At 67.9% G+C, this 115,343-nt stretch carries 101 protein-coding genes, 1 tRNA gene, 3 rRNA genes, 2 pseudogenes and 1 riboswitch (2 of these 108 only partly in view); of the genes and pseudogenes, 73 read left to right on the top strand and 34 right to left on the bottom strand.

Going from position 1 to position 115,343, the window contains the following annotated elements; translation table 11 throughout:
• The 8 genes from CKW34_RS02385 to CKW34_RS02420 all read left to right on the top strand — a co-directional run.
• Positions 1-453, top strand: the 3' portion of a protein-coding gene (locus CKW34_RS02385) for a type II secretion system F family protein (protein ID WP_059383199.1). The gene continues 123 nt to the left of window position 1, outside the view; only the last 453 of its 576 coding nucleotides appear in the window; its start codon lies off the left edge, out of view; its stop codon occupies positions 451-453.
• Positions 454-499: 46 nt separating this feature from the next.
• Positions 500-718: a DUF4244 domain-containing protein gene (locus CKW34_RS02390; RefSeq protein ID WP_059383082.1), complete on the top strand. Its 219-nt coding sequence runs from the start codon at positions 500-502 to the stop codon at positions 716-718.
• An 18-nt stretch (positions 719-736) separates the two neighbouring features.
• Positions 737-1,102 carry a TadE family type IV pilus minor pilin gene (locus tag CKW34_RS02395; RefSeq protein WP_059383198.1) on the top strand — a complete coding sequence of 122 codons (366 nt, stop codon included), beginning with the start codon at positions 737-739 and terminating at the stop codon, positions 1,100-1,102.
• On the top strand, positions 1,099-1,455 hold the full coding sequence (locus CKW34_RS02400) for an Rv3654c family TadE-like protein (protein ID WP_059383081.1): 357 nt from the start codon (positions 1,099-1,101) through the stop codon (positions 1,453-1,455). Before CKW34_RS02395 ends, CKW34_RS02400 begins: the two co-directional genes overlap by 4 nt.
• A gap of 447 nt (positions 1,456-1,902) precedes the next feature.
• A complete protein-coding gene (locus CKW34_RS02405; protein ID WP_231921785.1) occupies positions 1,903-3,516 on the top strand; it encodes a peptide ABC transporter substrate-binding protein in 1,614 nt (537 codons plus the stop codon).
• 81 nt (positions 3,517-3,597) lie between these two features.
• Positions 3,598-4,521: an ABC transporter permease gene (locus CKW34_RS02410; protein WP_059383079.1), complete on the top strand. Its 924-nt coding sequence runs from the start codon at positions 3,598-3,600 to the stop codon at positions 4,519-4,521.
• A gap of 5 nt (positions 4,522-4,526) precedes the next feature.
• Positions 4,527-5,468: an ABC transporter permease gene (locus tag CKW34_RS02415; protein ID WP_370670856.1), complete on the top strand. Its 942-nt coding sequence runs from the start codon at positions 4,527-4,529 to the stop codon at positions 5,466-5,468.
• Positions 5,469-5,472: 4 nt separating this feature from the next.
• Positions 5,473-7,185: an ABC transporter ATP-binding protein gene (locus CKW34_RS02420; RefSeq protein ID WP_370670855.1), complete on the top strand. Its 1,713-nt coding sequence runs from the start codon at positions 5,473-5,475 to the stop codon at positions 7,183-7,185.
• A gap of 7 nt (positions 7,186-7,192) precedes the next feature.
• Here CKW34_RS02420 and CKW34_RS02425 read toward each other — a convergent pair whose 3' ends face one another.
• The gene (locus CKW34_RS02425; protein WP_059383078.1) at positions 7,193-9,541 is read right to left on the bottom strand and encodes a DEAD/DEAH box helicase; all 2,349 of its coding nucleotides are present in this window, start codon (positions 9,539-9,541) and stop codon (positions 7,193-7,195) included.
• Between the two features lie 417 nt (positions 9,542-9,958).
• Between CKW34_RS02425 and CKW34_RS02430 the strand changes: the two genes are divergently transcribed.
• From CKW34_RS02430 to CKW34_RS02445, 4 genes are all read left to right on the top strand, one after another.
• Positions 9,959-10,162, top strand: coding sequence for a cold-shock protein (locus CKW34_RS02430; protein ID WP_003935252.1), 204 nt, complete (start codon positions 9,959-9,961; stop codon positions 10,160-10,162).
• A gap of 162 nt (positions 10,163-10,324) precedes the next feature.
• A complete protein-coding gene (locus CKW34_RS02435; protein ID WP_059383077.1) occupies positions 10,325-10,930 on the top strand; it encodes a hypothetical protein in 606 nt (201 codons plus the stop codon).
• 93 nt (positions 10,931-11,023) lie between these two features.
• A complete protein-coding gene (topA, locus tag CKW34_RS02440; RefSeq protein ID WP_370670854.1) occupies positions 11,024-13,990 on the top strand; it encodes a type I DNA topoisomerase in 2,967 nt (988 codons plus the stop codon).
• 35 nt (positions 13,991-14,025) lie between these two features.
• A complete protein-coding gene (locus tag CKW34_RS02445; RefSeq protein ID WP_059383076.1) occupies positions 14,026-14,760 on the top strand; it encodes a helix-turn-helix domain-containing protein in 735 nt (244 codons plus the stop codon).
• Here the strand turns inward: CKW34_RS02445 and CKW34_RS02450 are convergent.
• On the bottom strand, positions 14,697-15,089 hold the full coding sequence (locus tag CKW34_RS02450; RefSeq protein ID WP_059383075.1) for a VOC family protein: 393 nt from the start codon (positions 15,087-15,089) through the stop codon (positions 14,697-14,699). The genes CKW34_RS02445 and CKW34_RS02450 overlap by 64 nt on opposite strands.
• 91 nt (positions 15,090-15,180) lie before the next feature.
• Between CKW34_RS02450 and CKW34_RS02455 the strand changes: the two genes are divergently transcribed.
• The 7 genes from CKW34_RS02455 to CKW34_RS02485 all read left to right on the top strand — a co-directional run bounded on the left by CKW34_RS02455 (position 15,181) and on the right by CKW34_RS02485 (position 23,301).
• A complete protein-coding gene (locus CKW34_RS02455; RefSeq protein WP_059383074.1) occupies positions 15,181-16,368 on the top strand; it encodes a DNA polymerase III subunit delta' in 1,188 nt (395 codons plus the stop codon).
• Between the two features lie 62 nt (positions 16,369-16,430).
• Positions 16,431-16,506: transfer RNA gene (locus CKW34_RS02460), tRNA-Thr, on the top strand.
• 243 nt (positions 16,507-16,749) lie between these two features.
• Positions 16,750-16,947, top strand: coding sequence for a hypothetical protein (locus CKW34_RS02465; RefSeq protein ID WP_059383073.1), 198 nt, complete (start codon positions 16,750-16,752; stop codon positions 16,945-16,947).
• A 492-nt stretch (positions 16,948-17,439) separates the two neighbouring features.
• A 16S ribosomal RNA gene (locus CKW34_RS02470) occupies positions 17,440-18,961 on the top strand.
• Between the two features lie 302 nt (positions 18,962-19,263).
• Positions 19,264-22,396: ribosomal RNA gene (locus CKW34_RS02475) — 23S ribosomal RNA — on the top strand.
• A 114-nt stretch (positions 22,397-22,510) separates the two neighbouring features.
• Positions 22,511-22,627: ribosomal RNA gene (gene rrf, locus CKW34_RS02480) — 5S ribosomal RNA — on the top strand.
• The 16S, 23S and 5S rRNA genes sit together here, the layout of an rRNA operon.
• Positions 22,628-22,794: 167 nt before the next feature.
• A complete protein-coding gene (locus CKW34_RS02485) occupies positions 22,795-23,301 on the top strand; it encodes a putative immunity protein (protein ID WP_174479630.1) in 507 nt (168 codons plus the stop codon).
• Positions 23,302-23,456: 155 nt separating this feature from the next.
• Here CKW34_RS02485 and CKW34_RS02490 read toward each other — a convergent pair.
• From CKW34_RS02490 to CKW34_RS02500, 3 genes and pseudogenes are all read right to left on the bottom strand, one after another.
• A pseudogene (locus CKW34_RS02490) lies at positions 23,457-25,023 on the bottom strand (IS1634 family transposase).
• A gap of 259 nt (positions 25,024-25,282) precedes the next feature.
• The gene (locus tag CKW34_RS02495) at positions 25,283-26,662 is read right to left on the bottom strand and encodes a M1 family metallopeptidase (RefSeq protein WP_016694643.1); all 1,380 of its coding nucleotides are present in this window, start codon (positions 26,660-26,662) and stop codon (positions 25,283-25,285) included.
• Positions 26,629-30,534, bottom strand: a complete 3,906-nt coding sequence (locus CKW34_RS02500; protein ID WP_059382617.1) for a Pls/PosA family non-ribosomal peptide synthetase — start codon at positions 30,532-30,534, stop codon at positions 26,629-26,631. The genes CKW34_RS02495 and CKW34_RS02500 overlap by 34 nt, the downstream gene beginning before the upstream one ends.
• 162 nt (positions 30,535-30,696) lie before the next feature.
• Positions 30,697-30,814: riboswitch (SAM riboswitch) on the top strand.
• Between the two features lie 68 nt (positions 30,815-30,882).
• Here CKW34_RS02500 and CKW34_RS02505 point away from each other — a divergent pair.
• Both CKW34_RS02505 and CKW34_RS02510 read left to right on the top strand, forming a co-directional pair.
• Complete coding sequence (locus tag CKW34_RS02505) at positions 30,883-32,196, top strand: aminotransferase class V-fold PLP-dependent enzyme (RefSeq protein WP_059382616.1); 1,314 nt, start codon at positions 30,883-30,885, stop codon at positions 32,194-32,196.
• A gap of 209 nt (positions 32,197-32,405) precedes the next feature.
• On the top strand, positions 32,406-33,023 hold the full coding sequence (locus tag CKW34_RS02510; protein ID WP_080968265.1) for a hypothetical protein: 618 nt from the start codon (positions 32,406-32,408) through the stop codon (positions 33,021-33,023).
• A gap of 62 nt (positions 33,024-33,085) precedes the next feature.
• Here CKW34_RS02510 and CKW34_RS02515 read toward each other — a convergent pair whose 3' ends face one another.
• Both CKW34_RS02515 and CKW34_RS02520 read right to left on the bottom strand, forming a co-directional pair.
• Positions 33,086-33,616 (bottom strand): winged helix-turn-helix domain-containing protein, encoded by a 531-nt coding sequence (locus tag CKW34_RS02515; RefSeq protein ID WP_059382615.1) that lies wholly within the window; start codon positions 33,614-33,616, stop codon positions 33,086-33,088.
• 219 nt (positions 33,617-33,835) lie between these two features.
• Entirely contained in the window at positions 33,836-34,309 is a 474-nt protein-coding gene (locus CKW34_RS02520) for a YbaK/EbsC family protein (protein ID WP_059382614.1), read from the bottom strand.
• 101 nt (positions 34,310-34,410) lie between these two features.
• Here CKW34_RS02520 and CKW34_RS02525 point away from each other — a divergent pair, with 101 nt between their 5' ends.
• Positions 34,411-35,241 carry a crotonase/enoyl-CoA hydratase family protein gene (locus CKW34_RS02525; RefSeq protein ID WP_059382613.1) on the top strand — a complete coding sequence of 277 codons (831 nt, stop codon included), beginning with the start codon at positions 34,411-34,413 and terminating at the stop codon, positions 35,239-35,241.
• Positions 35,242-35,309: 68 nt separating this feature from the next.
• On the opposite strand, the gene CKW34_RS02530 is transcribed toward CKW34_RS02525, so the two are convergent.
• Positions 35,310-35,801: an inorganic diphosphatase gene (locus CKW34_RS02530; protein ID WP_006550524.1), complete on the bottom strand. Its 492-nt coding sequence runs from the start codon at positions 35,799-35,801 to the stop codon at positions 35,310-35,312.
• Positions 35,802-36,063: 262 nt separating this feature from the next.
• On the opposite strand from CKW34_RS02530, the gene dacB reads away from it, so the two are divergent.
• The 20 genes from dacB to CKW34_RS02630 all read left to right on the top strand — a co-directional run bounded on the left by dacB (position 36,064) and on the right by CKW34_RS02630 (position 57,356).
• Positions 36,064-37,407, top strand: coding sequence for a D-alanyl-D-alanine carboxypeptidase/D-alanyl-D-alanine endopeptidase (dacB, locus tag CKW34_RS02535; RefSeq protein ID WP_059382612.1), 1,344 nt, complete (start codon positions 36,064-36,066; stop codon positions 37,405-37,407).
• Positions 37,404-38,453, top strand: a complete 1,050-nt coding sequence (locus tag CKW34_RS02540; protein ID WP_059382639.1) for a zinc-dependent metalloprotease — start codon at positions 37,404-37,406, stop codon at positions 38,451-38,453. The genes dacB and CKW34_RS02540 overlap by 4 nt, the downstream gene beginning before the upstream one ends.
• Positions 38,429-39,472, top strand: coding sequence for a tRNA lysidine(34) synthetase TilS (gene tilS / locus CKW34_RS02545; RefSeq protein WP_059382611.1), 1,044 nt, complete (start codon positions 38,429-38,431; stop codon positions 39,470-39,472). The genes CKW34_RS02540 and tilS overlap by 25 nt, the downstream gene beginning before the upstream one ends.
• 19 nt (positions 39,473-39,491) lie before the next feature.
• Positions 39,492-40,046: a hypoxanthine phosphoribosyltransferase gene (hpt, locus tag CKW34_RS02550; RefSeq protein ID WP_059382610.1), complete on the top strand. Its 555-nt coding sequence runs from the start codon at positions 39,492-39,494 to the stop codon at positions 40,044-40,046.
• A 251-nt stretch (positions 40,047-40,297) separates the two neighbouring features.
• Entirely contained in the window at positions 40,298-42,847 is a 2,550-nt protein-coding gene (ftsH, locus tag CKW34_RS02555; RefSeq protein ID WP_059382609.1) for an ATP-dependent zinc metalloprotease FtsH, read from the top strand.
• Between the two features lie 49 nt (positions 42,848-42,896).
• The gene (gene folE, locus CKW34_RS02560) at positions 42,897-43,583 is read left to right on the top strand and encodes a GTP cyclohydrolase I FolE (protein WP_202400287.1); all 687 of its coding nucleotides are present in this window, start codon (positions 42,897-42,899) and stop codon (positions 43,581-43,583) included.
• 32 nt (positions 43,584-43,615) lie between these two features.
• The gene (gene folP, locus CKW34_RS02565) at positions 43,616-44,437 is read left to right on the top strand and encodes a dihydropteroate synthase (protein ID WP_174479628.1); all 822 of its coding nucleotides are present in this window, start codon (positions 43,616-43,618) and stop codon (positions 44,435-44,437) included.
• On the top strand, positions 44,434-44,817 hold the full coding sequence (gene folB, locus CKW34_RS02570; RefSeq protein WP_059382607.1) for a dihydroneopterin aldolase: 384 nt from the start codon (positions 44,434-44,436) through the stop codon (positions 44,815-44,817). Before folP ends, folB begins: the two co-directional genes overlap by 4 nt.
• A complete protein-coding gene (folK, locus tag CKW34_RS02575) occupies positions 44,814-45,356 on the top strand; it encodes a 2-amino-4-hydroxy-6-hydroxymethyldihydropteridine diphosphokinase (protein WP_059382606.1) in 543 nt (180 codons plus the stop codon). The genes folB and folK overlap by 4 nt, the downstream gene beginning before the upstream one ends.
• Positions 45,350-45,826 carry a DUF3180 domain-containing protein gene (locus CKW34_RS02580; protein WP_059382605.1) on the top strand — a complete coding sequence of 159 codons (477 nt, stop codon included), beginning with the start codon at positions 45,350-45,352 and terminating at the stop codon, positions 45,824-45,826. The genes folK and CKW34_RS02580 overlap by 7 nt, the downstream gene beginning before the upstream one ends.
• Positions 45,827-45,900: 74 nt before the next feature.
• Positions 45,901-47,052, top strand: coding sequence for a DUF6779 domain-containing protein (locus CKW34_RS02585; protein ID WP_228524969.1), 1,152 nt, complete (start codon positions 45,901-45,903; stop codon positions 47,050-47,052).
• A 159-nt stretch (positions 47,053-47,211) separates the two neighbouring features.
• Complete coding sequence (locus tag CKW34_RS02590) at positions 47,212-48,147, top strand: Rossmann-like and DUF2520 domain-containing protein (RefSeq protein ID WP_059382603.1); 936 nt, start codon at positions 47,212-47,214, stop codon at positions 48,145-48,147.
• Entirely contained in the window at positions 48,140-49,078 is a 939-nt protein-coding gene (panC, locus tag CKW34_RS02595) for a pantoate--beta-alanine ligase (protein WP_059382602.1), read from the top strand. The genes CKW34_RS02590 and panC overlap by 8 nt, the downstream gene beginning before the upstream one ends.
• A 44-nt stretch (positions 49,079-49,122) precedes the next feature.
• Complete coding sequence (gene panD, locus CKW34_RS02600; protein ID WP_016692992.1) at positions 49,123-49,560, top strand: aspartate 1-decarboxylase; 438 nt, start codon at positions 49,123-49,125, stop codon at positions 49,558-49,560.
• 2 nt (positions 49,561-49,562) lie between these two features.
• Complete coding sequence (locus CKW34_RS02605) at positions 49,563-50,396, top strand: type III pantothenate kinase (RefSeq protein WP_006550509.1); 834 nt, start codon at positions 49,563-49,565, stop codon at positions 50,394-50,396.
• Between the two features lie 93 nt (positions 50,397-50,489).
• Positions 50,490-50,942 carry a rhodanese-like domain-containing protein gene (locus tag CKW34_RS02610; protein WP_059382601.1) on the top strand — a complete coding sequence of 151 codons (453 nt, stop codon included), beginning with the start codon at positions 50,490-50,492 and terminating at the stop codon, positions 50,940-50,942.
• A 98-nt stretch (positions 50,943-51,040) separates the two neighbouring features.
• Positions 51,041-52,507 (top strand): lysine--tRNA ligase, encoded by a 1,467-nt coding sequence (gene lysS, locus CKW34_RS02615; protein ID WP_267497303.1) that lies wholly within the window; start codon positions 51,041-51,043, stop codon positions 52,505-52,507.
• A 95-nt stretch (positions 52,508-52,602) separates the two neighbouring features.
• Positions 52,603-52,962, top strand: a complete 360-nt coding sequence (locus CKW34_RS02620) for a histone-like nucleoid-structuring protein Lsr2 (protein ID WP_059382599.1) — start codon at positions 52,603-52,605, stop codon at positions 52,960-52,962.
• Positions 52,963-53,111: 149 nt separating this feature from the next.
• Entirely contained in the window at positions 53,112-54,542 is a 1,431-nt protein-coding gene (locus CKW34_RS02625; RefSeq protein WP_059382598.1) for a phospholipase D-like domain-containing protein, read from the top strand.
• Between the two features lie 270 nt (positions 54,543-54,812).
• Positions 54,813-57,356, top strand: coding sequence for an ATP-dependent Clp protease ATP-binding subunit (locus CKW34_RS02630; protein ID WP_059382597.1), 2,544 nt, complete (start codon positions 54,813-54,815; stop codon positions 57,354-57,356).
• Between the two features lie 97 nt (positions 57,357-57,453).
• Here CKW34_RS02630 and CKW34_RS02635 read toward each other — a convergent pair whose 3' ends face one another.
• Complete coding sequence (locus tag CKW34_RS02635; RefSeq protein ID WP_059382638.1) at positions 57,454-58,044, bottom strand: TIGR03086 family metal-binding protein; 591 nt, start codon at positions 58,042-58,044, stop codon at positions 57,454-57,456.
• A gap of 138 nt (positions 58,045-58,182) precedes the next feature.
• Here CKW34_RS02635 and CKW34_RS02640 point away from each other — a divergent pair, with 138 nt between their 5' ends.
• Entirely contained in the window at positions 58,183-58,827 is a 645-nt protein-coding gene (locus CKW34_RS02640) for an MBL fold metallo-hydrolase (protein WP_059382596.1), read from the top strand.
• A 61-nt stretch (positions 58,828-58,888) separates the two neighbouring features.
• Here CKW34_RS02640 and CKW34_RS02645 read toward each other — a convergent pair whose 3' ends face one another.
• Positions 58,889-59,515 carry a TetR/AcrR family transcriptional regulator gene (locus CKW34_RS02645; protein ID WP_059382595.1) on the bottom strand — a complete coding sequence of 209 codons (627 nt, stop codon included), beginning with the start codon at positions 59,513-59,515 and terminating at the stop codon, positions 58,889-58,891.
• A 120-nt stretch (positions 59,516-59,635) separates the two neighbouring features.
• Between CKW34_RS02645 and CKW34_RS02650 the strand changes: the two genes are divergently transcribed.
• From CKW34_RS02650 to CKW34_RS02660, 3 genes are all read left to right on the top strand, one after another.
• Positions 59,636-60,934 carry an oxygenase MpaB family protein gene (locus CKW34_RS02650; protein WP_059382594.1) on the top strand — a complete coding sequence of 433 codons (1,299 nt, stop codon included), beginning with the start codon at positions 59,636-59,638 and terminating at the stop codon, positions 60,932-60,934.
• Between the two features lie 131 nt (positions 60,935-61,065).
• Positions 61,066-61,506, top strand: coding sequence for an OsmC family protein (locus tag CKW34_RS02655; RefSeq protein WP_059382593.1), 441 nt, complete (start codon positions 61,066-61,068; stop codon positions 61,504-61,506).
• 59 nt (positions 61,507-61,565) lie between these two features.
• Positions 61,566-62,252 (top strand): DsbA family oxidoreductase, encoded by a 687-nt coding sequence (locus CKW34_RS02660; RefSeq protein ID WP_059382592.1) that lies wholly within the window; start codon positions 61,566-61,568, stop codon positions 62,250-62,252.
• Here CKW34_RS02660 and CKW34_RS02665 read toward each other — a convergent pair.
• The gene (locus CKW34_RS02665) at positions 62,242-62,772 is read right to left on the bottom strand and encodes a DUF1990 family protein (protein ID WP_059382591.1); all 531 of its coding nucleotides are present in this window, start codon (positions 62,770-62,772) and stop codon (positions 62,242-62,244) included. The two genes, CKW34_RS02660 and CKW34_RS02665, sit on opposite strands and share 11 nt — an antisense overlap.
• Position 62,773: 1 nt before the next feature.
• The gene (locus CKW34_RS02670) at positions 62,774-63,079 is read right to left on the bottom strand and encodes an antibiotic biosynthesis monooxygenase family protein (RefSeq protein ID WP_006550495.1); all 306 of its coding nucleotides are present in this window, start codon (positions 63,077-63,079) and stop codon (positions 62,774-62,776) included.
• Positions 63,080-63,112: 33 nt separating this feature from the next.
• Between CKW34_RS02670 and CKW34_RS02675 the strand changes: the two genes are divergently transcribed.
• Complete coding sequence (locus tag CKW34_RS02675) at positions 63,113-63,871, top strand: alpha/beta fold hydrolase (protein ID WP_059382590.1); 759 nt, start codon at positions 63,113-63,115, stop codon at positions 63,869-63,871.
• A gap of 19 nt (positions 63,872-63,890) precedes the next feature.
• On the opposite strand, the gene CKW34_RS02680 is transcribed toward CKW34_RS02675, so the two are convergent.
• Positions 63,891-64,775, bottom strand: coding sequence for an HhH-GPD family protein (locus CKW34_RS02680; protein ID WP_059382589.1), 885 nt, complete (start codon positions 64,773-64,775; stop codon positions 63,891-63,893).
• Positions 64,776-64,868: 93 nt separating this feature from the next.
• Here CKW34_RS02680 and CKW34_RS02685 point away from each other — a divergent pair, with 93 nt between their 5' ends.
• Positions 64,869-65,498 carry a carbonic anhydrase gene (locus tag CKW34_RS02685; RefSeq protein WP_059382588.1) on the top strand — a complete coding sequence of 210 codons (630 nt, stop codon included), beginning with the start codon at positions 64,869-64,871 and terminating at the stop codon, positions 65,496-65,498.
• Positions 65,499-65,600: 102 nt separating this feature from the next.
• On the top strand, positions 65,601-66,344 hold the full coding sequence (locus CKW34_RS02690) for a lipase chaperone (RefSeq protein ID WP_059382587.1): 744 nt from the start codon (positions 65,601-65,603) through the stop codon (positions 66,342-66,344).
• Between the two features lie 30 nt (positions 66,345-66,374).
• On the opposite strand, the gene disA is transcribed toward CKW34_RS02690, so the two are convergent.
• The gene (gene disA, locus CKW34_RS02695) at positions 66,375-67,457 is read right to left on the bottom strand and encodes a DNA integrity scanning diadenylate cyclase DisA (RefSeq protein WP_059382586.1); all 1,083 of its coding nucleotides are present in this window, start codon (positions 67,455-67,457) and stop codon (positions 66,375-66,377) included.
• Positions 67,458-67,550: 93 nt separating this feature from the next.
• On the opposite strand from disA, the gene CKW34_RS02700 reads away from it, so the two are divergent.
• Complete coding sequence (locus CKW34_RS02700) at positions 67,551-68,114, top strand: PaaI family thioesterase (protein ID WP_059382585.1); 564 nt, start codon at positions 67,551-67,553, stop codon at positions 68,112-68,114.
• A 42-nt stretch (positions 68,115-68,156) separates the two neighbouring features.
• On the opposite strand, the pseudogene dinB reads toward CKW34_RS02700, so the two are convergent.
• The 3 genes and pseudogenes from dinB to CKW34_RS02715 form a co-directional block, all read right to left on the bottom strand.
• Positions 68,157-69,421: pseudogene (gene dinB, locus CKW34_RS02705) on the bottom strand (DNA polymerase IV).
• An 82-nt stretch (positions 69,422-69,503) separates the two neighbouring features.
• A complete protein-coding gene (gene radA / locus CKW34_RS02710; protein ID WP_059382584.1) occupies positions 69,504-70,895 on the bottom strand; it encodes a DNA repair protein RadA in 1,392 nt (463 codons plus the stop codon).
• A 92-nt stretch (positions 70,896-70,987) separates the two neighbouring features.
• Positions 70,988-71,620, bottom strand: a complete 633-nt coding sequence (locus tag CKW34_RS02715; protein WP_059382583.1) for a copper chaperone PCu(A)C — start codon at positions 71,618-71,620, stop codon at positions 70,988-70,990.
• Between the two features lie 276 nt (positions 71,621-71,896).
• On the opposite strand from CKW34_RS02715, the gene carD reads away from it, so the two are divergent.
• The 6 genes from carD to CKW34_RS02745 all read left to right on the top strand — a co-directional run bounded on the left by carD (position 71,897) and on the right by CKW34_RS02745 (position 77,117).
• Positions 71,897-72,385 carry an RNA polymerase-binding transcription factor CarD gene (gene carD / locus CKW34_RS02720; protein ID WP_006550486.1) on the top strand — a complete coding sequence of 163 codons (489 nt, stop codon included), beginning with the start codon at positions 71,897-71,899 and terminating at the stop codon, positions 72,383-72,385.
• Positions 72,386-72,410: 25 nt separating this feature from the next.
• A complete protein-coding gene (gene ispD / locus CKW34_RS02725; RefSeq protein WP_059382582.1) occupies positions 72,411-73,118 on the top strand; it encodes a 2-C-methyl-D-erythritol 4-phosphate cytidylyltransferase in 708 nt (235 codons plus the stop codon).
• A gap of 5 nt (positions 73,119-73,123) precedes the next feature.
• Positions 73,124-73,600, top strand: coding sequence for a 2-C-methyl-D-erythritol 2,4-cyclodiphosphate synthase (gene ispF / locus CKW34_RS02730; RefSeq protein WP_026061385.1), 477 nt, complete (start codon positions 73,124-73,126; stop codon positions 73,598-73,600).
• Between the two features lie 11 nt (positions 73,601-73,611).
• Positions 73,612-75,006, top strand: coding sequence for a cysteine--tRNA ligase (gene cysS, locus CKW34_RS02735; protein WP_059382581.1), 1,395 nt, complete (start codon positions 73,612-73,614; stop codon positions 75,004-75,006).
• The gene (rlmB, locus tag CKW34_RS02740; RefSeq protein WP_059382580.1) at positions 75,006-75,977 is read left to right on the top strand and encodes a 23S rRNA (guanosine(2251)-2'-O)-methyltransferase RlmB; all 972 of its coding nucleotides are present in this window, start codon (positions 75,006-75,008) and stop codon (positions 75,975-75,977) included. The genes cysS and rlmB overlap by 1 nt, the downstream gene beginning before the upstream one ends.
• Before the next feature lie 96 nt (positions 75,978-76,073).
• Positions 76,074-77,117: an alpha/beta hydrolase gene (locus CKW34_RS02745; RefSeq protein WP_059382579.1), complete on the top strand. Its 1,044-nt coding sequence runs from the start codon at positions 76,074-76,076 to the stop codon at positions 77,115-77,117.
• Between the two features lie 17 nt (positions 77,118-77,134).
• On the opposite strand, the gene CKW34_RS02750 is transcribed toward CKW34_RS02745, so the two are convergent.
• Positions 77,135-78,007: a 5-oxoprolinase subunit C family protein gene (locus CKW34_RS02750; protein WP_059382578.1), complete on the bottom strand. Its 873-nt coding sequence runs from the start codon at positions 78,005-78,007 to the stop codon at positions 77,135-77,137.
• Positions 78,008-78,095: 88 nt separating this feature from the next.
• Here CKW34_RS02750 and mgtE point away from each other — a divergent pair, with 88 nt between their 5' ends.
• Positions 78,096-79,448: a magnesium transporter gene (gene mgtE / locus CKW34_RS02755; protein ID WP_059382637.1), complete on the top strand. Its 1,353-nt coding sequence runs from the start codon at positions 78,096-78,098 to the stop codon at positions 79,446-79,448.
• An 18-nt stretch (positions 79,449-79,466) separates the two neighbouring features.
• On the opposite strand, the gene CKW34_RS02760 is transcribed toward mgtE, so the two are convergent.
• The 6 genes from CKW34_RS02760 to CKW34_RS02785 all read right to left on the bottom strand — a co-directional run bounded on the left by CKW34_RS02760 (position 79,467) and on the right by CKW34_RS02785 (position 85,427).
• The gene (locus CKW34_RS02760; protein ID WP_059382577.1) at positions 79,467-80,075 is read right to left on the bottom strand and encodes a 5-oxoprolinase subunit B family protein; all 609 of its coding nucleotides are present in this window, start codon (positions 80,073-80,075) and stop codon (positions 79,467-79,469) included.
• A gap of 25 nt (positions 80,076-80,100) precedes the next feature.
• Positions 80,101-80,859, bottom strand: a complete 759-nt coding sequence (locus CKW34_RS02765; RefSeq protein WP_059382576.1) for a LamB/YcsF family protein — start codon at positions 80,857-80,859, stop codon at positions 80,101-80,103.
• 19 nt (positions 80,860-80,878) lie between these two features.
• Complete coding sequence (locus tag CKW34_RS02770) at positions 80,879-82,480, bottom strand: GMC oxidoreductase (protein ID WP_059382575.1); 1,602 nt, start codon at positions 82,478-82,480, stop codon at positions 80,879-80,881.
• Positions 82,481-82,582: 102 nt separating this feature from the next.
• Complete coding sequence (locus tag CKW34_RS02775) at positions 82,583-83,467, bottom strand: metal ABC transporter permease (protein ID WP_059382574.1); 885 nt, start codon at positions 83,465-83,467, stop codon at positions 82,583-82,585.
• Positions 83,464-84,327, bottom strand: a complete 864-nt coding sequence (locus CKW34_RS02780) for a metal ABC transporter ATP-binding protein (protein WP_059382573.1) — start codon at positions 84,325-84,327, stop codon at positions 83,464-83,466. Before CKW34_RS02780 ends, CKW34_RS02775 begins: the two co-directional genes overlap by 4 nt.
• 26 nt (positions 84,328-84,353) lie before the next feature.
• Positions 84,354-85,427, bottom strand: coding sequence for a metal ABC transporter solute-binding protein, Zn/Mn family (locus CKW34_RS02785; RefSeq protein WP_059382572.1), 1,074 nt, complete (start codon positions 85,425-85,427; stop codon positions 84,354-84,356).
• 169 nt (positions 85,428-85,596) lie between these two features.
• Here CKW34_RS02785 and CKW34_RS02790 point away from each other — a divergent pair, with 169 nt between their 5' ends.
• Positions 85,597-86,703: a LacI family DNA-binding transcriptional regulator gene (locus CKW34_RS02790; protein ID WP_059382571.1), complete on the top strand. Its 1,107-nt coding sequence runs from the start codon at positions 85,597-85,599 to the stop codon at positions 86,701-86,703.
• Between the two features lie 21 nt (positions 86,704-86,724).
• Here CKW34_RS02790 and otsB read toward each other — a convergent pair whose 3' ends face one another.
• Together otsB and kstR are read right to left on the bottom strand one after the other, a co-directional pair.
• Positions 86,725-89,301 (bottom strand): trehalose-phosphatase, encoded by a 2,577-nt coding sequence (otsB, locus tag CKW34_RS02795; protein ID WP_059382636.1) that lies wholly within the window; start codon positions 89,299-89,301, stop codon positions 86,725-86,727.
• A gap of 138 nt (positions 89,302-89,439) precedes the next feature.
• The gene (gene kstR / locus CKW34_RS02800) at positions 89,440-90,099 is read right to left on the bottom strand and encodes a cholesterol catabolism transcriptional regulator KstR (protein ID WP_059382570.1); all 660 of its coding nucleotides are present in this window, start codon (positions 90,097-90,099) and stop codon (positions 89,440-89,442) included.
• An 89-nt stretch (positions 90,100-90,188) separates the two neighbouring features.
• Here kstR and CKW34_RS02805 point away from each other — a divergent pair, with 89 nt between their 5' ends.
• The 10 genes from CKW34_RS02805 (at position 90,189) to CKW34_RS02850 (ending at position 101,482) form a co-directional block, all read left to right on the top strand.
• Positions 90,189-92,336, top strand: coding sequence for an acyl-CoA dehydrogenase (locus CKW34_RS02805; RefSeq protein ID WP_059382569.1), 2,148 nt, complete (start codon positions 90,189-90,191; stop codon positions 92,334-92,336).
• A 67-nt stretch (positions 92,337-92,403) separates the two neighbouring features.
• Positions 92,404-93,447 carry an acyl-CoA dehydrogenase family protein gene (locus tag CKW34_RS02810; RefSeq protein WP_059382568.1) on the top strand — a complete coding sequence of 348 codons (1,044 nt, stop codon included), beginning with the start codon at positions 92,404-92,406 and terminating at the stop codon, positions 93,445-93,447.
• Positions 93,432-94,583 carry an acyl-CoA dehydrogenase family protein gene (locus tag CKW34_RS02815; RefSeq protein ID WP_059382567.1) on the top strand — a complete coding sequence of 384 codons (1,152 nt, stop codon included), beginning with the start codon at positions 93,432-93,434 and terminating at the stop codon, positions 94,581-94,583. Before CKW34_RS02810 ends, CKW34_RS02815 begins: the two co-directional genes overlap by 16 nt.
• Before the next feature lie 14 nt (positions 94,584-94,597).
• Positions 94,598-95,617: a bifunctional MaoC family dehydratase N-terminal/OB-fold nucleic acid binding domain-containing protein gene (locus CKW34_RS02820; protein ID WP_059382635.1), complete on the top strand. Its 1,020-nt coding sequence runs from the start codon at positions 94,598-94,600 to the stop codon at positions 95,615-95,617.
• On the top strand, positions 95,614-96,018 hold the full coding sequence (locus CKW34_RS02825) for a MaoC family dehydratase (protein WP_059382566.1): 405 nt from the start codon (positions 95,614-95,616) through the stop codon (positions 96,016-96,018). Before CKW34_RS02820 ends, CKW34_RS02825 begins: the two co-directional genes overlap by 4 nt.
• Positions 96,015-97,184, top strand: a complete 1,170-nt coding sequence (locus tag CKW34_RS02830; RefSeq protein ID WP_059382565.1) for a lipid-transfer protein — start codon at positions 96,015-96,017, stop codon at positions 97,182-97,184. Before CKW34_RS02825 ends, CKW34_RS02830 begins: the two co-directional genes overlap by 4 nt.
• Before the next feature lie 79 nt (positions 97,185-97,263).
• Positions 97,264-98,670, top strand: coding sequence for a DUF2252 domain-containing protein (locus tag CKW34_RS02835; protein WP_059382634.1), 1,407 nt, complete (start codon positions 97,264-97,266; stop codon positions 98,668-98,670).
• Positions 98,671-98,774: 104 nt separating this feature from the next.
• Positions 98,775-99,611: a mycofactocin-coupled SDR family oxidoreductase gene (locus CKW34_RS02840; RefSeq protein WP_174479626.1), complete on the top strand. Its 837-nt coding sequence runs from the start codon at positions 98,775-98,777 to the stop codon at positions 99,609-99,611.
• Positions 99,612-99,704: 93 nt separating this feature from the next.
• Positions 99,705-100,682, top strand: coding sequence for an ATP-binding cassette domain-containing protein (locus CKW34_RS02845; RefSeq protein ID WP_059382633.1), 978 nt, complete (start codon positions 99,705-99,707; stop codon positions 100,680-100,682).
• A gap of 11 nt (positions 100,683-100,693) precedes the next feature.
• Positions 100,694-101,482: an ABC transporter permease gene (locus tag CKW34_RS02850; protein ID WP_174479627.1), complete on the top strand. Its 789-nt coding sequence runs from the start codon at positions 100,694-100,696 to the stop codon at positions 101,480-101,482.
• 27 nt (positions 101,483-101,509) lie between these two features.
• Here CKW34_RS02850 and CKW34_RS02855 read toward each other — a convergent pair whose 3' ends face one another.
• The 7 genes from CKW34_RS02855 to CKW34_RS02885 all read right to left on the bottom strand — a co-directional run bounded on the left by CKW34_RS02855 (position 101,510) and on the right by CKW34_RS02885 (position 109,409).
• On the bottom strand, positions 101,510-102,124 hold the full coding sequence (locus tag CKW34_RS02855) for a flavodoxin family protein (RefSeq protein WP_059382562.1): 615 nt from the start codon (positions 102,122-102,124) through the stop codon (positions 101,510-101,512).
• A 68-nt stretch (positions 102,125-102,192) separates the two neighbouring features.
• Complete coding sequence (locus tag CKW34_RS02860; protein WP_231921786.1) at positions 102,193-103,167, bottom strand: alpha/beta hydrolase family protein; 975 nt, start codon at positions 103,165-103,167, stop codon at positions 102,193-102,195.
• Between the two features lie 142 nt (positions 103,168-103,309).
• Positions 103,310-105,055, bottom strand: coding sequence for a cholesterol oxidase substrate-binding domain-containing protein (locus tag CKW34_RS02865; protein ID WP_059382560.1), 1,746 nt, complete (start codon positions 105,053-105,055; stop codon positions 103,310-103,312).
• A gap of 34 nt (positions 105,056-105,089) precedes the next feature.
• Positions 105,090-105,950 carry a MaoC/PaaZ C-terminal domain-containing protein gene (locus tag CKW34_RS02870; protein ID WP_059382559.1) on the bottom strand — a complete coding sequence of 287 codons (861 nt, stop codon included), beginning with the start codon at positions 105,948-105,950 and terminating at the stop codon, positions 105,090-105,092.
• Between the two features lie 40 nt (positions 105,951-105,990).
• Complete coding sequence (kstD, locus tag CKW34_RS02875) at positions 105,991-107,703, bottom strand: 3-oxosteroid 1-dehydrogenase (protein WP_174479625.1); 1,713 nt, start codon at positions 107,701-107,703, stop codon at positions 105,991-105,993.
• 177 nt (positions 107,704-107,880) lie between these two features.
• Positions 107,881-108,258 carry a hypothetical protein gene (locus tag CKW34_RS02880; protein WP_059382557.1) on the bottom strand — a complete coding sequence of 126 codons (378 nt, stop codon included), beginning with the start codon at positions 108,256-108,258 and terminating at the stop codon, positions 107,881-107,883.
• Positions 108,259-108,260: 2 nt separating this feature from the next.
• Positions 108,261-109,409 (bottom strand): Rieske 2Fe-2S domain-containing protein, encoded by a 1,149-nt coding sequence (locus CKW34_RS02885; RefSeq protein ID WP_059382556.1) that lies wholly within the window; start codon positions 109,407-109,409, stop codon positions 108,261-108,263.
• A 191-nt stretch (positions 109,410-109,600) separates the two neighbouring features.
• On the opposite strand from CKW34_RS02885, the gene hsaA reads away from it, so the two are divergent.
• Genes hsaA through hsaB form a run of 4 tightly spaced genes read left to right on the top strand, consistent with a single transcriptional unit; the run spans position 109,601 to position 113,147 of the window.
• Positions 109,601-110,776: a 3-hydroxy-9,10-secoandrosta-1,3,5(10)-triene-9,17-dione monooxygenase oxygenase subunit gene (hsaA, locus tag CKW34_RS02890; protein ID WP_059382555.1), complete on the top strand. Its 1,176-nt coding sequence runs from the start codon at positions 109,601-109,603 to the stop codon at positions 110,774-110,776.
• A gap of 8 nt (positions 110,777-110,784) precedes the next feature.
• Positions 110,785-111,660: a 4,5:9,10-diseco-3-hydroxy-5,9,17-trioxoandrosta-1(10),2-diene-4-oate hydrolase gene (gene hsaD / locus CKW34_RS02895; RefSeq protein ID WP_059382632.1), complete on the top strand. Its 876-nt coding sequence runs from the start codon at positions 110,785-110,787 to the stop codon at positions 111,658-111,660.
• On the top strand, positions 111,661-112,560 hold the full coding sequence (hsaC, locus tag CKW34_RS02900) for an iron-dependent extradiol dioxygenase HsaC (protein ID WP_059382554.1): 900 nt from the start codon (positions 111,661-111,663) through the stop codon (positions 112,558-112,560).
• Positions 112,560-113,147, top strand: a complete 588-nt coding sequence (gene hsaB, locus CKW34_RS02905; RefSeq protein ID WP_059382553.1) for a 3-hydroxy-9,10-secoandrosta-1,3,5(10)-triene-9,17-dione monooxygenase reductase subunit — start codon at positions 112,560-112,562, stop codon at positions 113,145-113,147. The genes hsaC and hsaB overlap by 1 nt, the downstream gene beginning before the upstream one ends.
• Before the next feature lie 76 nt (positions 113,148-113,223).
• Here hsaB and CKW34_RS24235 read toward each other — a convergent pair whose 3' ends face one another.
• Positions 113,224-114,183, bottom strand: coding sequence for a PRC-barrel domain-containing protein (locus CKW34_RS24235; RefSeq protein WP_155418947.1), 960 nt, complete (start codon positions 114,181-114,183; stop codon positions 113,224-113,226).
• A gap of 181 nt (positions 114,184-114,364) precedes the next feature.
• Here CKW34_RS24235 and CKW34_RS02915 point away from each other — a divergent pair, with 181 nt between their 5' ends.
• Positions 114,365-115,343 carry the 5' portion of an aspartate aminotransferase family protein gene (locus tag CKW34_RS02915; protein ID WP_059382552.1) on the top strand. 263 nt of this gene lie beyond the right edge of the window, so 979 of the gene's 1,242 nt are visible here — the first part of the coding sequence; its start codon is at positions 114,365-114,367; its stop codon lies beyond the right edge, outside the window.

Raw genomic sequence — 115,343 nt, forward strand, 5'->3', positions numbered from 1 at the left:
GAGACCGACCCGCACGCGGTTCCCGCTGCCTTCGACCTCTTTGCGGCGTGCCTGCGCGCAGGGATGCCCGCCGGCTCTGCGGCACGGGTCGTCGCGGAGTCCGCCCCACCCGACCTCGCAGCGGAGCTGCGGAGAGGCGCCGACAGATTGGCGCTCGGAGCAGACCCGGCCGAGGCATGGGAAGGTTCGGGAGCGGTCGATGCTCTGGACGACTTCGCCCGCGCGGCAAGGAGATCCGCGAAATCGGGTGCGCCCCTGTCGGACACCGTCGCCGAACTGGCGGTCCGGCATCGCGCCGAGACGGAGGACCGGGTGGCCGCCGAGATCGATCGGGCCGGAGTGCTCGTGAGCGGGCCGCTCGGTCTGTGCTTTCTGCCTGCCTTCGTGTGCCTGGGCATCGTGCCGGTCGTCGTCGGCCTGGCGCGGGACGTCCTGGGTGCGGGGCTGATGTGAGCGTCGGCGCGGACGGTCCGCGCCGCACGGATGGGAGGGACGGAAGATGGGGAAACGAACACCGGCCGCAGAGCTCGCACGTGGTCTGCGTGGTCGTCTCGGTGGGTTCGTCGTGCAGGACGACGGCATGTCGACGGCGGAATATGCGATCGGGACCATCGCGGCGGCGGCCTTCGGGGCGGTGCTGTACACGGTGGTGACCGGCGACTCGATCGTGTCCGCGCTGACGGGCATCGTCGAGCGTGCCCTGAACACGGCGGTGTGACACCGAGGCATGCGAAAGATGCTCGGACGACGATGGTTACGCGCCTTCGTTCGTGAGGACGAAGGAGGAGTCACCGTCGAGGCGGCTCTCGCCGTCGCAAGCCTGGTGACGGCACTCGTGCTGTGCATCGGCGCGGTGCTGGGCATCGCGTACCAGGTGAGGTGTCACGACGCCGCGCGTGAAGCCGCCCGCCTCACCGCGCGGGGAGACCAGGCGCGGGCGGTCGAGGTGGCCATGCGCGTCGCACCTCCGGACGCACGCGTGACGGTACGCGAGGAGGGAGATCTGATCGTGGCGGTTGTGACCGCGGACGGCCCACTACTCCCACTGCTGACTCTGACGGCCGAGGCGGTGGCGGTGCGCGAACCGGAAGGAACGCGATGAGGCCGGGTCCGCACCTGCTCGGCGACGACGGGAGCGCGAGCGTGATCGGTTGCGCCGTGATGGCCGGTCTCATCGCGATCACGGCCGCGCTGCTGCACGTCGGGTCGGTCGTCGCCGCACGTCATCGTGCGCAGGCGGCGGCCGACCTGGCGGCGGTGGCGGTCGCCTCGGCGCTGGACCGCGGGATCGTGCGGGCATGCGAGGCGAGTGAGCCGATCACCATGCGGATGCGAGTACGTTTGCGGCGCTGCGAGATCGACGAGTGGGATGCGGTCGTCGAGGTCTCCACTGCGGTGTCGGCCCTCTTCGGTGGGAAGGAGGCGACGGCCGTCGCGCGAGCCGGTCCTGCCTGATGAGGCCGCCGAGGGGTCGCTCACGGCCGTATCCAGGGGATTCGCGCTCGTCGCTTACCTGTGCTTATTATGTGTGACGGTCGTCATAGACGACTGTGGACACAGTGGTGGTGGACGAAGCAATTCCGGTTCCCGGTCGGGCGGCGGTAAGGGGTGCGGGAGCGGATGTAGTGCGCGTATGAGGGTCGGTTCCGTCGTCGGAACCCTTTCACATCGACGTATCCGGCAGGCGACGTGTGGTCCTGCTCGATTACGAAGGTATTCCGTTCGTTCTTTTTCCGGTCCCCGATCGGGGACGCCGCGTGACGGACTCTCCAGGTCTGGCTGGAGTCCTCCGACATTCCGGGCTGTGCATCGATTCGCACTGTGGCCCACACCGACACCGCGGACCATCGCGGCCTGCGCGGACGGCGACCCCGTCCGGTAGGAACTGAGGGAGGATCGATCTTGAGGGTCAAGCGCGTAATCGCGGCCGTGTCGGCAGGCTTCGTGGCTGCCGGCCTGCTCGCGGCATGTGGGGGCGGCAGCGCTTCCGGTGCCGAGGGCGTCTACAGCCTGCACATCATGCAGCCCGAGAACCCGCTGGTTCCGGGCAACACCACCGAGAGCGAGGGCAATCAGGTCCTCAAGTCGCTGTTCACGCCGTTGGTGCGCTACAACGACGAGACCAGCGAGGTGGAGTACACCGGCGTCGCGAAATCGGTCGAGTCCGAGGACCAGATGACCTGGACCATCGAACTGAACGAGGGCTGGACGTTCCACGACGGAACTCCCGTCACCGCGAAGTCGTATGTCGACGCGTGGAACTACACCGCGCTGAGCACCAATGCGTTCGGTGCCTCCTACTTCTTCGAGAACGTCAAGGGATACGACGAGCTGCAGGCCGCCGACGGTGCCGAGCCCGCCGCGACCGCTATGTCGGGCCTCGAGGCCGTGAACGACACGACGATCTCCGTCGAGCTGAAGGAACCGTTCGCGATCTTCCCGGTCACCCTCGGGTACACCGCGTTCTACCCCCTGCCCGAGGCATTCTTCGACGATCCCGACGCATTCGGTCGCCGTCCGATCGGCAACGGCCCGTTCAAGGCCGACGAGGACTTCGTCGACGGCCAGGGCTTCACCGTGACCAAGTACGAGGACTACGCCGGCGACAACCCGGCGCAGGCAGAGGGCGTGCAGTTCAAGGTCTACACCGAACTGACCACCGCCTTCACCGACGTCCAGGCCGGCGGACTCGACGTGCTGCTGGATCTGCCGCCGGACGCCTGGGCCACCGCCCGCGACCAGTTCGGTGATCGCTACGTCGAGCGTGCCCGTCCCGACATCACCGCGCTCTCGTTCCCGACCTACGACGAGCGCTTCGCCGATCCCCGTGTCCGCGAAGCATTCTCGATGGCGATCGATCGTCAGGCCATCACCACGGCCATCTTCACCGACACCCGCACGCCGGCCGCCTCCTTCGGGTCGCCCGTCGTCGAGGGCTACCGCGAGGACGCCTGCGGGGCCAAGTGCGAGCTGAACGTCGAGCAGGCCAACAAGCTTCTCGACGAGGCCGGTTTCGATCGCAGCCGGCCGGTCGATCTGTGGTTCAACGCCGGAGCCGGGCACGACCAGTGGATGACCGCGATCGGCAACCAGTTCCGCAGCAACCTCGGTGTCGAGTACGCGCTTCGCGGCGACCTGCAGTTCGCGCAGTACCTGCCGCTGCAGGACGACAAGGGCATGACCGGTCCGTTCCGGATGGGCTGGATGATGGACTACCCGTCGCTGTACAACTTCCTGGCGCCCGTCTACAGCACGGCTGCGACGCCGCCGGCCGGTTCGAACATGTCCTTCTACAGCAACCCCGAGTTCGACGGGGCGCTGTCGGCCGGTAACAACGCCGACACCCTCGACGAGGCCACGGTGGAATACCAGCGTGCCGAGGATATCCTGTTCCGCGACATGCCCGCCACGCCGCTCTTCTACGGACTGAACCAGGCCGTGACGAGCGACCGGGTCGACAACGTGAAGATCGACGCGTTCGGTGACATCGTGACCGAAGAGGTCACGGTCGGCTGAGTGACGAGTGGTGGGGTGTCCCGCGTAGTCGGGGCACCCCACCACCCGCGTAGGACGTTCTGTTCCGTATAGGAGAACCCAGTGGGTCGCTTCATCACGCGCCGATTGCTGCTGACCGTTCCGGTCCTGATCGGCGCCTCGTTCCTCATCTTCGCGATGGTCTACGCCCTTCCGGGCGATCCCATTCGCGCGCTGGCGGGCGATCGCCCGCTCGCTCCCGCGGTCGTGGCGCAGCTCCGCGCCCAGTACAACCTCGACGATCCGTTCTTCGTCCAGTACATCAAGTACGTCGGCGGACTGTTCCAGGGCGACTTCGGATCCGACTTCTCCGGTAGGCCGGTGCTGGACACCATCTCGCAACGGCTGCCGGTCACCATCCAGTTGACCGCCGTGGCAGTGATCTTCGAGATCCTCATCGGCGTCACGGCCGGTGTGCTCGCAGCGTTGCGCCGCAATTCCTTCTTCGACAACCTCGTGCTCGTCTCGTCGACGCTGCTCGTTTCGATCCCGGTGTTCGTCCTCGGTTTCGTCTCGCAGTACGTCCTGGGATACAAGCTGGGTCTGTTCCCGATCGCCGGTATCAACGAAGGCTGGTACAGCTACCTGCTGCCCGGGCTGGTGCTCGCATCCCTGTCGATGGCCTACGTGGCGCGACTGACGCGCACCGCGGTCTCGGAGTCGATGGCGGCCGACTACATCCGCACCGCCCGTTCCAAGGGCGTCGGTTACAGCCGCATCGTCACCCGTCATGCGTTGCGCAACAGTCTCATCCCGGTCGTGACGTTCATCGGTGCCGACATCGGTGCGTTGCTCGGCGGTGCGATCATCACCGAGTCGGTGTTCAACATCCCCGGACTCGGCCGCGCCATCTTCGACGCTGTGCAGAACCAGGAAGGTGCTGTGGTCGTCGGCATCGTCACGCTGATGGTCTTCTTCTACATCTTCTTCAATCTCGTCGTGGACGTGCTGTACGCCTTCCTCGACCCACGGATCAGATACGAGTAGTGGTGATGGATTCCAATAACGCCGAGGCCGCCCGCCAGCACGCCGTGCAGGAAGGCGAGCCGGGAAATGTCATGACCGGTGAGGCTGTCGAGCTCGTCGGCCAGGCCAGTCTGTGGGGCAACGCGTGGAAGAAGCTGCGCCGCAGCGCGTTCTTCTGGTTCGGAGCCGTCATCACCGTCGTCCTCGTCGCGATGGCGGTGGTGCCGCAGGTGTTCGCCCGCGGGATCGATCCGCGGGCCTGCGACCTGTCGGACACCCGCCTCCCACCCAGCGCGCAGCACTGGTTCGGAACGGACCTGCAGGGCTGCGACTACTACGCCAACGTCGTCTACGGCGCCCGCGTGTCGCTGTCCATCGGTCTGCTGGCCGTCATCGGTGTGCTGGTCATCGGCGTACTGATCGGTTCGCTCGCAGGATATTTCGGAGGAATCCTCGACAGCGTGCTGGCACGGTTCACCGATGTCTTCTTCGGTATCCCGCTCCTGCTCGGCGCGCTCGTGCTGCTGACCGTGACCAGTGAGAGGACGGCTCTGACGGTCGCGATGGCGTTGATCGCCTTCGGCTGGATGACAGCGATGCGCCTGGTCCGGTCGTCGGTCATCGCCGTCAAGGGCAGCGAGTACGTCCAGGCCGCGCAGGTGCTCGGCGCGTCGACCTTCCGCATCCTCGTCCGGCACATCCTCCCGAACGCCCTGACCCCGGTGCTGGTGTACGCCACCGTCGCCGTCGGTACGTTCATCGCGGCCGAGGCAGCGCTGTCGTACCTCGGTATCGGCCTGCAGATGCCGGCCATGTCCTGGGGTCTGCAGATCAACCTGGGCCAGAACTATCTCTCCACCTCGCCGCATCTGGTGTTGTTCCCGGCAGGCTTCCTGTCCGTCACGGTGCTGGCCTTCATTCTCATGGGTGATGCGCTGCGCGATGCGCTCGACCCGAAACGGAGCTGACGCAATGAGTCTCGATATGCGTGAGAAGACCACCCCAGGCGCCCCGATCCTGCAGGTCTCCGGTCTGACCATCGACTTCGAGGTGGACCGGACCTGGCGGACCGCCGTGCGCGATGTCTCGTTCGAGGTGGCGCGCGGAGAGATCGTGGCGATCGTCGGCGAATCCGGTTCGGGCAAGTCCACGACCGCGATGGCGGTACCGGGTCTGCTCGCCGACAACAGCAGGGTCGACGGCAGCATCACCCTCGGTGGACGCCAACTGGTCGGGCTGACGGAACGTGAGCTGAACTCGGTGCGCGGCAAGGACATCGCCGTGATCTTCCAGGAGCCGATGACGGCTCTCAATCCCGTCTACACGATCGGGTGGCAGATCACCGAGGCCATCCGCGCGCACGCCGACGTGACGAAGGCCGAGGCGAAGAAGCGCGTGATCGAGCTGCTGCGTCTCGTCGACATGCCCGAACCCGAGAAGCGCGTCGGTTACTACCCGCACCAGCTCTCCGGCGGTCAGCGTCAGCGCGCGATGATCGCGCAGGCCCTGGCATCGGAGCCGTCGGTGCTCATCGCCGACGAGCCGACCACCGCTCTCGACGTGACGGTGCAGGCGGAGATCCTGCAGCTCATGCGCGACCTGCGCGAGCGGGTGGACGCGGCGATCGTGCTCATCACGCACGACATGGGGGTCGTCGCCGACATGGCCGACCGCATCATCGTCATGCGCAACGGTGCGATCGTCGAGCAGGGGACGTCGGATCGGATCTTCGGCACGCCGGAGCACGCCTACACCCGCGAACTGCTCGCCTCGGTGCCCCATCTCGGCTCGCGCGCCGGTGAGGTGGGTGCCGACGACACTCCCGATGTGCAGTACGCGCTCCGGTTGGTCGACGCGGTGATCGAGTACCCGGGTGCCCGTCGCAACAGCGGTTTCCGTGCCGTGGACGGGGTGAGTCTCGACATCGAGCCGGGTGAGGTCGTCGGGCTCGTCGGTGAGTCGGGTTCGGGTAAGTCGACCATCGGCAAGGCCGCGGTCGGCCTGGTCGGGCTGCACTCGGGTTCGTTGTCCGTCGGCGGTGTCGACATCACGAAGATGTCGGCGCGCGATCTGCGTCCGGTGCGCCGCCGGATCGGCATCGTCTTCCAGGATCCGGGTTCGTCGCTCAATCCGCGGTGGCCGATCGGGCAGTCCATCGCCGAGCCGATGCTGCTGCACACCGAGATGGACCGTACGCAGCGGGACAGGAAGGTCGAAGAACTCCTCGACCAGGTGCATCTGCCCCGCGACATGCGCAACCGCTATCCGCACCAGCTCTCCGGCGGACAGCGTCAGCGTGTGGGCATCGCCCGGGCGCTCGCTCTCGAACCGACCCTGCTGATCGCGGACGAACCCACCTCCGCTCTGGATGTGTCCGTGCAGGCCAAGGTGCTCGATCTGTTCCGGGAACTGCAGCGCGAGTACGGTTTCGCATGCCTGTTCATCAGCCACGACCTGGCCGTCGTCGAGGTGCTCGCCCGTCGCATCGCCGTGATGCGTGCCGGGAAGCTCGTCGAGTTCGACCGCACCGATCGCATCCTGCGATCGCCGTCCGATCCGTACACCAAGCGGTTGCTGGCGGCCGTGCCCGTCCCGGATCCGGCCGAGCAGGCGCGCCGACGCGAGGCACGTGCCGCGCTGCTGGCCACCGAACGGGCCGACATCGGCGGCGCACCGGTGGCCTGAGCCGGCGTCATCCCTCGATCGCAGCGAGGACGGCATCGAGGACGGCGACCGCGCCGGCCTTGTCGAGCGGATCGTTGCCGTTCCCGCACTTGGGGGAGTACACGCACGACGGACATCCGGCGGCGCACTCGCAGGCCGCGACAGCATCGCGGGTCGCGGTGAGCCACTTGGTGATCCGGTGGTATCCGCGTTCGGCGAATCCCGCACCGCCGGGCTGTCCGTCGTAGACGAAGACGGTGGGCAGCCCGGTGTCGGGATGAAGATCGGTGGAGACACCGCCGATGTCGCCGCGATCGCACGTCGCGAGCAGGGGGAGCAGACCGATCGCGGCGTGCTCGGCGGCGTGGAGTGCACCGGGCACCCGATCGGGGGTCACCCCGATCGGGTCGAGCAGGCCGGGGTCGATCGTGTACATCACCGCGCGGGTGTCGAGCGTGTGCTCCGGCATCTCGAGGGGGATCTGGTCGAGCACCTCTCCGGACGGCAGGCGGCGCAGATAACCGACCACGCGGTGCGTCACCTCGACCCCCACGGACGCGACCGTCACGGGCCCGAAGTCGCGGTGTTCGTCGACGGAGATGCAGCAGATGTCGGTGATCTCGCGTGCGCTCGTCGACCATTCCGGGTCCTCGGCGTGGACGAGGGCGATGCCGTCCTCGAGATACAACTCGTCGACGACGAAGGACTCGCCCTGGTGCAGGTGCACCGCTCCGGGATGAACGGTCGCGGGCGCGCGGGCCGCGTCGACGGTGCCGAGCATGCGGCCGGTGTCGCCCTCGACGATCGAGACCTGATGGCCGATCCCGCCGCGGATCTCGACGTCTCCGTGCGGTTGCGTTCCCGGGGTGACGAACCAGCCGTGCGGGCGGCGCCGGATCAGTCCCTGCTCCGCGAGGTCCGTGAGGACGTCGATCGCGCCGAACTCCTCGACTTCGGCGTCGCTGAGCGGCAGTTCCGATGCAGCGCAGAGGAGCTGGGGTCCGAGAACGTACGGATTGTTCGGATCGGTGACGGTCGCCTCGACCGGCCGGTCGAGCAGTGCCTGCGGATGGTGCACGAGATAGGTGTCGAGCGGATCGTCCCGCGCGACCAGCACGACGAGCGAACCCTGCCCGCGGCGACCGGCGCGGCCGCCCTGCTGACGGAAGGACGCGACCGTGCCCGGGAATCCGGCGACGATCACCGCGTCCAGGCCGGCGATGTCCACCCCGAGTTCGAGGGCGTTGGTGCTGGCGACGCCGAGCAGACGACCGTCGGAGAGAGCGGCCTCGAGATCCCGCCGATCCTCGGCGAGATAACCCGCGCGGTAGGCCGCCACCCGGTCGACGAGATCGGGGGCCGCCTCGGCGAGGAGTCGGCGCGCGCCCATCGCCGTGAGTTCGGCGCCGTGACGCGACCGGACGAACGCCAACGTGCGGGCTCCCTCGACGACGAGGTCGGCGAGAAGACGCGCGGCCTCGGTGCCGGCGGCCCGTCGCACCGGGGCGCCGTGCTCGCCCGTGAGTTCACGCAGCAGGGGCGGCTCCCACATCGCGACCGTGCGGGGTCCGTGGGGCGAACCGTCCTCGGTGACCTCGCGGCAGGGTGCTCCGACGAGCCGGGACGCCGCTGCCCCCGGTTCCGCGGTCGTCGCGGAGGCGAGGACGAAGACGGGATCGGCGCCGTACCGGCGGGCCACGCGCCGGAGCCGACGCAGGATCAGTGCGACGTGCGAGCCGAACACACCCCGGTAGGAGTGGCATTCGTCGACGACGACGTACCGCAGGCGCCGCCACAACCGGACCCATCGCGCGTGGGCGGGCAACAGCGACAGGTGCAGCATGTCGGGATTGGTGAAGATCCAGCGCGAGTGCCGGCGCGTCCACTGCCGGATCTCGGTGGAGGTGTCTCCGTCGTAGGCGCACGCGCACACGCTCGACAGTGCGTCGATGTCCGAGGTCAGTTCGGTGACCGCGCGCAACTGGTCGGCACCGAGGGCCTTCGTGGGCGACAGGTACAGGGCGGTGGCCTGCGGGTCGTCGGCCAGCGCGCTCAGGACGGGCAGCTGGTAGGCGACCGACTTGCCCGACGCGGTGCCGGTGGACACCACCACGTGTTCCCCGCCGGCCGCGATGTCGGCGGCAGTCGCCTGGTGGTGCCAGGGACGCTCGACACCCTGTTCGCGGAAGGCCCGGACGACGTCCTCGTGTGCCCACTGCGGCCAGTGGCTGTGGTGGGCGGGCCGGGCCGGGATCTCCGCGACGTGGGTCAGCGGTGACTCGCCTGTCGGGGTGCCGGCCAACAGGCGGTCCAGCAGCTCGCGGCCGTAGGTGGGGGCGGGGGCGTCGCCGCTGTGCAGGAAGGGCGAGCCGGTCACGCAGTACTCCGCTGGGTCGGACGAGGTGTCTGTCGAAAACGTCTGTCGGATAGGAGTGTGCCGGATGCGGGCGACCCGGGGTTCCGGGACGAGTGAGGCCGCAGTGGCCTCCCGTAACATGGGAGCAACAGCTACCCGTGGGTAATGCTACCGAGGCGTGAACAAGATCAGGGAATTGGCACGTTTGTGCCCATTCCTACTGTTGCGCGTGCCCAGAACGTGGTTGACTGACACCCGGTCGCAGCTTCTGTGTTCGTAGACTTGGAAAAGTGCACGCTCGCAGGATCGATGGTTGCGAGCGCGGTGCTTTAGCTCTTCCAACGGGGGACTCGAGAAGTACAGCGGTCGGAACCGGGACCTGGCGGATCGCGTACCCGGCGGTTCGTCGAATCCGGTGTTAGAAAGAGAAGGAAAAGCATGGCACAGGGCACTGTGAAGTGGTTCAACGCGGAGAAGGGCTTCGGCTTCATCGCTCCTGAGGACGGCTCCGCCGACGTGTTCGTTCACTACTCCGAGATCCAGGGTTCCGGCTTCCGCACCCTCGAGGAGAACCAGCGAGTCGAGTTCGAGGTCGGTCAGGGCACCAAGGGTCCGCAGGCCACCGGCGTGCGCGCACTCTGATCCACCCGCTCGAGCGAGCAACCGGGCAAGGTCAACCACCTCGCCCGATCGTCCCCCGTCGCCTCAGGTGATGGGGGACGATGCTTTTTCCGGGACGTGTGCGCGAACCGGTCGCGAGACCTCGCCGCCCGTCGCGCTCACGGAGCCGTGAGAGGAGGACCCGTGAGTCAACTGTCCTTCTTCGGGGCCGACACGATGCCGCCGGCCCTGGCCGACCTGAGCGGCCTGCTCGCGGCACACGGACGCGCGCGTCTCACCGGCGACGGTGCGGTGCTGACCGTCGAGGTCGACGCCGAGTGGCGCGCCCGTGCGATCGCGCAGCTCGTGACCGATACGGGAGTCGGAACGGAGATCGTCGCCGACGGCGAGGTGTTCACCGTCGGCACGTCCGCGGACCCCGCTCTCGTCCCGCTCGCGGCCCAGTGGAGCAGCGACCACGGCAAGGTGGTCCCGACCGGCTGGGTCCCGTCCTCGCGTGCCCAGCGTGCGTGGTTCCTCGCGTCCGGTCGCATGGAGGTCGAGGGAACACAGTATGTTCTCGGTCTGGACCCGACGGCTCCCGACACCCACGCGACCCTGGCGCAGGCGCTCATGCGCGCCGGCATCGCACCGACCCTGATCGGTACGCACGGCACCGGTGGGCCGGGGTTGAGGATCTCCGGTCGGAGGCGTCTGACGAGGCTCGTCGAGAACATCGGTGCACCTCCGGACGCCGACGCGGCACGCCGGATCTGGCCGCACGTGGAACCGGGTGATCATCACTTGTGAAGAGTCGTTCCCCGAGGATGTGCGACCCTGTGTGTGGCCGCGTCTGGGGAACGGGTCGGTATACATGTCTTCGAACAAGGCGACATGTCGGCAATGAGGGAAGGTGCGGGCGGCACGGTGGCAGCACGGGAGAAGAGCACTGCGGGCGGTTCGTCGGGCACGCGTCGGCTCGTGATCGTCGAGTCCCCGACCAAGGCGAGGAAGATCGCCCCCTACCTCGGCCGCGACTACGTCGTCGAGGCATCGGTCGGTCACATCCGCGACCTGCCGCGCGGCGCCGCGGACGTCCCCGCCAAGTACAAGGGCGAGTCGTGGGCACGGCTCGGTGTCGACGTCGACCACGACTTCGAACCGCTCTACGTCGTCAGCGCCGACAAGAAGTCCAAGGTCTCCGAGCTGAAGAGCCTGCTCAAGGACGCCGACGAGCTCTACCTCGCCACCGACCCCGACCGCGAGGGCGAAGCCATCGCCTGGCACCTGCTCGAGACCCTGAAGCCCAAGGTGCCGGTCCGGCGCATGGTCTTCCACGAGATCACCGAGCCCGCCATCCGTGCGGCCGCAGAGAACACCCGCGACCTCGACACCGACCTGGTCGACGCGCAGGAGACCCGCCGCATCCTCGACCGTCTCTACGGCTACGAGGTCAGCCCCGTGCTGTGGAAGAAGGTCATGCCCCGTCTGTCGGCGGGTCGTGTGCAGTCGGTGGCGACCCGAGTGATCGTGCAGCGCGAACGCGAGCGCATGGCGTTCAAGTCCGCCGAGTACTGGGACATCGCGGCCACGATGGACGCCGGCGCCGACGCGAGCCCCCGGTCGTTCGGTGCCCGCCTGGTCAACGTCGACGGTTCCCGCGTCGCATCGGGTCGCGACTTCGGGCCCGACGGGAACCTGAAGTCGAACGGTGTCGTCGTCCTCGACGAGGACCGCGCCCGCCGCCTCGCGGAGGCACTCGCCGGTGTCGCGTTGACGGTGTCCTCGGCCGAGAGCAAGCCGTACACCCGCAAGCCCTACGCGCCGTTCATGACGTCGACGCTGCAGCAGGAGGCGGGCCGCAAGCTGCGGTTCTCGTCCGAACGCACCATGCGCACCGCGCAGCGGCTGTACGAGAACGGCTACATCACCTACATGCGTACCGACTCGACGACGCTGTCGGAGTCGGCGATCGCGGCGGCCCGCGCACAGGCCACCCAGCTGTACGGCGCCGAGTTCGTTCATCCGACGCCGCGCCAGTACACCCGCAAGGTCAAGAACGCGCAGGAGGCACACGAGGCGATCCGCCCCGCCGGCGACGTCTTCGCGACCCCCGGCGAGCTGCACTCGCGCCTCGACGGCGACGAGTTCAAGCTCTACGAGCTCATCTGGCAGCGCACCGTCGCCTCGCAGATGGCCGACGCGCGGGGCACCACGCTCACGCTGCGCATCACCGGCACCGCGGGCACCGGCGAGGAGTGCACCTTCTCGTCGTCGGGCCGCACCATCACGTTCCCGGGCTTCCTCAAGGCGTACGTCGAGAGCGTCGACGAGGAGGCCGGCGGTCAGTCGGACGACGCGGAGTCGCGCCTGCCGAACCTGTCCGAGGGCGCGTCGGTCACCGCGACGAAGCTCGATCCGGACGGTCACTCCACCAACCCGCCCGCCCGGTACACCGAGGCGAGCCTGATCAAGACGCTCGAAGAGCTCGGGATCGGTCGCCCCTCGACCTACGCGTCGATCATCAAGACCATCCTCGACCGCGGCTACGTCTACAAGCGCGGCAGTGCGCTCGTCCCGTCGTGGGTGGCGTTCGCCGTCATCGGCCTGCTCGAGGCGCACTTCGCCCAGCTCGTCGACTACGACTTCACGGCCGGGATGGAGGACGATCTCGACGAGATCGCCTCCGGTCACCGGCAGCGCACCGACTGGCTGACGCGGTTCTACTTCGGCAGCGACGACGGTCACGAGGAGTCGGTCGCCCGCAAGGGTGGCCTGAAGAAGCTCGTGGGGGAGAACCTCGAGGACATCGACGCCCGCGAGATCAACTCCATCCGCCTGTTCGACGACTCCGAAGGTCGCGAGATCCATGTGCGCGTGGGCCGCTTCGGTCCGTACCTCGAACGGATGGTCACCGACCCCGACAATCCCGACGCCGAGCCGACCTCGCAGCGCGCGAACCTGCCCGACGACCTGCCGCCGGACGAGCTCACCCTCGAGTACGCCGAGAAGCTCTTCTCGACGCCGCAGGAGGGACGTGTCCTCGGTGTCGATCCGTCGACCGGCTACGAGATCGTCGCGCGGGAGGGTCGCTTCGGTCCCTACGTGACCGAGCTGATCCCCGATCCGACGCCCGAGCCCGAACCGGAGCCGGACGTCACGCCCATCCCCGTCGAGGAACTCGGCTCGGAGGGTGAGGGCGGCACGAAGACCGCCACCAAGAAGGCCGTCGCCAAGAAGACGGCGAAGAAGGCTCCCGCCAAGAAGGCCGCGAAGAAGACCGGCCCGAAGCCGCGCACGGGTTCGCTCTTCAAGACGATGGACCTGTCCACGGTCACCCTGGACGACGCCCTGAAACTGCTGTCGCTGCCGCGTGTGGTGGGTGTCGATCCGGAGTCCGGCGACGAGATCACCGCTCAGAACGGCCGCTACGGTCCGTACCTGAAGAAGGGCACCGACTCGCGGTCGCTCGCGAACGAGGAACAGATCTTCACCGTCACCCTCGAGGAAGCGCTGAAGATCTATGCCGAGCCGAAGCGCCGCGGCCGGCAGGCCGCCGCCACGCCGCCGCTGCGCGAGCTGGGCACCGACCCGGTCAGCGGCAAGCAGATGGTGATCAAGGACGGCCGGTTCGGTCCGTACGTCACCGACGGTGAGACGAACGCGAGCCTGCGCAAGGGCGACGAGGTCGAGTCCATCACCGACGAGCGGGCGTCCGAACTGCTCGCCGACCGTCGGGCACGTGGTCCGGCCAAGAAGACCGCGAAGAAGACGGCAGCGAAGAAGACGGCCGCCAAGAAGACCACCGCCAAGAAGACGGCGGCGAAGAAGACGACGAAGAAGGCCGCCGCGAAGAAGACGACGGACTGACGGTTCCCGTCGGCGTACGCGGATAACCTCACGGTGTGTACCGCGAACTGCCGTCGGGGATCCCCGGCGTCACACTGTGGCGGTCCGAGCCGTCCGGTGCCCGCGTGGGCGGAACCCACGTGCTGCCGGACGGATGCATGGACCTCATCCGGCCCGCCGACGGCTTCCTCGTCGCCGGCCCGGACACGACGTCCCAGTTCTCCGATCTGGCGGCGGATCGACCGCTGACGGCCGTCCGGTTCGAACCCGGCCTGGGGCCGCGGTTCTTCGGCGTCGACGCGAGCGAGCTGACCGATCGACGGGTTCCGCTCGACGATCTGTGGCCGTCACGTCGTGTGCGTCTCCTCGCGGTTCGAGCCGAGGACGATCCCGTCGCTGCGTTGGTCGACGCCGTCCGAGGCACGGTCGACGAACACGATCCGATGGCCGACCTCGCGCGGGCGCTGGCCTCCGGCGCGGCCGTCACGGAAGTCGCCGCGATCCTCGGCTGGAGCGACAGGACACTGCGGCGTCGCTCGGCCCGGGCCTACGGATACGGACCGAAGACGTTGTCGCGGGTACTGCGCTTCCGTCGGGCGGTCGCGCGTGCCCGGGCCGGCGACGACTTCGCCCGTGTCGCGGCCGACTGCGGGTACAGCGACCAGGCGCATCTGGCCCGGGAGGTCCGTGCACTGTCCGGCGTCACCCTCGGTGAGCTGGTCCGGCGTCATCCCGGGAGCGCGGCGAACAGGTCGAGACCGTGGCCGTCGGGATCGATCGCGCTCGCGTAGCGCTGTCCCCAGAACGCGTCCCAGGGGGCCTTCGTCGATATGCACCCCGCCTCGACCAACGCTGCAAGTGTCTCGTCGACCGCCTCGGGGGAACCACAGTCGAAGGCGAGCGCCGCTCCGCCTCCGGACGACGGCTCGAACTCCGGATCGAAGCTGCGGACGGACTCGACGGTGTCCCACATCAGGCGCAGACCACCGGGCAGAGTGACCTCGAAGTGCGGCGCCTCGGGTGCTTCGGTGGGCAGGTCGAGGCCGAGCACGCGATAACACGCGAAGGACCGATCGAGATCGGCGACGACGAGGCCCACTGCGGAGAAATGAATGGTCATGGCCCGACGGTAGGACCGAGGACGTGCAGCCGTCTTGAACGTTTCGGACACGTGATCCGGACCCGTCGGACCCGGTCGTTAGGCTGAGCGCATGTCCGGGGTCTTCGATCGTCTCGTCGGTCAGCGCGATGTCGAGACCGAACTCGTCGCGGCCGCGGTTGCCGCCCGTCGTGGCGACACCGGGTCGGCGATGACGCACTCGTGGCTGTTCACCGGTCCTCCCGGATCCGGTCGCTCGGTCGCGGCGCTGTGTTTCGCCGCCGCCCTGCAGTGCACCGACGAGGAGACTCCCGGTTGCGGGCGATGCCACGCCTGCACCACCACGATGGCCGGCACCCACGGCGACGTACGGCGGGTCGTGCCCGAGGGGCTGACGATCAGCGTCAAGTCGATGCGCGACATCGTGCAGGTCGCTTCGCGGCGTCCCAGCACGGGGCGATGGCAGGTCGTGGTGATCGAGGACGCCGACCGCCTCACCGAGGGTGCCGCGAACGCGCTGCTGAAGGTGGTCGAGGAACCGCCGCAGCGAACGGTCTTTCTCCTGTGCGCGCCGTCGATCGATCCCGAGGACATCTCGGTGACGCTGCGCTCGCGCTGCCGTCACATCGGGCTGGTCACTCCCAGCGCCGACGCCATCGCGCGTGTCCTCGAGGCCACCGACGGCATCGATCCGAAGACGGCGCAGTGGGCTGCATCCGTCAGTGCAGGCCACGTCGGCCGGGCCCGACGGCTGGCCACCGACGAGGGCGCCCGCGACAACCGGGCACGTGCCCTCGCTGTCGCCGGCGCGGTCCTGCGCCCCGCCACCACCTACTCCGCAGCCGACGACCTCGGACGCAGTGCCGAGACCGAGGCGAAGGAGATCAGTGCGGAGCGCGACGAGCGCGAGACCGAAGAGCTCAGGACCGCTCTCGGTGCCGGCGGTACCGGCAAGGGTGCTGCGGGTGCGCTTCGCGGTTCGGCCGGGGTCCTCAAGGAACTCGAACGCACCCAGAAGTCACGGAAGACGCGAACCGAGCGCGACATCATGGACAGAGCGCTCATCGATCTCGCCGGTCTGTATCGGGACGCGCTGGTGCACGCCTTCGGATCGCGGGTCACGCTCAACCATCCGGATATGTCGGATCGTGCGGCCGACCTGGCGTCGAGGACCCGGCCGGAGTCGCTTCTCGAGTGCATCGAGGCAATCCTCGACTGCCGGGAGGCGCTCGCCCAGAACGTCAAACCTCGCTTCGCTCTCGCAGCGCTCGCAGCCCGGTTGAGCTCGGCGTTCCGGTAGCCGAAGTGCCGGTTTGCATCGGGGTGGGGGTAGTCCGCTAGACTTCGGACGCCGAAAGGCTCGCTGCCTTAGCTCAGTCGGTAGAGCATTTCACTCGTAATGAAAAGGTCGTCGGTTCGATTCCGACAGGCAGCTCCACGAAGGCCCCTCACCCCGGTGAGGGGCCTTCGACGTTTCTGCGCGCTGTGCGATTCGCACGGATGATGGAGACATGTTGATGGAACTGTTCTCCTTGGTCCTGATCATCGGCGCTCTCGCAGTGGTGCTGCCCATGGCCGTCCGGGTCTTCCGGGACAAGGACCGCTGACGCGCACGACGCGGAGTCTCGGACACGAGTACGAAATCCTCGACAACCCGGTCACCGCGCAGCATGCTTCTCTCATGGCTGAGTCGTTGAAGGACCGGGTTCGGGAGAAGATCCTGCGGCAGCGCGCCGAGGACGGGGGCCGGCCGATCGGCGACGCCGAGGGGGACGACCCTCGCCTCATGGATCTCCGCAGCGATCTCGCGATGCTCGAGCAGGCCGACGAGGACGGTCCGGTCGTCCAGCACCTCGCTGCCAAGTACTGGGTCCCCTGAACGCCCCACAACGACGCTGTATGAGCCGATAAACCCGGTCTGACCTGGCGATTTGGTGTTCTCGGACATGTTCGCGTAACTTATTCCAGGTCAGAGCGACACGGACACCGACCCGGGCCGAGAGGAACGGGACAACGAGGTTGGACGAAGGCGCCTGCAGATTTCACTGGTTCGAAACCTTCTGGTAAGGTTTGGAACCGTGCCCGAGAGCCGGAAGGTCCTCGGATGAACAGTCACCCCGGAGTGAACGAACCGGAAGGTTCGGGATCGATGGTGTGTGCGTGTTCTTTGAGAACTCAACAGTGTGCCGATGAATGTCAGTGCCAATATTATTTGGTACTCCGCTCCGTCGTTTCGATGGGGTGGGTATTTGCTGATCGTCTCATTCTTCCGTCTGGGATGGTCAGTGTTTTTGAGCTAGTTTGAGTTTTTATGCTAGTGATTTGACTCGATGTCTTTGACTGATTGCCCCTTCGGGGTGATTGTGAGTCTTCAACGGAGAGTTTGATCCTGGCTCAGGACGAACGCTGGCGGCGTGCTTAACACATGCAAGTCGAACGATGAAGCCCAGCTTGCTGGGTGGATTAGTGGCGAACGGGTGAGTAACACGTGGGTGATCTGCCCTGCACTCTGGGATAAGCCTGGGAAACTGGGTCTAATACCGGATATGACCTCTTGCTGCATGGCGAGGGGTGGAAAGTTTTTCGGTGCAGGATGAGCCCGCGGCCTATCAGCTTGTTGGTGGGGTAATGGCCTACCAAGGCGACGACGGGTAGCCGGCCTGAGAGGGCGACCGGCCACACTGGGACTGAGACACGGCCCAGACTCCTACGGGAGGCAGCAGTGGGGAATATTGCACAATGGGCGAAAGCCTGATGCAGCGACGCCGCGTGAGGGATGACGGCCTTCGGGTTGTAAACCTCTTTCAGCAGGGACGAAGCGAAAGTGACGGTACCTGCAGAAGAAGCACCGGCCAACTACGTGCCAGCAGCCGCGGTAATACGTAGGGTGCGAGCGTTGTCCGGAATTACTGGGCGTAAAGAGCTCGTAGGCGGTTTGTCGCGTCGTCTGTGAAATCCCGCAGCTCAACTGCGGGCTTGCAGGCGATACGGGCAGACTCGAGTACTGCAGGGGAGACTGGAATTCCTGGTGTAGCGGTGAAATGCGCAGATATCAGGAGGAACACCGGTGGCGAAGGCGGGTCTCTGGGCAGTAACTGACGCTGAGGAGCGAAAGCGTGGGTAGCGAACAGGATTAGATACCCTGGTAGTCCACGCCGTAAACGGTGGGCGCTAGGTGTGGGTTTCCTTCCACGGGATCCGTGCCGTAGCCAACGCATTAAGCGCCCCGCCTGGGGAGTACGGCCGCAAGGCTAAAACTCAAAGGAATTGACGGGGGCCCGCACAAGCGGCGGAGCATGTGGATTAATTCGATGCAACGCGAAGAACCTTACCTGGGTTTGACATGTACCGGACGACTGCAGAGATGTGGTTTCCCTTGTGGCCGGTAGACAGGTGGTGCATGGCTGTCGTCAGCTCGTGTCGTGAGATGTTGGGTTAAGTCCCGCAACGAGCGCAACCCTTGTCCTGTGTTGCCAGCACGTGATGGTGGGGACTCGCAGGAGACTGCCGGGGTCAACTCGGAGGAAGGTGGGGACGACGTCAAGTCATCATGCCCCTTATGTCCAGGGCTTCACACATGCTACAATGGTCGGTACAGAGGGCTGCGATACCGTGAGGTGGAGCGAATCCCTTAAAGCCGGTCTCAGTTCGGATCGGGGTCTGCAACTCGACCCCGTGAAGTCGGAGTCGCTAGTAATCGCAGATCAGCAACGCTGCGGTGAATACGTTCCCGGGCCTTGTACACACCGCCCGTCACGTCATGAAAGTCGGTAACACCCGAAGCCGGTGGCCTAACCCCTTGTGGGAGGGAGCCGTCGAAGGTGGGATCGGCGATTGGGACGAAGTCGTAACAAGGTAGCCGTACCGGAAGGTGCGGCTGGATCACCTCCTTTCTAAGGAGCACTTCTCCCGGCGAGGGGTCACACAGGTGACGTCCTCACGGGCAGAGACTGTTTCGTTCCCACGGGTGGAACGGCAGAAGCTCATGGGTGGAACGCTGACAGCCTCATCCGCATATCAGCCGGCTACACGGTCGGTTGGTGGGTGATATATCGGTGCACTGTTGGGTCCTGAGAGAACACGCGAGTGTTTGATCAGCGACGATGACTTACGAAGACGGTTGGCCGTGTGGCCGGCGTTGGTAGGGGTTGTTGTGTGTTGTTTGAGAACTGCACAGTGGACGCGAGCATCTTTGTTGTAAGTGTTTATGAGCGTACGGTGGATGTCTTGGCACCAGGAGCCGATGAAGGACGTGGGAGGCTGCGATATGCCTCGGGGAGCTGTCAACCGAGCTGTGATCCGAGGATTTCCGAATGGGGAAACCCAGCACGAGTGATGTCGTGTTACCCGCACCTGAATATATAGGGTGTGTGGAGGGAACGTGGGGAAGTGAAACATCTCAGTACCCACAGGAAGAGAAAACAACATGTGATTCCGTGAGTAGTGGCGAGCGAAAGCGGATGAGGCTAAACCATGGGTGTGTGATAGCTGGCAGGCGTTGCATCCGTGGGGTTGTGGGGCTTTTCTTCCCGTCACTGTCATGACGGGCGAGAGTAAGAAACCGGTTGGTTAGTCGAAGTGGTCTGGAACGGCCTGTCGTAGAGGGTGAGAATCCCGTAGACGAAAACTTGCCGGCTCTCGTGAAAAGTACCCGAGTAGCACCGGGCCCGTGAAATCCGGTGTGAATCTGTCGGGACCACCCGATAAGCCTGAATACTCCCTGGTGACCGATAGCGGACTAGTACCGTGAGGGAAAGATGAAAAGTACCCCGGGAGGGGAGTGAAATAGTACCTGAAACCGTGCGCTTACAATCCGTCAGAGCCTTCGAACACTTCGGTGTTGGGGGTGATGGCGTGCCTTTTGAAGAATGAGCCTGCGAGTTAGTGGCATGTCGCGAGGTTAACCCGTGTGGGGTAGCCGTAGCGAAAGCGAGTCCGAATAGGGCGCATCTAGTGGCATGTTCTAGACCCGAAGCGGAGTGATCTACCCATGGCCAGGGTGAAGCGATGGTAAGACGTCGTGGAGGCCCGAACCCACTTAGGTTGAAAACTGAGGGGATGAGTTGTGGGTAGGGGTGAAAGGCCAATCAAACTCCGTGATAGCTGGTTCTCCCCGAAATGCATTTAGGTGCAGCGTCGCGTGTTTCTCACCGGAGGTAGAGCTACTGGATGGTCTAGGGGGCCCACAAGCTTACCGAAATCAGCCAAACTCCGAATGCCGGTGAGTGAGAGCGCGGCAGTGAGACTGCGGGGGATAAGCTTCGTAGTCGAGAGGGAAACAGCCCAGATCGCCGGCTAAGGCCCCTAAGCGTGTACTAAGTGGAAAAGGATGTGGGATCGCTGAGACAACCAGGAGGTTGGCTTAGAAGCAGCCACCCTTGAAAGAGTGCGTAATAGCTCACTGGTCAAGTGGTCCTGCGCCGACAATGTAGCGGGGCTCAAGTACACCGCCGAAGCCGCGGCATTCACACAAGCCCGCTGATTCTCCACGGAGGGTCGGCCAGGTGTGTGGATGGGTAGGGGAGCGTCGTGTGGCCGTGGAAGCGCCGGAGTGATCCAGGTGTGGAGGCCACGCGAGTGAGAATGCAGGCATGAGTAGCGAAAGACGAGTGAGAAACTCGTCCGCCGGATGACCAAGGGTTCCTGGGCCAGGTTAATCCGCCCAGGGTGAGTCGGGACCTAAGGCGAGGCCGACAGGCGTAGTCGATGGACAACGGGTTGATATTCCCGTACCCGTGTATCCGCGCCCAATGGCGAATCAGTTGTGCTAACCGTCCAAAAGTCTCCGCTGTTCCTTCGGGAACTGTGGGGATGGCTGCACGGGACCCTGATTGTAGTAGTCAAGCGATGGGGTGACGCAGGAAGGTAGCTGGGCCAGGTGATGGAATACCTGGTGTAAGCCGGTAGGGCGAATGGTAGGCAAATCCGCCATTCATCAAGCCTGAGAGGTGATGCGTACCCGTTGAGGGGAATTCAGTGATCCTATGCTGCCGAGAAAAGCCTCTAGTGAGTTGGTACACGGCCCGTACCCCAAACCGACACAGGTGGTCAGGTAGAGAATACCGAGGCGATCGAGAGAACTGTGGTTAAGGAACTCGGCAAAATGCCCCCGTAACTTCGGGAGAAGGGGGACCACGCTCGGTGACGAGTCTTGCACTCTGAGCTGGGGGTGGTCGCAGAGACCAGAGAGAAGCGACTGTTTACTAAAAACACAGGTCCGTGCGAAGTCGTAAGACGATGTATACGGACTGACGCCTGCCCGGTGCTGGAAGGTTAAGAGGACCGGTTAGTCACTTCGGTGGCGAAGCTGAGAATTTAAGCCCCAGTAAACGGCGGTGGTAACTATAACCATCCTAAGGTAGCGAAATTCCTTGTCGGGTAAGTTCCGACCTGCACGAATGGCGTAACGACTTCTCTGCTGTCTCGACCACAGACTCGGCGAAATTGCATTACGAGTAAAGATGCTCGTTACGCGCGGCAGGACGAAAAGACCCCGGGACCTTCACTATAGCTTGGTATTGGTGTTCGGTTCGGTTTGTGTAGGATAGGTGGGAGACTGTGAAGCGGCCACGCCAGTGGTTGTGGAGTCGTTGTTGAAATACCACTCTGATCGTATTGGACCTCTAACCTCGGACCATGATCTGGTTCAGGGACAGTGCCTGGTGGGTAGTTTAACTGGGGCGGTTGCCTCCCAAAATGTAACGGAGGCGCCCAAAGGTTCCCTCAGCCTGGTTGGCAATCAGGTGTCGAGTGCAAGTGCACAAGGGAGCTTGACTGTGAGACTGACAGGTCGAGCAGGGACGAAAGTCGGGACTAGTGATCCGGCACCGGCATGTGGAAGCGGTGTCGCTCAACGGATAAAAGGTACCCCGGGGATAACAGGCTGATCTTCCCCAAGAGTCCATATCGACGGGATGGTTTGGCACCTCGATGTCGGCTCGTCGCATCCTGGGGCTGGAGTAGGTCCCAAGGGTTGGGCTGTTCGCCCATTAAAGCGGCACGCGAGCTGGGTTTAGAACGTCGTGAGACAGTTCGGTCTCTATCCGCCGCGCGCGTTAGAAACTTGAGGAAGGCTGTCCCTAGTACGAGAGGACCGGGACGGACGAACCTCTGGTGTGCCAGTTGTCCCGCCAGGGGCATGGCTGGTTGGCTACGTTCGGAAGGGATAACCGCTGAAAGCATCTAAGCGGGAAGCCTGTTCCAAGATGAGGTTTCTCACCCCCTCGAGGGGGTAAGGCCCCCGGCAGACCACCGGGTTGATAGGCCGGAACTGGAAGCACAGCAATGTGTGGAGGTGACCGGTACTAATAGGCCGAGGACTTACCACGAAGATGTTACGCGTCCACTGTGCGGTATCTGAAACAACACACACAGATATCCGATCGAGTTCTGCTGCGGCGGAACGCTATCGAGAGGTCTGCGTGGTTACTGTTTCATAGAGTTACGGCGGCCATAGCGACAGGGAAACGCCCGGTCCCATTCCGAACCCGGAAGCTAAGCCTGTCTGCGCCGATGGTACTGCACTCGACAGGGTGTGGGAGAGTAGGACACCGCCGAACACCCGTTACCGAAGACCCCCAACATTGTTGGGGGTCTTCGGCTTTGAGGAGGGGACCCGCTTTCGCGGGTCCCCTCCTCTCGTATGCGGACATCCGTCCGACCTATGCTCGGAGTTGTGGGACGGATCGAGCCGGCGACAAGCGTGTTCGGTGATTTCGAACTCACCATGGACGAACTACGAGCGGTCGCCCGATACGTGACGGAGAGCGCCCAGGCCGTGCTCCCCGTCTTCGAAGAATCTGTGCCCGACGACCGTCGTCCACGTGCAGCACTCGACGCGGCTAGGGAATTCGTCGACGGTGCGCGACGAACGAGACTCCAGCGCGTCACTGCCCTGGATGCCCACCGGGCTGCGAAGGACGCACCGACGGAGGCGGCGTCCCTTGCCGCACGGTGCGCCGGTGATGCCGCGGCGGCTGCCTATCTGCACCCCATCGCGAAGGCCACTCAGGTCGGGCACATCCTGCGTGCCGCAGCGAGTGCCGCTCGCATCGCCGAACTCCGCGCTGACGGCGACCCGGGAGCCGTGGAGGACGCGCTCGACGACGCCCGGCGACGCGCGACTTCCGTGGTGGTCGACGTCCTCTCCAGATATCCGCTCGCGCCCACGTCGAGAAGTCGGGTCGGAGAGTTGATGAGCGCACTGGATACGTCTCTACGTCGCCCGAACTAGAAGACGTCCGGAGGGGAACCCGGTACTCGGGTCCCGCTCCGGATCACCACCTCCCGCGACCGGTGCTCATGCCACCGGTCGGCGTCCCGAAGATCACACCTACAGGTACCAACCACCGTTGACCTGACTTGCACAGATTTAGTGCCCCGCTCCGATCACCGAGTCGGTAGACCCAGCGCGGTGAGGATGCGGACCGCGTCCGGGTCGAGGGGGTCGGTAGCGGTGTGGGGGTAGCCGGCGATGGTGATGGTGATTTCCTGGAGCGGACGCAGGGTCCGGACCAGGGAACGAAGCGAAGTCCCGGTCTCGGCCTGCAGGTAGCGGGCGATCGCGAGTGCGGTGAAGACGACCGTGAGGTGGGCTTCGATCGCGTCGCGGGTGTGGTGGAACATCGGCCGTGCCCGCAGGTCGGTTTTCGACATGCGAAACGACTGCTCGACATGCCAGAGGTCGTGGTACTTGCCGATCACCTCGCCCGGCTCCATGAGTGTGACCGGGATGTTGGTCACGTATCCCTTCAGGCCGATGAGTGATCGGGCCCGCTCGATGCTCGCCTCATCGACGGTGCGGCCACTGGTAGTGGTCTTGACGAACCGGGTCGATTTCGGTGCCTTGCCACCGTCGACGACCGCCCGTGCGCGGGCTTCCTGAGCGTTGAGTGTTTGGTTGTCGCGGACAGCACGGCGTTTCGAGTACTGCCAGACCGCCCGCCACGAGGTGGGATGCCGAACCGGATCCCAGATCGGTTCGGCGCGTCTTTTCGCCGTGTTGACTACGCTGCGGGCGTGGCGGGGCGTGACGGTGTCGATGATCTGCCCATCGACGAAAACGTCTCCATTCCAATGAAAATGGTTGGCCAGATCCGCCGGGGCCTTGGTGACCCGAGACCCGACGATGAACTTCAGGCCGACGCCGTCGAGATCTGCGAGGTTACCGGCGGAGAGCATGCCGGCGTCGGCGGCGACGACCATCTCGACTCCGGCGATGTCGTGTCGGTCCTGGAACTGGCGGATGATGGGCACGATTGTGTGGGTTTCGGCCTTGTTGCCTTCGAAGCAGCCGATCTCCAGTGGGAAACCGGTCCGGTCCACGAGCAGGCCGACGACGATCTGCGGGTCGACCCGGCGTTCCTTTTCAGTACCCGACCTTGCGGAGATCGTCTTCTTTCTCCGCTTCGAAATACAGGGTGGTCACGTCGTAGAGCACCAGGGACAGACCCCCGGTCGCCGCGGCATGCTCGAAACATCGCGTCGCGACCCGATCCCGGTAATCACTTGTGGCACATCGTTTCAATGCATTCGCGTAGGTGTTGCGGTGAACCGGGGTCAGGCCGATCTCGCCGACCACCCTGGCCGTGTCACTCATCGAGGTCGGCTCCACGATCCGGGCAAGGACCAACTGGAAGAAAGCCTCGTCGTCAATGACGTCGAACCCGAGCCGGTGCCAGGCGGTCTCGACCGCCTCGATCAGCCAGCGCGAGCGCTTCGCGGTGATCAGCGACGGTCCCTTCCCGGAGTTGCCGGGCACATCCAGTCCCAGGTCGAGTTCTTCCTGGCCGGCGTGGAGCTTGCCGCGGGCGAGCTGCATCAACGCGGCCAACTCGCTGTCGGTGTGGGCCGAACCGACATGCTCGACGATCGTCCGGCGACCGCCCTGCTTGACCGCGATCTGCACCGCCGTCGCCCCCGACGCGGTCCGAACCTTGCGAATGTACGCCGCCACCCGCCAGATCCTACCGACCGTTTAGTGCCCCAAATCGACAACCCGCGATCCCGCTACCAGCGGAAACGCTCGGAGAACCCGGGAATCCTCCTCAACTTGTGCAAGTCAGGGAGGGGAACCCGGTACTCGGGCCCCGCTCCGGATCACCACCTCCCGCGACCGGTGCTCATGCCACCGGTCGGCGTCCCGAAGATCACACCTACAGGTACCAACCACCGTTGACGCCGATGGCCTGCCCTGTGATGAAGCCGGCATCGCGTCAGGCGGTCGGTGCCGGAGGGAGCTCTCGCGTGCTCAACCACGCCTCCCACAGCGGCCGGAGCGAGACGTCCGAGAAACGCGCGGCGAGATCCTTGAACTGCGCCGTCGTCACATTGCCGTGCCGGTGTTCCGCGGTCCACGTCCGCAGGAGGGTGAAGAACGGTTCGTCGCCGAGTTGCACGCGCAGGGCGTGCAGGGTCAGTGCCCCGCGCTTGTAGATGCGGTCGTCGAACATGTCCTTCGGGCCCGGATCCTCGAGCAGGATGTCCTGCGGCTTGCGGGCCAGTCCCCGGTGGGCGTCGAGTGCGTGCGCGTGCGCCGACCTGCCGCCCGAGTTCTCCGACCACAGCCACTCCGCGTAGCACGCGAATCCTTCGTGGAGCCAGATGTCGCACCAGCGGTTCAACGTGAGGCTGTTGCCGAACCACTGGTGCGCCAACTCGTGTGCGACGAGCCGTTCCTCGCGGCCGGTGCCGTCGCAGAAGTTCGCGCCGAAGATCGACAATCCCTGCGCCTCGAGGGGGATCTCGAGGTCGTCGTCGGTCACCAGAGCGGTGTAGTGCGCGAACGGATACGGGCCGAACAGGCGTGTGAACAACTCGAGCATCTCGGTCTGACGAGCGAAGTCCCGATCGAACTCCGCGCGCAGGCGAGGCGGGTGGATACCGTACTGCGGCACGGGTTCCGTTGCGAGGGTGCGTATCTCGTAGTGGCCGGTCTGGACGGTGGCGAGATAGGTCGCCATCGGTTCGGGTTGCTCGTACACCCGTGTGGTGCGGCTCGCCTTCGTGGTCTTGTGCACGAGCGTGCCGTTCGCGATCGCGACGAACGGAGCGTCGGTGGTGACGGCGATGCGGTAGGTGGCCTTCGAACCGGGATGGTCGTCGCAGGGGAACCAGGTGGGTGCGCCGTTGGGCTGGCTCGCGACGAGCGACCCCTCGTCGAGTTCCTCCCAGCCGACCTCACCCCACATCGTGCGCAGCGGGGTGGGCGTGCCCGAGTACTGCACACCGAAGACGAGGACCGCCCCGGCAGGGAGTTTCTCGGCGGGGGTGACGGTGAGCTTGCCACCGCGATGCGCGAACTTGGCGGGACGTCGCCCGTTGACGGTCACCTTCGCGACCCGCATCGACTGCGCGAGATCGAGTGAGTACTTGGCGCGCACGTCCGTCGTCGTGGCGATGATCTTCGCTCGGCCGTCGAGCCGGTTGGACACGACCTTGTAGGTGAGTTCGAGTTCGTAGCGGGAGACTCGGTAGCCGCGGTTCCCGCTCTCGGGCAGATAGGGATCGAGCGGGCGGTCGGCGGCGACCGGCGCGACGGGCTTGGCGGCCTTGATGGGCTTCACCGCGGCGACCAGTCGTTCGGTGTGGTCCACGGCGTGATCGGATTGCCCTGCCAGCGAGTGGACGGCGGGACCACGTCGCCGCGCATCACCAGCGAGGCGGGGCCGACGGTGGCGCCGTCCCCGATGCCCGAGGCGGGCAACGCGACGCATTGGGGGCCGAGCGTGGCGCCGGCGCCGAGGGTCACGGTGTCCATGGACATGATCCGATCATGGAACAGGTGGGTCTGTACAACGCAACCGCGTTCGACGGTCGCACCGTCGCCCAGTGACACCAGGTCGGCCTCGGGCAACCAGTAGCTCTCGCACCACACACCGCGGCCGATCCTCGACCCCAGCGCGCGCAGCCACAGATTCATCACGGCGGTGCCCGCCGCGGCCCGGGCGAACCACGGTGCCGCCACGGTCTCGACGAAGGTGTCGGAGACCTCGTTGCGCCACACGAACGAACTCCACAGCGGGTGCTCGACGCGTCCGATCCGACCGACGACGAGCCATTTCGCGATCACGGTCACGAGGCACGCCAGAGCGCCGGCCACCATGAGCACGAGACCGCCCAGCAGTGCCGCGGCGAGATAGCCCCAGTGCACGGCGAGGGTGTCGAGGGCGAAGAGCACACCGAGCCCGATGCCGTAGGTGACGACCATGGGCACGAGCCGGAAGGTCTCCACCGCGCCGCGCGCGATCTTCAGTTTCAGCGGCGGTTCGAAGGTGCGGCTCGCGTCGCTGTCGCCGCTCGCGCGCCGCAGGCGCACCGGGGGACTGCCCAGCCACGACGAACCGGACTTCGCCTTCTCCGGAGCAGCGGAGAGCACCGCGACGAGTCCATGCTTCGGGACCCGCCGACCCGGCGCCGCCATCCCCGAGTTGCCGAGGAATGCACGCTTGCCGACCTTCGCATGCGAGATGTACAGCCAGCCGCCGCCGAGTTCGTAGGAGGCGACCATCGTGTCGTCGGCGAGGAACGCTCCGTCGGCGACCTTCGTGAACTTGGGGACCATCAGCACGGTCGACGCCTCGACGTCCTTGCCGATGTCGGCGCCGAGCAGACGGAGCCAGATCGGGGTGAGCATCGACGCGTAGAGCGGGAACAGGAAGGTGCGCGAGGAGTCCATGAGGCGCTCGGTGAACCACACCTGCCAGCCCACGCGACTGCGCACGGGATGCCAGCCTTCCGACATCCCGATGGCGAGCAGCCGCACCGCCATCAGGGTGAGCAGGGCGAAGACGAACATCGTCAGCAGCGCCGCGACGGGCAGCATCGCCAGCGAGTGCACCACGGCGTCGGAGACGGTGGGGGTGTCGTGCACCCACCACACGAGCAGCGCGACCCCGGCGGCGATCGAGACGATGGGCAGGCCGCCGAGCAGGATCGACGACAGGGCGTAGACCGGCACCCATCTGCTGCCCCGCGGCGGTGTCCCGGCGGGCCACGGCCGGTCGGCCTTGCCGGCCTTGCGGGCGGGTGAGCCCGACCAGTTCTGTCCGGCCTTCACGCGGCCGAACACCGCGGATCCGGCCTCCACTTCGGCGTTCTTGCCGATCCGCGCGCCGGGGGCCAGGAACGACCGGGCACCCACCGTGGCGCCGGCACCGATCCGGATGCTTCCGATGTGGACGACGTCGCCGTCCACCCAGTAGCCGCCGAGATCCACCTCCGGCTCGACGGCACAACCGTCGCCGAGTTCGAGGAGGCCGGTGACCGGCGGAAGGCTGTGCAGGTCGACGTCGCGGCCCACCTTCGCGCCCAGCGCCCGCGCGTACTGCCGCATCCAGGGAGCGCTCGAGATGTTCACGGCACCCACGGCCTCGGACAGCCGCAGGGCCGTCCACAGCCGGAGGTGGACGCTCCCACCACGGGGGTGGCTTCCGGGCTTCACGCCGCGCAGCAGCAGACGCGAACCCGCGACGGAGATCGCCATGCGGCCGACGGGCGTGAGGAACAGCAGGACTCCGAGCGCCACCCACCACCACGACAGGGTGACGGTCCACGGAACGTCGACGACGAACGCGACGACGTTGTTCAGGATGGCCAGCCAGGTCACCCACTGCAGTCCGGTGAGGGTGGTGAGGACGGCGGTCACCGCGATCTGCCCGAGCTGGGCGAGTCGCGGCACCGGGGCCACCTCACGGGGGGTCGCGGCTTCCGTCGGTGCGAGTTCGTCGAGATAGACGGCGAGTGATCCGAGCCGGGGATGGTCGTACAGTTCCGCGACCGTCATCTCCGGATATCGGCTCCGCAGCGCCGTGACGAGCTGCGCCGCCGCGAGGGAACCACCGCCGAGTTCGAAGAAGTCGTCGTCGACGCCCTCGATCCGGGCACCGAGGATGTCGGTCCACAGTTCGGCGACCCATTCGGCGGTGGGATCGAGACCGAGTGCTTCCACCGAGTCGGCATCGGCGCCCGGCAGCGGCCACGGCAGAGCGTTGCGGTCGACCTTGCCGGATGTGCGGGTGGGGAGTTCGTCGACGAGCGCGAGTCGCGGGACGAGCGCGGCGGGGAGTTGTTCGGACAGCAGGTCGTGGGCCGACGTGATGTCGAAGTCCGGATCGGTGGAGGCGATGTACCCCACGAGGATCGAGTGCCCAGCAGCGGTCCTGCGGACCGCGCAGGCGCCGCCCGCCACGCCCGGCAGGTTCTGCAGCGCGTTGTCGACCTCGCCGAGCTCGATGCGGCGACCACCGATCTTGACCTGGTCGTCGGCGCGCCCCTGGAACAGCAGACCGGCGCGGTCGAGCGTCACGAGATCGCCGCTGCGGTAGGCGCGGTCCCAGCCGAGAGTGGGCATGGGAGCGTACTTCTCGGCGTCCTTCGCCGGATCGAGGTAGCGCGCGAGACCGACACCGCCGATGACGAGTTCCCCGGTCGCGCCCTCCTCGACGGGGTTTCCGTCGGCGTCCACGACGGCCAGGTCCCATCCGTCGAGGGGCAGGCCGATGCGGACCGGTCCGGTGCCGTCCATGAGCGACGCGCAGGCCACGACCGTCGCCTCGGTGGGTCCGTAGGTGTTCCACACCTCGCGTCCCGGAACGGCGAGACGCTCGACGAGGTCGGGTGGGCAGGCCTCGCCGCCGAAGATGAGCAGGCGCACCGCCTCGAGGGCTTCGGCCGGCCACATCGCCGCGAGGGTGGGCACCGTCGAGACGACATTGATGTTGCGGGAGACGAGCCACGGCCCGAGATCCATGCCGGAGCGGACGAGCGCGCGGGGTGCCGGAACCAGGCAGGCGCCGTGCCGCCAGGCGAGCCACATCTCCTCGCACGAAGCGTCGAACGCCACCGACAGGCCGGCCAGGACACGGTCGCCGGGGCCGAGCGGCGCCCCCTGACAGAACATCCGCGCTTCCGCGTCGACGAAGGCCGCCGCATTGCGGTGGGTGACGGCGACACCCTTCGGTGTCCCGGTCGAACCGGAGGTGAAGATGATCCACGCGTCGTCGTCGACGTTCGGACCCCGCACCACCGGGGTGCCCGACGGTGCGGCCGTGCCCGATCCGATGCCCTCGTCGGTGACGATGGCGGTGACCTGCGCTTCCGAGAACACGAGTTCGGCTCGTTCGTCGGGATCGTCGGCGTCGACGGGGACGTATGCGGCGCCCGCGGCGAGAATCGAGAGAATCGTCACATACAGGTCGCTGCGCCCGGAGGTCATGCGCACGCCGACCCGGTCGCCGGCCCCGACGCCCGCGTCGTTCAGCGCGTACGCACCGGCGATCACCGCCTCGACCAGTTCGGCGTACTCGAGGATCGTCGAGCCGTCGTCGATCGCGGGAGCGTCGGGATGCGCTTCGGCGGTGCTCCGCAGCAGGTCGACGAGGGTGCGAGCGGGTGGGGCGTGCGACGCGCGGAGGAACTCGTCCGGGATGGGGGACCGGCCGACGGGGGTCGAGGATATGGCTGGCAACTCCGCGCGTCCTTCTGCTCGATGGATCTTCCGGTTATCTCACGTCCCGGTGGACGACAGGTGAACGTTCGGCGCGCGAACGCGTGTCGTCCTCGCGGTGCCGGGCGACGCGGAGCGGTACGGGGTTGACACGGCACGGTCGTCCTGCCATTCTCTTCGCCAGGTCATGAGTACCAGCGTCAAGCCCCGGCTAGCTGGTCGGCAACCCTCCAACCGCGGTGGGGTGCTCCGGGTGACGACCGGGCCGTGAATCCACTACCGGACACGGCAAGCGCGGACTCCGCCGGCGACGAGAATTCTCTGTCGTAGGCGTCACCGGCGGGTCCCTGAGTACACGAGGGATTTGTCATGACTGCTGTAGCCGCCACCACCTGCATCGCTCCGTTCGCCACCGTTTCCGGATGTGACGTGCAGGTTCCGCTCGTCCAGGGTGGTACCTGCACCTACGCGAACTTCGACTACGCGGCGAGTGCACCGGCGCTGTCCGCCGTCACCGACCGCATCACCGAGCTGCTGCCCTTCTACGCGAGCGTGCACCGCGGCGCCGGATACGCCTCGCGGATCAGCACCACCGCCTACGAGGACGCCCGCACCTCCGTGTCGCGCTTCGTCGGCGCGGCCGACGACCAGGTCGTCGTCTTCACGCGCAACACCACCGATTCGTTGAACCTGCTCGCGAGCGCGGTGCCCGGTGACGTCGTGGTGCTCGATATCGAACACCACGCGAATCTGCTGCCCTGGAAGAACTCTCGGATCGTCGAGGCCGCGGACACCGTCTCCGAGACGGTGTGGCGCCTCGCGGTCGAACTCCAGCGCGCCCCCGCGGCCCTGCTCGCCGTCACCGGTGCTTCCAACGTCACCGGCGAGGTCCTGCCGATCGCCGAACTCGCCGAGCTCGCACACGCTTCCGGTGCGCGGATCCTCGTCGACGGCGCGCAGCTCGTGCCCCACCGCCGTGTGGATCTCGCCGAGCTCGGCGTGGACTACCTCGCCTTCTCCGGTCACAAGCTGTACGCGCCGTTCGGTGCGGGAGCGCTTGTCGGCCGCCGCGACTGGCTCGACGCCGCCGAGCCGTACCTCGCCGGTGGTGGTGCGGTGCGCGAGGTGCGCCTCGATCACACCGAATGGGCCTGCGCCCCTGCGCGTCACGAGGCCGGCACCCCCAACGTGCTCGGTGTCGCCGCTCTCGCCGCCGCGTGCGATGCGCTCGCCGGTTTCGACTCCGACGCGGTGACCCGTCACGAGGAGGCCCTGTGCGCCCTGCTCGTCGACGGTCTGCAGACCATCGACGGCGTGGAAGTGCTTCGGCTGTGGAACGATTCGGCCGACAGCGTCGGAATCGTCACCTTCACGGTCGACGGTTACGAGCCCGGCCACATCGCCTCCTATCTGTCCGCCGAACACGGCATCGGTGTCCGCGACGGCCGGTTCTGCGCGCACCCGCTGCTCGCGCGGGTCGGCCGCGCCGGCGGTGCCGTCCGGGCATCGCTCGGACTCGGCAGCTCGTCCGACGACGTCGAACGCCTCCTCGGAGCACTCCGCTCGCTGGTCGAGAACGGGCCGGCGTGGGTGCACGCGAAGACCGACGGCGTGTGGAACCCCTCGCCGGAGACGCGTCCCGGTCTCGGTGCGACCGATGGTGATGCATCGCCGTGCGTCTGACGGTCGACAATTCCCCACAGGATAAGTAGGGTAATTCGCATGGAACGGACGAGGGCGATCGCTGCGGCACGCTGGTGCCGTCGCCATGTCGACCTCTGCCGTACGGCATCGGGAATCTGTCCGGACTGAAGGTCTTCTCCCTCACAGTCTTCCGGCCCCCCAGGCCGATCCCTCCGTGCCGCTCCGCGGCCCGTACCGAGAGGTATCCCATGTCCGTCGCATCCACCGTCACCCCTGTGTCCGCAGACCCGGCCGTCGTCGAGTCCGCCGCCGTCCGGCCGTTGCGCGTCGCCGTCGAACTCACCGGTCACTCCGGACCCGACTACTGGGCCGACCTGACCCTGGGCCGCGCCGGCGACCCGCCGCTCGACCTCAGCGCCGATGCCTTCAACGTCGTGCGGGTGCGTGCCGCCGACCTGCGTGAAGCCGGGAAACTGCGCGACCGCATCCGTGCGGAGGCCGTCGAGGAGGGGCGCGACCCCGACTCGGTCACCGTGCTCGTCGACGTCGAGGTCATCCTCGCCTCCGATGCCCGCACCGCCCGCACCCGGCGCGCCCGCCCCGAATCCACCCGCGGGGAGACAGGCACGCTGTCCTATGTCGGTACGCCGCACGGTCTCGCCGGGCTGATCGCCGACATCCATGCCGTGCAGGTCGCCGACGGTGTCACGCTGATCCCGCTCGCCGCGCCGTTCACCGTCGAGCATCTCGTCGACGGAACGCTGCCGTGGCTGGAGTCGCGCGGCCTCATCGAGGTCTCACCGACCGTCGTCGAGGTCCTGCGCCGATTCGGCGAGGGCGCTCAGGCATCCGTGCGCGCTTCCTGACGCATCTCCGTATCATGAAGGAGGGGCAGGAGTTTCGACTCCTGCCCCTCCTTCGTATGCGCTCACGCCGTGCGGCGGTCGAGTGTTTCGACGACGTGCACGCGCGGATCGGGATCGAACCGATAACCCGACCCACGGACGGTCGTGATGATGTTGCCGAAACGTCCCAGCTTGGAACGGATCCGGGAGACATGGACGTCGACACTGCGATTGCCCCGATCGGTGTCGAAGTCGTCGTTCTCGGAGTATCCGGCGCCGAGCGGTCGCAGCGCGGCGCGGGACACCACGACGCGGGGCCGGCGGACCAGATACGCGAGGATCTCGAATTCGCTGTGGCTCAACTCGACCCGCTGATTGTCGAGCACCAGACCGCGGGCGGGCAGGTCGATCACCAGAGGGGTCGGGCCGGGGCTGAGGAGGGTGTGGGTGCGCGCGCCCGGGAGCAGGTCGAGCGCGGTCTCCCGCAGGGCGTCGGCGAGGGCTGCGAGATCGCCCGCCGATCCGGCATTCGTGTCCGAGATCTGCACGATGAGAACGAGTTCGGGGGAATCGACCGAGCTGCCGGCCGGGTTCTCGATGGAGGACGTGGTCATGGAAGGGCTCCGCTGGTCGGAAGGTGAAGGGCGCCGGGCAGGCGACTACCCGCAGCTGTGCGGCGCCGGGAAAGAGGGAGGAATGGTGCGGATCTCAGAACGCACAGAGACACGAGCGGGTACGACACAGGTCGACATGCCTGCGGCTCCACGCTCGGACTGTCACGACGGAGAGTGTACCCGGGTGGAGGTGCCTGCGGTACCGGTAGGTGGGCGGTCTCAGTCGACGTCGATGTCGATCGCCGCGGTGATGCGCATGAGCTCCGAATAGACGGTCCGGAACAGTGTGTTCGGGCATCCACCCGACGCCCACAGATCCTGGTGGTGCTGCAGCGCGCGGTCGATGTAGGTGGGCAGGTTCGTGGGGTGGCCGAGCGGTGCGACGCCACCGAGCGGCTGACCGGTGACCTCCGTGACCAGGTCGGGGGAGGCCGGCACGAGCTCGCCGCCGAGCCGCTCGCCGGTCCGCTCGACCGACACGCGATGCGCCCCGGACACCAGCAGCAGGATCGGGTCGTCGTCGAGCAGGAAGACGAGCGACTTCACGATCGCGCCCACCTCCACACCCACCGCGGCGGCGGCCTGCTCGGCGGTGTGCACGGTCTCCGGCTGCTGGACGATCAGACCGTGATGGCCGCGGGCGATGAGCGTGTCCGAGACGCGGTGGGCATTCGGATGCAGCGACCTGGTCATGGATCAAGAGTAGGAAAATCGCCGGACGATGTGCGGGCTTCCGCGATCCCGGATCGGACGGTGCCGATGCGATCCGGCGATCCACAAGTTACTCTTCGGTAATGTCCGATCTCTCGCCTTGGAAAGCGTTCACCGTCGAACGCAAGGATCACGTTGCACAGGTCACGCTCATCGGCCCCGGCAAGGGCAACGCGATGGGCCCCGACTTCTGGGCGGAACTGCCCGTCCTCTTCGGTGAGCTCGACGCCGACCCCGAGGTCCGTGCCGTCGTCCTCGCCGGTTCCGGCCGGAACTTCTCCTACGGCCTCGACCTCGTCGCCATGGGCGGCAGCCTCGGCGCCGTCGTCTCCGGCAAGGCGCTCGCGAAGCCTCGCACGGACTTCCACGCGATGATCAAGAACATGCAGGCGGCCATCACGGCCGTCGCCGACTGCCGCAAGCCGGTCGTCGCGGCGGTCCAGGGCTGGTGCATCGGCGGAGCGGTCGACCTCATCTCCGCCGCCGACATCCGCTACGCGAGCGCCGATGCGAAGTTCAGCGTCCGCGAGGTCAAGGTCGGAATGGTGGCCGACGTCGGCACCCTCGCCCGGCTCCCGCTCATCATCGGCGACGGTCACGTCCGCGAGCTCGCGCTCACGGGCAAGGACATCGACGCCGCCCGCGCCGAGAAGATCGGTCTCGTCAACGACGTCCACGACGACGCCGACGCAGTGCTGGCCGCCGCCCACGCGACCGCCGCGGAGATCGCCGCCAACCCACCGCTCGTCGTCCAGGGCATCAAGGACGTCCTCGACCACACCCGCTCTCCGCAGGTCGACGACAGCCTCCGCTACGTCGCGGCGTGGAACGCGGCGTTCCTGCCGTCGGAGGACCTCACCGAGGCCATCACGGCCGTCTTCGAGAAGCGCCCGCCGCAGTTCAAGGGCGAATAGCCCCCCATAGACGACGGATCCCCCGGACGATGCGATCGTCCGGGGGATCCGTCCTTGCAGGCTCGGTGTCAGTGCCCGCCGTTGTTCTTCAGGCGCTCGACCGACGCGGTCACCTCGGCCTCGGCCTCGGCGCGACCGACCCAGTCGGCGGCCTCGACGTGCTTGCCCGGCTCGAGGTCCTTGTAGTGCACGAAGAAGTGCTTGATCGCGTCGAGCTCGAACTGCGAGACGTCGCTGATGTCCTGGACGTGATCCCAGCGCGGATCGCCGGCCGGGACGGCCAGGATCTTGTCGTCGCCACCGGCCTCGTCGACCATCTTGAACATGCCGACGGGGCGGGCCTCGACGATCACGCCGGGGAAGACCGACTCGGGCAGCAGGACCATGCAGTCGAGCGGATCGCCGTCCTCACCGAGGGTGTTCTCGATGTAGCCGTAATCGGCCGGGTAGCCGAACGAGGTGTACAGGTAACGATCGAGCTTGACGCGTCCGGTCTCGTGATCGACCTCGTACTTGTTCCGCTGTCCCTTGGGGATCTCGATGGTGACCTCGAACTCCACGCCTTGCCTCACTTCGTCGGTGTTTTTCCGGCGGATACGACATCCGTATCTGCGGTGATGGTCCGCAGAGAGGATAACGGTCGCGGCGCTAGGCTGGAGGTGCAGGTACCGGGGCCCCGAGTGCGTCACAGCAGTATGCGGCCGGCAGCGGGAAGTGCGGGTAGCTGGTCGACCAGTGTGTGCAGGATGCAGCGGAGGCGTGTTGACGGGGCAGGGCGGCAACAAGAAGCAGGGTTCACTGGCAACCAGGCGACGACGGAACATGAAGATCCTCTTCGGGATCTGGGGAGCGGGTCTCCTCGCTCTCGTCGTGGGCGGGGCCTTCGCGATCTACGACGTGCGGGCGTCCGCCGGCGCGGTCGTGCTCCCCGCACCGGCGCCGGTGGTCGCGACCCCCGCGGTCGCCGCGGTCTCGCCCGACGCTCCGATGCCCGACCCGGCCTCGTTGGCTGCGGCACTCGACCAGGCCGTGAACAATCCCGGTCTCGGTGACTTCGCCGGATCGATCACCGACCCCACGACCGGCACGGTGCTGTGGTCGAAGGACGCCGATCGCGCGCTGATCCCGGCCTCCACGACGAAGATCCTCACCGCCGCGGCCGCCATGCTCGTGCTGCCCTCCGACCATCGGATCACCACGCGCGTGGTCGAGGGTTCGAAGCCGGGTGAGATCGTCCTCATCGCCGGTGGCGATCCCACCCTCTCGGCGATGCCGCCCGGGGAGGAGAGCTTCTACCCGGGTGGCCCTCGCATCGCCGACCTCGCCGAACAGATCCGGCGCAGCGGCGCGACGGTCGAGACCGTCCTCGTCGACACGAGCCTGTACACCGGGGATCCGCTCGCGCCGGGCTGGTTCCCGCAGGACGTCGGCGACGGCTATGTCGCGCCCATCGAACCCGTGATGCTCGACGGTGGCCGGTTGCGGCCGCTCGAGGACGAATCGCCCCGCAGCGCGACGCCCGCTCTGGACGCCGGTCGTGCACTGGCCACCGCACTCGGTGCCGATCCGGCGCGGGTCGCGCCCGGGTCCGCCACGCCGGGCGCGGCGCCCATGGCGTCGGTCCAGTCGGCGCCGCTCACCGTGCGCCTCGGCCAGATGCTGGGCCGATCCGACAACGTCCTCGCGGAGACCGTCGGACGGGAGGTCGCGGTCGCGACCGGCAACGAGCACTCGTTCGAGGGCACCACGAAGGCCGTGACCGGTACCCTGCAGCAAGCGGGTCTGGACGTCACCGGAGTGACGTTGCGCGACGTCAGCGGGCTCTCGGTCGAGAACCGGATCCCCGCTCGCACGCTCGATCGCGTGATCTCGGAGGCGGCCGGACCGAACAGGACGGAGCTGCGGCCCATGCTCGACTATCTTCCCGTCGCCGGAGCGACCGGCACGCTCGCCGATCGCTACGGCACCACGACCCGCGCCGGAGCCGGATGGGTGCGGGCGAAGACCGGCACGCTGACCGAGGTCAACGGACTCACCGGATACGTCGTCGACTCCGACGGCCGCGTGCTGTCGTTCGCGCTGCTCTCCAACGGCAGGTCCCCGAGCGAGGCCCGCCCCGCCCTCGACGCCGTGGCGTCGGTACTCCGTGAGTGCGGTTGCCGATGACCGGCAAGGAGCGGGCACTCGGCGACGCGATCGACTGGTCGTTCGCGGCCGGCGTCGGCGTGCGCCTCACCCGCTCCGAACCCGCGATGTCGCGGTACACCCGCGACGCGGTGCAGGACGAGTTGTTCTCGGCCGCCTCACGCGCCGAGGGACCGGTGCGCGAGCACACACGACTCGACGACGGAACCGAGCCGCCGCCCGCGCAGGTCGTCGACCGGCCGGGCTGGGTGCGTGCGGCAGCAGCGTCGATGGCCGACCTCACCGCGACATCGGGCGAGGACCCGTCCGGCTCCTCCCCGCGCTGGGTGGGCAAACCGGCGGGCGCACAGGCCGGCGCCATGCTCGCCTACCTGTCGTCCGCGGTGCTCGGACAGTACGACCCGTTCTCCCGTTCGCTGCTGCTCGTCGCGCCCAACGTCGTCGCGGTCGAACGCGCGCTGAAGGTGCCGCCCGCCGACTTCCGGTTGTGGGTGTGTCTGCACGAGGTGACCCACCGCGTGCAGTTCGCGCAGGCACCGTGGATGGCCGAGCTGATGCGCGAGGCCGCCGCCGACCTCGCCACTGCGGTCGAGGAGCCGATGGGCGACGTCGCGACCCGCGTGGTGTCGGCGGTGAAGGACCTGCGCACTCCCGGCGACAAGCCGATGTCGGAGCGGGGCATGCTCGGTGTCGTGCGGGCGCTGCAGGCGCAGTCGCAGCGTGAGTCGTTCGACCGGATCCTCGCCCTGGGAACGCTCCTCGAAGGGCACGCCGATCATGTGATGGACGGTGTCGGCCCGGCGGTGGTCCCGTCGGTCGCGCGGATCCGGCGGGCGTTCGACAACCGGCGGCACCGCAACAGCAGCCCGGTGCATCGCCTCATCCGGCTCGTCCTCGGCATGGACGCCAAGATGGCCCAGTACGTGCACGGCAAGAAGTTCGTCGACGCCGTCGTCGCGAAGGTCGGCATGGACGACTTCAACGCGGTGTGGTCCGGTCCGGACGCCCTGCCCACCCTGAGCGAGATCGACCATCCCGACGCGTGGATCGCGCGGGTGCTGAGCTGATCGTGGCTTCACCGTCGACCGATCGTCCGCTGCTGCCCGAGGCCCCGGCGATCCACGAGGTGCGCCTCGCCGTGCGGGCCTGGCTGGGCGCGCACCCGGCCGACGCGGTGACCGTCGCGTTGTCGGGCGGCGCCGATTCCGCCGCCCTGACCGCCGCCGCCGTCGCGGAGACCGACGCGGTGCACGCCGTCGTCGTCGATCATCGCCTCCAGTCCGGCTCCGAGGTCGTCGCAGCGCGGGCCGCGGAGTTCGCCCGGGCCCGCGGCTGCGCGACCGTCACGGTGGTCGGTGTCGACGTCACCGGCGGGGGAGGCATCGAGGCCGCCGCGCGCGCGGCCCGTTACCGGGCCCTCGACGAGAACCGCGACGACCGGCCCGTGCTGCTCGGTCACACCCTCGACGACCAGGCCGAGACGGTGCTGCTCGGTCTCGGCCGCGGATCGGGTCTGCGTTCGATCCGCGGGATGGCACCCTTCGACCCGCCGTGGGGCCGTCCGCTGCTCGGCGTGCGCCGCGACACGACCCGCCGGGCGTGCGACGAACTCGGCTACCGCCCGTACGAGGATCCGCACAACGCCGACGACCGGTTCACGCGCGTGCGCCTGCGCCGCGAGGTGCTGCCGCTGCTCGAGGACGTGCTCGGTGGGGGCGTCGCCGAAGCCCTCGCGCGCACGGCCGGGCAACTGCAGGACGACGGTCACGCCCTCGACGTCTGGGCTCGCGACCTGCTCGCGACAGCGCGGCGCGAGGACGACCTGCTCGACACCGACGCACTCGCGGCGGCTCCCGCCGCAGTGCGACGCAGAGCCCTCCGATCGTGGCTGATCGATCACACCGCGACACCGAACGAGACGATGCTGCGGGCGGTCGACGACCTGGTAGTGGCGTGGCGCGGACAGGGCCCGGTCGCGGTCGGGCGGGGGCCGCGGACGGGGACGAGGTTGGTGGTGTCGCGTCGGCGTGGCACGCTTGCCGTGGAGTACGTCGACCGGGCGAAGGTCCGGGCGACCGGCAGCTGAAGGTAGGGAAGGACCCCCGGTGTACGAGAACGACATAGCGTCGGTGCTGATCTCCGAAGAGCAGATCAAGGAGCGGACCGCAGAGCTGGCGCAGTCGATCGCCGAGCGTTACCCGGTGGGTGCGCCGGAAGGCGATCTGCTGCTCATCGGGGTGCTCAAGGGCGCCATCTTCTTCATGACCGACTTCGCGCGCGCTCTGCCGATCCCGACGCAGATGGAGTTCATGGCCGTCAGCTCGTACGGATCGTCGACGTCGTCCTCGGGTGTCGTGCGGATCCTCAAGGACCTCGACAAGGACATCGCCGGCCGCAACGTCCTCATCGTCGAGGACATCATCGACTCGGGTCTGACACTGTCGTGGCTGCTCAAGAACCTCTCGTCGCGCAATCCCGCATCGCTCGAGGTCGTCACGCTGCTGCGCAAGCCGGAGGCCGTGAAGATCGACGTCGAGGTCAAGGACGTCGGATTCGACATCCCGGACGAGTTCGTCGTCGGCTACGGCCTCGACTACGACGAGCGCTACCGCGACCTGCCCTACATCGGCACGCTGGATCCCAAGGTCTACAGCAGCTGACCTCCGGTCGAGCCGGGCGGTGAGCTCCCCGGCCCGGGGAACTCCGGTTCCGTCCCGATCGTTGTCGATTACGACGTCTTCCCGGTGTCGGCTCCGGTCGGTGCCGGGGCGACTGCTCGTTGCTACGCGGTAACCTTGCGTTGCCTGGTCAGTGACCGTCGCGGCATGCGGCCACCCCGGGTGCGAAGCGCCGCGACTGCGAGACCCCGACGAACTCGATCGAAAGGACCGGCCGCTCGGGCCGAACCTGTATGAACCGCAAGACAGTGTTCCGTAATCTGGCGATCGTCGCCGGCATTCTGCTGGTGATCTACGCCTTCAGTTACTTCGGCGACGACACGCGCGGTTTCACTCAGGTGGACACGTCCGTCGCGGTGTCCCAACTCGAATCGCAGAACGTCAGCGAGGCCCGCATCGACGACCGCGAGCAGCAGGTGCGTCTGTGGCTCGAGAACGGCAACGACGCGACCGAGGGCAGCACCGAGATCATCGCGAAGTACCCCGCGTCGGCCTCCGAGCAGATCTTCGACCTGGTCGCCGCGTCGGGCGCGCAGAAGTACGACACGAGCGTCACCCAGGAGAGCTGGCTGACCTCGATCCTCATCTTCGTCCTGCCGATGATCATCCTGCTCGGCGTGTTCTTCTTCGTGATGAGCCGCATGCAGGGCGGTGGTCGCGGCGGCATGATGGGCTTCGGCAAGTCGAAGGCCAAGCAGCTGTCGAAGGACATGCCCAAGACGACCTTCGCCGATGTCGCCGGCGCCAACGAGGCCGTCGAGGAGCTCTACGAGATCAAGGACTTCCTGCAGAACCCGGCGCGCTACCAGGCGCTCGGCGCGAAGATCCCCAAGGGCGTACTGCTCTACGGTCCTCCCGGCACCGGTAAGACCCTCCTCGCGCGTGCCGTCGCCGGCGAGGCGGGCGTCCCGTTCTTCACGATCTCCGGTTCGGACTTCGTCGAGATGTTCGTCGGTGTCGGCGCCTCCCGCGTGCGCGATCTGTTCGAGCAGGCCAAGCAGAGCGCTCCCTGCATCATCTTCGTCGACGAGATCGACGCGGTCGGCCGCCAGCGCGGCGCCGGCCTCGGCGGTGGTCACGACGAGCGTGAGCAGACCCTCAACCAGCTGCTCGTCGAGATGGACGGCTTCGGCGACCGCTCCGGCATCATCGTGATGGCCGCGACGAACCGCCCCGACATCCTCGACCCGGCGCTGCTGCGTCCCGGCCGTTTCGACCGTCAGATCCCGGTCACGAACCCCGACCTCGCCGGTCGCCGGGCGATCCTCGCCGTGCACTCGAAGGGCAAGCCGATCGATCCCAACGCGGATCTCGGTGCGCTCGCCAAGCGCACGGTGGGCATGTCCGGTGCCGACCTCGCGAACGTCGTCAACGAGGCCGCGCTGCTCACCGCCCGTGAGAACGGCACGGTGATCACCGAGGCGATCCTCGAGGAATCGGTCGACCGTGTCATCGGCGGTCCCCGCCGCAAGAGCCGCATCATCAGTGAGCACGAGAAGAAGATCACGGCCTACCACGAGGGTGGTCACACCCTCGCCGCGTGGGCGATGCCCGACATCGAGCCGGTTTACAAGGTCACCATCCTCGCCCGCGGCCGCACCGGCGGTCACGCGATGACAGTGCCCGAGGACGACAAGGGCCTGATGACGCGTTCGGAGATGATCGCGCGCCTCGTCATGGCGATGGGCGGTCGTGCCGCGGAGGAACTCGTCTTCCGCGAGCCCACCACCGGCGCCTCGTCCGACATCGACCAGGCCACGAAGATCGCGCGCGCGATGGTCACCGAGTACGGCATGAGCGCGAAGCTCGGCGCCGTCCGCTACGGCCAGGAGCAGGGCGACCCCTTCCTCGGCCGGTCGATGGGTGTGCAGTCCGACTACTCGCACGAAGTGGCACGCGAGATCGACGAGGAGGTCCGCAACCTCATCGAGGCCGCGCACACCGAGGCGTGGGCGATTCTCAACGAGTACCGCGACGCCCTCGACGTGCTGGCGAGCGAGCTGCTCGAGCACGAGACGCTGACCCGCAAGGATCTCGACCGGATCCTGGCCGACGTGAAGAAGCGTCCGCGGATCACGACCTTCAACGATTTCGGTGATCGGGTCCCGTCCGACAAGCCGCCGATCAAGACGCCCGCCGAGCTCGCGGCCGAGCGCGGCGAGCCGTGGCCGCCGGAACCGCCGTCGCTGACGAAGCCGGCGCATCAGCACCCGCAGTATCCGGGCCAGGGCGAGGTGCCCGCTCCCGCCGGCTACCAGCCCGGCGCGCAGCCGCAGTACCAGCCGGCGAACGGCTACCCCCAGCCCCAACAGCAGTCGCAGCCGCAACCCCAACAGCAGTCGCAGCCGGTCCCGGCCTCCGAGCCGCTTCCGGGCTTCCAGCCGACGGCTCCGTATCCGGGTGGTCCGCGGCACGCGACGCGTCCCGACTACGGTGCTCCCGCCGGATGGTCGGCTCCCGGCTGGCCGCCGCGCGAGCAGACCCCGCAGGAACAGCAGGGTTACGGGCAGCCGCAGGCCCCCGGACAGCCGCAGGGATACGGATATCCGCAGGGCCCCCAGGGGCAGAACCCCCAGAGCTACGGACAGCCTCAGGAAACGCAGAGTTTCGGGCGTCCGCAGGAGCCGCAGGACCCCGACCGTCCGTCGGACTCCGGCGACAACGGTGCGGCAGATGCGCACCGTGGTGAGAACCACGTGGGAGACTCGCAACCGCGCGATGGTTACGGCGCTCCCGAGCCCCCTCCCACACAGCGGTGGGAAGGCCCGGCCGGCCGGCACTGATCCGTGTCGGTGAGTCGGTACCGGGCGCGCATCGGGACCGTCGGTTCCGATGGAGACGAGTGAGCGAAGAGTGGAGGGCGAGCGGGTGTCGGTGAACCACCTGAAGTCGGATACGGGTTCCGACCCGGAGGATGTGACGACCCACGAGTTGAGCGTGGACGCGGGTCGTACGTTCGACCAGGCCCGAGCCGAAGCGGCCGTGCGCGAACTGTTGATCGCGGTGGGTGAGGATCCGGACCGCGAGGGCCTGCGCGACACTCCCGCCCGGGTGGCCCGTGCCTACCGCGAGGTGTTCGGGGGACTGTTCACCGACCCGGACGAGGTCCTCGACACGACCTTCGACGAAGGTCATCAGGAACTCGTCCTCGTGCGCGACATCCCGATGTACTCGACGTGCGAACACCACCTCGTGTCGTTCCACGGCGTCGCCCACGTCGGATACATCCCGGGCCCCACGGGCCGCGTCACGGGTCTGTCGAAGCTGGCGCGTGTCGTCGACCTCTACGCCAAGCGTCCGCAGGTCCAGGAACGCCTCACCAGCCAGATCGCCGACGCCATGATGCGCAAGCTGCAGCCGCGCGGCGTGATCGTCGTGGTCGAGGCGGAGCACCTGTGCATGGCGATGCGCGGCATCCGCAAGCCCGGTGCCAGCACCACCACCTCCGCCGTGCGCGGGCTGTTCCAGACCAGTTCGGCGTCGCGTGCCGAGGCCCTGGACCTGATCCTGCGCCGGTGACCGTCTTCCCCGCCGAACAGTGGCCCGTCGTGATGGGCGTACTGAACGTCACCAGTGATTCCTTCTCCGACGGCGGTCGCTATCTGGACCGCGAGACCGCGATAGCCCGCGGCTTCGAGCTGCGCGAGCTCGGCGTCGACATCGTCGACGTGGGTGGCGAGTCCACCCGGCCCGGGGCCGTGCGCGTCGACCCGGAGGTCGAGGCGTCCCGCGTGGCGCCGGTCATCGCCGCTCTGGCGGAGGCGGGCATTCCCACGAGCGTCGACACGATGCGTGCCTCGGTCGCCGAGGCGGCCGTGGAGGCCGGGGTGACCATGATCAACGACGTCTCGGGTGGGCGCGCCGACGCCGACATGGCCGCGGTGGTCGCCGAGGCCGGGGTGCCGTGGATCCTCATGCACTGGCGTCCCCTCGGCGAGTTCGTCCACGCGGGCGGTTCGACGCACTACGAGGACGTCGTCCGCGAGGTCCGCGACGAGCTGCTCACGCAGGTCGACATCGCAGTGGCCGCAGGCGTGGACTCCGACAAGATCGTGCTCGATCCCGGTCTGGGTTTCGTGAAGGAACCCGACCACAACTGGCAGTTGCTGCAGCGCCTGCCCGAACTCACCGAACTGGGTTTCCCGGTGCTCATCGGGGCGTCCCGGAAGCGATTCCTCGGATCGCTGCTCGCGGCGCCCGACGGCACGGTCCGCCCGCCCGCGGGCCGCGAGGTCGCCACGGCGGTCGTCTCGGCGCTCGCCGCCACACACGGCGCATGGGGCGTACGCGTCCACGACGTGCAGGCGTCCCGCGACGCGCTCGCGGTGGTGCGTGCCTGGCAGCGCGGCAGCGCGGAAGGAGTGCACGCGTGAGCGACCGCATCGAACTACGGGGACTGACGGTCCGCGGCAACCACGGCGTCTTCGAGCACGAGAAGCGGGACGGTCAGGACTTCGTCGTCGACATCGTCGTGTGGCTCGATCTCGCGCCGGCCGCGGCGTCCGACGAGCTGACCGACACGCTGCACTACGGCGAACTCGCCGAGCGAGCTGCGGCGATCATCGCCGGTCCGGGCCGCGATCTCATCGAGACGGTCGCGGGGGAGATCGCCGACGAGGTGCTCACCGACCCGCGTGTCTCCCGGGTGGAGGTCACGCTCCACAAGCCGTCGGCGCCGATCCCGCTGACCTTCGGCGACGTCGCCGTCGTGATCGACCGCTCCCGCAGCGATGCGACGGAGAGCGCCTCATGAGTCGTGCCGTGCTGTCCATCGGATCGAACATCGGCGACCGGCTCGCGCACCTGCGGTCGGTCGTCGACGCATTGGGCGAGCGGGCCGTCGCCGTCTCGGCGGTGTACTCGACGGCACCGTGGGGCGGCGTCGAACAGGAGGACTTCCTCAACGCCGTCGTCGTCGCGGAGGACGCCGCCTTCGGTCCGCACGACTGGCTGCGGTTCGGCCGGGAACGCGAAGAGGCCGCCGAACGAGTCCGGATCCAGCGCTGGGGTCCGCGCAGCCTCGACGTCGACGTCGTGACCTGCGACAGCGGCGACGGAGAGGTGCGCAGCGACGATCCGGAACTGATCCTGCCGCACCCGCGCGCACACCAGCGGGCGTTCGTGCTCGTCCCGTGGCTCGATGTCGAACCCGAGGCCGCGCTCACCGCCGACGGCCGGCGGCTGGGCATCGGCGAGTGGCTCGGCGAACTCGACGCCGCCGAACGGGAAGGTGTGCACCGCACCGACCTGACGCTGACCGGGCCGACGACCCAGGGACACGCCGAGTGCTGAAACAGACCCGGATCCGAGATCTGCTGGCGCTGGCCGTGCTGGCAGCGATCGTCGCGTGGTTGCTCGTCCGCACGATGTACGGCTCGCTGCCGCCCATCCCCGTCTATGCGGGAGCCTCGCTGTACCCCGTCGCGGTGATCGAGGTGATCCTGGCGTTCATGATCCGGTCGCGGGTCGGCAAACACGAGATCGGTGAGGGCCCCGGCAGGTTGCATCCCATCACCGCCGCCCGCGCGGTCGCGCTCGCCAAGGCGTCCGCACTGGTGGGTGCCGCGAGCGCCGGAGTGTGGGCCGGCTTCCTGCTGTATCTCGCACCGCAACGCGGCGTCGTGCAGGCCGCCACCGACGACACCTCGGGGGTGCTCGTCGGAGCCCTCGCCGGCATAGCGCTGGCGGCGGCCGCGTTGTGGCTCGAATACTGTTGCCGGACACCGGAAGACCCCGACGAACCGAACGAACCGGCTGTCTGACCTCGGATTTCGGGGTGGGGAAGGGCGTGTCGTCCGGCTCCGATCCGAGGACCCACCCAAGTACCCTGATGGTCATGGCAACCTCGGCGCGACCAGACAGGAATCGCCGTCCGTGGCGCAGTACCGGCTCGATGATCGTGGCCGGTCTGCTCGCTCTGGCGATGATCGCCTCGCTGCTGTTGATCTTCAGTGAGAGCGTGCAGTTGCTGCGTGTCGCGGTGGTCGTCGCCCTGTGGGCTGCCACTGTCGGAGCCATCGCGATGAACAAGTACCGCCGGGAATCGGCGCTCGACCGGGCGAAGGCCGACGACCTGAAGACGGTCTACGAACTGCAGTTGCAACGGGAGATCGCGGCGCGGCGCGAGTACGAGCTGACCGTCGAGGAGAAGGTCCGTGCCGATCTGAAGCTCGACGCCGGGGAGATGGCGGCCCTGCGCACCGAGCTGGCCACCCTGCGCCGCACGCTCGAGATGTTGTTCGACGGCCGGCTCCCCGACGATGTCGTCGCCCTCGAAGGCCAGGCGGAGAAGCTGCGTGGACTGAGCGAGGCGGCGCGGGTGTCCGCTCCGCGTCCGTCGGGACCGGCCTTCGCCTCTCCCGACGACGAGCCGGTCACCGCGGAGACCGAGTCGGTCGAGGCGGCCATGCGCGCGGCGGAGGCGTCGGAGAAGACGTCCGCGAAGGGTGATGTCGAAGAACCGCGAGCCGAGAAGCAGGCGAAGACCGAGGCTGCGACGGGGAAGTCCGCTACCGGGAAGGTCACGGCCGAGAAGGCGACGGCTGGAAAAGCGACCGCAGAACCGGACGTCGAGGACGCCGAGATCGAGGACGCGGAAGTCGAGGGCACGAAGGCCGAGAAGCCGAAGACCGCGGACCTGAAGACCGGGGACCCGAAGGCCGGGGACCCGAAGACCGGGGACCCGAAGGTCGCCGGAGCCGAGAAGACGGCAGAGGGAAAGCCTGAGTCGCAGAAGCCCGGCAAGCACGAGTCCGGATCGGATCCCGACCCGCAGACGGGCGCAGACGAGACCGGAGCGGAGTCGGGAGGCAACGACCCCTCCGACGGGGAGAACGGCGGCGAGAAGACCGCTGGAGCTGCGGAAACGGTCGCGGAGGACGACGAGGACGACGAGGAATCGTCCGGACGTCGCTCCCGCCGTCGTCGCGCCGACGGCGAAGGCCGCACAGTCGCGGAGATCCTCGCGTCGCTGTCGGCCGAGCGCTGATCCCCGGGCGGTCGCGAGGCAGGTCGCGCCCGCCCCACCTCGGTCGATGAGGCGCAGATCACTCGACCCGACCGTGGCGAGCCCCGGAAAGCGCGCGCTATTGTCGAGCGGAACGTCCGGTACCCGCTGAGCGGGACTGGAACGAACGAGAGGACTCCCGTGAATGCCTTCGGGATCACCAACGCACCCGCGCCTGCGCGCCTGTCGGTAGGAATCGTGTCCGCCGGACGGGTCGGCACTGCACTCGGCGCAGCTTTCGAACGCGTCGGTCATGTCGTCGTGGCCTGCTCGGCCGTGTCCGACGTCTCGCGGCACCGCGCCACCACCCGCCTGCCCGATTCGCAGATCCTGCCGGTCGACGAGGTCGCCGGCCGCTGCAACCTCCTCCTTCTCGCCGTTCCCGACACCGAACTGTCGTCCCTGGTCAACGGCCTCGCAGCCACCGGATCGGTCGCCGCCGGCACGATCGTCGTCCACGTCTCCGGAGCCCACGGCACCGCGATCCTCGAGCCGCTGACCGAGCAGGGCGCCGTGCCGCTGGCGATCCATCCCGCGATGACCTTCACCGGCCACGACGAGGACATCGACCGGCTCTCCTCCGCGTGTTTCGGCATCACGGCCGCCGACGAGATCGGCTACGCCATCGCGCAGTCCCTCGTCCTCGAGATCGGTGGCGAGCCGGTCCGCGTCCCCGAGTCCATGCGCACGACCTACCACGCCGCGCTCGCGCACGGCAGCAACCACCTCGTCACGCTGGTCGCCGACGCCGTCGAGGCGCTGCGCAGCGCCCTGCAGGGGGAGGAACTGCTCGGCCAGCAACTCGTCGACGACGCCCCCGGTGGAGTCGCCGAGCGGGTGTTGCAGCCGTTGCTCTCGGCGGCGCTCGACAACGTGCTGCGGCGCGGACCCTCGGCGCTCACCGGGCCGGTCGCGCGCGGCGACGCCGACGCCGTCGCCGCGCATCTGCGCGCGCTCGAGGCCGTCGACCCGCAGATCGCCGCCGGGTACCGCGCGCTGTCGCTGCGGTCGGCGCAACGGACCGGATCGAAGCCGGAACTGATGGCAATTCTCGAAGGAGCTGAATACGGTGAGTGAAGCAGGACAGCGCGGATACGTGCGAGGTGAACTGACCGTTCACCACGATCCCGCAGGCCTGACCAAGGTCACCCGGGCTCTGCGCGGCGTCGGCCGCACCGTCGCACTCGTGCCGACGATGGGTGCGCTGCACACCGGTCACCTCGAACTCGTGCGCCAGGCCAAGCTCACCGGTGCCGTCGTGGTCGTGTCGATCTTCGTCAACCCGCTGCAGTTCGGGAAGGGCGAGGACCTCGATGCCTATCCGCGCACCCTCGACGCCGACCTCGAACTGCTCCGCGAAGCGGGTGTCGAACTCGTGTTCGTGCCGACGGTCTCGGCGATGTACCCGCAGGGTCCGCGCACCACGATCCACCCGGGCCCGCTCGGGTCGGAGCTCGAAGGTGCTTCGCGCCCCGGTCATTTCGCGGGCATGCTGACGGTCGTCGCGAAACTGTTCAACATCGTCGGTCCCAACACGGCGTTCTTCGGTGAGAAGGACTACCAGCAGCTCACCCTGATCCGTCAAATGGTCGCCGACCTGAATCTCGACATCCGCATCCTCGGTGTTCCCACCGTGCGCGAACAGGACGGGCTCGCACTGTCCTCTCGCAACCGCTATCTCGACCCCGAGCAGCGCGAGATCGCGACCACGCTGTCCGCGGCCCTCGTCGCCGGCGCGCACGCCGCGGCGGGCGGAGCCGAGGCGATCCTGTCCACGGCACGCGAGGTGCTCGCGCAGAGCCCGCAGATCGAGGTGGACTATCTCGAGGTGCGCGGCGCCGATCTGGGGCCGGCCCCCGAACGTGGCGACGGCCGACTGCTCGTCGCCGCACGACTCGGCTCCACCCGCCTCATCGACAACGTCGGGGTCGCCGTCGGCACCGGCTTCCTCGAACGCGCCACCGGCCCGGTGGATCCCGATGCCGAAGACAACCTGACGAACCGCTGACCCACCGATCGAATTCGGAAACGAGAAAGAAACCGAGGACGAGCATGTTCCGCACCATGATGAAGTCGAAGATCCACCGCGCCACGGTCACCCACGCGGATCTGCACTATGTCGGTTCGGTGACCGTCGACCAGGATCTGATGGACGCCGCGGATCTGCTCGAGGGTGAGCAGGTCTGCATCGTCGACATCGACAACGGCGCCCGGCTGGAGACGTACGTCATCGCCGGTGAGCGTGGATCGGGCATCATCGGGATCAACGGTGCCGCAGCACGTCTCGTCAGCCCCGGCGATCTCGTCATCCTCATCGCCTACGGCGTGATGAACGAGCAGGAGTGCAAGGACTACGACCCGCGCGTGGTGTTCGTCGACGCCGACAACCGTCAGGTCGAGCTCGGCAACGACCCCGCCCACGCTCCCGAGGGCTCGGGCCTGATCACGCCGCGCATGCTGTCGACCCTCGACTCCCCGTCCCTGGTCTAGAGGTGCTCCTCACCGTCGACGTCCGCAACACCAACATCGTCCTGGGGGTGTTCGCGGGCAGCGGCTCGCACGCGCGGCTGCTGCGCGACTGGCGCGTCCGTACCGACCCCAGGATGACCGCCGACGAGATCGCCTTGCTGTTCCGCGGTCTGCTCGGCGAATCCGCCGAGCAGGTCACCGGGGTGGCGGCCCTGTCGACCGTGCCGTCGGTTCTGCGCGAGTTGCGTGTCATGCTCGACCGCTACTGGTCGTCGGTGCCGCACGTGGTGGTGGAGCCGGGGGTGCGCACGGGAGTGCCGCTGCTGGTGGACAACCCGAAGGAGGTCGGCGCCGACCGTATCGTCAACAGCCTGGCGGCCTACCACTTCTACGGATCTCCGTGCATCGTCGTGGATTTCGGGACGTCCACCTGCGTCGACGTCGTGTCGGGCAAGGGGGAGTTCCTCGGCGGGTCCATCGCTCCGGGTGTGGAGATCTCGATGGATGCGCTGGCGTCACGGTCGGCGGCACTGCGGAAGGTCGAATTGCTCCGTCCCCGAGGTGTTCTGGGCAAGAACACTGTCGAGTGCATGCAGTCCGGAGCTGTCTTCGGGTTCGCCGGGATGGTCGACGGCATCGTGCGGCGGATCTGCGCCGAGGTGCCCGGTTTCGACGGCGACGACGTGGCCGTCATCGGCACCGGCGACAGTGCGCCGCTGATCATGCCGGAGTCGCGCACCCTCGAGCACCACGAGCCGGATCTGACCCTCGAGGGATTGCGTCTGGTGTACGAGCGGAACCAGGTGAGACGAGCGGCACGCGGAACTGCGGGTTCCGCTGAGCGCCATTCTGTGTAAAAATGTTCGTCGTGATCCGTTGCATGAGCACCCAGGAGTGTTGTCGAGGCTGACCGCCGCCTCGACCGATAACACATTCCTGGGAGTTCTCTCATGCGCGCTGCGCTTCTTTCCATCACTTCTGTTTCCACTGCTGCTCCGGTCGCCTTCCACCGGCTCGCCGTCGAGCGCACGTACCCCACCGAGCTGTCCGCAGCGGTCGCCCGCGGCGCCGTCGTCGTCGACATCCGCTCGAACGCCGAACGTGCCGTTCAGGGAACGCTTCCCGGCGCGCTGGCCATTTCCGCCGATCTCGTCGCCGAGCGACTCGATCCGAGCGGCCCGGGCCGTCTCTCCCTCGCCGTCGACCGCGACGTCGAATGGATCCTCGTCTCGTCCGACGGAGCGAGCTCGCACGGTGTGGTCGCCGAACTGCACGCGCAGGGCCTGCGCCGGGTCACCCACCTCGTCGGAGGTTACGACGCCATCCGGACGGCCCGTCTCGTCGGCGCGGTGGCGGAGGCCCAGCACGTCGCTCAGGACGTGGCGCGGGTCACCGCTCACTGAAAGCGCGCATCTGCAGGATTGACGGCCCCGGGTGTCCGATAGTCTGGTTACCCGTGAGTGATGCCACCGTTCAGCAGCCCGACGACACCCCCGAGCAGATGCGGGTCCGCCGCGAGAAGCGCGAACGGCTCCTGGCACAGGGTTCGGAGGCCTATCCCGTCGAGATCCCGCGCACCCATACGCTCGCGGAGATCCGCGCCGAGTATCCCGACCTCGAACCCGACACCGCCACCGGCACGATCGTGGGCGTCGCCGGTCGCGTGATGTTCTCGCGCAACACCGGCAAGCTGTGCTTCGCGACGCTGCAGGAGGGCGACGGCACCCAGCTGCAGGTCATGCTCAGCCTCGCCGGCGTCGGCGAGGAGGCGCTCGCCGCCTGGAAGTCCGACGTCGACCTCGGCGACATCGTGTTCGTGCACGGCGAGGTCATCAGCTCCCGTCGCGGTGAGCTCAGTGTCATGGCCGACTCGTGGACCATGGCGTCCAAGGCGCTGCGTCCGCTGCCGGTCGCGCACAAGGAGATGAACGAAGAGGCACGGGTGCGTCAGCGCTACGTCGACCTCATCGTGCGTCCCGAAGCACGTCGCAACGCACGCATGCGTGTCGCGGTGGTGCGCGAGCTGCGCAACGCGCTCGAGCGTCGCGGTTTCCTCGAGGTCGAGACGCCCATGCTGCAGACCCTGCACGGCGGCGCGGCGGCCCGCCCGTTCGTGACGCACTCGAACGCGCTCGACATCGACCTGTACCTGCGTATCGCGCCGGAGCTGTTCCTCAAGCGCTGCGTGGTCGGCGGTATCGAGAAGGTCTTCGAGATCAACCGCAATTTCCGTAACGAGGGTGCCGACTCGACGCACTCCCCGGAATTCTCGATGCTCGAGACGTACGAGGCGTACGGCACCTACGACGATTCGGCGCGGATGATCCGCGAGATCATCCAGGAGGTCGCGTTCGGGGTCTTCGGCACCCATGTGGTGACGCTCGCCGACGGTACGGAATACGACTTCGGGGGTGAATGGAAAACTCTCGAAATGTATCCCTCGCTGTCCGAGGCGATCGGCACGGACGTGACCCCCGACACCACACTCGAGGAATTGACGGCTCTCGCGGATCGCGTCGGCCTGGAGATTCCCGAGGGCAAGGGCTGGGGTCACGGCAAGCTCGTCGAGGAGCTCTGGGAGCACATGTGCGGCGACCAGCTGCACGAGCCGACCTTCGTGCGTGATTTCCCCGTGGAGACGTCGCCGTTGACACGAGATCACCGCACTGTGCGCGGGGTCACCGAGAAATGGGATCTGTACGTCCGCGGTTTCGAACTCGCCACGGGTTACTCGGAACTCGTCGATCCGGTGATCCAGCGCGAGCGTTTCGTCGACCAGGCGCGTCTGGCCTCGGAAGGGGACGACGAGGCAATGGCTCTCGACGAGGATTTCCTCGCCGCGATGGAACAGGGAATGCCGCCGACCACCGGTACCGGAATGGGAATCGACCGTCTGCTGATGGCACTTACCGGTCTGGGAATCCGCGAAACAATCCTGTTCCCGATTGTTCGACCGAACACCCGTTAATCTGATTTCGTCGCTCCATATTGCGATGCGTTAATCGGCGGGTAGTGTGGTGCCCGTCCCGCGGGGGGAAGCGCATGCGAGAGGATTTACACCACATGGCGAAGAAAGTCACTGTCACCCTGATCGACGATGTGGATCAGGAGTCGGCGGCGGACGAATCGGTGGAGTTCGGTCTCGACGGAGTGACGTACGAGATCGACCTTTCCGAGGACAATGCGGCACGGCTGCGCGAGCAGTTGGAATTCTGGATCGAACACGCTCGTAAGGTCGGCGGCCGCAAGCGGAGCAAGACCGCCGCCGGAACTGCGCCGGCTCCGCGCAAGAGCGGATCCGGAAGTGCCGGTCGCGAACAGACGGCCGCCATCCGTGAATGGGCACGGAACAACGATCTGCCGGTGTCGGCCCGTGGCCGAATCTCTGCGGAGATCGTCGAGGCGTACAACAAAGCGCACTGACGAATCCTCGTCCGTGGGGCGTCGTCCATCCGTGGACGGCGCCCCACAGTCGTCTGTGGGCGGGTTGGGTTGTGGCACAGTGGCGCCCGTCACACACTTCGATCGTGCGGACGACCCGGCGCGATGCGGTCGGGGAGTAGCATCCGCTCATGGCCGAGACCGTGCTCGAACCGGGTTCAACCTGCTGGCGACTTGCGCGAGCGGAGAGGTTGACCTGCATAGTCGACGCCGCCGACTATTTCCGTCACGCCAAGGCGGCGATGCTCCGGGCGGAAAAACGCATCATGCTGATCGGGTGGGATTTCGACACCCGGATCAAGTTCGAACCCGAGGGTGCAACTCTCGAGGGACCGAACAAACTCGGTGAATTCCTCGAATGGCTCCCCGAACGTCGCCCCGGTCTCGATATTTATCTGCTCAAGTGGAACATCGGTGCGTTCAGTGCCCTCGCACGCGGAATGACGCCGGTGTTCGTGCTCGATTGGCTCACCGACCCGAGCCTGCACTTCGAAATCGACGGGGCGCATCCCGTGGGCGCAGCGCATCATCAGAAAATTCTCGTCGTCGACGACAGCATCGCTTTCTGTGGCGGTATCGATATGACCGTCGACCGCTGGGACACCCCGGATCATCCGGACCTGAGCAAATACCGGCGGGAGCCGAGCGGTAAACGCTACGGACCGTGGCACGACGTGACGACCGCCGTCGACGGCGACGCCGCGCGGGCCCTCGGCGACCAGGCGCGCGCCCGGTGGAAGGCGGCCACGGGGGAGAAGCTCGATCCCGTGCCGGAGCCGGAGCCGATCTGGCCCGACGATCTCGAGCCGACCCTCCGCAGCGTGGACGTGGGCATCGCGCGCACGCTGCCCGCCTACGACGGGAAGGACGGCATCCACGAGATCGAGGCGCTGTACCTGTCGGTGATCGAGAAGGCGCGGCACACTCTCTACCTCGAGAGCCAGTACCTCGCTTCGCGCAGGATCGCGGAGGGTCTCGCCGAGCGACTGCAGGAACCGGACGGCCCCGAGATCGTGGTGGTGATCCCACGCAACGCCGACGGCTGGCTCGAACGCAAGGCCATGGACGGAGCCCGGCGGGCCCTGCTGCACATGTTGTGGGAGGCCGACGTGCACGGCCGTTTCGCCGCCTACTATCCCGTCACCGCCGGCGGGGAGCCGATCTACGTGCACGCGAAGGTCGTCGTCATGGACGAGACCCTGCTGCGGATCGGGTCGTCGAACCTGAACAACCGTTCGATGGGCTTCGACACCGAATGCGACCTGGCCATCGAATCCGCCGAACCCGGGGACGCGGTCGGCCGCGCCGCCGTCGAGCTGCGCAACATCCTGGTGGCGGAACATCTCGACGTCGACCCCGAGGTGATCGCGGAGGCCACGAAGGACGGCGGTTCGCTCATCTCCACCATCGAGCGGTTGCGCGGTCCGGGACGTTCGCTGCGGCCGTTCGAACCGGGTACGGTGTCGGACGAGGACAGTGTCCTCGCAGAAAGTGCTCTGGCCGATCCCGAACGCGCCGCGCGGAGCTTCGGACGCAGGATCGAGCGATTCTTCGCCCGTTGATCCCCCACAGCCTCTGTTCGCTTGTGGCGTACAGCTTGCGGAAACGTATCCGCCACGTGCAGCGTTAACTTCTGAAACCGGGTTTTCTCGCCGCCTTCCGAAGGGTAGAGGGAAAGCGAGTCGATACCACGACCACTAGAGTGTGGAGTGGGAGCTTGGAACCTCTGAAAGGTTCCGACGAACGACTCGAGTGCCGGAGCTTAAGAGCGGCAGCAGGGTGCGGGACGATCGGCGTACCGGACCGGCGGCCGGAGAGTGTGAGGGAGTGCGATGTTCGAAAGGTTCACCGATCGCGCGCGGCGCGTCGTTGTCCTGGCTCAAGAAGAGGCCAGGATGCTCAACCACAACTACATCGGCACGGAGCACATCCTCCTCGGCCTCATCCACGAGGGTGAGGGTGTGGCGGCGAAGTCGCTCGAGTCGTTGGGTATCTCCCTCGAAGGTGTGCGCAGCCAGGTCGAAGAGATCATCGGCCAGGGTCAGCAGGCGCCCTCGGGGCACATTCCCTTCACTCCTCGTGCCAAGAAGGTCCTCGAGCTGAGCCTTCGCGAAGCGCTCCAGCTCGGACACAACTACATCGGTACCGAACACATCCTGCTCGGTCTCATCCGCGAGGGTGAGGGCGTGGCGGCGCAGGTGCTCGTCAAGCTCGGCGCCGACCTCAACCGGGTGCGTCAGCAGGTCATCCAGCTGCTGTCCGGTTACCAGGGCAAGGAGCCCGCAGAATCCGGCACGAGCCGTGGCGAGACCGGCACTCCGTCCACGTCGCTCGTCCTGGACCAGTTCGGCCGTAACCTCACGCAGGCAGCTCTCGAGGGCAAGCTCGACCCGGTCATCGGCCGGGCCAAGGAGATCGAGCGCGTCATGCAGGTGCTGTCGCGTCGTACGAAGAACAACCCGGTGCTCATCGGCGAGCCGGGTGTCGGTAAGACCGCCGTCGTCGAGGGCCTCGCGCAGGCCATCGTCAACGGTGAGGTCCCCGAGACCCTCAAGGACAAGCAGCTCTACACGCTCGACCTGGGTTCGCTCGTCGCCGGCAGCCGTTACCGCGGTGATTTCGAGGAGCGCCTGAAGAAGGTCCTCAAGGAGATCAACAGCCGCGGCGACATCATCCTGTTCATCGATGAGCTGCACACGCTCGTCGGTGCCGGTGCTGCCGAGGGCGCGATCGACGCCGCGTCGATCCTCAAGCCCAAGCTCGCCCGTGGTGAGCTGCAGACCATCGGTGCGACGACCCTCGACGAGTACCGCAAGTACATCGAGAAGGACGCCGCTCTCGAGCGCCGCTTCCAGCCGGTGCAGGTCGGGGAGCCGACGGTGGAGCACACCATCGAGATCCTCAAGGGTCTGCGCGACCGCTACGAGGCGCACCACCGCGTCTCGATCACCGACAAGGCGCTCGTCGCGTCGGCCACTCTGGCCGATCGCTACATCAACGACCGCTTCCTGCCGGACAAGGCGATCGACCTCATCGACGAGGCCGGTGCCCGCATGCGCATCCGTCGCATGACCGCGCCGCCGGACCTCCGCGAGTTCGACGACAAGATCGCCGACGCCCGTCGCGAGAAGGAATCGGCGATCGACGCGCAGGACTTCGAGAAGGCCGCGAGCCTGCGCGACAAGGAGAAGCAGCTCGTCGCGCAGCGTGCCGAGCGCGAGAAGCAGTGGCGTGCGGGCGATCTCGACGTCATCGCCGAGGTCGACGAGGAACAGATCGCCGAGGTCCTCGCCAACTGGACCGGTATCCCGGTGTTCAAGCTCACCGAGGAGGAGACCACGCGTCTGCTCCGCATGGAGGACGAGCTGCACAAGCGGATCATCGGCCAGGAGGACGCCGTCAAGGCCGTCGCCAAGGCGATCCGTCGTACGCGTGCGGGCCTGAAGGACCCGAAGCGTCCGTCCGGTTCGTTCATCTTCGCCGGCCCGTCCGGTGTGGGTAAGACGGAGCTGTCCAAGGCGCTCGCGAACTTCCTGTTCGGCGAGGACGACGCGCTCATCCAGATCGACATGGGCGAGTTCCACGACCGCTTCACCGCGTCGCGCCTGTTCGGTGCGCCTCCCGGCTACGTCGGATACGAGGAGGGCGGCCAGCTCACCGAGAAGGTGCGCCGCAAGCCGTTCTCCGTGGTTCTGTTCGACGAGATCGAGAAGGCCCACCAGGAGATCTACAACACCCTCCTGCAGGTCCTCGAGGACGGTCGCCTCACCGACGGTCAGGGACGCACGGTCGACTTCAAGAACACCGTGCTGATCTTCACGTCGAACCTGGGCACCGCCGACATCTCGAAGGCCGTCGGGCTCGGCTTCTCGGCCGGAACGGGCGAGCAGTCGAACTACGAGCGGATGAAGAACAAGGTCCACGACGAGCTGAAGAAGCACTTCCGGCCCGAGTTCCTCAACCGTATCGACGACATCATCGTCTTCCACCAGCTCACGCAGGATCAGATCATCCAGATGGTCGACCTCATGGTCGGACGTGTGGAGACGCAGCTGAAGAACAAGGACATGGGTATCGAGCTCACCGAGAAGGCGAAGTCGTTGCTCGCAAAGCGCGGCTTCGACCCGGTGCTCGGCGCACGTCCGCTGCGTCGCACGATCCAGCGCGAGATCGAGGATCAGCTCTCCGAGAAGATCCTCTTCGGCGAGATCGGCGCGGGCCAGATCGTCCTCGTCGACGTCGAGGGCTGGGACGGCGAGGGCGCCGGCGAGAACGCGAAGTTCACGTTCACGCCGAGCGAGAAGCCGGCCGAGGTTCCGGACACCCCGGCGGTCGCGCTGGCCAAGTCCAGCGAGGGCGAGTCCGAAGCCGGATAACCCGCTCGCCGGTTCACACCGGACGACACGGTTCGCACGAGAGGGGCGGCACCCGCAAGGGTGTCGCCCCTCTCGCTGTGCGTTCGGCTTCGTCCGTTCAACCTCGCCGACCGGACCAGGGGGCGCTGGCACGCCCTACCCAGTTCACGAGACGCTCGGTCGGGCCGGCGTCCGGCGCGGGCGTGACCGGTGGGCCGAAGGGAAATCCCTCGCGAGGTGATTCGGGCAGGGTGATCTTCATGATCCCGAGGGTTGCCTCCGCGAGTGCCGGGTCGGCGTCCGCCTCCTGTGCGGTGGCGACGGCGATGTCCCAACCGTGCACGAGCAGTTCGTCGAGTTCCATGAACATCGCGACCCGGCCGGGAAAGGTACCCCAGGGGGCGGTGACGGGCTTGTCCAGGAGGGCGTCGTCCTCCCACACCTGCCAGTAACGGTCGGCGGCGGCATCGAGCACGGCCGGCCAGTCGTCGTTCTCGGAGGTGAGGAATTCCGGGACGGTGCGGGGATCGCCCCCGGAACCGATGGCCGCGCTCCGTTCCAGGGTCGCGGCGAGGTGGCCGATCAGTGTGCGGACATCGAACTCGGGACACGGGGTGGGAGCGGCGAGGTGCTCGCTCCGGACACCACCGACGATCCGGCGGGCGCGGTCCAGGGCGGCGCGGACGAGTGGGCGGGGATCCTGCTGCATCGTGGTCACCGCTCCATGCTGCGCCCACACCTGCTGTTCCACCCGAGGATTTCCGGACTCGTCGTTCCCGGCTTGACCTCCAGTCGGCTCGAGGTTGCACGGTGGATGGTGAGCGGACGACGACCAGGAGGTATCGCGATGCGGCAAGTACTGCCCGATCTGTGGGAGACGCAGGAGGACAACCCGTTCCCGGGACTGAGAACGCACGCCTATCTGTGGACCGGGAAGACCGATGTGCTTTTCTACTCCGTTGCCGGTGAGGCCGATTTCGACGCACTGGACCGTCTCGGGGGGATCACCGACCAGTACCTGTCCCACCAGGACGAGGCCGGTCCGATGCTCGGCAGGATCGCCGAGCGCTTCGGGTCGAGACTCCACGCGGCGGCGGCGGAGGCAGACGTGGTCGGCCGACACGCCCGCATCGACGTCCCGCTGACAGAACGTCACGTGGACGACAACGGGGTGGAGATCGTTCCGACGCCGGGGCACACGGTGGGCAGCATCTGCTATCTGGTGCCCGGTGCGGACGGAACCCGCTACCTGTTCACCGGCGACACGCTGTACCGCGGTGCGTCGGGGAAGTGGCGGGCCGGCTACATCGAGGGGATGAGCGACGCCCGTGCACTCGCCGACAGTCTGCGCCTGCTGGCGACGACGGAGCCCGACGTGGTGATCTCGAGTGCGTTCGCGGGGGAGTCGGGTGTGCACCGGATCGACCCCCGGGAATGGCCCGCCCACATCGACCGAGCTCTGACGGGGTTGTCGGCCGCGGTGCGGGGCTGAGCAGGGGTCCTCTTCCGGGACGTCCGCCCTGCCGCGGGTCGCGGCCGACCTTGCCGCCGGCTCATCTGCCGATGGTCGGCATGTGCGCGGTGAGTGTCGACAGGGTGCTGGCGACGATCTCGATGAGTTCGTCGGGGCGGATGTCGAGGGTGCCGTCGAGCCAGCGGCGGACGAGCTCGACGGCGCCGGCCATGACGACGACCGCGCACAGTTCGGCCTGCCGGGAGTCGAGACGGGTGCCCACCGCGTCGCTCTGCTTGGCGAGTTCGTCGGCCGCGGACCGGATGAACGCGCTCTTCCGCTCCGCCAGCGGGGGCGCGTCGGAGATGAGGAAACGGCCCTGCTGGGGGTTGCGTTCGACGGCGCCGACGATCGCTCCCACCGCGGCGCGCGCCTTGGCGTGCAGCTCGTCGGGGGCCGCCGCGATCGCGTCGACGGCGCCTTCGAGCAGGGTCGCGCCGAGCTCGTCGTAGGCGGTGGTGACGAGGTCGTTCATGTCGGTGAAGCTCTCGTAGAAGAAGCGCGGACCGACTCCCGCGGTGGCCGCGACCTTCCGTACCGTCGCCGCCGACCAGCCCTCGTCGGCGACGACGTCGATCACCGCGTTCTGGAGACGCTTGCGTCGTTCGGCGCGCCGATCGGCCGGCGCGATGCCGCGATACGCGCGGGTGGCTTCGGGCTCGGACACATCGTCGAGTGTGGCACAACACCACCGACCTTCCGGAATCGATCGATTCCGGAATCAAGTGTTTACTAATTGTGGAATCCTTGTCATAGTCGGTCCCTGAATCCGGACGAGGAGAAGATAGTGACGATCGATGCGCCGTCGACTGCCCACCTGCACGACCGAACCGACCGACTCGAACCGAAGCCGATCCTGAGAGAGGGTGGCCCGCGTCTGGCGATGTCGTTGCTCGCCGGCGACTCGGTACGACCCACCCGGGCCCAGGCCCGGGCGTTCGCCAAGTTCGCGCACACCTGCGATCCCGTGGCCGATGATCTGGTCGCCGCGATGCGCCGGGACCGGCTCCGCGTCCGCACGCAGTTCGAGCAGGCACTCGAACACGGCATCGAGACGGTGGACGATCCCGCACCCGAGGTGGCAGCGTTCATCGCCACCCTCGACGACGTGCCGTTCTGGGTCGACTACGACAAACTCGATCTCGCCGCGCGGGCGATCGCACGGATGCCGATGAGCACCCTCATGGCGTTCACCACCGCCATCGCCTTCCCGGCCAGCTACGTCTCCCCGCGCGTCAACGACGTGCTGCTGCGCGGCGGCGACCTCGCGAAGCGCGCCGCGGGACGGATCGTCGAGACGGTCTCGTGGTCGATGGACTGCACGGCGCCCGGCGGTATGGAGCGCTTCGGAGCGGGGACGAAGAACACCGCCCGCGTCCGCGTGGTGCACGCCTACATCCGTGCCGGGATCGACCGGGTCGACGACTGGAACATCGACACGCACGGCCGGCCCGTGAACCAGCTGCACTACTGCGTGACGATGATCCCGATCGCCGGGGTGGCCCTCGCCGTCATGGCGGCCGGTCACTGGTACTCGCGACGTGAGCGCGATGCGATCGTCCACCTCTACCGCTACATCGCCCACACCATGGGCGTGACAGCGGATCTGCAGGTCACCTCCCTCGACGAGCTCCTGCGTCTGATCTGGCTGGCGGTCTGGTCGGAGGTCGACCCCGACGACTCGTCCGCCGCTCTCACCGAGGCTGCCCTGAAAGCCGTTCCCCGTATCTACGGGGTCGATGGCCCGGGCGTGGCGAACCGCATCAGGAGCTGGGCGTACTACCACTTCCACGCCGACCTGGCCCGCCTGTCGCTCGGCTCCGGATACGCCGACGCCGTCGGTGTTCCGCGGCTGAGCCCGATGGCAGCGTTGTATCCGGTGTGGTTCGCGCGCAACCTCGTACGCGACCGCCTGAGTGTCCTGGTGCCCGGAGGCGCCGGGCACGCCGCACGGCGGGGCCACGCCGAACGCATGCGGGAGATCGCCGAGGTGAAGCGGCGGCTCGAGGTGCGGCCCTACGAACGGGACGAAGCCGTGCAGTCGATCCGCGAGCGCGACCGTGAACTGAGGGCGCGATCGGCCTGATCCGGACATCGGGAACGCTCTGCCGCGAACGCCCTCGCCGCCACGACGACTCTGCAAGTGTGGTTCGTGAAGCACTGTCTTCGTGAAGCACTGTCGCACGCAGAGCTGTCGCACCCAGAGAAGGAGAGGTCATGCCCACTCGTACCGCACGGACCGCATGGAACGGGGATCTGCAGAAGGGCTCCGGTCAGGTGGAGCTCACCAGTTCGGGCCGTGGCACGTTCGACGTGTCGTTCCCGAAGCGTTCGGCGGAGAACGCGGACGGCACCACCAGCCCCGAGGAGCTCATCGCCGCCGCACATTCGTCGTGCTACGCGATGCAGTTGTCCGCGCTGATCGCGGAGGCGGGCGGCACGCCGCAGAGCCTCGAGGTCACCGCCGACGTCTCGCTGGGGCCCGACCCGGCGGGCGGATTCCGACTCACCGGAATCCGGTTGAAGGTGCGGGGCGAGGTCGACGGCCTCGACGCCGACGGCTTCGTCAAGGCCGCGGAGGACGCGAAGGCCGGATGCCCTGTGAGCAAGGCACTCACCGGCGTCGAGATCTCCCTGGACGCCGCGCTCGAGAGCTGACGGGTTCGTGGACCGATCGGCCGGGAACAGAGCACGTCAGGGCCGGGTTGTACCCGAATATGAGCATGCCTGACGTACTTCTCCCCACAGCCCACATCGAGATCTGGTCCGACATCGCCTGCCCCTGGTGCTACATCGGCAAGCGGCGCTTCGCGGAGGCCCTGGAGTCCTTCGACGACCGCGACCGGATCGAGGTCACCTGGAGGTCGTACCAGCTCTCGCCCGACACGCCGGTCGGGCGACGGGTCCCCGAGGTAGAGGCGCTCGTCGCGATGAAGGGGATGCCGGCCGAGCAGGTCAGGCAGATGTTCGCCCAGGTCTCGGACACCGCTGCCGACGTGGGACTCGAGATCGACTTCGACAACGTCGTCGCCGCCAACACCTTCGACGCACACCGGCTCGCGCATCTGGCAGGCGACAAGCGCGACGAGGTGCTCGAGGCGTTGTTCCGCGCGCATTTCGTCGATGGTGAGGTGGTCGACGACGTGGATGTCCTCGTGAAGGTCGCCGCCGAGGTCGGGCTCGATCCGGAGTCGACGCGCGCGGCGCTCGACGGCGACGATCCCGCCGGTGAAGCGGCGGCCGACGCCGTGGCCGCCGATCTCTTCGACGCGCGGCGCATCGGCGTGCAGGGGGTGCCGTTCTTCGTGGCCAACCGCGCCGTCGCGGTGTCCGGCGCGCAGCCGGTGGACGTCTTCCGTCAGTTCCTGCGCAGGGCCGTCGACGATGTGACGGTCAAGCTGTGAGTGCCGCGAGATAACGTCGCGCGATCTGTTGCTGGAGCAGGTGCCCGACGGGCCCGGCCAGCTTCGTGTACCAGCGGGCGGGGCGGGAGAACGCGAGCACCGTTCCCCGCACCCGTCCGTCCGCGGTCCGCTCGACGACGAAGGTCTCCTCGCCGCTGGCGGGATGGCCCGGGAGCGTGCCGTAGGTGAACCCGCGGACGTCTGCGGTGTCGACGATCTCGATCACCCGGCACCGCGCCGATGCGCGCACCGGTCCGAGACCGAAGCCGAGATCCACTTCGACGCCGGGCACTGCGAGGGGCGTACCGGCCGGGATCCGCATGCCCGCACCGCGATGCATGTCCCACGAGAACAACCGGGCAGCGGCGACTTCGAACACGGTGTCGCCGCTGCCCAGTTCGCTCTCGACCCTCAGGTGTCGATAACCGGAGGGGAGCGGTGCCTCGCCCCGGAAGGCACGCAGGCTCGCTCCCACCTCCGCATAGGTGAACTCACGCCCGGACCCGCCGGACGCGGACATCTCAGGACTTCTTGACGTCGAGGACGACCTCGAACTCGAGCAGCGATGCGCCGGTCGCGACGGGCTTCTTCGCCTCACCCGCGTGGGCAGCACGTGCGTCGCCGTCGCGCCACGCGGCGAAGTCCTCCTCGGACTCCCACTGCGTCACCACGAAGTACCGGTTCTCGCCCGCGGTGGGGCGGAGCAGCTGGAAGCCCAAGAAGCCGGGGGAGTTGTCGACGGTGTGCGCCCGATTGGCGAATCGCTTCTCCAGCTCGGGGCCGGCGCCTTCGGGAACTTCGATTGCGTTGATCTTCACGACTGCCATGCGCGAGAGCCTACTCCGCTAACTTGGTCGATTGTGTTGCACGACGAGGGCGGAACCGGACGACCCATCCTGCTGTTGCACGGTCTCATGGGCAGCGCCCGGACGTGGCGTCGTCACGTGCCGTGGCTGCGCGAACACGGGCACGTGTACACCTTCGACGCTGCCGGCCACGGCCGTCCCGCCCCCGGCGAACTCACCACCGAGGCGTTCGTCACCGACCTCTCAGCCCACCTCACCGGGATCACCGAACCGCTCGTCGTGATCGGGCATTCGATGGGTGCCCTGCACGCGTGGTGCTTCGCCGCCGCCCATCCCGAGCGGGTCAACGCGCTGGTGCTCGAGGACATGGCGCCCGACTTCCGCGGCCGCACCGCCGCGAACTGGGCGGCGATGATCGCGCAGTGGCCGCAACCGTTCCCCACGGAGGATGCGGTCTCCGACTTCTTCGGGCCCGTCGCGGGTCGCTACTTCCTCGACTCGTTCGTCCGCCGCGACGACGGTTGGTATCTGCACGGCGACGTCGAGACCTTCCGTGACATCTCGGAGGAATGGGGTTCGCGGCACTTCTGGGACGAGTGGAATTCGATCCGCGTACCCGCCCTGCTGCTCGAGGGCGAGTTCACCATCACCCCCGAAGGTCAGATGCGGCGGATGGCGACGCGACCGGGCACCGAATACGTCCTCGTCGAAGGCGCCGGGCATCTCGTGCACGACGACCGGCCCGACGAGTTCCGCGCCGCCGTGGAGCACTTCCTGACCACGAACGAGCTGTCGGCGAGCCGACTCCAGTAGCACCGTCGGCGAGCCCACTCTAGGAGGTCGATCCCTCTCCGGCGAGTGCGAACCGGCCGTCGTCGGTCTGCTCGACGAGACCGTCCACGAGCAGCGAATGCAGGGCACGGTCGCGCTGGCCCGGGTCCGTGGTCCACACGCTGTCGAGGACGGGACGCTCCACCGGGACGCTGCTCTCGCGCAGCACCGCCATCAACCGGCCGCGCACCTGCCGGTCGGTGCCGGCGAACTTCTGCACCTTCCGGGGTGGTCCGTCGTGGGCGGGCCGCCCGGCCTGCACCCATGCGCACTCGGGCAGCGGGCAGCGTCCGCAGTCGGGTGTGCGAGCGGTGCACACGGTCGCACCGAGTTCCATCAGCGCCGCGGAGAAGGTCGCCGCACGCGCGCGCTGACGCGGAAGGATCTCTTCGACGTCTGCGAGATCCCGTGTGGTCGAAGGATTTCCCGGCTCCGCCCGGCCGTGGACGGCGCGTGCGACGACACGCCGCACATTCGTGTCCACCACCGGCACACGCTGCCCGTACGCGAAGCATGCCACCGCCCGGGCGGTGTAGGCGCCGACACCGGGCAGGGTCAGCAGGACGTCGACGTCCTCGGGCACCCGGTCGTCGTGCTCGGCGGCGAGTACGCCGGCGCACTCGTGCAGGCGCAACGCGCGGCGCGGATAACCGAGCTTGCCCCATGCCCGCAGGACCTCGGCCTGGCTCGACGCGGCCATCGCGGACGGCACGGGCCAGCGCTGCACCCACTCCTCCCAGATCGGGGCAACCCGGACCACCGGCGTCTGCTGCAGCATGACCTCGGACATGAGGATCTGCCAGCCCGTCACCCCGTCGCGGCGCCACGGCAGGTCGCGCGCCTGCGCGGCATACCAGCGCAGCAACGACGGTGCGTCCACGGACATCTCGGGTCTCCTCCGGTCACAGGGTCGGGTCTCGGGTTCCGCCGAGGAGATGTCGAACGAAATCGGACATGCGCGCAGGTGAATAATGTACGCATGCCGAACTCCAATCCCATCTCCGCATGGAAAGCCCTGACCGAGGGTAATCATCGTTTCGTCAGCGACACTCCGCTGCACCCGAGCCAGGGAATCGACCGTCGCGCCGAACTCGTCAACGGTCAGCATCCCACCGCCGTGCTGTTCGGCTGCGGAGACTCCCGCGTCGCCGCAGAGATCATCTTCGACCAGGGGCTCGGCGACATGTTCGTGGTCCGCACCGCGGGTCACGTCATCGACAGCTCCGTCCTCGGCTCCATCGAGTACGCAGTCGAGATCCTCAACGTTCCGCTCATCGTCATCCTCGGCCACGACAGCTGCGGCGCCGTTGCGGCGACCATCGACGCCCTCGACAAGGGCACGGTGCCGGGCGGGCACATCCGCAGCCTCGTCGAGCGGGTCGCTCCGTCGATCCTCATGGGCCGGGCCGAGGGCCTGTCCACCGTCGACGAACTCGAGGGCCGCCACGTCGTCGAGACGGGCAAGCTGCTCACGGATCGTTCGCGGATCATCGCCGACCGCATCGCCGACGGCCGCTGCGCCATCGTGGGCGTCACCTACAAGCTCGACGACGGCAAGGTGAGCCTGCGCGGCCACTTCGGCGACATCGGCGAGGCATCCGACAACTGAAGACGTGTGCACCTGCCGGTCACAACGATGTGACCGCAGGTCACAGCGACACGCCGACGGTGGTGTAGCCGTGCGCAGCCCGCGGCACATACCGTGGGGGGCGTGCTTGAACCGACCGGTCCTCTGCCCCCCGAGATCTACTGGCGACGACGCGTTCTCGCGATCGGAGTCTCGGTGGTCGTGCTGGCTCTGGTCATCTGGCTCGTCGTGGCGCTGACCGGCGGCGACGACCCCGATCAGAATCCCGAACCCGCAGCGGCGGAAGTGACGACCTCCGCCACCACGACGGCGGCCGATGCGTCCGCCGACGCGGCGTCCGCGAGCACCACTCGGAGCGGGGATGCCTCGGGTTCGTCCGGGTCGCGTGGTGCAGGGGGTTCGGCCTCGGAGGACGCGGACGACGACGATTCGTCCACGACCGCCACCACCTCCGCTGCTCCGGTTCCACCGGGGCAGTGCTCCGATCAGTCGCTCGCCGTGCGGGTCACGTCGGACGAGCCGAACTACCGGGTCGGTTCCGAACCCGATTTCACGATCGTCATCACCAACATCGGCACGTCGCCGTGCGAACGCGACCTCGGTGCGGGCCTTCAGCAGGTGCTCGTCTACAGCCTCGACGGCAACGAGCGGCTCTGGGCGAACACCGACTGCTTCCCCGAATCGACCGCCGACATCCGATCGCTCGATCCGGGCGACCAGGCGGCCTATTCCGTCAAGTGGTCGGCGACGACCTCCGAGCCCGGCTGCCAGGCGCCGCGCGAACCGGTCGGTCCCGGCGCGTACACCGTGGTCGGGCAGCTCGGCGGCCTGCGCAGCGTGCCCGAGCCGTTCAACATCACGCCCTGACCTGCGGATCGACGCTCGGCCGGTCGCGGTTCAGTCGTAGTGGTTGATGGCGGCTTCGGCGAGGCGCGACAGTCCCTCTCTGATGTACCGGGCCCACAGGGCGCCGACCCCGTCGACCGCCTGGAGATCGGCAGCGGTGGCGGCGAGCAGACCCTGCAGTGTGCCGAATGCACCCACGAGCCGGTTGATCTGCCGGGTCTGCAGGCGCGGCACCCGATGGAGCACGCGATAACCGCGGGGACTCATCGAGGTGTCGAGTGCCTCGATGGTGCCCGAATAGCCGAAGGCGCGGGCGAGGCTCGTCAGATCGAGCAGATCGACGTCGGTCAGGTGCGCGAGACGCTCGAGAGCCTGCTCGACCTCCTGCTGGGTGGGGACGTGCTCACCCGCCAGATAGTCGCGCACGATGAGCTGCCGGGCGAGCTGGTTGTCGCCGACGAGTTCCTCGAGCTGGAGGGCCAGCTGGCGACCGTCGGTCCCGAGTTCGAGCACGTCCTGCTCGATCTCCACGGACAGGCGGTGCATCATCTCGAGCCGCTGCGCCACGGTGAGCGCGTCGCGCAGCGTGACGATGTCCTCGATCTCGACCACGGACAACTGCCGGGTCACCTCGTCGAGGCGGGCCTTGTAGCGCTCGAGTGTCGCGACGGCCTGGTTGGCCCGGGACAGGATGGTCGCGGAGTCGTTGATGACGTGGCGGCGACCGTCGACGTACACGCTGACGATGCTCATCGACTGGCTGACCGAGACCACCGGATATCCGGTCTGGATCGCGGTGCGTTCCGCGGCGCGGTGCCGGGTTCCGGACTCCACGGTGGGGATGCTCGGATCGGGCACGAGCTGCACGTTGGCGCGCACGATGCGCGAACCGTCGGTGGACACCACCACGGCGCCGTCCATCTTCGACAGCTCCCGGAGTCGGGTGGGGGCGAACTCGACGTCGAGTTCGAAACCGCCGTCGCACAGCTCGGCGACCCTGTCGTCGAAACCGAGGACGATCAGGCCGCCCGTGCGGCCGCGGAGGATGCGTTCGAGACCGTCGCGTAGCGCGGTGCCGGGCGCCAGACGAGCGATGGTGTCGCTCAGCGTCGATGCCGGCGCCGACTCGGTCATCTGGACTTCCTTCCCCTGTGCGGTCTGCGGTCGTCGTCACAATGCGCGGACTCCCGGATCGGCGCCCCGACCGCGCAACTACATTACTTGCTTATGCGCAGCACCTGGACTTTGCCCGACGACCTCGTCGTTCCCGATCTGCCGGAAGATCATCCCGGCCCGGGTGCGCCGGTACCGCAGCATTGGAACAAGTGCTTCGGTTGTGGTGACGACCAGCCCCACGGCCTCGCGATGGAGTTCACGCTCGGCGAGGGTCTCGAGGTGCTCGGCCGGCTCGACGTCGCCACGCGCTACCAGGGCGGACCGGGGTTCATCCACGGTGGCATCCTCATGACGGCATTCGACGAGGTGCAGGGAATGGCGTGCAACGCCGCCCTGCGGACCGCCGTCGTCACCGGGCACTTCGAGACGGACTTCGCCCGTCCCATCCCGTTGGGTTCGGTGCTGGAGTTCCGCGCCCGCGTCGACGGCACGGTGCGCCGCAAGGTTTACACCAGCGCGGAGGCGCGCATCGTCGACGGTCCGCTGGCCGACCCGGACGTCGTGGTGGCGTCGTCGGTCGGGCTCTTCGTCGTCGTCGGGCACGAGCATTTCGCGAAGGGTCGTGACTACGCCGACGGGCTCCCGCAGAGCGAGCACGATATCTCCGCAGTCTGACGTCCCCGCAGTCTGGCATCTCCTTCGTTCGGGTGTTCTCGTTCAGGTCTCCGGCCCGTCGGGGAGCAGCGGAACACCCGGCCGGTGGTCGCGTCCGAGCAACGCGGCCGAGGTGACCGCGCCCGCGCCGTAGCGGGAGTGCAGATCGTCGAGAACCGCATCGAGAGCGTGCCGGTCGACGGCGCGGTGCGTTCGCGTGTCTCCGACAAGGTGACTCGGCGTGTCTCCGACAGCCTCGACCGGCTCGTCGAACGGCAGCTCGAGTTGCTCGACGCCTTCGCCGACGAGGTTCGTCACCGCGACCCCGACGAGGGTGAGACCGCGCTCGGCGATGAGCGGCAGGGTCTGTTCGAGCAGGTCGCGCGCCGCCGCCGACAGCAGATCGGTGCGTGCGGTGGCCCCGGGCAGCGTGTGGGAGCGGGTCGCGCGGGTGTAGTCGGCGAAGCGCATCCGCAGCACCACCGTGCGGCCGAGGCGACCGGCCCGGCGCATCCGCCGGCACACCCGGTCGACGAGCAGTTGCAGCGTCTCACCGACCGACTCGATGCTGTGCGGTCCGCGGCCGAGGGCGTGCTGCGCGCCCATCGAACTGCGCCGCCGATGCCGGACCGGACGTGGATCGTGGCCGATCGAGAGGGCGTGCAGGTGGCGTCCCGCTGCGCGTCCGAGCAGCGACACGAGATCGGACTCGGAGTGGGCGGCGACATCGGCCACGGTCCGCAGACCGTGCGCGTGCAGTTTTGCCGCCGTCACCTTGCCGACACCCCACAACCGCTCCACCGGCAACGGATGGAGGAACTCGAGTTCGGCGTGTGGAGGGACGAGCAGCAGTCCGTCGGGCTTGGCACCCCGCTCGCGACCTTGGCGAGGAACTTGGTGCGCGCGACACCGACGGTGATCGGCAACCCCACCTCGTCGGCGACCGTGCGACGCAGACGTGCGGCGATGTCGACGGGGCTGCCGGCGATGCGCCCGAGACCGGAGACGTCGAGGAACGCCTCGTCGATGGAGATCCCCTCCACGATCGGTGTGGTGCGGTCGAAGATCGCGAACACGTCGCGGGACGCCTGCGTGTAGGCCTCCATGCGGGGAGGCACCGAGATCAGTCCCGGACACAGGGCGCGGGCGGCCCGGCCCGACATCGCGGTGACGATGCCGTGGGCCTTGGCCTCGTAGCTCGCCGCGAGTACGACACCCCCGCCCACGACGATCGGTCTGCCGCGCAGCCACGGATCGTCGCGCTGCTCCACCGACGCGTAGAACGCGTCGAGATCGGCGTGCAGCACCGTCGCTTCGGACACGAACACATGTTCGCACCTGCCGCCGACACCTCGGCAGGTCAGTGCCGCCGGCACCTCGGCAGGTCAGTGCCGCCGGCACCTCGGCAGGTCAGCGCGTGAGCGTCGACAGTGCCTGCGCCACGTTGGACACCTCGAACTTCTTCATGCCCTTCGGGACACCGTCGACATCGCGCGGAACCACCCCGCGGTCGAAGCCGAGCCGGCTCGCCTCTGCGAGGCGGCGACCCGCACCGACGACACGACGGACTTCCCCGGCGAGACCGACCTCGCCGAGAAGCACGGTGCCGGCAGGGACGGGTTGGTCGCGCACGGCCGAGGCGACGGCGAGCGCGAGCGCGAGGTCGGCGGACGGATCGGTGATCCGCATACCACCGACGGTGGAGGCGTAGACGTCGCAGTTGCCGAGCCGGCCGAGGCCGCAGCGACGCTCGAGCACCGCGAGCACCATCGCCACCCGCGCGGAGTCGAGGCCGCTCACGGCGCGTCGCGGCGACGGATTGTGGGTGGGCACCACGAGTGCCTGGACCTCACCGAGGAGCGGGCGTTTGCCGTCCATCGTGACCGTGACGGCGGTGCCGGGCACGGCCTCGTCGCGGTGCTGCAGGAACAACCCCGACGGGTCGCTCACCCCGACGATCCCGTCCTCGGCGAGTTCGAAGCAGCCCACCTCGTCGGCGGCCCCGAACCGGTTCTTCACCCCGCGCACCATGCGCAGTGTGGAGTGCTTGTCGCCCTCGAAGTGCAGCACCACGTCGACGAGGTGCTCGAGGGAACGCGGGCCGGCGACGGCGCCGTCCTTGGTGACGTGGCCGATGAGCAGCACCGGGATGCCGCTGGACTTCGCGAGGGAGGTCAGGGCGCTGGTGACCGCGCGGACCTGCGTGACGCCACCGGTGACGCCGTCGACGTCGGCGGCGAGCATGGTCTGGACCGAGTCGACGACCAGCAGGGTGGGTTTGACCTGCTCGACGTGCCCGAAGATCGTCGCGAGGTCGTTCTCGGCGGCGAGATAGACCCGGTCGTGCACGGCGCCGGTGCGGTCGGCGCGCAAACGCACCTGACCGGCCGATTCCTCGCCGGTGACATAGAGCGCGCGATCGGCTTCGCCGCGCAACGCCCAGCGGTGCACCACCTCGAGGAGAAGCGTGGACTTGCCGACACCGGGCTCACCGGCGAGCAGGACGACCGAACCGGGGACGACACCGCCACCGAGGACACGGTCGAGTTCGGGGATGCCCGTGGGCTTCGCGTGGGTGGACTTGCTGTCGATCTGCGACAGCGGGGTGGCCGGGGTGCTCGGCAGCACGGCGGCGGCACCGGCACGGGCGAGCGAGGTACCCGAGCGCGAGGCGACCGCGACCGGCTGCACGGGTGCTTCGTCCATCGACCCCCACGTTCCGCATTCGGGACAGCGCCCGACCCACTTCGCGACGGTGTGCGAGCAGTCGGAACAGCGGTAGAGGGTCTTGGTCTTTGCCACGGCCGGAGGATAGACGGTCGCACCGACACCGGAGCGGATGCGAGAAGGGCCCGGCCGAGCTGTGCTCGACCGGGCCCTTCTGTAGAAAGGTCCTAGTGTGCTTCGCCCACGATCGGCGAGAGATCCGACTCGTCGCGGGGGAGCTCCGGGCCGGCGTCGATCGGCACGGACAGCGTGATGTCGCCGGCCTCTTCGAACGTGAAGGTCACGGGAATGGTCAGGCCCGGGCGGACACCCTCGGAGAGGTCCACGAGCTCGACGTTGTTGGCGACGGCATCCGGAGCCGGGGAGGGGGTCTCCTCGGTGCTGTCCGGACGCGGCGACTCGTCGACCTCCTCGACGAGGGCGGCGTTCTCCTCGGAGACACCGGCGACCACGGAGGACTGCGGCGGAACCTCGAGGCGGGCACCCGTGACCGAGGCTGCGAAATCGGTGGAGATACCGGTGAGCCGATCACCGACGTACGGGTCGAGGTTGACGATCGTGAAGCCGAGCTGGGCGGTGCCGCCGGGCTCGATGCTGTACTCCTCGGAGTTCGGGTAGATCACGTGCACGTTGCGCAGCGCGAGGCTGCCGGCGTCCACGTTGGAACCGTTGATGGCCGCGACCTGGGTCGAGGTCTGGGTGATCTGACCGGCGCTGCACGCGGACATCGTGAGCGCCGCTCCCGCGGCAAGGGCGAGAGCGGTCACGACTCGACGAGTCGGCGCTTTGAGAGCAGTCACGGGTTCCTCCACTCGAGTAAGGCTCGCAATCCACTAGGCAGAGTAGTAGTTCCCGAGTGCGCTGTGTACGTCGGGGCCGGATCTCGTGCGGATTCGCACCCGGAAGACAAGATCGACAGGCCTCGGCGGACGAGTGTGTCGGAGGTCACCCGATACACGGAAGAGACTGCCTGTCAAGCCCTACGCTCACCGCTCGGTGCCCCTGACCTGCACCGTTGACGCGAGGGCGATGTGGTCACGTGTTAAACTGGGAGAATCGAAAGGGGCACGGGACACATGATTTTCAAGGTCGGAGACACCGTCGTATACCCCCATCACGGTGCGGCGCTGATCGAAGCAATCGAAACACGCACCATCAAGGGTGAGCAGAAGGAATATCTGGTTCTGAAAGTCGCGCAGGGCGACCTGACGGTCCGGGTACCTGCAGAGAACGCGGAGTACGTCGGAGTTCGCGACGTCGTCGGGCAGGAAGGCCTCGACAAGGTTTTCCAGGTGCTGCGCGCACCCCACACGGAAGAACCCACCAACTGGTCACGGCGGTACAAGGCCAACCTCGAGAAGCTGGCCTCCGGCGATGTCAACAAGGTCGCAGAAGTTGTGCGCGACCTGTGGCGCCGGGAGCAGGACCGCGGCCTGTCCGCAGGTGAGAAGCGGATGCTCGCCAAGGCGCGTCAGATCCTCGTCGGTGAGCTCGCGCTCGCCGAGGGCACCGACGACGTCAAGGCGGAAACCATGCTCGACGAGGTTCTCGCCGCCGCTTCCTGACGCGCGAGACATCGGCAAACTGCACATGAGCGATCGCAACGGGCCGGTCGTCGGAATTCTTCCGGCGGCCGGCCGCGGTGTTCGCCTGGGAGAACCACTGCCCAAGGCGTTCGTGGAACTGGACGGCCGCACGATGCTCGACCGCTCGGTCGAGGCGATGCTCGCCTCGGCGGTGGTCGATCGCGTGGTGATCGTCGCGCCGCCCGAACTGGCGGCGACGCCGGCGGACCGGCTCGTCGGTGAGTCGTTCGCCGACCGGGTCACCGTCGTCGCGGGTGGCGCCGAGCGCGCCGACTCGGTGCGCGCGGGTCTCGCGGCGGCATCGGGCGCTCGGTTCGTGCTGGTCCACGACGCCGCGCGTGCGCTCACCCCCGCCGATCTGTTCGTCCGGGTCGTCGACGCGTTGCGGGCCGGAAGCAACGCGGTGATCCCCGTTCTGCCTGTCGTCGACACCATCAAGAGCGTCGACGCCGACGGGACCGTCACCGGAACTCCCGACCGGTCCACCCTCCGCGCGGTACAGACCCCGCAGGGGTTCGACGTCGACCTGCTCGAGCGGGCCAACCGCGATGCGGCCGACGCGACCGACGACGCGGGACTCGTCGAGCGGCTCGGGGAGCGGATCACCACGGTCGCAGGCGACCCTCTCGCTTTCAAGATCACCACCCCGCTGGACCTGGTGCTGGCACGGACCGTGCTCGCGTCCGGCGTCCGCACCGAGAAGGAGATGTGAGCATCGTGCGTGTCGGCATCGGAACGGACGTCCATCCCGTGGAGGCCGGACGGCCGTGCTGGATGGCCGGTCTGCTGTTCGAGGACGCCGACGGGTGCGCGGGTCACTCGGACGGGGACGTCGCCGCGCACGCTCTGTGCGATGCGGTGCTCTCGGCCGCCGGTCTCGGCGATCTCGGATCGGTCTTCGGCACAGGGCGCCCCGAGATGGCCGGCGCCTCCGGTGTCGCCATGCTCGGTGAGGTGCGCCGCCTGCTCGCGGACGCCGGCTGGGTGGTGGGCAATGCCGCCGTGCAGGTGATCGGGAACCGTCCGAAGATCGGGCCGCGGCGCGAGGAGGCACAGGCGGTGCTGTCCGAGGCGCTCGGAGGTCCGGTCTCCGTGTCGGCGACCACCACGGACGGTCTCGGGCTCACGGGCCGGGGAGAAGGTGTGGCCGCGGTTGCGACCGCACTGGTCCTGGCACAGCAGGACGAGCGGTAGGATCGACGGTCGTGACCTTGCGCTTATACGACACCGAAACGCGGGCCGTGCGGGATTTCGAACCGCTGGTCCCCGGCCAGGCCTCGGTGTACCTGTGTGGGGCCACCGTCCAAGGCGAACCCCATATCGGGCACGTACGCAGCGGAGTTGCGTTCGACGTGCTCCGTCGGTGGCTCTCCACCAAGGGCCTCGATGTCTTGTTTGTGAGAAATGTCACAGACATCGAGGACAAGATCCTCCGCAAGGCTGCTGAGGCAGGTCGGCCGTGGTGGGAGTGGGCCGCGACCTACGAGCGTGCCTTCAACCGCGCCTACGACGCGCTCGGTGTGCTTCCTCCTTCGGTGGAACCCCGTGCGACCGGCCACATCACGCAGATGGTCGAACTCATCCAGCGCCTCATCGACGCCGGGCACGCCTACGCGGCCGACGGCGACGTCTACTTCGACGTACTGAGCTACCCCGAATACGGTGCTCTCTCCGGACACCGCATCGAGGACGTCCACCAGGGTGAGAGCGCCGGACTCGGCAAACGCGACCCCCGCGACTTCACGCTGTGGAAGGCCGAGAAGCCCGGTGAGCCCTCGTGGCCCACCCCGTGGGGACGCGGCCGCCCCGGCTGGCATCTCGAGTGCTCCGCGATGGCGGGCTTCTATCTCGGCGGCACCTTCGACATCCACTGCGGAGGCATGGACCTCGTCTTCCCGCACCACGAGAACGAGATGGCCCAGTCCCGCGCCGCCGGCGACGGCTTCGCCCGCTACTGGCTGCACAACGGCTGGGTGACGATGGGCGGCGAGAAGATGTCGAAGTCGCTCGGCAACGTGCTGTCGATTCCCAACGTGCTCGCTCGCGTCCGGCCGCAGGAACTGCGCTACTACCTCGGCAGTGCCCACTATCGTTCGATGCTCGAATACTCCGACGACGCGCTCGCCGAAGCGGCTGCCGCGTACCGGGGACTCGAATCGTTCGTGCTCAAGACCCGCGACCGTGCGGGGGAGGTGCCCGTGGGCGAGTGGACCGAGGCCTTCGCCGAAGCGCTCGACGACGACCTCGGTGTCCCCAAGGCGCTCGCGGAGATCCACCGCAAGCGCAGCGAGGGCAACAAGGCGCTCGACAACGGCGATCTCGACACGGCCGTGCAGATCGCCTCGCAGGTCCGGAGCATGCTCGGCATCCTCGGTGTCGACCCGCTCGACGAGCACTGGTGCTCCACCGGTGATTCCGGATCGGCCGCGCTCGCGGCACTCGATGTGCTGGTCAGAGCGGATCTCGAACGCCGCACGACCGCCCGGGCCGAGAAGAACTGGGCGGTGGCCGACGAGGTGCGGGACCGCCTCGCAGCTGCGGGGGTCGAAGTGACCGATACGCCCAACGGACCCGAGTGGTCTCTGAAAGCAGGACAGTGATGGCAGGCAATTCTCAGCGTCGCGGCGCTATTCGTAAGGGCGGCACGAAGAAGGGCCAGGTCGTCGGGTCCGGTGGGCAGCGGCGACGCGGCCTCGAACCGCGTGGCGCCACCCCCAGGGCCGAGGACCGGCCCTACCACCCTGCCGCACGGCGTGCCCGGGCCGCAGCCAAGGCTGCCGACCCGCGTGGCGGCGGCGGTCGTCGTCCCGCAGCCGGCCGGAAGGCCGAGGACGGGCCGGAGATGGTGCTCGGCCGCAATCCGGTCGTCGAGTGCCTGCGTGCCGGTGTGCCCGCGACCGCTCTGTACGTCGCCCTCGGTGCCGAGGCCGACGAGCGGCTCAAGGAAGCCGTGCAGCGCTCGGCCGAGATGGGCATCTCGATCCTCGAGGTCTCGCGTTCCGAGCTCGACCGTATGTCGTCGAACGGGATGCACCAGGGCATCGGTCTGCAGGTGCCGCCGTACCGCTACGCGCACCCCGACGACCTGCTCGCCCGTGCCGCGGAGAACCACGAACGTCCGCTGCTCGTGGCCCTCGACAACATCTCCGATCCGCGCAATCTCGGCGCGGTGATCCGTTCGGTCGCGGCCTTCGGCGGCCACGGTGTGGTCATCCCGCAGCGCCGTTCGGCGTCGGTGACGGCCGTGGCATGGCGCACGAGTGCCGGTGCCGCAGCGCGACTGCCCGTCGCGCGTGCCACCAACCTCACGCGCACGCTCAAGGACTGGCAGTCCCGCGGTGTCCGCGTCGTCGGCCTCGATGCCGGCGGCGACACCAACCTCGACGACTTCGACGGCACCGATCCCGTCGTCGTGGTCGTGGGCTCGGAGGGCAAGGGACTCTCGCGCCTGGTGCGGGAGACCTGCGACGCCGTTCTCTCCATCCCGATGGCCGGAGATGTCGAGTCGCTCAACGCCTCCGTCGCAGCGGGTGTGGTCCTCGCCGACATCGCGCGGCAGCGCCGGGCCTGACAGGACTGTGCGGCAGTCGGGCCTGACAGGACTGCGCGGCAGTCGGGCCTGATCGAGTCCGCCCGATCTGTAGTCGCGAGGGCCTAGTCTGTCCTCGTGGTCGCATCCCTGCCGTTCCGTACGAAGGTGTTCGCGTTCCTCGGACGCTTCGCCGACAAGTCCATCGCCGAGGCGTCCGTCGACGAGATCCCGGCACGTCGTGCTGCACGCGCGAAGCTGCTGTCGTCCCCGGTCGGACGGCTGATCTCGGGACGGACGCATCCGGGCGTGCGGATCGAGGACCGATGGGTCGATCTCGAGCACGAGGCGATCGACGATCTCGCACCCGAGGACTCCGCGGTCCGGACCCGTCTGCGGATCTATCGGCCCTCCGCGCGGACGAAGGGTCCGCTGCCCGTCGTTCTGCTGTTCCACGGCGGCGGGTGGGTGCTCGGCAATCCGGAGCAGAACGAGTGGTGGGCGAGCCACACGGCCGCGCGGACCCCGTGCGTCGTGGTGTCCGTGGACTACCGGCTCGCCCCCGAACATCCCTATCCCGCAGCGGTGCTGGACTCCTGGTCGGCGTTCCGGTGGGTCGTCGCACACGCTGCGGAGCTCGGCGGTGATCCGTCCCGCGTCGTGGTCGCCGGTGACAGTGCCGGAGGCAACCTCGCCGCGGTCGTCGCCGATGTGGCCGGACGCTCGGGCGGTCCACTGCCGGTCGGTCAGCTGCTGTTCTATCCGGCGACGGAGATGGAGGAGGAGTTCCCGTCGGAGCGGCAGTTCGCGAACGCTCCCGTGCTCACCTCCCGTGGCATGCGGGCGTTCGTGCGTCTGTATCTGGCCGGCGCCGACCCGTACGCACCGACCGCGGCCCCGCTGCGCGGCACGCTCGCCGGTGCCGCCGTACCGGCCCTCGTCCAGATCGCCGGGCACGACCCGTTGCGCGACAACGCCGTTCGATATGCCGCGGCGCTCAGGGACAAAGGCGGCGACGTCACGGAGACCGATTATCCCGACACCGTGCACGGCTATCTCAGCCTGCCCGGCATCTCGCCGCCCGCGACACGGGCACTCGACGAGGCGATCGCCGTCGTGCGTCGGGTGACGGCCACCGACCCGACCGACGAGGACGACGCGTCCGTGCGGTCGCGCGCCTGACCGTCACACCGCGGCGATCACCGCACCGGCACGAACCGCACCCGCTGTCCGGGACGCAGTTGCGCCGCGACCGGCAGATCGGCGGCGACCGCCACCGCGGCCACCGGATAGCCGCCGGTGACGGGATGGTCGACGAGGAACAGCACCGGATGCCCGTCCGGCGGTATCTGCAGCGACCCGGGAACCATGCCCTCGCTGGGCATCTCCTCGTGCCGTGCACGGTGCAGGCGACCCGGACCGTGGAACCTGATGCCCACCCGATCGAGTTCCGATGTCACCGTCCAGGTCTCGTGGAACAGTGCCCGCAGTGATCCGGGTGTGAACCAGTCGTCGCGCGGGCCGGGCCGTACCCGGATCTCCACGGGGTCGTCCATCGGCGGCGGTGGTGGGAACTGCTCCTCGTCGGGCAGGGGGCCCGACATCGCCCCGACGAGCAGACTGTCGCCGGCGCGAACCGGTGACGGTCCGGTGTTCGACAGGGTGTCGGTGGATCTGCTGCCGAGCACCTCCGGCACATCGATGCCGCCGCGCACCGCGAGGTAGGTCCGCAGTCCTTCGTTCGGGACGCCGATCCTCAGCACGTCGTCGTTGTGGAGGGTGATGCGCGCCCAGTCGCCGACCGGCCGGTCGCACACGGTCACGTCGGCGCGGGCGCCGGTCACGGCCACGATCGTCTCGCCGACGCTGCGGACGACGAGACCGCCGCCGGTCACCTCGAGTGTCGCCGCGTCCGGTTGGTTCCCCACGAGCCGGTTCGCGGCGTCGTGTGCGCGCCGGTCGGCGGCACCGGACCGGGTGAGGCCCGAGGAGCCGTGACCGGGACGTCCGCGATCCTGGACCGTCGTGAGCATTCCGCCGGAGATCACATCGAACCACGCCACGATGTTCATTCTCACTCACCGGCTTCGATCACACGGCCGGACTCCGGCCGAACGATCGCGTTAGGTTCGAAGAAGAGCGAGAACGGAGGTGACGATCGTGGACGAAGTGAACGTGCGTGCGGCGACGACACGACTGGTCGAGAGGGCCGTCGAGGCCGACGACCTGCAGGCGGCGCACGACGCCGTGGCGGAACTGAGCGTCGAGCAGGTGGTCGACGTGCTCGAACGGCTCGGCCGGACGGGCCGCGCGGTGCTCTACCGGCTCCTGCCGAAGGACCGGGCGATCGACGTCTTCGAGCAGCTCGACCCGAGCATGCAGAGCGAACTGCTCCGTGGGCTCCGCGACGACCAGGTGGCCGCGATCTTCGCCGGCCTCGAGCCCGACGACCGGGTGGAACTGCTCGACGAGTTGCCCGCGACGGTCGCGTCGACCCTCATGCGCGGTCTGCCGCCCACCGACCGCGAGGTGACCGCCACGATCCTCGGTTATCCGCAGCGGGCGATCGGCCGGCGGATGAGCCCGGCCTTCGTGTCGTTGCGGCAGGACATGACGGTGGAGCAGGCGATGGACGCCGTGCGTCGTCGGCTGGATGACGCGGAGACGGTGTACACGCTGCCGGTGGTGGACGACGGTCGTGTGCTCGTCGGGGTGGTCGGTCTGCGCGAGCTGATGAGTGCGACTCCGGGAACGGTGGTCGCCGACATCATGAGCGAGCCCTACTGGGCGCGCGTGACCGACGACGCCGAGGAGTCCGCGCGTCGCTGCGCCGAACTCAAACTGCTGGCGTTGATCGTCGTCGACAGCGAAACCAGGCTGGTGGGCATCCTGACCGTCGACGACGCCCTACGGATCCTCGAGGCCGCCGACAGTGAGGACCAGGCACGCATCGGCGGTACCGAGCCGCTGCGCCGGCCCTATCTCGCGACACCCGTCGGGCAGTTGGTGCGCTCCCGGGTGGTGTGGTTGCTCGTGCTGGCCCTCGGCGCGACCCTCACGGTCCAGGTCCTCGAGGTGTTCGAGTCGACCCTCGGTCAGGTGGTCACCCTGGCGTTGTTCGTGCCGCTGATCATCGGCACCGGGGGCAACACCGGCAACCAGGCCGCCACCACCGTCACCCGCGCGCTGGCGCTCGACGACGTGACACCCCGCGACATCGGCGGGGTGATCGCCCGCGAGTTCCGGGTGGGCCTGTCCCTCGGTGTCCTGCTGGGTTCGGTGGCGTTCGTCCTGACGTCTCTGGTCTACGACTCGTCGGTGGGTGCGGTGATCGGCCTGACCCTGGTGAGCATCTGCACTCTCGCCGCCACGGTCGGTGGTGCGATGCCGTTGGTGGCCAAATCGATCCGCGCCGACCCGGCGGTCTTCTCCAATCCGTTCATCACGACCTTCGTCGACGCGACCGGCCTGGTGATCTACTTCCTCATCGCGAAGGCCGTGCTCGGTATCTGACCCCTGCGAAGGGTCGGATCAGATCGCGACGAAGCGCACCGCACAGCCCGGCCGCAGCAGCGCCGCAGGGGCCCGGTCCGGTTGCCACAGCGGAGCATCGGAGGTTCCGATGAGCTGCCATCCTCCGGGCGATTTCCGCGGGTAGACACCCGAGAACTCGCCTGCGAGCCCCACGGCGCCGGACGGGACGGACGTGCGCGGCGAACTGCGGCGCGGCACGTGCAAGCGCGAATCCCCGCCGGTGAGATACGCGAAGCCGGGCGCGAACCCACCGAAGGCGACCGTCCAGAGGCTGCCGGTGTGGGCGGCGATCACGCCGTCCGCGCCGAGGCCGGTCAACTCGCCGACCTCCTCGAGATCGGTCCCGTCGTACCGGACTTCGAGCGTCACCTCCTCGACGTCGATGTCGTCCCCGGACACCGGTGCGGTGGTGGTGACCCACTTGTGCACGACCTGCAGACCGGTCTCCGACGGATCGAAGCACACCAGCAGTGTCCGCGCCGCCGGCACGAGATCGACGACGCCACGCGGCCGCTCACGGTCGAGTGCCCGGAAGTGGGCGAGAACGTCGTCGAGGGAATCGAATTCGGCGAGCAGTGCACTGTCTCCGGCACGAAGGATTCTCATGGGTGGACCTCGCGGTGTCGGGCGTTCACACGAACGCCCGGATGTCGATCTTCTCGGCGTCGAGGAGGCGGCGCACGGCGACGGCCATCGCCGTGGCGTCGGGGGAGTCGCCGTGGATGCACACCGACTGCGCGTTCACGCGGACGTCGCTGCCGTCGACCGCGGTGACCACCCCCTCGGTGACCATGCGCAGGACCCGCTCGGCGATCTCGTCCGGATCGTGCAGTACCGCACCGGGTTCGCGCCGGGAGACGAGCGTCCCCTCGGGGGTGTAGGCGCGGTCGGCGAACGCCTCGGTGACCACCCTCAATCCGGCCCGTTCGGCCTCCTCGAGAAAGACGGAGTCGGGTAGTCCGAGGACGGGCAGTGAGGCGTCGTAAGCGCGCACCGCATCCACGACCGCGCGGGCCTGCTCGCGGTGATGGACGATCGCGTTGTACAGCGCGCCGTGGGGTTTGACGTAGCTCACCGCCGAGCCCGCCGCCCGGGCGAGACCGTCGAGCGCGCCGATCTGGTAGATGATCTCGGCGGTGAGATCCGCCGACGGCACCTCGATGAACCGGCGACCGAAACCGCCGATGTCGTTGTATCCGACCTGGGCGCCGATCCGTACCGCGCGCTTCGCGGCGCCGTGGCAGGTGCCCAGCAGCGTCGCCGGGTCGCCGGCATGGAATCCGCACGCCACGTTGGCGCTGGTGACGATGTCGAGCATGGTCTCGTCGTCGCCGAGACGCCACTGGCCGTAGCTCTCGCCGAGGTCGCTGTTGAGGTCGATGCGGGTCACGACCCGAGTCTAGGCGGGCTCAGAAAACCGTTCCGACGTCGCGGACGACGATGTCGTCGAGGGCGCGTTCGACGACCGCGGCGATCGTCATCGACGGGTTGCACGCGGCGGTGTTGCCCGGCATGAGGGCGCCGTCGAGCACGTACAGCCCGCGCTGGCCGAACACTCGGCCCTCGAGATCGCACACCGTGCCCATGCTCGCGCCGCCGAGCGGATGCCAGGTCGACGGGACGATCGAGTTGGTGTCGGTGAGGATGCTGCGTTCGCCGGCGATGCGGCGCACGGTGGGGTCGATGTGACTCGTCTGCAGCACCGAGTCCCCTTCGTGCGGCCAGCGCAGGACGGCGTCGTCGCGAGCGGCGTCGTAGACGAAGTGCCCGCGACCCGCACTGACGCCGTAGCCCACCAGTACGGTGCTGCGCATGTCGATCCCGTAGAAGCCGGGGATGGAGGCCTGGACGACGGTGTACGCGGAGTTCGGGTCGTCCCAGTTCTTGCTGCCGTAGACGACGGGGCCGCCCTGCACCGCGCCGAACTCCTCCTCGAGGTTCGTCCAGAGGTAGATGCGGTCGGCGTTCGAACCCCAGCCCCGGCCGACGCCGTCGGGCAGGTCGGAGATCAGATCCTTCGCGGCGGCCTTCATCAGCAGCCGGGTGGTGTTCATGGTGCCCGCGGACAGCACCAGCGCGTCGGTGGTGAGGATCTTGTTCTCGACGACGGCACCGGAGGTGTCGATGTGGTCTACGTGCACCGTCCACCGGCCGTCCTTGCGACGCTCGATGTCGGTGACCTCGTGCTGCGTCGCGACGGTCACCAGACCGGTGGCCTCGGCCTCCGCGATGTAGGTGACGTCGACGGAGTGCTTGCCGCCGTTGTTGACACCCATCGCGCCCGACCCGTCGGTGTAGGCCGGGGCCATCTCGCCGCGGAGTTCGGCGAGCGCGTAGTTCCAGTCGATCGGCATCGGGATCTTGTCGATCGGGAGGCCGGCCTTCCGCACACGGTCGGCGAAGATGCGTGAGGTCGCGTAGTTGGGGCTGTCGACGAGTTCGTCGGGCGCCACGGCCAGGCGCAGCATCTGTGCGACGCGCGGGTAGTGGACACGGTCCATGCGCGTCCAGTCGAGTTCGTTCGGGAAGTTGGCGTTGAACACCGCTTCCTCGGGTTGCAACGTCATGCCCTGGTAGACGAGCGATCCGCCACCGACACCGGCGGCGCACAGGGCCGTCATGTTCTCGCCGACGCACGCCTCGACCAGACCGGTGTAGGGCTCGAAGGCGAGGTGGCGGCCGAACACCTCGGGGTTCGACCGGTGCCACAGGAACCGCTTGTCGGGGTTGTCGACGCGGGGGAAGGTGTTCGCGTTCGGTCCGGTGGGCCACCGGATGCCGCGCTCGAGCATGTGCACGCGTACGCCGGCCCGGGCCAGCCGCAGGGCGGTCACACCACCGCCGAAACCGGTGCCGATGACGACCACGCGGTGTTCCTCGTGGGTGAGCGGCACGTTGTTCACGCGGGCGGGGATGCCGGGCGCTGCGTGGGCACCCGCGGTGCCGGTGAGGGCGAGTCCGGCGGCCGCGGCCGCTCCCGTCAGGAAGGAACGACGCGTGACATGCTGCACTCTCTACCCCCGATGTCTGTGACGTCCCGTTACCGGAACAATCCGGGGAATCTAGGCAGGCATCGCGGAGCGCGTCAAGATCACATCCCGCTGGTCGCGGAGTCAGGCGGTCGCGGCGACCCGTCCGGACCCGCGCCGGTTGCGAGCGGTGCCGATCACGCGGCAGATCATGTAGATGACGAACGCGATCGTCGTGATGAACGCCGAGACCGGCACGCCCGGTGCCAGGGCGAGCAGGATGCCGCCGACCGCCGAGATCTCCGCGAAGACCACCGACAGCACCGTGGCGGCGAGCGGCCCGCTGACCACCCGGGCGGCCGCGGCGGCCGGGGTGATGAGCAGCGCCATCACCAGCAGCGCGCCGACGATCTGCACACCGAGTGCGGCGGTGACGCCGACGAGCACCGCGAACACGATCGACAACGCGCGTACCGGGACGCCGCGTGCAGCCGCGACCTCTGGGTCGGTGCTGGCGAACAGGAGCGGACGGTAGATCACCAGCAGCGTGAGGATGACGACGGCAGCGCACCCGGCGAGCAGAGCGATGCCGGTACCACCGGGCGCCACGATCTGGCCGGTGAGCAACGAGAAGGCGGCACCGGTACGCCCGTCGTAGGCCCACAGCAGCAGAACGGCGAGACCGAGGCCGAAGGCCATCACCACGCCGATGACGGAGTCGCGTTCGCGGGCACGTGTTCCCAGGACCCCGAAGAGGATCGCGGCGATCACGGCACCCGCGACCGCACCGATCCCGACGGAGACCCCGATGATGAGCGCCGCCGCGGCACCGGTGAGCGACAGTTCGGAGGTGCCGTGCACGGAGAACGCCATCTGACGGCTGATGATCAGCGGGCCGATCACGCCGGCGAGCAGGCCGAGGATCGCACCGGCGACGAGCGCCTGCTGCACGAAGTCGTACTGCAGGAGTTCGACGGTGGTCTCCACGTCGAACATCCGCCCGAGGGCGTCGCTGAACTTGCTGCTCATTCGTGGTCCTCGTGATCGTGGTGGACGCCTTCCCCGGGGCGCAGTCCGCCTGCGCTGCCGAGCGCGTCGATTGCGTCGCCGGTGCCGACGACGACCAGGCGGCCGCGCATCTCGAGCACCTCGACGTCGGTGCGGTAGAGCTCGGAGAGCACCTGCGAGGTCATCACCTCGGCGGGGGTGCCGATGCGGAACTGGCCGTCGACGAGGTACAGCACGCGATCCACCAGCGGCAGGATCGGGTTGATCTCGTGGGTGACGAAGAGGACGGAGGTGTCGTGGTCGCGGCGGCGCCGGTCGATCAGCGCCGACACCAGGTGCTGGTTGGCGAGATCGAGACTGAGCAACGGCTCGTCGCACAGGAGTACGCGCGGATCTCCCACGAGAGCCTGCGCGATGCGCAGCCGCTGCTGCTCACCGCCGGAGAGCGTGCCGATCGGGGCTCCCGCATAGGTCTCGGCGCCGACCTGGGCGAGTGCGTCGTCGACCGCGATGCGGCGCCGTCGGCGCGTGCGCAGGCCGGTGCCCCAGCGGTGTCCGTCCATGCCGAGGCCGACGAGATCGCGTCCCCGCAGCGGGACGCCCTCGTCGAGGGACTTCTGCTGCGGCACGTAGCCGACGTGGGAGTTCCCGGTCCGGACGGGTTGCCCGGCGATCGTCGCGGATCCGGAGGTGAGCGGGAGCTGACCGAGCAGCACCTTGAGCAGCGACGTCTTGCCGGCACCGTTCGGTCCGAGGACGGCCAGGAACTCGCCGGGTTCGACGACGAGGTCGAGCCCCTCCCAGAGGACGCGATCGCCGAACGACAGCCGGGCATCGCGGAGTTCGACGGTGGGTGTGCGGTCGGATGGAGGAGGTGTCACCGAAGTCCGTGTTCTCGATCGGATGGTCAGGAAGCGGTCTCGAGCGCGGCGGCGAGGGTCTCGGCGGTCCGGGCCTGCCACTGAATGTAGTCGACACCTTCGGGCAGGGTTTCGAAAACCTCGACCACGGGGATGCCCGACGACTCTGCTGCCGTGCGCATCTCGCGGCTGATCCGGTCCTCGGTCTGCGGGTTGTAGATCAGGACGCGAACCTGCTTGTCGACCAACAACTGCCGTGTCGCCGCGATCGACGCCGGGGACGGATCGGTGCCGTTCTCGATGGCGTTGGTGAAGTCCGGGGGAGTGACGTCGTCGAGCATCGCGGCCGCGACGAGGTAATGGCCGATCGTCTCGGTCTGGGCGACGGGTGCATCGCGGTGCGTGTCGGCGAGCGTGTCGACGACATCCGCGACGTAGTGCAGGTTCTCGTGGAAGGCCGCGGCGTTGGCCTCGTAGACGGCGGCACCGTCGGGATCGAGTCCGGTGAGTTGCTCGGCGACGGCGTGCGCGACGGCGTCGGCGGTCGCGAGGTCGTACCAGACGTGCTCGTTGATGCCGCCGTGGTCGTGACCCTCGTGCGAGTGCCCGTCGCCGGCGACGTCGGCATCGGACGCCTCACCGCTGTCGTGTGACTGGTCCTCGGAAGCGGTTGTCTCCGAAGTGCTCTCGGCGGCGTCATCGGAGCCGTCCTCGTCGCCGTGATCGTGCCCGGCGTGCAGATCCGAGTACGCGCCGGATTCGAACAGGGCGAAGGCCTCCACGACCGCGGGCCTGTCCCCGGTGGCGTCCAGGATGTCGTCGACGAAGTGGTCGTAGCCACCGCCGTTGTAGACGACGAGCGAGGCGTCGGAGATCGCCGCGGCGTCGAGGGGGCTGGCCTCGTAGGAATGCGGGTCGGCGTTCGGTTCGGTGATGAGCGAGCGGACCTCGACGCGGTCTCCGGCGACGGCCTGCGCGATCGACCCCCACACGTTCGTGGAGGCGACGACGCTGATCTCGTCATCGTCGGCGGCGCCGGAGGTACCGGTGCCGCACGCGGCGAGTGCGGTCGCGCAGGCTACGGCGGCGGCTGCGAGGGCCGTGCGGGAGGACAGTCGCACAGTTCTTCTCCTGAGGATCGGCGGTCTTCGACGAACGGGGTCCGGAACGACCGAGCGACCGACCCAAACGTTATTGGTAACCGTTACCGTTCCACTTTAGCGGACGGCGCCGAGCCCTCCTACCGTCCCTGGGTGGTCGTGACCATGGACACAGGACTACGGTCCTCTCATGTCCAGGTCTCGTCAGCCGCGCCGACAGGCGACCCTGGCGTCGATTGCCGCCGAGTTGAAGATCTCCCGCACCACGGTCTCGAACGCGTACAACCGCCCCGACCAGTTGTCCGCCGAGCTACGCGAACGCGTCCTCGAAGTCGCAAAACGACGCGGATATGCCGGCCCGGATCCGATGGCGCGGTCGCTGCGCACCCGCAAGGCGGGAGCCGTGGGGGTCCTGCTCACCGAAGCGTTGAGCTACTCCTTCCGGGATCCCGCCGCCATGAGCTTCCTGTCGGGACTGTCCGAGGCCTGCGAAGCGGCCGGACAGGGACTGCTGCTCATCCCCGCCGGACCGGGCCGGACCGACGACGAGGCCGCACAGGTCGTGCACCGCTCGTCCGTCGACGGGTTCGTCGTCTACTCGGTCCCCGCCGAGGACCCCTATCTCGCGGCCGTGCTCGAACGGCACCTCCCGGTCGTCGCGTGCGACCAGCCGCGCGGTCTCGAGAACACCCCCGTGGTGGGCATCGACGACCGGCGGGCGATGCGCGATCTCGCCGCCCACCTCATCGAACTCGGCCACCGCCAGATCGGCATGCTGTCGATGCGCCTCGGCCGCGAACGGCACGACGGGGTCGTCGACCTGTCGACCCTCGAATCCGGTGCCTTCCACGTGCAGCGCGAACGCATCCGCGGCGTCCAGGACGCCATGAGCGCTGCAGGTCTGGCCCCCGAAACGCTCACCGTCGTCGAGCGCTACACCCACACCGCGGAGGACGGCCTGTCCGCCGCGGCACAGATCATGCGCGTCAACCCGCGGATCACCGCACTCGTGTGCACCACCGACGTGCTCGCGCTCGGTGCCCTCGCCTGGGCCAACCAGATGGGTCTCGACGTGCCCGGGCACCTGTCGATCACCGGCTTCGACGGCATCGACGAAGCGATCCGCGAAGGTCTCACGACCGTGCGCCAACCGCAGAAGGACAAGGGGAGGCGCGCCGGCGAACTGCTCCTCGCCGCCCCCTCGCACTCCGGCGTGCCCGCGCTCGAGACCCTGGGAACCCAACTGTGGTTCGGTGCCACCTCGGGCCGGGTCGAGAGCGAGTGGTACGCCGAGTGACCGGGCGGCCCCGCTCCTAGGTCAGCGCTGCCGGTCGCCCATGGCCTTCGCGCCCGACAGCAGTTGTGCGCAGCGCAGCAGACCGATGTGGCTGTACGCCTGCGGGTGGTTGCCCAGCGCACGCTCCGCGACGGGGTCGTACTCCTCGCTGAGCAGGCCGGTCGGTCCGGCCGCCGCGACCAGCTGCGCGAACAGGGCCTCGGCGTCGTTGCGCTGCCCGATCAGCAGGTAGGCCGCGACGAGCCACGCCGCGCACAGGTGGAAGCCGCCTTCGGCGCCCGGCAGACCGTCGTCGCTGTGGTAGCGGTAGACGGTCGCGCCGCTGCGCAGCTCCCGTTCGGTGGCCTGCACGGTCGCGCGGAACCGTTCGTCCTGCGGGTCGACGAGTCCGGTGAGGCCGATGAACAGGGTGGCCGCGTCGAGATCGGTGCCGTCGTAGGCCGAGGTGAACGACTGGACCTCGTCGTTCCAGCCCTTCTCGGTGACCTCCTCGGCGATCTCGTCGCGCAGCGCCGCCCAGCCCTCGCCGGCGGTCCGGCCGAACTTCTCGGCGAGCGTCAGTGCCCGGTCGACGGTCAGCCACCCCATGACCTTCGAGTACACGTGGTGGCGGGGTGCGTGGCGGATCTCCCAGATGCCGTGGTCCGGTTCGAACCAGCGCCGTTCGACCGCGGTGACCATCGAGCAGACGAGCTCCCAGTCCCGGTCGGTGAGGGCACGGTCGTGGGACACGCCGCGCGCCTCGCGGCTGTGCGCGAGGTCGGCGATCAGGTCGACGATCGGGCCGAAGACGTCGAGCTGCACCTGCTGGTTCGCCGCGTTGCCGACCCGCACGGGCCGCGAACCGGCGTATCCGGGAAGCGAGTCGATCACGGCCTCGGGCGGCAGCGGTCCGCCGGCGAGCGTGTACAGCGGGTGCAGACGTTCGGGGCCCGGCACGGTCTCGAGGACGCGGTGGACCCAGTCGAGATAGTTCTCGGCCTCCTCGAGGGATCCGACCCGCACGAGCGCCTGCGCCGTGAGCGCGGCGTCGCGCAGCCAGCAGTAGCGGTAGTCCCAGTTGCGGACACCGCCGATCTCCTCGGGGAGCGAGGTGGTCGCCGCGGCGAGGATCGAGCCCGTCGGACCGTGGACCAGCCCGCGCAGGGTGAGCGCCGAACGCTTCACGAGATCGGGCTTGAGCGGCGGCAGCTCGAGCTGGGACGCCCACGTGTGCCAGTATGCCTCGGACTGTGCCCGGCGCTCGACCTCCGGCACCGGGTGCTCATCGAGATCATCGGTGCCGCACCGGAGTTCGAGAATGATGTCGTTCTCGGTGGGGTCGACCACGGCGTGGGCCGTCTGGTGCACGCCGTCCGTCGTGATGTCCCACCGCACGCCGGGGGAGCGCAGGACGTAGGGCTCGTTGAAGCCCATGACGCGGATGCCGTCGTCCTCGACCTCGAGGGTGACCTGGCCCTGTCCGAACTCCGGTCGCGGGGCGAAGGTCACCACCGCGCTCGCGCGCCCGGTGATCACGCGCGTGAGGTCGGTACGGCCGGCCTCGACGTCGTGCGGGAGGTAGTCGATCACCGCGAGCGACGCCCACCGGGTCACCACCGTCATCGTCGAGTCGACGTAGCGCTGGCTGAGCGGCAGTGCCTGGCGGGTCGGGCCGATGGTGAAGTGACCGGCTGCGTCACCGCCGAGGAGATGGGCGAACACCGCCGCGGAATCGGGTTCGGGGTGGCACAGCCAGGTGATCGTGCCGTCGGGGGTGACGAGTGCCTTCGCGCGGGGACTCGCGAGCATGGTCAGGCGTTCGATCGGCGCGACGTGGGCGCCGGACAACCAGGTGCGACGTTCCTCGAGCAGGAACGCGAGTGCGGCGATGACCTCTTCGCTGGTGCGGACGCGGTACTCGGCGGCGGTGTCGCCGTCGCCGATCTTCACTCCGACGTCCGGGCCCTGCAGCGAACGGAAGGCCTTCTCGTCGGTCACGTCGTCGCCGAAGAAGACCGCCGCGCTGGCGGCTTCCTGGTGGCGGATGACGTCGAGCGCCTTGCCCTTGTCGGTGGGCACCACGGACAGCTCGATGACGGCCTTGCCTTCGGTGACCTGCACACCGGGCCGGAGCGCGAGGCCGCTGCGCACGAGATCGAGGGCCTGCTCGGCATCGGCGGGAGAGGCGTTGCGCACGTGCAGCGCGGCGCTCGCGGGCTTGGCCTCCACCTGCACGCCGTCGAACCGGGATGCCACCGAGTCCAGTCCCTCGACGATCGTGGCGAGGAGGTCCCTCGCGTCGGGATCGATCTCGTGGACGAATCCGATGTCGAACTCGGAGCCGTGGCTGCCGACGAGTTTGACCTCGACCGGCAGGCGCGACAGGGCGGCGAGATCCTTGAGAGCGCGTCCCGAGATGACGGCAGCCGACGTCGACGGCAGAGCGGCGAGGCCCCGCAGCGCCCGCACCGCATCGTCGTGCGGATAGGCCTTCTCGGGGTCGCTCACGATGGGGGAGATGGTGCCGTCGTAGTCGGTCGCCACGAGCAGACGGGGCGTCCGCGCGACAGCCACCAGAGCACGTCGAAGGTCAATCGGAAGATCGTGGGCACTCACCTGCTCCACGTTAGGTCAGAGCGGGGCACGACACCGACCCGGTGGGTATTCCGACCACGTGTTTCCGGTTACAGAAAGCGGCGGATCGGACGTCATGCGTCCGGCGCGAGCCCCGTCAGGCGTCCGGCGCGAGCGCCGTCATGCGTCCGACCCGACCGTCTTCGGCACGCGCGAGCCGTCGCCGAGCAGCAGATCCACGGTCAGTTCGAGTCGGCGGGCGACATCGGTGGCCGACGAACGGCGCGTGAGCCAGGCGACGAGATTCGACAGCCACACGTCGCTGATGACGCGTGCGATGGCGAGTTCTTCCTCGGTGGGCTCGCCGTCGTTCATCGCCCGTGCGAACAGTCGGTCCATGAGGGTGCCCACCTGGTCGACCTCGGCGGCGGCGGAGGCGTCGGCGAACATGAACGCCCGTGTCATGGCCTCGGTGAGCAGGGGGTCGCGCTGCATGGCCTTGGTGATCAGGCCCAGGATGAGGTGCATGCGCTCGAGGGGGCTGTGGCCGGGTGGGATCCGGCCCTTGCCTTCGATGCGGGCGAATTCACGGCCGAGGGCGGAGACCAGCAGGTGGACCTTGGACGGGAAGTACCGGTAGAGGGTGCCGACCGCGACGTCCGCGCGTTCTGCCACCGCCCGCATCTGCACGGCCTCGTAACCACCCTTCGACGCGAGCGCCAGGGTGGCGTCGAGAATCCGCTTGCGCCGTTCCTTCTGGGCATTGGAACTGAGATCGTCCTCGGTGAGGGCGGTCAGAGTTCCGTGTCCGTTGGCACGGGAGCGGGACGGGGTGGCCATAGATTCGTTTCCTCACGCCTTGACTCTGAATCGGTGTCATATTAGAACACGTTCTAGCAATGATGTCATTCGGAAGGGCGGAAACCGCTGTGAGTATCGCCACGACCGAGGAGCAGCGGGCCGTCCAGGCGTCTGTCCAGGCCTGGTCACGTGCCGTAGACCCCATGTCGACGATACGTCGCGCAGGTGATGCGACGTGGCGCGACGGCTGGTCCTCCCTCGCAGAACTCGGAATCTTCGGTGTTGCCGTCCCGGAGGAGGCGGGCGGCCTCGGCGCGACCGCCGTGGATCTGGCCGTCATGCTCGAGCAGGCCGCCCACGAACTCGCGCCGGGTCCGGTCCTGACCACCGCCGTGGCGGCCCTCGTGTTCGGCCGTGCCGGTGAGACCGTCGCCAAGACGGCGGAGCGACTCGCCGAGGGTGAGGTCCCCACCGCACTCGCTCTCGACTCCGGCGTGACCGTGGAGCCGGCGGGTGACGGAGTCCTGCTGCGCGGTGAGGCCGGGCCGGCCGTGGGTGCCGAAGCCGGGGTCGCCGTGCTCGTCCGTGTCGCGGGGGAAGGTGATCCGGCCGTCGAGAGCTGGGCGCTCGTCGAGGCGGACGATCCGGGTCTGCACATCGAACCGCTCGAGACCATCGACGCCTCCCGCGCGGTGGCCCGCGTCCGCCTCGACGGCGCGACGGTCCCGGCCGACCGGGTCGCGACCGTCCCGGCCGGCTTCGTGCGCGACCTCACCGCCGGTCTCGCCGCCGCGGAGCTGGCCGGTCTCGCCGGTTGGGCGCTGACCACGGCCGTCGAGTACGCGAAGATCCGCGAGCAGTTCGGGAAACCGATCGGTTCGTTCCAGGCCGTCAAGCACATCTGTGCCGAAATGCTCTGCCGCACCGAGAAGATCCGGGCCGTGGCGTGGGACGCCGCGGTCACCGTCGACGCGCAGCCCGACGAACTGCCGATCGCGGCGGCTGCCGCCGCGGCGGTCGCACTCGACGCTGCGGTGCAGACCGCCAAGGACGCGATCCAGGTGCTCGGCGGCATCGGGTTCACGTGGGAACACGACGCGCACTTCTATCTTCGCCGCGCGGTCGCGACCCGCCAGGTGCTCGGCGGTTCCACCGCGTGGCGATCGCGGCTGACGACCCTGGTCCGCGACGGTGCGCGCCGTCACCTCGGTATCGACCTGTCCGATCACGAGGAGGAACGCGCACGGATCCGCGCGGAGGTCGAGAAGATCACCGCCGCACCCGAATCCGAACGCCGTGTCGTCCTCGCCGAGTCGGGTCTGCTCGCGCCGCACTGGCCGCCGCCCTACGGTCGCGGAGCCGGTGCCGCCGAACAGCTCGTCGTCCAGGAGGAGCTCACCGCCGCCGGTATCGAACGTCCCGACCTCGTGATCGGCTGGTGGGCGGTTCCGACGGTCCTCGAACACGGAACACCCGAACAGATCGAGCGTTTCGTCATGCCCACCCTGCGCGGCGACGTGGTGTGGTGCCAGTTGTTCTCCGAACCCGGTGCCGGCTCGGACCTCGCGGCGCTGCGCACGAGCGCCGAGAAGGTCGACGGCGGATGGGTGTTGCGCGGACAGAAGGTGTGGACCTCGCTCGCGCAGCAGGCGGACTGGGCGATCTGCCTGGCCCGCACCGACCGCGACGTCCCCAAGCACAAGGGCATCACCTATTTCCTCGTCGACATGAAGTCGGCGGGCATCACGATCTCGCCGTTGCGCGAGATCACCGGCGACGCGTTGTTCAACGAGGTCTTCCTCGACTCGGTCTTCGTGCCGGACGACTGTGTGGTCGGCAATCTCGGCGACGGCTGGAAGCTGGCCCGCACGACCCTCGCCAACGAGCGCGTCGCGATGGGCGGCAAGTCGTCGCTGGGGCCGCGCATCGAGGAACTGCTCGAACTGTCGACCCCCGGCGATCCCGTCGCCGAGGACCGCATCGCGACGCAGATCGGGGAGGCGACGGTCGGTTCGCTCCTGGATCTGCGGGCGACCCTCGCGCAGCTCGAAGGTCAGGATCCGGGCGCCGCGTCCAGCGTCCGCAAGCTCATCGGTGTGCGGCAGCGGCAGGACACCGCCGAGCTCGCCATGGATCTCGCGGGCGAGGCCGGCTGGGTGGAAGGTCCGCTCACCCGGGAGTTCCTCAATACCCGGTGCCTGACGATCGCCGGGGGAACCGAGCAGATCCTGCTCACCGTGGCGGCCGAGCGGCTGCTGGGCCTGCCGCGGGGTTGAGCGGTCCTTCCGCGGGGCGCCCGGGAGTGCTACAACTAGAACACGTTCTATTCGAAGGTGGGTGACGGTGGACTTCGCACGTGACGAGACACAGGAGGAGATCGCCGGTGTGGCGGCCGGTCTCCTGAAACGCGGCCTCACCGACGACGCATTGTGGGCCGCGCTGGCCGACGCCGACCTGCTCTCGCTCGCCCTGCCGGAGCGTCTCGGCGGGTCGGGTCTCGGGCTCGGCGAAGTCGCCACCGTGCTCACCGAGATCGGACGCGGAGCCGCGCAGACCCCGGCCCTGGCCACCCTCGGCCTGGGCGTGCTGCCCGTCCTCGCGCTCGCCTCCGAGCAGCAACAGGACGACCTGCTCGCCGGTGTCGCCGAAGGAGCCGTGCTCACGGCCGCGCTCGGCGAACCGGGCCGTGCCTTCCCGGAGCAACCGGCCGCCACGGCGGTCGCCACCGACGGGGGTCACGCGGTCACCGGTTCGTTCGTCGCCGTGCCCTACGCCGACCGGGCGCGTGTGGTGCTGCTGCCCACCGACGCGGGCGTGGTCGCGGTGGCTCCCGATGCCGATGGTGTGACCCTGCGTCCGAGCCCCACCTCCACCGGCTCTCCCGAGTTCTCGGTGCGCGCCGACGGTGCCGTGGGTGTCCTGCTCGCCGAATCCGGCGCCGACGCCGTGGCGACACTCCATCGGATCGCGCTCGCCGCCGTGGCGGCCTTCGCGGACGGACTGCTCTCCGGAGCAACCGAACTCACCGCGAAGCACGTCAGCGAGCGGCACCAGTTCGGCAAGCCGCTCGCGACCTTCCAGGCAGTCGCGCAGCAGATCGCCGACGTCTACGTCACCGCGCGCACCCTGCACGTCGCGGCGTTGTCGTCGGTCTGGCGTCTGGCCGAAGGTCTCGACGCCGCGGACGATCTCGACGTCACCGCCTACTGGATCGCCGCCGAACTGCCACCGGCCATGCGGGTGCTGCACCATCTGCACGGCGGCGTGGGTGTGGACGAGACCTATCCGCTGCACAAGTACTCGTCGACCGCCAAGGACCTCGCCCGGTTGCTCGGCGGCGCCTCGTACCGACTCGACCTCGTGGGGGCCCGGTGTTCATCGATCTGACCGACGACCAGCGCGCACTGCAGGCCGAACTGCGGCGCTACTTCAGCAGCCTCGTCTCACCCGAGGAGGCCGCGATCATGCGCACGGAGCGGCACGGCCCCACCTATCGCGAGGTCGTGCGTCGCATGGGCAAGGACGGCTGGCTCGGCGTCGGCTGGCCCGTCGAGTTCGGCGGCCGCGGCTTCGGCGACGTGGAGCAGCAGATCTTCGCCAACGAGGCCGTTCGCGCCGATGTCCCGCTGCCGAGCGTCACCCTGCAGACCGTCGGCCCGACCCTGCAGGTCTACGGCACCGACGAGCAGAAGCGGAAGTTCCTGCCCGCCATCCTCGCCGGCGAGGTGCACTTCGCGATCGGCTACTCCGAACCGGAGGCGGGCACCGACCTCGCGGCCCTGCGCACCACCGCGGTCCGCGACGGCGACCACTACATCGTCAACGGGCAGAAGATCTTCACCACCGGTGGGCACGACGCCGACTACATCTGGCTCGCCGTCCGCACCGGCCCCGCCGACTCGCGTCACCGCGGCATCTCCGTGCTCATCGTCGACACGAAGGATCCCGGTTTCAGCTGGACCCCGATCATCACGTGCGACGGTGCCCACCACGTCAACGCCACCTACTACAGCGACGTGCGCGTACCCGTCGAGATGCTGGTCGGCGAGGAGAACAAGGGCTGGAAGCTCATCACCACCCAGCTCAACCACGAACGCGTCATGCTCGGCCCGGCCGGTCGCGTCGCCGGTATCTACGACCGGCTCGTCGAGTGGGTCAGCGCCCACGAACTCCAGGACCGCCCCGAGGTGCGACGCGCACTCGGTGAGATCCACGCGACCTGGCGGCTCAACGAACTCCTCAACTGGCAGGTCGCGGCGAGCAGCAACGACGCCGTCGACATCGCCGACGCCTCGGCGACCAAGGTGTTCGCCACCGAGCGGATCCAGCGGGTCGGTCGCCTCGCCGAGGAGATCGTCGGTGCCTTCGGCGATCCGGCCGACGACGACACCGCCGAACTGCTCCGCTGGCTCGACATGATGGCCAAACGCAATGTCGTCATCACCTTCGGCGGTGGCGTCAACGAGGTGATGCGCGAACTGATCGCCACCGCCGGTCTGGGCATGCCGCGGGTCCCGCGGTGAGGCAGGAGAATTCGGTGACACGAGATGTTCGGGGGAAGACCCCCGAGGAGATCCTGCAGGCGGCCGAGAGGGTCCGCGGCGACGGCCCGTCCGCGCCGCGACCCGGCCGTGATCCGGTGAACATGCCGATGATCCGCAACTGGCTCGAGGCGATCGGCGACGACAATCCGATCTACACCGACGAGACCGCGGCGATCGCCGCCGGTCACGGCGGTCTCGTGGCCCCGCCCGCGATGGCGCAGGTATGGACGATGCGCGGCCTCGGCGCCGAGCGCGAGAAGGACGACCCGCTCGGCCGGATGACGCAGATCCTCGACGACGCCGGGTACACCTCGGTGGTCGCCACCAACTGCGACCAGATCTACCACCGCTACCTGCGTCACGGCGAGCAGGTGACGATCGAATCCACCCTCGAGGACGTCGTGGGCCCGAAGCGGACCGGACTCGGAGAGGGATGGTTCTTCACCACCCGCAACCTGTGGAAGGTCGGCGACGAGGTCGTCGCCGAGATGCTCTTCCGCATCCTGAAGTTCGCGCCGCCGTCGAAGGACGAGCGCGCGGAGACGTCGGAGGACCGGCCCACATCCGCGGTACCCGACGATCTCGACCCCACGCGGATGCTCCGCCCGTCCGTCTCCCGCGACACGCAGTTCTTCTGGGACGGTGTGGCCGCCCACGAACTGCGCGTCCAGCGACGCCCCGACGGCACCCTGCAGCACCCACCCGTCCCGGCGCTGTGGCTCGAGAAGTCGGAGACCACCGACTACGTCGTGTCCTCCGGTCGCGGAACGGTGTTCAGCTTCGTCGTCCACCACGCACCCAAGGTGCCGGGGCGACAGGTGCCCTTCGTCGTCGCGCTCGTCGAACTCGACGAGGGTGTCCGGATGCTCGGTGAACTCCGCGACGTCGATCCCGGGCAGGTACGCATCGGGATGCCGGTCGAGGTCACCTTCCTCGATTTCCCCGGTGACGACGAGACCGGTGGGCAGCCGTGGACGCTGTACGCCTGGAAGCCCCTCGAGGAGGACGTGTGAGCACCCCGACCGTCACGACGGGCGAGAGCCTGCCCTCCCTCGAGATCCACGCCGATCCCACCTTCATCGTGTCGACGGCTCTGGCCACCCGCGACTTCCAGGACGTGCACCACGATCGCGACAAGGCTCAGCAGCGCGGATCGAAGGACATCTTCGTCAACATCCTCACCGACACGGGCCTCGTGCAGCGCTACGTCACCGACTGGGCCGGCCCCCGCGCGGTGGTGAAGTCGATCTCGCTGAGACTGGGGGTGCCCTGGTACGCCTACGACACCCTGACCCTCTCGGGCACCGTCGCGTCCGTCGAGGACGGATTGGTCACCGTCGACATCACCGGTACCAACAGACTGGGTGAACACATCACGGCCACAGCAACTTTCGTGATCGGAGGCACCGCATGAGCGGCCTGTCGGGTGCAGCGGCGATCGTCGGGATCGGTGCGACCGACTTCTCGAAGGACTCCGGCCGCAGCGAACTCCGCCTCGCCGCCGAAGCGGTGCGCGCCGCCCTCGACGACGCGGGGCTGACCCCGGCCGACGTCGACGGTCTGGTCTCGTTCACGATGGACACCAACACCGAAGTGGCCGTGGCTCGTTCGGTGGGGATCCCGCACCTGAAGTTCTTCTCCCGCATCCACTACGGCGGCGGTGCGGCGTGCGCGACGGTGCAGCAGGCGGCGATGGCCGTCGCGACCGGCGTGGCCGACGTGGTGGTCGCGTACCGGGCGTTCAACGAGCGGTCCGGCGCGCGGTACGGACAGGTCAACACTGCCCTTGCCGCACAGGTGAATTCGTCGGGAACCGACAACGCGTTCTCCTACCCGCACGGACTGAGCACACCGGCCTCGTTCGTCGCGATGGTCGCGCAACGCTACATGCACGTCTCCGGTGCGACGAGCGCCGACTTCGGCGCCGTGGCGGTCGCGGATCGGGCGCACGCCGCCACCAACCCGAAGGCGTTCTTCCACGGCAAGCCGATCACGCTCGAGGACCACCGGAACTCGCGGTGGATCGCCGAGCCGCTGCACCTGCTCGACTGCTGCCAGGAATCGGACGGCGGCGTCGCGATCGTCGTCACCAGCGCCGAGCGGGCGAAGGACCTGAAGCAGACCCCGGCGGTGATCGCGGCCGCGGCGCAGGGGAGCGGACCCGATCAGTACATCATGACCAGCTACTACCGGGACGGGCTCACAGGCCTGCCGGAGATGGGCATCGTCGGCGACCAGTTGTGGGAGCAGGCGGGCATCGGGCCGCAGGACATCGCCACGGCCGTGCTCTACGACCACTTCACCCCGTACGTGCTCATGCAGCTCGAAGAACTCGGTTTCTGCGGCCGCGGCGAGGCCAAGGACTTCGTCGCCGACGGCATCCAGGTGGGCGGACGGCTACCGATCAACACGCACGGCGGTCAGCTGGGCGAGGCCTACATCCACGGCATGAACGGCATCGCGGAGGGCGTACGGCAGATCCGGGGCACGGCCGTCAACCAGGTCGACGACGTCGACCACGTCCTGGTCACGGCAGGAACGGGAGTTCCGACCTCGGGTCTGGTGCTGTCGCGGTCCTGACACCGTTCCCCTCCCACGGCGGGGCGGGCGTGCCTACGATGAGGGCTCATACTCCGGTGGGATCCCTGTGGGAGGACCCGTGTCGGTCACGGACGGACATGTCGTGCACCCGACCCGCGAACAGCGGGTCCAGAACGGTCTCGCCGCTCGCAGGGTCACTCCCGTCGAGTCGCTGGCCGAGCTCGGGGAGTTGTCCCGGGATCCGATCGCCCTGCTCGAGAGTCAGGCGCAGACCCGCGTCCCGCAGCTCGTCCCGGTCCGGTACGGACGCATGGCGACGTCGGCGTTCGCGTTCTTCCGCGGTGCTGCGCTGGTGATGGCCGACGATCTGTCGCGAACCCCGAACAGCGGTCTGCACACCCAACTGTGCGGCGACGCCCACGCGAGCAATTTCGGTCTGTTCGCGACCCCCGAACGCAGAACGGCCTTCGACGTCAACGACTTCGACGAAACCTATCCGGGGCCGTTCGAATGGGACGTCAAGCGCCTGGTCGCGAGCCTCGAGATCGCCGGTCGCGACAACGGGTTCACCGCGAAGGAACGCCGGAAGATCACCCGGGCGTGTGCGGCGGAATACCGCGAAACCATGTGCAGACAGGCGCAACTCGGGAACATGGCCGTGCGCTACGCGCATCTCGATCCGACCGCGGAGATGGCGGAGCTCGGCGGGAAGCTCAGCGCCCGGATGGAGAAGCGCACCCGCAAAGCGCTCGAGAAGGCCTCGCGCCGCGACAGTCTCCAGGCACTGGAGAAGCTGACCACCATCATCGACGGTCACCGCCGGATCATCAGCGATCCGCCGCTCATCGTGCCTGTCGAAGAGGTCTTCGCCGACCTCGACGCCGAGGCGATCTACGACGAGTTGTACGGCCGTGTCCGTGCGTACCGGGCGACGCTGCAGTGGGACCGCCGGGTCCTTCTCGAACAGTTCGAGCTGGTCCAGGCCGCGCGGAAGGTCGTCGGAGTGGGCAGCGTCGGCACGCGGGCGTGGATCCTCCTGCTGCGCGGTGCGGACGACGACGATCCGCTGTTCCTGCAGGCGAAGGAGGCGCAGCGTTCGGTGCTGTCGTACTACGTCGACGGTCCGGCCTTCCGGAACGAGGGCGAACGCGTCGTGAACGGTCAGCGGCTGATGCAGTCGGCGAGCGACATCTTCCTCGGCTGGCAGCAGGGCGCCGGAGCCGACGGCGTGAACCGGGACTTCTACATCCGTCAGCTCCGCGACGGCAAGGGTTCGGCGGTAATCGAGGAGATGGCGCCCAAGGGCATGAAGCTCTACGGCCGACTCTGCGGCCGGGTGCTCGCCTACGCCCACGCCCGGGCCGGCGACCGGATCGCGGTGGCTGCCTATCTCGGCACGGACGAGGAGTTCGACGAGGCGCTCTCGTCGTTCGCGGTGTCCTACGCCGACCGCAACGAGCGCGACCTGCAGGCGCTGCACGACGCCGTCGAACAGGGACGAGTGAAGGTCCGGACCGGACTCTGATCCCCGTTCGTGTCCCGGACACGTCCGCTGTCCGGGACTCACTCACCTGTCTTCTCCCTCGGCGCGGTACAAGGGAGGCGATCACGCGCCGACGGAAGGACGTCATGATGGGTTTCGAGGGCAGGGTCGCATTCGTGACGGGAGCGGCGCGGGGCCAAGGACGCTCGCACGCCGTCGCATTCGCCGAAGCAGGGGCCGACGTGGTCGTCTGCGACCGGTGCTCCGACTCACCGGTGGTGGGATATCCGCTGGCGACAAAGGAGGACCTCGCGGAGACGGTGCGACTCGTCGAGGCGACCGGTCGCCGAGTCGTCTCCGCGACACTCGACACCGCCGACCGTCCGGCGATGGACGCTCTGGTCGCCCGTGCCCACGCCGAACTCGGACGGATCGACATCGCGGTCGCCAATGCCGGGGTGTCGGTGGCGGCACCGGTGCACCGCATGCCGCAACAGATGTGGGACGAAGCGATCGCGTCCAATCTCACCGGGGTGTTCAACACCGTCGCCGCGGTCGCGCCCGGGATGATCGAGCGCGGCTACGGACGCATCGTCACGGTGTCGTCGATGCTCGGCCGAGCGGGCAACACCAACATGGCCGCATATGCGGCGTCGAAATGGGGCGTGATCGGCCTGACGAAGAGCGCGGCCCTGGACCTCGCGCAGAACGGCATCACCGTCAACGCCGTCGCCCCGGGCAACATTTCCACGCCGATGATCCACAACGACGCGCTCTACGGGATGCTGCGGCCCGACCTCGAACATCCGACCGCCGACGATGTCGCCCCGGTGTTCACCTCCCTGCACGCACAACCGGTGCCGTGGCTCGACCCGGCCGAGATCACCCGTGCGGTCCTGTTCTTCGCCGACGAGGCGTCCGCACACATCTCCGGCACCGTGCTGCCGATCGATGCCGGCAACGCCGCCCGGGTGACGGGCTGAGCGATCCGCCCGGCGGAGCGATGAGAAAACCCGTCGAATCGTGTCGGTCTCTTCGTGCACACTGTGCTCACCACCACAGTCAGGGAGAAACTCATGGCCGACGCCATAGTTGCAGAAGGACTGATCAAGACATACGGGAAGGTCAGAGCGCTCGACGGGGTCGATCTGCGGGTACCGGAGGGGACGGTCACCGCACTGCTCGGTCCCAACGGCGCCGGTAAGACCACCACGGTGCGGGTGCTGACGACACTGCTCGTCCCCGATGCCGGTCGCGCCGAAGTGGCGGGATACGACGTCCTCACCGAAGCGCGGGAACTCCGTTCCCGGATCGGAGCGTCGGGGCAGTACGCGGCGGTCGACGAATATCTCACGGGCTTCGAGAACCTCGAGATGGTCGGCCGGCTGTACCACCTCGGCGTCAAACGGAGTCGCCTCCGGGCACGCGAGCTCCTCGAACAGTTCGATCTCGAGGAAGCGGGCGATCGCCCGGTGAAGGGTTATTCGGGCGGTATGCGACGCCGCCTCGACCTCGCCGGTGCGCTCGTTGCCGATCCTCCGGTGCTGTTCCTCGACGAACCCACGACGGGTCTCGATCCGCGGGCCCGCCTCGGGTTGTGGGACGTCATCGACACCCTCGTGCAGCGCGGCACCACGCTGCTGCTCACGACGCAGTACATGGACGAGGCCGAACGCCTCGCCGACGACATCGTCGTGATCGATCGGGGCACGGTCATCGCCCGCGGCACGGCCGACGAGCTCAAGAGCCGCGTCGGTGGCGAACGCATCGAACTCGCCGTGACCGACACCGACCAGCGTGAGCGGGCGGTCCACGAGCTCGAATCGGTGGCATCCGGGGAGATCAGGGTCGAACGCAGCACCGGTCGCATCACGGTGCCGGTCAGCGGCGACTCGGGCGGCGGAGCCGACGGGCTCGTGACGGCGCTGGGGAAGCTGTCGGCCGCGGGCATCCGGGTCTCCGACGTCGCTCTGCGGAAACCGACCCTCGACGACGTGTTCCTCACGCTCACCGGTCGCGGGACGGACGAGAAGGTCGAGGAGGCGGTGTCGTGAACACACTCGAGATGGTCGCATCCGACGGCCTGACCATCGCCAAGCGCAACATGATCAAGATCAAGCGTGTGCCGGATCTGCTGGTGTTCACGACGCTGTCGCCGATCATGTTCGTGCTGTTGTTCGCCTACGTCTTCGGCAGTGCGATCGACGTTCCCGGCGTCTCGTACCGGGAGTTCCTCATCGCAGGCATCTTCACCCAGACGGTCATCTTCGGGTCCACGTGGACGGGCCTCGGGATGGTCGAAGACCTGCAGAAGGGCATCATCGACCGGTTCCGGTCGCTGCCGATGGCCCCGTCCGCGGTGCTCATCGGCCGTACCAGCACCGACGTGCTGATCAACGTGCTCAGTCTCGTGGTGATGTCGTTGACCGGTCTGCTCGTGGGGTGGCGGATCAACACCTCGGTCGGTGAGGCGCTCGCCGGCTACCTGTTGCTGTTGTTGTTCGCCTACGCCCTGTCGTGGGTGATGGCCGTGATCGGCATGTGGATCCGCACACCCGAGGTCTTCAACAACGCGAGCTTCATGGTGATCTTCCCGTTGTCGTTCATCGCGAACACGTTCGTCGATCCGTCGTCGATGCCGACGGTGCTGCGCGTCATCGCCGAATGGAATCCCATCTCGGCGGTCACGCAGGCGGTCCGCGAACTGTTCGGCAACACCAATCCCATGGTGCCACCACCCGACGTATGGCCCCTGCAGAATCCGATCCTCGCGTCGCTGCTGTGGACGGCTCTGATGCTGATCGTGTTCGTGCCGTTCGCGATTCGCAGGTATCAGAAGGCCGTCAGCCGCTGACCGACAACGTCCGCCCGGCGAGCGGCGTCACCCCGGGTAGGGCGCGTACCGACGCTGACGCAACAGCGTCGCCAGGTGCACGGCATTGCGGGCGACCGATTCGGTGGTCGAGCGCACCGCTTCGGGGATCTCGTCGAGATCCTTGAAGTCGGTGCCCGACATCGCCTCGCCGTTCCAGTAGGTCGAGCCCTGGGCGGGGATCGAGAAACCGATGTCGTTGAGGCTCTGGAACAGGTCGGCGACGATCTTGTGCGCGCCGTCCTCGTTGCCGACGACCGCGGCGATCCCGACCTTGCCCACCATGCGCGGCCTGTTCTCGTCGTCGGTGTTCGACAATTCGGCATCGAGCCGCTCGAGGACGCGCTGGGCGACGCTCGACATGTGTCCCACCCAGGTCGGTGTGGCGACGAGCAGGATGTCGGCCGAGGCGATGCGCTCGACGATCTCCGGCCATTGATCACCGTCGCCCATGTCGGCCTCGACGCCGGGCCTGACGTCGAAGTCGACGACCCGGACGGTTTCGACGCTGACGTCGTGCTTCGACAGTGCGCCGAACACGTGCGCCACCATCTTGTCGGTGCTGGACTCGGCGGGGGACGGCTTGAGCGTGCAGTTCAGGGCCACGGCGTGCAGTGCTGTCATGTGCCGGGGATACCCGAGTCACGCCACGACAATCGGCTGCAGCACGAGAATCGGCCACAGCACGACGATCAGCGACCGCGTGCGGCAGCCCACCCGTCGATCGCCGCCGAGAACTCGAACGAGGTGGGCAGCAGGGCCACCTGATCGGCGGGGCCGGGCTGCAGCGGTCCGAGCTCCTCGAGGCTGTGGTTCGCGGTGGTGAAGTGCTCGAACTGCAGGTCGGTGTGGGAGAGGGCGTTCCGCAGCGGCTCGACCTGCGCGCAGCTGATGTTCAGGTCCTTGTCGGAGCAGGTGAGCAGCACCGGGGTGTCGGCCGCCAGTTCTGCGGCGAGTTCGACCGGATCGAGCTTGTCGGATTCGAAGAGGAACTTGGCGTTCGCGGGGTTCATTCCGAACTGCGCGAGGACCGGGTGCAGGTCGGTGGGGAAGGCCCCGGTCGTCCGCAGCGACTCGACGGCACGCGACAGGTCGGCCCGGACCGCCTCACCGTCGGGGCCGAGCTGTCCGGAATCCACCACGGCATTCAGCTGGGCCGACAGGAGGTCCAGATAGCGCATCGGCAGCGGAGCGAGGAATGCGAAACCGTCTCCGATGCCGCGATCGGCCAGCGCGAGCGCGGTCAGTGCACCCTCGCTGTGTCCGAGGACGAGGATCTCCTCGGGGGAGACTCCGGTGCGTTCGGCGAGCAGGCGCACCGCAGCTTCGGCGTGGTCGACCTGCTCGGTGAAGCCGTACTCGCCGACGGTCTCGACGGTGTAGGACCCGAGACCCGTCTCGCCGGCCCCGATCTTGTCGAAGCGCAGGCTCGCGATGCCGTGGGCGGCGAGTGCGTCCGCGGTACGCACCAGGGTGTCGGCCGCGACGCCGGGCTGGTTGCCGTTGCGATCGGTGGTACCGCTGCCCGGGAGCAGCAGTGCGGCGGCCACCGCGGCTCCGTCCGGGTTGCGGAGGCTGCCGTGGAAGGTGGTGCCGTCGGCCTCGAAGGTCACCGGGGCGTCGGTGCCGTTCGACACGGCGACCGAACCCGTGTCAGGAAGGGCCACCGAGGTTCCTGCGAGTGTCACGCCTCCCGCGAGAACCAGCACGGGCACAGCAGCAGCACCGATCCACCTTCGCACGTTCCGCATGATGCGAACCCTAGCAAAGGACTGCGCTGTGTCCGTGATGAGCGAGGACGCCCGGGGGTCAGGGAAGCAGGGTGTCGATGAAGGTGTTGCTGAACACCCGGTGCGGATCGAGACGGTTGTATACCGCGCGAGCCGAATCCCAGTTCTCGTCCGACGGAACACCTTCTCGGTAGGTGTCGGGCAGGCCCTGCGTCAGGATCTGTTCGTCCGTGTACGGCAGGTCGGGACCGAACGCCCAGCCCTTCGACCATTCCGGCCGGAAGGTCGAGTCGCTTCCGTTGTACCGCTGCCGCATCCACTGCTCCATCTCCCGGTAGAAGGCGAACATGCCGGGAGTTCCCGGGACACCGAGAACGTTGAGCCAGATGGCGGTGTCCCATTCCGGGTGGTCGGGACGCGGACGGGTCGACGCGATCGTCGGCGGTCCCGCAGACGGGACGAGGACGTCCTCCGGCTGATCCAGTCCGCAGCACCGGATCTCGACCGGACCGTTGAGGGGGAACTGTCCCAGGCTGCGGTAGTGCTCGATGCGCTCGGAGAACCAGTGCGCGAAGTCGTGGATCACGTTGGCGATGTTGGCGCGGTTCGTGAGCACCGCACCGCCGCCCTCGGTGAGGCGCAGGGTGGTGGCCTTGATGTAGAACTGCAGATCCTTCGACCAGCCCCAGATGTCGGACGATCCCGTCGCCGCCAGACCGGCCACCGTCACGCCGTAATAGGTCTGCCCGAAAGCCGGTGCGATCGAAGTGTTCCCGGCCGTGATCTGCCCCAGCAGGTCGGTGATCGGCTCGGGCACGTTGTCTGAGAACGGGTAGTTGTACGGCCCGGTGACCTCCCGCGAGGTGGCCGGCTTCTCCGGTGCGAGCGACCACACCTTCATCCACGGACGTTCCGTGAACGGATACCAGATCGCCTCGGCCCGCCCCGCCGAATCGACGAACGACTCGAAGGTCCGACCCGGCGCGCCGGCGGGCGAGAACAGTTCCTGCCAGGTGATGTCGGTGAAGGACTGGCAGCGCATGCGGTAGTTCGGTCCGGCCTGCAACGTGACGGACGTGATGAACGTCCGGCCGAGATGCGTGAGCAGCGGGGTGATCTCGGGATCGGCGCGGGTGAAGGTACGCAGTGCGTAGGCGCTGCCGTCCCACACGACGGCGGTCAGTTCGGTCACGAGATTGCTCAGCGACCCGAAGGTGTGGCCGGGGAGGGTGGATTCACCGTTGGCGGGCAGGGCGGCGCCGTGCGCGTTGACGGCGAGCGCCCCGGCGATCGACAACACGCCGGGCGCAGGAAGATTCGCGAGTCCGAGACCGTGGGCCTGCAATGCAGTGGTGATGGCGTCGAGCGTCGCGCCGGGACCTGCCGTGACGGTCGCGGGGGAGCCGCCGGGGCTCACCTGGACCCAGTCGAGATGGAGCATGGTGTCGGCGAGGATCACCCGGTCGACGGGTGCACCGTTGACGATCGTCAGCGGTGTCCAGCCGTGCATGGCCCCCCGCGGACGGATGGTGTATCCGTTCTCGTGCGCCCAGTTCACCAGGCGCACCACGTCGTCCGGGGTGCGAGGCGCGCAGGTCCAGATGGCGTCCAGCATGATCTCCTTGGACCAGTTCTGGTACGCCTGCTGGTACAGATCGATGCCGTCGGGGAACGCCGGGGGAGTGGGGAGCGTCGAGGCGGCGGACCCGGAAGGGACGGCATGGACCGGGGTCCATCCACCGAGGGCGGAGACCGCCAACGCACCGGCGCCGGCCGCGAGGAAACCGCGCCGCGACAGGCGCGGCGACGAATCACGAAGTGTCATATTCGCATGTCGCTCTTTCGGGAGGGCGTGGCGATCACGCCACGGTGAGTACCACGTCGGCCAGGGCTGGGGCGAGATCGCGTTCGACGACGGAGGCGGTCACGAGCTTGCGGTCTCCGTCGTTCCACACGCGCACCCGAAGGGTCTCTCCGGGGAAGACCACACCGGCGAACCGGGCGCGGAATCCCTTCACGCGCGATGCGTCGGCGTCGAGCAGACCGTCGGTCACCGCCTTGCACACGATGCCGTAGGTGCACAGCCCGTGCAGGATCGGTGCCGGGAAGCCCGCCGCGGATGCGAACTCGGGATCGGAGTGGAGGGGGTTGCGGTCGCCGCACAGTCGGTAGAGCAGCGCCTGCTGTGGAAGGGTCGGCACGTCGAACTCGGCGTCCGGTTCACGATCGGGATACTCCACCGACTCCGACGGGCCGCGCTCGCCGCCGAAACCACCCTCACCGCGGGCGAAGATCGACGACCGCGCGGTCCACAGGGGATTGCCGTCGAGATCCTCGGTCACCGATTCCTGCACGACGACCGCGGCCTTGCCCTTGTCCCACACCTCGGCGATGCGGGTGACCGTGCGGCCCTTGCCCGATGCGGGGATGGGCGCGTGCACGGTCACCTCCTGGCTGCCGTGGACGACCTTGGCGAGATCGATCTCGATCCCGGGGAACGAGACCTTCGGCGGCTCGACCTGGTGGAAGGTCGCGGCGACCGTCGCGAAGGTGGGGAGCACCTGGGGATCCCTGTCCCGGAGGTAACGCAGCTCGCCTGCGTCGGTGGGGTGGGACCCGGCGCCGATGCCGAGGTTGTAGAGCTGGACATCGGTGCTGCTCCACTCGAATTCCTGGGCGGGCAGTTCGGCTCCGACGGCAACCGAAGGATCGATGGGCACAGGCGCTTCCTTTCTACGGCTCTGACTCGGGTCGATCGGGTCACACGGTGTCGGCGGATTCTCGCAGTTCCTCGGTGCGTTCGTCACCCGTGCGATCCAGGATGTCGAGGGCCGCGAGATAGCCGAAGGTCATCGCCGGTCCGATGGTGGCACCGGGCCCGGCGTAGGTGTGACCCATGACCGGGGAGCTGGCGTTACCGGTCGCGTACAGGCCGTCGATCACGCTGCCGTCCTCGCGCACCACCCGGCCGTGGACGTCGGTGACGAGCCCGCCCTTGGTGCCGAGATCGCCGGGGACCACCTTGAACGCGTAGAACGGGGCCTTGTCGACCACGCCGAGGCTCGGATTCGGCTTGTTGCGCGGATCCCCGTAGTAGTGGTCATAGTGGGATTCGCCGCGGCCGAAGTCCTCGTCCTTGCCGGCCCGGGCGAAGCCGTTGAACCGCTGCACCGTCTCGGTGAGGGCGTCGGCCGGTACCCCGATCTTCTCGGCGAGTTCGGCGACGGAACCGGCCTTGACGAGCACCCCGGCCTCGAGCCACCGGCGGGGGAAGGGAGTGCGGGGGGTGATGCCGGCGAAGGTGTAGCGGTCGCGGTAGCGCTGATCGAGGATCAGCCAGCTGGGGATGTTCTCGCCCGGTCCCTCGCCGCGTCCGTGCTTGCCGCCGTACATCGCATGCGTCGCTTCGACGTAGGGCGCCGACTCGTTGACGAAACGCTTGCCCGCGGCGTTGACCATGAGGCACCCGGGGAGGCTGCGTTCCGACAGTGCGAACCACGGGCCGCCGGTGAGGGTGAAGGACGGTCCCCACCAGGCGTCGTCCATGAAATCGACTGCGGCGCCCAGCTTCTGTCCGGCGCGGATGCCGTCGCCGGTGTTCGCCTTCGCCCCCACGGTCCACTCGGTGCCGATCGGCTGACGCTGGTATTGCGCCCGCATCTCGGCGTTGTGCTCGAAACCGCCGCTCGCGATGATCACGCCCTTGCGGGCACGGATGACGCGCGTCTCGCCGTTCGCGACCACCTCGACGCCGCGCACGGCGCCGCCCTCGACGACGAGGTCGGTGAGCGCCGTCTCCAGCAGCAGGGGCACACCGGCGTCACGCAGACCGATCCGCAGACCGGCCATGAGTGCCTGGCCTCGGACGAGCAGGTGCTTCTTGGTGATGTTCGCCCAGACGAACCGGGCGCCGACCCGCATGGCGCGAATCGGTCCGCGCGGGTTCCGCATGAGCAGGTTCAGCCACTTGTAGTCGGCCTGGGTGATGACGAAGTTCTTGGGAGCGCGGGCGTAGTCGGGTTCGAGGAGAGCGAGATCCTCGCCGAGACGGCGACCGTCGAAGGGTGTCGGTTCCACCGAACGGCCACCGGGACGTCCGCCCGGCGCCTCGGGGTAGTAGTCGGAATAGCCCGGCACCCACTGCAGTTCGAGTGCGCTGTTCTTCAGGACGAAGGAGAGCATCTCCGGTCCGCGATCGATGTAGGTGTCGATCTTCTCGGCGGGTACGTCGTCGCCGATGATGCTGTGGAGGTATTTCCGGGCCTCCTCGGGTGTGTCGTCCACCCCGGCGGCCTTCAGGGCCTCGTTGTTGGGGATCCACACACCGCCGCCCGATCGGGCGCTCGACCCGCCGTAGCGTGGCGCCTTCTCGATCAGGACCACGTCGGCGCCCTTGCGGGCTGCGGTGATGGCGGCGGTCATTCCGCCGGCACCGCTGCCGACGACAACGATGTCGTACTCCTGCTTCGTCATGTAGAACACGTTATAGAAATGGCGGTGCCGAGTCCATCCCCGAATACGAAGAGTCCTGGACGTGAGGCGAACACGCGGCGACACCGACACTGGAACGCGATATCGGCCGGAACGACGAGCGACGGCACCGTCCGATGGGGACGGTGCCGTCGCGGGGTCGTTGCAGGTCGGGATCGATCAGGATCGGGCCGGTCGGGTGGGAGACCCGTCCGGTACAGGAAGGGTGCCGTCGAGCACGGCCCGGTCGATGCTCTCCCGGAGTCGCGGGCATCCTTCACGCGGTGTGATGGACGAACCTCGGAGCGAGGCGGTCTCGCGGAAGGTCGGGCACACGGTGTCCGGATCGTCCTGCCACTGCACGCTCGTGTGCGAGAGGCTGTTCTTGCGCACCAGTACGCAGGTACCGCACTCGTGGCACTGCACCTCGTGCTGGCCCGACTCCAGGTAGTTGATCTTGTCGATCGCGGTCTGGGCGGCGACGGCCTCGGCCCGCTCGGGCCATTGGGAGAAGTCCGGGGATTTCGCCCATCTGCTCCGCCGGGTCGAGGCGCTCATCGTCACACCTCCGCTTCCTGCTTGCCTTGTTCTTCCTCGCGCTTCTTGCGCTCGAGATTCTCGGCGACCTCCTTCTCCCAGGCCTCGTTGGCCTTGGCGGTGTCGACCTCGAACTCGAAGCGGCCCGTCATCTTCTCCGTCACGTCGGCGACGTCGACGTAGAACTGCTCGTACCAGCGACGGAGCTGGTAGACCGGACCATCCTCCTCGCACAGCAGCGGATTCTCGATCTTGGTCTTGTTCTTCCAGATCTCGACGTCCTGCAGGAAGCCTTCACCGACACCCTCGGTGAGCTTGGCGGCCAGCACGTCGGACTGCTCGGGTGACATGCCCTGCGGCTTCTTGACGATGATGCCGTACTGCAGCATGAACGAATCGTGCGTGATCGGGTAATGGCAGTTGATCAGTACGGATTCGGTCTGGTACCCGCCGTAGTTGTTCTTGAGCGGATTGATCATGTAGGAGGGGCCGTAGTAGGCCGCGTACGACTCGAGGGTCGACTCCAGGCCGTACTGCGTCGCCATGCCCTTGTCCGGCCGGCCCCGGGTGTTGAGGTACTGCTCCGCGATGTGCCCTTCGAAGACGTTCTTGAAGAACGTGGGGAAGGCGTAGTGGATGTAGAAGAAGTGCGCCATGTCGACGACGTTGTCGATGATCTCGCGACAGTTGGAACCTTCGATCCGGATCTGGTTCCAGGTCCAGTCCGTCCACTCGTCCGAGCCGTACTGCTCGATCTCGGGGATCGTGACCTCCGGGGGCGGGGTGTTGCCCTCGGGGTCGTTCCACACGAACAGCTGGCCGTGCTTCTCCATCGTTATCCACGAACGGGTGCGGGCCAGCGGGGGAACGCGCCTGGCATACGGGATGTCCGTGCACTTGCCGTTGCCGCCCCAGCGCCAGTCGTGGAACGGGCACGCAACCGAATCGCCCTTGATCTCGCCCTGTGACAGGTCGCCGCCCATGTGACGGCAGTACGCGTCGAGCACCTTCGGTTCGCCGTTGCTGTCGGCCCACACCACGAGTTTCGTGCCGAAGGCCTCGACGGCGTGGGGCTTGCCGTCCTTGAACGTGCGACTGAGGCCGAGGCAGTGCCAGCCTCGCGCGAAACGCGTCCGGACCTCTCCGACGTCGATCTCGCGAATCTGTGCCATGTCCGCTCACTTCCTTCCGGAAATCTCTTCTAGAACACGTTATAGAATTCGCGTCCCGAGGGGAAGGGTTCGGGGACTTTGGTCCCGCCATAGGGATTGTCTACCTGCGAATGCGGCGCGTCTCGACACGAATAAGAACATGTTCTAGTCTCGGTACAAGCGATCAATTCCTGAACAGACGGGAGCGTCCAGTGGGTGACCACGACAGCCACGAGGTACTGCAGCGGATCGACGCTCTGCTGCCCACGCTGCGCGAACGAGCGCAGGAGGCCGAGAATCTGCGCCGTGTGCCCGACGACTCGATCAAGGAGCTCCAGGAGGCCGGCTTCTTCAAACTTCTGCAACCGGCCCAGTGGGGCGGATACGAGGCCGATCCCGTCACCTTCTTCACCGCGGTGCGCAACATCGCGAGCGCGTGCGGCTCGACCGGATGGGTCTCCGGCATCATCGGCGTCCACAACTGGCACCTCGCACTCTTCGGTCAGCAGGCCCAGGAGGAGGTCTGGGGCGACGACCCCGACGTCCGCATCTCCTCGTCCTACGCGCCCATGGGCGCCGGTGAGGTCGTCGACGGCGGATACAAGGTCAACGGTGCGTGGGCCTGGTCGTCCGGATGCGACCACGCGAGCTGGGTCGTCGTCGGTGGCCCGGTCATCAAGGACGGCCGCCCCGTCGACTTCGGCAGCTTCCTGATCCCTCGTTCCGAGTACGAGATCGACGACGTGTGGCACGTGGTCGGCCTGCGCGGCACCGGATCCAACACGATCAAGGTCAAGGACGTCTTCGTCCCGCGCCACCGCTTCCTCAGCTTCAAGGCCATGAACGACCTCGCCTCGCCCGGGCTCGAGCGCAACACCGCACCCGTCTACAAGATGCCGTGGGGCACCATCCATCCCACGACCATCTCGACGCCCATCGTCGGCATGGCCTACGGCGCGTACGAGGCCCACGTCGAACACCAGGGCAAGCGGGTCCGTGCGGCATACGCCGGCGAGAAGGCCAAGGACGACCCGTTCGCCAAGGTGCGCATCGCCGAGGCCTCGAGCGACATCGACGCGGCCTGGCGTCAGCTGTCGGGCAACGTCGCCGACGAGTACGCCCACCTCCTCGCCGGCGAGGAGGTTCCGATGGAACTGCGGCTGCGGGCGCGTCGCGACCAGGTCCGCGCGACCGGCCGTGCAATCACGTCGATCGACCGTCTCTTCGAGAACTCGGGTGCCACCGCCCTAGCGGACGGCACACCCATCCAGCGTTTCTGGCGCGACGCGCACGCCGGTCGTGTGCACGCCGCCAATGACGCCGAGCGCGCCTACGTGATGTTCGGTGCCGCCGAGTTCGGTCTGCCGATCACCGACACGATGGTCTAGGGGTGGATGTGACCGCAATCGACGAGATCACCTACGAGTCGACCTCCCGTTTCGCGCAGGTCCGCGACGACCTTCGCCTGCACTACCACGAGGCCGGCGTCGGCAACGACACCACGATCGTCCTGCTCCACGGCGGTGGACCGGGCGCGTCGTCGTGGTCGAACTTCGCAAAGAACATTCCGGTGCTGGCACAACGGTTCCACGTGCTGGCCGTCGACCAGCCCGGCTACGGCAGGTCCGACAAGCCGACCGAGCATCCGCAGTACTTCGTGCACAGCGCGTCCGCGCTGAAGGACCTGCTCGACACGCTCGGGATCACCGACCGCGTCCACCTCCTCGGCAACTCGCTCGGTGGTGGTGCCGCCGTGCGGTTCGCGCTCGACTATCCCGAACGCGCCGGACGGCTCGTCCTCATGGGGCCGGGTGGGCTGAGCGTCAACCTGTTCGCACCCGACCCCACCGAGGGCGTCAAGAATCTCGGCCGGTTCTCGTACGAGCCCACCCGCGAGAATCTCGAGGCGTTCCTGCGGATCATGGTCTTCGACCAGTCGCTGATCACCCCCGAGCTCGTCGAGGAGCGGTTCGCGTCGGCGAGCACCCCCGAGTCGCTCGCGGCGGCGAAGGCGATGGGAAAGTCGTTCTCCAGCGCCGAGTTCGAGAAGGGGATGCTCTGGCGCGACGCCTACAAGCTCCGTCAGCGGGTGCTGCTGATCTGGGGTCGCGAGGACCGCGTCAACCCGCTCGACGGCGCACTCGTGGCGCTGAAGATGATCCCGCGCGCACAGTTGCACGTGTTCGGTGGATGCGGCCACTGGGCACAACTCGAGAAGTTCGACGAATTCAACCGCCTGACAGTGGATTTCCTCACGGACGGAGTCGAATAGATGAGTATCCGGTCGCTGGCATATCTCCGGATCGGCGCCACCGACGTCCCGGCCTGGCGCGAGTACGGTCTCAAGGTCCTCGGCATGATCGAGGGCCAGGGCACCCACGCCGACGCGTTGTACCTGCGAATGGACGACTTTCCGGCCCGGCTCGTCATCGAGCCGCACGAGTCCGACAAGCTGCTCGTCTCGGGCTGGGAGACCGCGAACGCCGCCGATCTCCAGTCGGTTCGCGACAGTCTCTCCGCGGCGGGTGTTCCGTTCAAGGAGGGCACCGCCGAGCAGCTCGCCGATCGTCGCGTCGACGAACTGATCGTCTTCCAGGATCCGTCGGGCAACACCCTCGAGGCGTTCCACGGTGCCGCGCTCGAACACCGCCGCGTGGTCAGTCCGTACGGGCACAAATTCGTCACCGGCGAGCAGGGCCTCGGGCACGTGGTGCTCTCGACCCGCGACGACGAGGAATCGCTGCGCTTCTACCGCGACGTGCTCGGCTTCCGCCTGCGCGACTCCATGCGGATGCCCCCGCAGATGGTCGGCCGGCCCGCCGACGGAAAACCGGCCTGGCTGAGGTTCTTCGGATGCAACCCGCGCCACCACAGCCTCGCCTTCCTGCCCATGCCCACCCCGTCGGGCATCGTGCACCTGATGATCGAGGTGGAGAACTCCGACGACGTCGGTCTCGCCCTCGACCGAGCACTGCGGAAGAAGGTCAAGATGTCGGCGACGCTCGGGCGCCACGTCAACGACAAGATGCTGTCCTTCTACATGAAGACCCCCGGCGGATTCGACGTCGAATTCGGTTGCGAGGGGCTTCAGGTCGAGGACGGCGATTGGATCGCCCGTGAATCCACGGCCGTGAGCCTGTGGGGCCACGACTTCTCGGTGGGAATGCAGTAATGACCGCGCCGGAGGCCGGAGAGAACGGTGCGATCGACCCGCGGGCCTTCCGCACCGTGCTCGGGCAGTTCTGCACCGGAGTCACCGTCATCACCACCACCGAGGACGACGGGGCGCCTGTGGGATTCGCGTGCCAGTCGTTCGCGGCGTTGTCGCTCGACCCGCCGCTCGTATTGTTCTGCCCCACGAAGCAGTCCCGGTCGTGGGCGGCCATCGAACGAGCGGGCCGCTTCTGCGTCAACGTCCTCGCCGAGGAACAGCGGGAGACCTGCGCGCGGTTCGGTTCCCGCGAACCCGACAAGTTCGCCGGACTCGACTGGACGCCGTCCCCGTTGGGCTCACCCGTCCTGACGGGATCGCTCGCACACATCGATTGCACGGTCGAGACGGTGCACGACGGGGGAGACCACTGGGTGGTCTTCGGTCGCGTGTCGTCGCTGAGCGAAGTGCGCGACGAGAAGGAACGCCCGCTGCTCTTCTACCGCGGGCAGTACACCGGGATCCAACCGGAGAAGACGACGCCGGCGCCATGGCGCGACGATCTCGAAGCGTTCCTCACCTCCGTCACGGAGGACACCTGGCTGTAGATCGCAGACGGTAGGTACCGCACGACGAAGCCGGGACGACCACATCGAAAGTGGTCGTCCCGGCTTCGTGTGTGGATCAGGAGCGATCGGTGTCGGTCGCGTCGTCCGGTGACTCCTCGTAGTACTCCGTGGTCACGACGCGGCGCACCAGGCGCGGCTTGCGCGGCCGGTCGGCGTCCTCGCCGCCTGCCGTGTCCGTCTTCGCATCGGCCGTGCTCGTGTCGGCCGATGGCGGCGGCGTGAAGTGCGCCGGCCCCGTCGGTCCCGGACCGACGATCTCCTGATCGCTGCCGCTGCCGCTGCCGCTGTCGCTGCCGGGAGCTGCGTGGCGGGCGGTGTCCGCCGCCGAGTCCGCGGTCCCGGACGGTGTGGACGAGTCCGCGGTCCCGGACGGTGTGGACGGCGTCGACGCGGTATGCCCCGGCATCGAGTGCTCGAGCGATTCGTCCCGCTGGCCCTCGCTCGGCCGGTAGTTGCCGGCGATCTCCTCACGCGCGACGTCGGGCGGTGTCGGTGAATGCCCGGTTCCCGCCGGTGTGGTGGTGCCGTACGTCTCGCCGGTGTGCGGCGTCCCGGTGCCTCCCGGTCCGCCGGCCGCGCCACCGACGAGGCCACCACCGGCTGCGCTCCGCTCGCCGAGGCCGCTGCGGTCGTCGGTGAACCCGGCCCGATCGTCCGTGAATCCGCCCTGATCGCCGGTGGATCCACCCCCTGCAGGGGTGTCCCCGAACCGGCGGTAGTAGCGGAACAGCTCGTCCTCCTCGAGCGGGGTCAGCTCACCGTTCTCGTCGATGTTCGGGGCGCCGGTGATGGTGTCCTTGTCGAAGGGCAGGCGCACTCCGGAGCTGTCGAGTTCGGCTTCGTCGATAGGGGCGAAGTGCCGGCGCGTTCCGAACAGACCCGTGACGACGGTGATCCAGGCGGGTCGGCCTGTGTCGTTGTCCAGGTACACCTCTCCGACGCGTCCGAGCTTGTCACCGTCCGGCCCGTACGCGGTGGCGCGAGCGAGGGTGTCGATGTCGTCGTTGCTGATCATGATGTCCTCATCCGTGGGCGATGCGGCTTCCTGCAGTGCGGATGCCCTCCGATGGGAGTGACGAAACGCTGCCGTTACACCGCTCGCCGTTGCGCCGACCATCCTCGCGTGTTATCCATATTGTCAACAATCCGACAACCGGCGCGGGGGTGCGAGCCCTCGGCTGTTCGGAGGGATCGTCATGACCCGTCTTTCACCCCGCCTGCTGCAGGCAACGCCCGTCACCGTCGACCACGCCGAAGGGTGTTACATCCACGGCACCGACGGACGTCGGTATCTCGACTTCACCGCCGGCATCGGCGTCACGAGTACCGGCCACTGTCACCCGCACGTCGTCGAGGCCGCTCGCCGACAGATCGGCTCGCTCATCCACGGGCAGTACACGACCGTGATGCACCGGCCCCTGCTCGAACTCACCGAACGCCTGGGCACGGTGCTCCCCGAAGGGCTCGACTCGCTGTTCTTCGCCAATTCGGGCAGCGAGGCAGTCGAGGCGGCGTTGCGTCTGGCCCGCCAGGCGACAGGGCGGCCCGGAATCGTCGTCTTCCACGGCGGTTTCCACGGGCGGACCGTCGCCGCAGCCACGATGACCACCTCGGGAACCCGCTTCTCCGCGGGGTTCTCGCCCCTCATGGGCGGTGTGCACGTCGCGCCGTTCCCCACTGCCTATCGCTACGGCTGGTCGGAGGACGAAGCGACCGATTTCGCCCTGCAGGAACTGGACTACCTGTTCGCGACCCTCGTGGCGCCGGACGAGATCGCGGCCTTCGTCGTCGAACCGGTCCTGGGCGAGGGCGGTTACGTCCCCGGCAACACCCGGTTCTTCCAGGGATTGCGGCAGCGGGCCGACGAACACGGCATCCTGCTCGTCTTCGACGAGATCCAGACCGGATTCGGGCGGACCGGAAAGTTCTTCGGACATCAGCACTTCGACGTGCGACCCGACATCATCACCATCGCCAAGGGCCTCGCGAGCGGTTTCCCGCTGTCGGGTATCGCCGCCTCCGAGGAACTCATGGAGCGCGCCCGCCCGGGATCGCAGGGCGGCACGTACGGAGCGAATGCGGTCTCCTGCGCGGCGGCCGTGGCCACTCTCGACGTGATCGAGAAGGAGGGGCTCGTCGACAACGCCGCCGCACGTGGACGTGAACTGCTCTCCG

The sequence above is a fragment of the Rhodococcus rhodochrous genome (assembly GCF_900187265.1).
Classification (GTDB): Bacteria; Actinomycetota; Actinomycetes; order Mycobacteriales; family Mycobacteriaceae; genus Rhodococcus; species Rhodococcus rhodochrous.

Coding starts and splice junctions, on each gene's coding strand:
- CKW34_RS02450 (WP_059383075.1), bottom strand. CDS start 15,089: ATGACCATTCATTTCTCCGCAGTGGGCCTCGTCGTCGCCGATCTCGAT.
- CKW34_RS02610 (WP_059382601.1), top strand. CDS start 50,490: ATGCGCGCTGCGCTTCTTTCCATCACTTCTGTTTCCACTGCTGCTCCG.
- CKW34_RS02865 (WP_059382560.1), bottom strand. CDS start 105,055: ATGACACTTCGTGATTCGTCGCCGCGCCTGTCGCGGCGCGGTTTCCTC.
- CKW34_RS02760 (WP_059382577.1), bottom strand. CDS start 80,075: ATGAGAATCCTTCGTGCCGGAGACAGTGCACTGCTCGCCGAATTCGAT.
- panD (WP_016692992.1), top strand. CDS start 49,123: ATGTTCCGCACCATGATGAAGTCGAAGATCCACCGCGCCACGGTCACC.
- CKW34_RS02630 (WP_059382597.1), top strand. CDS start 54,813: ATGTTCGAAAGGTTCACCGATCGCGCGCGGCGCGTCGTTGTCCTGGCT.
- CKW34_RS02655 (WP_059382593.1), top strand. CDS start 61,066: ATGCCCACTCGTACCGCACGGACCGCATGGAACGGGGATCTGCAGAAG.
- CKW34_RS02395 (WP_059383198.1), top strand. CDS start 737: ATGCTCGGACGACGATGGTTACGCGCCTTCGTTCGTGAGGACGAAGGA.
- hsaC (WP_059382554.1), top strand. CDS start 111,661: ATGAGTATCCGGTCGCTGGCATATCTCCGGATCGGCGCCACCGACGTC.
- CKW34_RS02540 (WP_059382639.1), top strand. CDS start 37,404: ATGACCGGCAAGGAGCGGGCACTCGGCGACGCGATCGACTGGTCGTTC.
- ftsH (WP_059382609.1), top strand. CDS start 40,298: ATGAACCGCAAGACAGTGTTCCGTAATCTGGCGATCGTCGCCGGCATT.
- folK (WP_059382606.1), top strand. CDS start 44,814: ATGAGTCGTGCCGTGCTGTCCATCGGATCGAACATCGGCGACCGGCTC.
- topA (WP_370670854.1), top strand. CDS start 11,024: ATGAGGGAAGGTGCGGGCGGCACGGTGGCAGCACGGGAGAAGAGCACT.
- CKW34_RS24235 (WP_155418947.1), bottom strand. CDS start 114,183: ATGATCAGCAACGACGACATCGACACCCTCGCTCGCGCCACCGCGTAC.
- CKW34_RS02685 (WP_059382588.1), top strand. CDS start 64,869: ATGCCGAACTCCAATCCCATCTCCGCATGGAAAGCCCTGACCGAGGGT.
- kstR (WP_059382570.1), bottom strand. CDS start 90,099: ATGGCCACCCCGTCCCGCTCCCGTGCCAACGGACACGGAACTCTGACC.
- lysS (WP_267497303.1), top strand. CDS start 51,041: ATGCGGGTCCGCCGCGAGAAGCGCGAACGGCTCCTGGCACAGGGTTCG.
- CKW34_RS02850 (WP_174479627.1), top strand. CDS start 100,694: ATGGTCGCATCCGACGGCCTGACCATCGCCAAGCGCAACATGATCAAG.
- CKW34_RS02625 (WP_059382598.1), top strand. CDS start 53,112: ATGGCCGAGACCGTGCTCGAACCGGGTTCAACCTGCTGGCGACTTGCG.
- CKW34_RS02670 (WP_006550495.1), bottom strand. CDS start 63,079: ATGGCAGTCGTGAAGATCAACGCAATCGAAGTTCCCGAAGGCGCCGGC.
- folE (WP_202400287.1), top strand. CDS start 42,897: ATGGAGACGAGTGAGCGAAGAGTGGAGGGCGAGCGGGTGTCGGTGAAC.
- CKW34_RS02620 (WP_059382599.1), top strand. CDS start 52,603: ATGGCGAAGAAAGTCACTGTCACCCTGATCGACGATGTGGATCAGGAG.
- CKW34_RS02660 (WP_059382592.1), top strand. CDS start 61,566: ATGAGCATGCCTGACGTACTTCTCCCCACAGCCCACATCGAGATCTGG.
- CKW34_RS02455 (WP_059383074.1), top strand. CDS start 15,181: ATGTCCGGGGTCTTCGATCGTCTCGTCGGTCAGCGCGATGTCGAGACC.
- ispD (WP_059382582.1), top strand. CDS start 72,411: ATGAGCGATCGCAACGGGCCGGTCGTCGGAATTCTTCCGGCGGCCGGC.
- carD (WP_006550486.1), top strand. CDS start 71,897: ATGATTTTCAAGGTCGGAGACACCGTCGTATACCCCCATCACGGTGCG.
- CKW34_RS02525 (WP_059382613.1), top strand. CDS start 34,411: ATGTCCGATCTCTCGCCTTGGAAAGCGTTCACCGTCGAACGCAAGGAT.
- CKW34_RS02680 (WP_059382589.1), bottom strand. CDS start 64,775: ATGTCCGTGGACGCACCGTCGTTGCTGCGCTGGTATGCCGCGCAGGCG.
- CKW34_RS02665 (WP_059382591.1), bottom strand. CDS start 62,772: ATGTCCGCGTCCGGCGGGTCCGGGCGTGAGTTCACCTATGCGGAGGTG.
- CKW34_RS02750 (WP_059382578.1), bottom strand. CDS start 78,007: ATGAACATCGTGGCGTGGTTCGATGTGATCTCCGGCGGAATGCTCACG.
- hsaB (WP_059382553.1), top strand. CDS start 112,560: ATGACCGCGCCGGAGGCCGGAGAGAACGGTGCGATCGACCCGCGGGCC.
- CKW34_RS02885 (WP_059382556.1), bottom strand. CDS start 109,409: ATGGCACAGATTCGCGAGATCGACGTCGGAGAGGTCCGGACGCGTTTC.
- CKW34_RS02845 (WP_059382633.1), top strand. CDS start 99,705: ATGGCCGACGCCATAGTTGCAGAAGGACTGATCAAGACATACGGGAAG.
- CKW34_RS02855 (WP_059382562.1), bottom strand. CDS start 102,124: ATGACAGCACTGCACGCCGTGGCCCTGAACTGCACGCTCAAGCCGTCC.
- folP (WP_174479628.1), top strand. CDS start 43,616: ATGGGCGTACTGAACGTCACCAGTGATTCCTTCTCCGACGGCGGTCGC.
- CKW34_RS02775 (WP_059382574.1), bottom strand. CDS start 83,467: ATGAGCAGCAAGTTCAGCGACGCCCTCGGGCGGATGTTCGACGTGGAG.
- CKW34_RS02830 (WP_059382565.1), top strand. CDS start 96,015: ATGAGCGGCCTGTCGGGTGCAGCGGCGATCGTCGGGATCGGTGCGACC.
- CKW34_RS02880 (WP_059382557.1), bottom strand. CDS start 108,258: ATGAGCGCCTCGACCCGGCGGAGCAGATGGGCGAAATCCCCGGACTTC.
- CKW34_RS02520 (WP_059382614.1), bottom strand. CDS start 34,309: ATGACCAGGTCGCTGCATCCGAATGCCCACCGCGTCTCGGACACGCTC.
- disA (WP_059382586.1), bottom strand. CDS start 67,457: ATGACCGAGTCGGCGCCGGCATCGACGCTGAGCGACACCATCGCTCGT.
- CKW34_RS02640 (WP_059382596.1), top strand. CDS start 58,183: ATGCGGCAAGTACTGCCCGATCTGTGGGAGACGCAGGAGGACAACCCG.
- CKW34_RS02585 (WP_228524969.1), top strand. CDS start 45,901: ATGGCAACCTCGGCGCGACCAGACAGGAATCGCCGTCCGTGGCGCAGT.
- CKW34_RS02430 (WP_003935252.1), top strand. CDS start 9,959: ATGGCACAGGGCACTGTGAAGTGGTTCAACGCGGAGAAGGGCTTCGGC.
- CKW34_RS02510 (WP_080968265.1), top strand. CDS start 32,406: ATGTCCGTCGCATCCACCGTCACCCCTGTGTCCGCAGACCCGGCCGTC.
- rlmB (WP_059382580.1), top strand. CDS start 75,006: ATGGCAGGCAATTCTCAGCGTCGCGGCGCTATTCGTAAGGGCGGCACG.
- CKW34_RS02400 (WP_059383081.1), top strand. CDS start 1,099: ATGAGGCCGGGTCCGCACCTGCTCGGCGACGACGGGAGCGCGAGCGTG.
- CKW34_RS02465 (WP_059383073.1), top strand. CDS start 16,750: ATGGCTGAGTCGTTGAAGGACCGGGTTCGGGAGAAGATCCTGCGGCAG.
- CKW34_RS02415 (WP_370670856.1), top strand. CDS start 4,527: ATGGATTCCAATAACGCCGAGGCCGCCCGCCAGCACGCCGTGCAGGAA.
- dacB (WP_059382612.1), top strand. CDS start 36,064: ATGAAGATCCTCTTCGGGATCTGGGGAGCGGGTCTCCTCGCTCTCGTC.
- CKW34_RS02485 (WP_174479630.1), top strand. CDS start 22,795: ATGGACGAACTACGAGCGGTCGCCCGATACGTGACGGAGAGCGCCCAG.
- CKW34_RS02505 (WP_059382616.1), top strand. CDS start 30,883: ATGACTGCTGTAGCCGCCACCACCTGCATCGCTCCGTTCGCCACCGTT.
- CKW34_RS02515 (WP_059382615.1), bottom strand. CDS start 33,616: ATGACCACGTCCTCCATCGAGAACCCGGCCGGCAGCTCGGTCGATTCC.
- kstD (WP_174479625.1), bottom strand. CDS start 107,703: ATGACGAAGCAGGAGTACGACATCGTTGTCGTCGGCAGCGGTGCCGGC.
- CKW34_RS02700 (WP_059382585.1), top strand. CDS start 67,551: ATGCGCAGCACCTGGACTTTGCCCGACGACCTCGTCGTTCCCGATCTG.
- CKW34_RS02420 (WP_370670855.1), top strand. CDS start 5,473: ATGAGTCTCGATATGCGTGAGAAGACCACCCCAGGCGCCCCGATCCTG.
- CKW34_RS02840 (WP_174479626.1), top strand. CDS start 98,775: ATGATGGGTTTCGAGGGCAGGGTCGCATTCGTGACGGGAGCGGCGCGG.
- CKW34_RS02635 (WP_059382638.1), bottom strand. CDS start 58,044: ATGCAGCAGGATCCCCGCCCACTCGTCCGCGCCGCCCTGGACCGCGCC.
- CKW34_RS02790 (WP_059382571.1), top strand. CDS start 85,597: ATGTCCAGGTCTCGTCAGCCGCGCCGACAGGCGACCCTGGCGTCGATT.
- CKW34_RS02390 (WP_059383082.1), top strand. CDS start 500: ATGGGGAAACGAACACCGGCCGCAGAGCTCGCACGTGGTCTGCGTGGT.